Annotated in this window: 119 protein-coding genes and 2 tRNA genes (2 of these 121 only partly in view); 73 read left to right on the forward strand and 48 right to left on the reverse strand. The window is 64.0% G+C overall.

What is annotated here, in order from left to right; genetic code table 11:
- Positions 1-510, reverse strand: partial view of a S1C family serine protease gene (locus ACODSR_RS03740; RefSeq protein WP_489074161.1) — the 5' portion only. The gene continues 1,038 nt to the left of window position 1, outside the view; 510 of the gene's 1,548 nt are visible here — the first part of the coding sequence; it begins with the start codon at positions 508-510; the stop codon falls past the left edge of the window.
- Positions 511-622: 112 nt separating this feature from the next.
- On the opposite strand from ACODSR_RS03740, the gene ada reads away from it, so the two are divergent.
- Both ada and ACODSR_RS03750 read left to right on the forward strand, forming a co-directional pair.
- Complete coding sequence (ada, locus tag ACODSR_RS03745) at positions 623-1,696, forward strand: bifunctional DNA-binding transcriptional regulator/O6-methylguanine-DNA methyltransferase Ada (RefSeq protein WP_489073834.1); 1,074 nt, start codon at positions 623-625, stop codon at positions 1,694-1,696.
- 74 nt (positions 1,697-1,770) lie between these two features.
- Complete coding sequence (locus tag ACODSR_RS03750) at positions 1,771-3,285, forward strand: hypothetical protein (protein ID WP_489073836.1); 1,515 nt, start codon at positions 1,771-1,773, stop codon at positions 3,283-3,285.
- Here the strand turns inward: ACODSR_RS03750 and ACODSR_RS03755 are convergent.
- The 3 genes from ACODSR_RS03755 to ACODSR_RS03765 are packed head-to-tail and all read right to left on the reverse strand — an operon-like array spanning position 3,206 to position 6,269.
- Entirely contained in the window at positions 3,206-3,406 is a 201-nt protein-coding gene (locus tag ACODSR_RS03755; RefSeq protein WP_489074163.1) for a DUF1289 domain-containing protein, read from the reverse strand. The two genes, ACODSR_RS03750 and ACODSR_RS03755, sit on opposite strands and share 80 nt — an antisense overlap.
- Positions 3,406-5,574, reverse strand: a complete 2,169-nt coding sequence (locus tag ACODSR_RS03760) for a primosomal protein N' (RefSeq protein ID WP_489073838.1) — start codon at positions 5,572-5,574, stop codon at positions 3,406-3,408. The genes ACODSR_RS03755 and ACODSR_RS03760 overlap by 1 nt, the downstream gene beginning before the upstream one ends.
- A 44-nt stretch (positions 5,575-5,618) precedes the next feature.
- Positions 5,619-6,269, reverse strand: coding sequence for a DUF2490 domain-containing protein (locus tag ACODSR_RS03765; RefSeq protein WP_489073840.1), 651 nt, complete (start codon positions 6,267-6,269; stop codon positions 5,619-5,621).
- 140 nt (positions 6,270-6,409) lie between these two features.
- On the opposite strand from ACODSR_RS03765, the gene fsa reads away from it, so the two are divergent.
- A complete protein-coding gene (gene fsa, locus ACODSR_RS03770; protein ID WP_489005573.1) occupies positions 6,410-7,063 on the forward strand; it encodes a fructose-6-phosphate aldolase in 654 nt (217 codons plus the stop codon).
- Between the two features lie 53 nt (positions 7,064-7,116).
- On the opposite strand, the gene ACODSR_RS03775 is transcribed toward fsa, so the two are convergent.
- Positions 7,117-7,193, reverse strand: a tRNA-Arg gene (locus ACODSR_RS03775).
- A gap of 68 nt (positions 7,194-7,261) precedes the next feature.
- Between ACODSR_RS03775 and ACODSR_RS03780 the strand changes: the two genes are divergently transcribed.
- Positions 7,262-7,981 carry a queuosine precursor transporter gene (locus ACODSR_RS03780; protein WP_489073842.1) on the forward strand — a complete coding sequence of 240 codons (720 nt, stop codon included), beginning with the start codon at positions 7,262-7,264 and terminating at the stop codon, positions 7,979-7,981.
- Between the two features lie 64 nt (positions 7,982-8,045).
- Positions 8,046-8,969 carry a sensor domain-containing diguanylate cyclase gene (locus ACODSR_RS03785; protein WP_489073844.1) on the forward strand — a complete coding sequence of 308 codons (924 nt, stop codon included), beginning with the start codon at positions 8,046-8,048 and terminating at the stop codon, positions 8,967-8,969.
- Here the strand turns inward: ACODSR_RS03785 and truA are convergent.
- A complete protein-coding gene (gene truA, locus ACODSR_RS03790; RefSeq protein WP_489073846.1) occupies positions 8,966-9,709 on the reverse strand; it encodes a tRNA pseudouridine(38-40) synthase TruA in 744 nt (247 codons plus the stop codon). The two genes, ACODSR_RS03785 and truA, sit on opposite strands and share 4 nt — an antisense overlap.
- 132 nt (positions 9,710-9,841) lie before the next feature.
- The gene (gene fmt / locus ACODSR_RS03795; RefSeq protein WP_489073848.1) at positions 9,842-10,750 is read right to left on the reverse strand and encodes a methionyl-tRNA formyltransferase; all 909 of its coding nucleotides are present in this window, start codon (positions 10,748-10,750) and stop codon (positions 9,842-9,844) included.
- Positions 10,751-10,803: 53 nt separating this feature from the next.
- Here fmt and recR point away from each other — a divergent pair, with 53 nt between their 5' ends.
- From recR to def, 3 genes are all read left to right on the forward strand, one after another.
- On the forward strand, positions 10,804-11,400 hold the full coding sequence (gene recR / locus ACODSR_RS03800) for a recombination mediator RecR (RefSeq protein WP_489073850.1): 597 nt from the start codon (positions 10,804-10,806) through the stop codon (positions 11,398-11,400).
- Between the two features lie 82 nt (positions 11,401-11,482).
- Positions 11,483-11,941 (forward strand): VOC family protein, encoded by a 459-nt coding sequence (locus tag ACODSR_RS03805; protein WP_489073852.1) that lies wholly within the window; start codon positions 11,483-11,485, stop codon positions 11,939-11,941.
- Positions 11,942-11,993: 52 nt separating this feature from the next.
- A complete protein-coding gene (gene def / locus ACODSR_RS03810; protein WP_006949948.1) occupies positions 11,994-12,524 on the forward strand; it encodes a peptide deformylase in 531 nt (176 codons plus the stop codon).
- A 104-nt stretch (positions 12,525-12,628) separates the two neighbouring features.
- Here the strand turns inward: def and phoB are convergent, their stop codons facing one another.
- The 7 genes from phoB to ACODSR_RS03845 all read right to left on the reverse strand — a co-directional run bounded on the left by phoB (position 12,629) and on the right by ACODSR_RS03845 (position 19,953).
- Positions 12,629-13,330, reverse strand: a complete 702-nt coding sequence (phoB, locus tag ACODSR_RS03815; RefSeq protein WP_026149749.1) for a phosphate regulon transcriptional regulator PhoB — start codon at positions 13,328-13,330, stop codon at positions 12,629-12,631.
- A 5-nt stretch (positions 13,331-13,335) separates the two neighbouring features.
- Positions 13,336-14,028 carry a phosphate signaling complex protein PhoU gene (gene phoU / locus ACODSR_RS03820; protein WP_489073854.1) on the reverse strand — a complete coding sequence of 231 codons (693 nt, stop codon included), beginning with the start codon at positions 14,026-14,028 and terminating at the stop codon, positions 13,336-13,338.
- A gap of 17 nt (positions 14,029-14,045) precedes the next feature.
- The gene (pstB, locus tag ACODSR_RS03825; RefSeq protein WP_489073856.1) at positions 14,046-14,834 is read right to left on the reverse strand and encodes a phosphate ABC transporter ATP-binding protein PstB; all 789 of its coding nucleotides are present in this window, start codon (positions 14,832-14,834) and stop codon (positions 14,046-14,048) included.
- A gap of 8 nt (positions 14,835-14,842) precedes the next feature.
- On the reverse strand, positions 14,843-16,102 hold the full coding sequence (gene pstA / locus ACODSR_RS03830) for a phosphate ABC transporter permease PstA (protein ID WP_489073858.1): 1,260 nt from the start codon (positions 16,100-16,102) through the stop codon (positions 14,843-14,845).
- Entirely contained in the window at positions 16,099-17,493 is a 1,395-nt protein-coding gene (pstC, locus tag ACODSR_RS03835) for a phosphate ABC transporter permease subunit PstC (RefSeq protein WP_489073860.1), read from the reverse strand. The genes pstA and pstC overlap by 4 nt, the downstream gene beginning before the upstream one ends.
- An 8-nt stretch (positions 17,494-17,501) precedes the next feature.
- Positions 17,502-18,572, reverse strand: a complete 1,071-nt coding sequence (locus ACODSR_RS03840; RefSeq protein WP_489074165.1) for a substrate-binding domain-containing protein — start codon at positions 18,570-18,572, stop codon at positions 17,502-17,504.
- 136 nt (positions 18,573-18,708) lie between these two features.
- Positions 18,709-19,953 (reverse strand): sensor histidine kinase, encoded by a 1,245-nt coding sequence (locus tag ACODSR_RS03845; protein WP_489073862.1) that lies wholly within the window; start codon positions 19,951-19,953, stop codon positions 18,709-18,711.
- 98 nt (positions 19,954-20,051) lie between these two features.
- On the opposite strand from ACODSR_RS03845, the gene ACODSR_RS03850 reads away from it, so the two are divergent.
- The 4 genes from ACODSR_RS03850 (at position 20,052) to ACODSR_RS03865 (ending at position 22,799) form a co-directional block, all read left to right on the forward strand.
- Positions 20,052-20,492: a hypothetical protein gene (locus tag ACODSR_RS03850; RefSeq protein ID WP_489073864.1), complete on the forward strand. Its 441-nt coding sequence runs from the start codon at positions 20,052-20,054 to the stop codon at positions 20,490-20,492.
- Positions 20,493-20,665: 173 nt separating this feature from the next.
- Positions 20,666-20,953, forward strand: coding sequence for an HPr-rel-A system PqqD family peptide chaperone (locus tag ACODSR_RS03855; RefSeq protein WP_489073866.1), 288 nt, complete (start codon positions 20,666-20,668; stop codon positions 20,951-20,953).
- A complete protein-coding gene (locus tag ACODSR_RS03860; protein ID WP_489073868.1) occupies positions 20,950-21,813 on the forward strand; it encodes an HprK-related kinase A in 864 nt (287 codons plus the stop codon). Before ACODSR_RS03855 ends, ACODSR_RS03860 begins: the two co-directional genes overlap by 4 nt.
- A complete protein-coding gene (locus ACODSR_RS03865) occupies positions 21,810-22,799 on the forward strand; it encodes a nucleotidyltransferase domain-containing protein (protein ID WP_489073870.1) in 990 nt (329 codons plus the stop codon). Before ACODSR_RS03860 ends, ACODSR_RS03865 begins: the two co-directional genes overlap by 4 nt.
- Positions 22,800-22,865: 66 nt before the next feature.
- Here ACODSR_RS03865 and ACODSR_RS03870 read toward each other — a convergent pair whose 3' ends face one another.
- A complete protein-coding gene (locus tag ACODSR_RS03870) occupies positions 22,866-23,933 on the reverse strand; it encodes a type I restriction endonuclease (protein ID WP_489073872.1) in 1,068 nt (355 codons plus the stop codon).
- An 89-nt stretch (positions 23,934-24,022) separates the two neighbouring features.
- Positions 24,023-25,384, reverse strand: coding sequence for an amidohydrolase (locus ACODSR_RS03875; RefSeq protein ID WP_489073874.1), 1,362 nt, complete (start codon positions 25,382-25,384; stop codon positions 24,023-24,025).
- Positions 25,385-25,644: 260 nt separating this feature from the next.
- Here ACODSR_RS03875 and ACODSR_RS03880 point away from each other — a divergent pair, with 260 nt between their 5' ends.
- Genes ACODSR_RS03880 through ACODSR_RS03890 form a run of 3 tightly spaced genes read left to right on the forward strand, consistent with a single transcriptional unit; the run spans position 25,645 to position 26,334 of the window.
- Complete coding sequence (locus tag ACODSR_RS03880) at positions 25,645-25,905, forward strand: hypothetical protein (protein WP_489073876.1); 261 nt, start codon at positions 25,645-25,647, stop codon at positions 25,903-25,905.
- A 12-nt stretch (positions 25,906-25,917) separates the two neighbouring features.
- A complete protein-coding gene (locus tag ACODSR_RS03885; RefSeq protein ID WP_006955453.1) occupies positions 25,918-26,046 on the forward strand; it encodes a hypothetical protein in 129 nt (42 codons plus the stop codon).
- Between the two features lie 3 nt (positions 26,047-26,049).
- Positions 26,050-26,334, forward strand: coding sequence for a hypothetical protein (locus tag ACODSR_RS03890; RefSeq protein ID WP_489073878.1), 285 nt, complete (start codon positions 26,050-26,052; stop codon positions 26,332-26,334).
- Between the two features lie 20 nt (positions 26,335-26,354).
- Here the strand turns inward: ACODSR_RS03890 and ACODSR_RS03895 are convergent, their stop codons facing one another.
- Positions 26,355-27,146: a 3-hydroxybutyrate dehydrogenase gene (locus ACODSR_RS03895; protein ID WP_489073880.1), complete on the reverse strand. Its 792-nt coding sequence runs from the start codon at positions 27,144-27,146 to the stop codon at positions 26,355-26,357.
- A complete protein-coding gene (locus tag ACODSR_RS03900) occupies positions 27,143-28,318 on the reverse strand; it encodes a DUF3734 domain-containing protein (protein WP_489073882.1) in 1,176 nt (391 codons plus the stop codon). Before ACODSR_RS03900 ends, ACODSR_RS03895 begins: the two co-directional genes overlap by 4 nt.
- Before the next feature lie 146 nt (positions 28,319-28,464).
- Here ACODSR_RS03900 and ypfJ point away from each other — a divergent pair, with 146 nt between their 5' ends.
- On the forward strand, positions 28,465-29,343 hold the full coding sequence (gene ypfJ / locus ACODSR_RS03905; protein WP_489073884.1) for a KPN_02809 family neutral zinc metallopeptidase: 879 nt from the start codon (positions 28,465-28,467) through the stop codon (positions 29,341-29,343).
- A gap of 3 nt (positions 29,344-29,346) precedes the next feature.
- On the opposite strand, the gene ACODSR_RS03910 is transcribed toward ypfJ, so the two are convergent.
- Entirely contained in the window at positions 29,347-29,682 is a 336-nt protein-coding gene (locus tag ACODSR_RS03910) for a hypothetical protein (RefSeq protein WP_489073886.1), read from the reverse strand.
- A 71-nt stretch (positions 29,683-29,753) separates the two neighbouring features.
- Complete coding sequence (locus ACODSR_RS03915; protein ID WP_217673357.1) at positions 29,754-29,960, reverse strand: hypothetical protein; 207 nt, start codon at positions 29,958-29,960, stop codon at positions 29,754-29,756.
- Between the two features lie 97 nt (positions 29,961-30,057).
- On the opposite strand from ACODSR_RS03915, the gene ACODSR_RS03920 reads away from it, so the two are divergent.
- The 6 genes from ACODSR_RS03920 to xth all read left to right on the forward strand — a co-directional run bounded on the left by ACODSR_RS03920 (position 30,058) and on the right by xth (position 36,072).
- Positions 30,058-32,748 (forward strand): bifunctional [glutamine synthetase] adenylyltransferase/[glutamine synthetase]-adenylyl-L-tyrosine phosphorylase, encoded by a 2,691-nt coding sequence (locus tag ACODSR_RS03920; protein ID WP_489073888.1) that lies wholly within the window; start codon positions 30,058-30,060, stop codon positions 32,746-32,748.
- Positions 32,748-33,209, forward strand: a complete 462-nt coding sequence (bcp, locus tag ACODSR_RS03925) for a thioredoxin-dependent thiol peroxidase (protein WP_489073890.1) — start codon at positions 32,748-32,750, stop codon at positions 33,207-33,209. Before ACODSR_RS03920 ends, bcp begins: the two co-directional genes overlap by 1 nt.
- On the forward strand, positions 33,206-34,006 hold the full coding sequence (locus ACODSR_RS03930) for a ferritin-like domain-containing protein (protein WP_489073892.1): 801 nt from the start codon (positions 33,206-33,208) through the stop codon (positions 34,004-34,006). The genes bcp and ACODSR_RS03930 overlap by 4 nt, the downstream gene beginning before the upstream one ends.
- A 106-nt stretch (positions 34,007-34,112) precedes the next feature.
- Positions 34,113-34,841: a M23 family metallopeptidase gene (locus ACODSR_RS03935; protein WP_489073894.1), complete on the forward strand. Its 729-nt coding sequence runs from the start codon at positions 34,113-34,115 to the stop codon at positions 34,839-34,841.
- A gap of 80 nt (positions 34,842-34,921) precedes the next feature.
- Positions 34,922-35,248 carry an iron-sulfur cluster insertion protein ErpA gene (erpA, locus tag ACODSR_RS03940; RefSeq protein WP_006963429.1) on the forward strand — a complete coding sequence of 109 codons (327 nt, stop codon included), beginning with the start codon at positions 34,922-34,924 and terminating at the stop codon, positions 35,246-35,248.
- Between the two features lie 50 nt (positions 35,249-35,298).
- Positions 35,299-36,072, forward strand: a complete 774-nt coding sequence (gene xth / locus ACODSR_RS03945; protein WP_006963430.1) for an exodeoxyribonuclease III — start codon at positions 35,299-35,301, stop codon at positions 36,070-36,072.
- An 81-nt stretch (positions 36,073-36,153) separates the two neighbouring features.
- Here the strand turns inward: xth and ACODSR_RS03950 are convergent, their stop codons facing one another.
- Complete coding sequence (locus ACODSR_RS03950) at positions 36,154-37,122, reverse strand: diacylglycerol/lipid kinase family protein (RefSeq protein ID WP_489073896.1); 969 nt, start codon at positions 37,120-37,122, stop codon at positions 36,154-36,156.
- A 9-nt stretch (positions 37,123-37,131) separates the two neighbouring features.
- Positions 37,132-37,626 (reverse strand): DUF2141 domain-containing protein, encoded by a 495-nt coding sequence (locus ACODSR_RS03955; RefSeq protein WP_489073898.1) that lies wholly within the window; start codon positions 37,624-37,626, stop codon positions 37,132-37,134.
- Positions 37,627-37,756: 130 nt separating this feature from the next.
- Here ACODSR_RS03955 and lptF point away from each other — a divergent pair, with 130 nt between their 5' ends.
- Positions 37,757-38,968, forward strand: coding sequence for an LPS export ABC transporter permease LptF (gene lptF / locus ACODSR_RS03960; RefSeq protein WP_489073900.1), 1,212 nt, complete (start codon positions 37,757-37,759; stop codon positions 38,966-38,968).
- A gap of 3 nt (positions 38,969-38,971) precedes the next feature.
- Positions 38,972-40,072: an LPS export ABC transporter permease LptG gene (gene lptG, locus ACODSR_RS03965; protein WP_489073902.1), complete on the forward strand. Its 1,101-nt coding sequence runs from the start codon at positions 38,972-38,974 to the stop codon at positions 40,070-40,072.
- A gap of 127 nt (positions 40,073-40,199) precedes the next feature.
- Here lptG and ACODSR_RS03970 read toward each other — a convergent pair whose 3' ends face one another.
- Positions 40,200-41,267, reverse strand: a complete 1,068-nt coding sequence (locus ACODSR_RS03970) for a fatty acid desaturase family protein (RefSeq protein WP_489073904.1) — start codon at positions 41,265-41,267, stop codon at positions 40,200-40,202.
- A 144-nt stretch (positions 41,268-41,411) separates the two neighbouring features.
- On the opposite strand from ACODSR_RS03970, the gene ACODSR_RS03975 reads away from it, so the two are divergent.
- Positions 41,412-42,569, forward strand: coding sequence for a GNAT family N-acetyltransferase (locus tag ACODSR_RS03975; RefSeq protein ID WP_489073906.1), 1,158 nt, complete (start codon positions 41,412-41,414; stop codon positions 42,567-42,569).
- A 92-nt stretch (positions 42,570-42,661) separates the two neighbouring features.
- On the opposite strand, the gene ACODSR_RS03980 is transcribed toward ACODSR_RS03975, so the two are convergent.
- Positions 42,662-43,588 carry a diacylglycerol/lipid kinase family protein gene (locus ACODSR_RS03980; RefSeq protein ID WP_489073908.1) on the reverse strand — a complete coding sequence of 309 codons (927 nt, stop codon included), beginning with the start codon at positions 43,586-43,588 and terminating at the stop codon, positions 42,662-42,664.
- Positions 43,589-43,657: 69 nt separating this feature from the next.
- Between ACODSR_RS03980 and ACODSR_RS03985 the strand changes: the two genes are divergently transcribed.
- Positions 43,658-44,524, forward strand: coding sequence for a metallophosphoesterase family protein (locus ACODSR_RS03985; protein WP_489073910.1), 867 nt, complete (start codon positions 43,658-43,660; stop codon positions 44,522-44,524).
- Between the two features lie 165 nt (positions 44,525-44,689).
- Here ACODSR_RS03985 and ACODSR_RS03990 read toward each other — a convergent pair whose 3' ends face one another.
- Positions 44,690-45,538, reverse strand: a complete 849-nt coding sequence (locus tag ACODSR_RS03990; RefSeq protein WP_489073912.1) for a class I SAM-dependent methyltransferase — start codon at positions 45,536-45,538, stop codon at positions 44,690-44,692.
- Positions 45,539-45,579: 41 nt separating this feature from the next.
- Here ACODSR_RS03990 and ACODSR_RS03995 point away from each other — a divergent pair, with 41 nt between their 5' ends.
- From ACODSR_RS03995 to ACODSR_RS04015, 5 genes are all read left to right on the forward strand, one after another.
- Positions 45,580-46,329, forward strand: a complete 750-nt coding sequence (locus ACODSR_RS03995; RefSeq protein ID WP_489073914.1) for a double zinc ribbon domain-containing protein — start codon at positions 45,580-45,582, stop codon at positions 46,327-46,329.
- Positions 46,330-46,380: 51 nt separating this feature from the next.
- Positions 46,381-46,638, forward strand: coding sequence for a glutaredoxin 3 (gene grxC / locus ACODSR_RS04000; RefSeq protein ID WP_489073916.1), 258 nt, complete (start codon positions 46,381-46,383; stop codon positions 46,636-46,638).
- Between the two features lie 5 nt (positions 46,639-46,643).
- Entirely contained in the window at positions 46,644-47,474 is an 831-nt protein-coding gene (locus ACODSR_RS04005) for a carbon-nitrogen hydrolase family protein (protein WP_489074167.1), read from the forward strand.
- Positions 47,471-47,950 (forward strand): DUF1178 family protein, encoded by a 480-nt coding sequence (locus tag ACODSR_RS04010; RefSeq protein WP_489073918.1) that lies wholly within the window; start codon positions 47,471-47,473, stop codon positions 47,948-47,950. The genes ACODSR_RS04005 and ACODSR_RS04010 overlap by 4 nt, the downstream gene beginning before the upstream one ends.
- 36 nt (positions 47,951-47,986) lie before the next feature.
- Positions 47,987-48,063 (forward strand) — tRNA-Arg (locus ACODSR_RS04015).
- Between the two features lie 5 nt (positions 48,064-48,068).
- On the opposite strand, the gene ACODSR_RS04020 is transcribed toward ACODSR_RS04015, so the two are convergent.
- Positions 48,069-48,290, reverse strand: coding sequence for a hypothetical protein (locus tag ACODSR_RS04020; protein ID WP_489073920.1), 222 nt, complete (start codon positions 48,288-48,290; stop codon positions 48,069-48,071).
- Positions 48,281-49,249, reverse strand: a complete 969-nt coding sequence (locus tag ACODSR_RS04025; RefSeq protein ID WP_489073922.1) for a magnesium and cobalt transport protein CorA — start codon at positions 49,247-49,249, stop codon at positions 48,281-48,283. Before ACODSR_RS04025 ends, ACODSR_RS04020 begins: the two co-directional genes overlap by 10 nt.
- A gap of 184 nt (positions 49,250-49,433) precedes the next feature.
- Between ACODSR_RS04025 and ACODSR_RS04030 the strand changes: the two genes are divergently transcribed.
- From ACODSR_RS04030 to epsC, 8 genes are all read left to right on the forward strand, one after another.
- Positions 49,434-49,961 carry a hypothetical protein gene (locus ACODSR_RS04030; RefSeq protein WP_489073924.1) on the forward strand — a complete coding sequence of 176 codons (528 nt, stop codon included), beginning with the start codon at positions 49,434-49,436 and terminating at the stop codon, positions 49,959-49,961.
- A gap of 138 nt (positions 49,962-50,099) precedes the next feature.
- Positions 50,100-50,816: a response regulator transcription factor gene (locus ACODSR_RS04035; RefSeq protein WP_489074169.1), complete on the forward strand. Its 717-nt coding sequence runs from the start codon at positions 50,100-50,102 to the stop codon at positions 50,814-50,816.
- A 147-nt stretch (positions 50,817-50,963) separates the two neighbouring features.
- Entirely contained in the window at positions 50,964-51,662 is a 699-nt protein-coding gene (locus ACODSR_RS04040; RefSeq protein WP_489073926.1) for a carbonic anhydrase, read from the forward strand.
- A 3-nt stretch (positions 51,663-51,665) separates the two neighbouring features.
- A complete protein-coding gene (locus ACODSR_RS04045; protein ID WP_489073928.1) occupies positions 51,666-53,162 on the forward strand; it encodes a SulP family inorganic anion transporter in 1,497 nt (498 codons plus the stop codon).
- Positions 53,163-53,426: 264 nt separating this feature from the next.
- On the forward strand, positions 53,427-54,272 hold the full coding sequence (locus ACODSR_RS04050) for a TorF family putative porin (protein ID WP_489073930.1): 846 nt from the start codon (positions 53,427-53,429) through the stop codon (positions 54,270-54,272).
- Positions 54,273-54,449: 177 nt separating this feature from the next.
- A complete protein-coding gene (locus ACODSR_RS04055) occupies positions 54,450-55,160 on the forward strand; it encodes a response regulator (RefSeq protein ID WP_006961535.1) in 711 nt (236 codons plus the stop codon).
- Positions 55,157-56,479, forward strand: a complete 1,323-nt coding sequence (locus ACODSR_RS04060; RefSeq protein WP_489073932.1) for an ATP-binding protein — start codon at positions 55,157-55,159, stop codon at positions 56,477-56,479. The genes ACODSR_RS04055 and ACODSR_RS04060 overlap by 4 nt, the downstream gene beginning before the upstream one ends.
- A gap of 84 nt (positions 56,480-56,563) precedes the next feature.
- Positions 56,564-57,571 (forward strand): serine O-acetyltransferase EpsC, encoded by a 1,008-nt coding sequence (gene epsC, locus ACODSR_RS04065; RefSeq protein WP_489073934.1) that lies wholly within the window; start codon positions 56,564-56,566, stop codon positions 57,569-57,571.
- Positions 57,572-57,665: 94 nt separating this feature from the next.
- Here the strand turns inward: epsC and ACODSR_RS04070 are convergent, their stop codons facing one another.
- Positions 57,666-59,294 carry an alkaline phosphatase family protein gene (locus ACODSR_RS04070; protein ID WP_489073936.1) on the reverse strand — a complete coding sequence of 543 codons (1,629 nt, stop codon included), beginning with the start codon at positions 59,292-59,294 and terminating at the stop codon, positions 57,666-57,668.
- Positions 59,295-59,370: 76 nt separating this feature from the next.
- On the opposite strand from ACODSR_RS04070, the gene ACODSR_RS04075 reads away from it, so the two are divergent.
- The 11 genes from ACODSR_RS04075 to ACODSR_RS04125 all read left to right on the forward strand — a co-directional run bounded on the left by ACODSR_RS04075 (position 59,371) and on the right by ACODSR_RS04125 (position 70,372).
- Positions 59,371-61,392, forward strand: a complete 2,022-nt coding sequence (locus tag ACODSR_RS04075) for a protein-disulfide reductase DsbD family protein (protein ID WP_489073938.1) — start codon at positions 59,371-59,373, stop codon at positions 61,390-61,392.
- Positions 61,392-62,129 carry a TlyA family RNA methyltransferase gene (locus ACODSR_RS04080; protein ID WP_489073940.1) on the forward strand — a complete coding sequence of 246 codons (738 nt, stop codon included), beginning with the start codon at positions 61,392-61,394 and terminating at the stop codon, positions 62,127-62,129. The genes ACODSR_RS04075 and ACODSR_RS04080 overlap by 1 nt, the downstream gene beginning before the upstream one ends.
- 89 nt (positions 62,130-62,218) lie before the next feature.
- Positions 62,219-63,262, forward strand: a complete 1,044-nt coding sequence (locus ACODSR_RS04085) for an efflux RND transporter periplasmic adaptor subunit (protein WP_489073942.1) — start codon at positions 62,219-62,221, stop codon at positions 63,260-63,262.
- 8 nt (positions 63,263-63,270) lie between these two features.
- Positions 63,271-66,375 (forward strand): efflux RND transporter permease subunit, encoded by a 3,105-nt coding sequence (locus ACODSR_RS04090; protein WP_489073944.1) that lies wholly within the window; start codon positions 63,271-63,273, stop codon positions 66,373-66,375.
- Between the two features lie 24 nt (positions 66,376-66,399).
- Positions 66,400-66,948 carry a TspO/MBR family protein gene (locus tag ACODSR_RS04095; protein WP_489073946.1) on the forward strand — a complete coding sequence of 183 codons (549 nt, stop codon included), beginning with the start codon at positions 66,400-66,402 and terminating at the stop codon, positions 66,946-66,948.
- A 41-nt stretch (positions 66,949-66,989) separates the two neighbouring features.
- Positions 66,990-67,289, forward strand: coding sequence for an accessory factor UbiK family protein (locus ACODSR_RS04100; RefSeq protein ID WP_217673678.1), 300 nt, complete (start codon positions 66,990-66,992; stop codon positions 67,287-67,289).
- Between the two features lie 42 nt (positions 67,290-67,331).
- The gene (locus ACODSR_RS04105) at positions 67,332-67,838 is read left to right on the forward strand and encodes a type III secretion system chaperone family protein (RefSeq protein WP_006963728.1); all 507 of its coding nucleotides are present in this window, start codon (positions 67,332-67,334) and stop codon (positions 67,836-67,838) included.
- Positions 67,839-67,902: 64 nt separating this feature from the next.
- Positions 67,903-68,667 carry a pyrroline-5-carboxylate reductase family protein gene (locus ACODSR_RS04110; protein WP_489074170.1) on the forward strand — a complete coding sequence of 255 codons (765 nt, stop codon included), beginning with the start codon at positions 67,903-67,905 and terminating at the stop codon, positions 68,665-68,667.
- A gap of 19 nt (positions 68,668-68,686) precedes the next feature.
- The gene (locus ACODSR_RS04115) at positions 68,687-69,184 is read left to right on the forward strand and encodes an asparaginase domain-containing protein (RefSeq protein WP_489073948.1); all 498 of its coding nucleotides are present in this window, start codon (positions 68,687-68,689) and stop codon (positions 69,182-69,184) included.
- A complete protein-coding gene (locus tag ACODSR_RS04120; RefSeq protein ID WP_489073949.1) occupies positions 69,181-70,062 on the forward strand; it encodes an SGNH/GDSL hydrolase family protein in 882 nt (293 codons plus the stop codon). The genes ACODSR_RS04115 and ACODSR_RS04120 overlap by 4 nt, the downstream gene beginning before the upstream one ends.
- 67 nt (positions 70,063-70,129) lie before the next feature.
- Positions 70,130-70,372 (forward strand): hypothetical protein, encoded by a 243-nt coding sequence (locus ACODSR_RS04125; protein ID WP_489073951.1) that lies wholly within the window; start codon positions 70,130-70,132, stop codon positions 70,370-70,372.
- Between the two features lie 73 nt (positions 70,373-70,445).
- On the opposite strand, the gene ACODSR_RS04130 is transcribed toward ACODSR_RS04125, so the two are convergent.
- From ACODSR_RS04130 to ACODSR_RS04155, 6 genes are all read right to left on the reverse strand, one after another.
- A complete protein-coding gene (locus tag ACODSR_RS04130) occupies positions 70,446-70,973 on the reverse strand; it encodes a CarD family transcriptional regulator (RefSeq protein WP_006963736.1) in 528 nt (175 codons plus the stop codon).
- 245 nt (positions 70,974-71,218) lie between these two features.
- Positions 71,219-71,557 carry a ferredoxin FdxA gene (gene fdxA / locus ACODSR_RS04135; RefSeq protein WP_119749816.1) on the reverse strand — a complete coding sequence of 113 codons (339 nt, stop codon included), beginning with the start codon at positions 71,555-71,557 and terminating at the stop codon, positions 71,219-71,221.
- Positions 71,558-71,718: 161 nt separating this feature from the next.
- A complete protein-coding gene (locus ACODSR_RS04140; RefSeq protein WP_489073953.1) occupies positions 71,719-72,042 on the reverse strand; it encodes a type II toxin-antitoxin system RelE/ParE family toxin in 324 nt (107 codons plus the stop codon).
- On the reverse strand, positions 72,039-72,293 hold the full coding sequence (locus tag ACODSR_RS04145; RefSeq protein ID WP_489073955.1) for an antitoxin: 255 nt from the start codon (positions 72,291-72,293) through the stop codon (positions 72,039-72,041). Before ACODSR_RS04145 ends, ACODSR_RS04140 begins: the two co-directional genes overlap by 4 nt.
- Before the next feature lie 89 nt (positions 72,294-72,382).
- Entirely contained in the window at positions 72,383-72,679 is a 297-nt protein-coding gene (locus ACODSR_RS04150; RefSeq protein ID WP_489073957.1) for an RNA-binding S4 domain-containing protein, read from the reverse strand.
- A complete protein-coding gene (locus ACODSR_RS04155; RefSeq protein WP_489073959.1) occupies positions 72,672-75,281 on the reverse strand; it encodes a helicase-related protein in 2,610 nt (869 codons plus the stop codon). Before ACODSR_RS04155 ends, ACODSR_RS04150 begins: the two co-directional genes overlap by 8 nt.
- 224 nt (positions 75,282-75,505) lie before the next feature.
- Here ACODSR_RS04155 and ACODSR_RS04160 point away from each other — a divergent pair, with 224 nt between their 5' ends.
- Together ACODSR_RS04160 and ACODSR_RS04165 are read left to right on the forward strand one after the other, a co-directional pair.
- The gene (locus ACODSR_RS04160) at positions 75,506-77,035 is read left to right on the forward strand and encodes a M23 family metallopeptidase (protein WP_489073961.1); all 1,530 of its coding nucleotides are present in this window, start codon (positions 75,506-75,508) and stop codon (positions 77,033-77,035) included.
- A gap of 84 nt (positions 77,036-77,119) precedes the next feature.
- Complete coding sequence (locus tag ACODSR_RS04165) at positions 77,120-77,905, forward strand: nucleotidyltransferase family protein (protein WP_489073963.1); 786 nt, start codon at positions 77,120-77,122, stop codon at positions 77,903-77,905.
- Positions 77,906-78,021: 116 nt separating this feature from the next.
- Here the strand turns inward: ACODSR_RS04165 and ACODSR_RS04170 are convergent, their stop codons facing one another.
- Positions 78,022-80,334, reverse strand: a complete 2,313-nt coding sequence (locus ACODSR_RS04170; RefSeq protein ID WP_489073965.1) for a putative bifunctional diguanylate cyclase/phosphodiesterase — start codon at positions 80,332-80,334, stop codon at positions 78,022-78,024.
- Positions 80,331-80,945, reverse strand: a complete 615-nt coding sequence (locus ACODSR_RS04175; RefSeq protein WP_489073967.1) for a cupredoxin domain-containing protein — start codon at positions 80,943-80,945, stop codon at positions 80,331-80,333. The genes ACODSR_RS04170 and ACODSR_RS04175 overlap by 4 nt, the downstream gene beginning before the upstream one ends.
- Positions 80,946-81,060: 115 nt before the next feature.
- Between ACODSR_RS04175 and ACODSR_RS04180 the strand changes: the two genes are divergently transcribed.
- The 3 genes from ACODSR_RS04180 to ACODSR_RS04190 all read left to right on the forward strand — a co-directional run bounded on the left by ACODSR_RS04180 (position 81,061) and on the right by ACODSR_RS04190 (position 82,680).
- Positions 81,061-81,933: a DUF3034 family protein gene (locus ACODSR_RS04180; RefSeq protein WP_489073969.1), complete on the forward strand. Its 873-nt coding sequence runs from the start codon at positions 81,061-81,063 to the stop codon at positions 81,931-81,933.
- 14 nt (positions 81,934-81,947) lie between these two features.
- Positions 81,948-82,418: a group I truncated hemoglobin gene (locus ACODSR_RS04185; protein ID WP_489073971.1), complete on the forward strand. Its 471-nt coding sequence runs from the start codon at positions 81,948-81,950 to the stop codon at positions 82,416-82,418.
- Between the two features lie 79 nt (positions 82,419-82,497).
- The gene (locus ACODSR_RS04190) at positions 82,498-82,680 is read left to right on the forward strand and encodes a CsbD family protein (RefSeq protein ID WP_119749838.1); all 183 of its coding nucleotides are present in this window, start codon (positions 82,498-82,500) and stop codon (positions 82,678-82,680) included.
- 228 nt (positions 82,681-82,908) lie between these two features.
- Here ACODSR_RS04190 and ACODSR_RS04195 read toward each other — a convergent pair whose 3' ends face one another.
- On the reverse strand, positions 82,909-84,282 hold the full coding sequence (locus ACODSR_RS04195; protein WP_489074172.1) for an alanine/glycine:cation symporter family protein: 1,374 nt from the start codon (positions 84,280-84,282) through the stop codon (positions 82,909-82,911).
- Between the two features lie 219 nt (positions 84,283-84,501).
- Here ACODSR_RS04195 and glmM point away from each other — a divergent pair, with 219 nt between their 5' ends.
- The 5 genes from glmM (at position 84,502) to ACODSR_RS04220 (ending at position 88,446) form a co-directional block, all read left to right on the forward strand.
- Positions 84,502-85,842 carry a phosphoglucosamine mutase gene (gene glmM, locus ACODSR_RS04200; RefSeq protein WP_489073973.1) on the forward strand — a complete coding sequence of 447 codons (1,341 nt, stop codon included), beginning with the start codon at positions 84,502-84,504 and terminating at the stop codon, positions 85,840-85,842.
- Between the two features lie 174 nt (positions 85,843-86,016).
- Entirely contained in the window at positions 86,017-86,241 is a 225-nt protein-coding gene (locus ACODSR_RS04205) for a DUF1272 domain-containing protein (protein ID WP_489006203.1), read from the forward strand.
- Positions 86,238-87,005: a bifunctional hydroxymethylpyrimidine kinase/phosphomethylpyrimidine kinase gene (gene thiD, locus ACODSR_RS04210; RefSeq protein ID WP_489073975.1), complete on the forward strand. Its 768-nt coding sequence runs from the start codon at positions 86,238-86,240 to the stop codon at positions 87,003-87,005. Before ACODSR_RS04205 ends, thiD begins: the two co-directional genes overlap by 4 nt.
- A complete protein-coding gene (rnhB, locus tag ACODSR_RS04215) occupies positions 86,998-87,597 on the forward strand; it encodes a ribonuclease HII (protein ID WP_489073977.1) in 600 nt (199 codons plus the stop codon). The genes thiD and rnhB overlap by 8 nt, the downstream gene beginning before the upstream one ends.
- Positions 87,598-87,780: 183 nt before the next feature.
- The gene (locus ACODSR_RS04220) at positions 87,781-88,446 is read left to right on the forward strand and encodes a L,D-transpeptidase family protein (protein ID WP_489073979.1); all 666 of its coding nucleotides are present in this window, start codon (positions 87,781-87,783) and stop codon (positions 88,444-88,446) included.
- Here ACODSR_RS04220 and ACODSR_RS04225 read toward each other — a convergent pair.
- The 9 genes from ACODSR_RS04225 to ispH form a co-directional block, all read right to left on the reverse strand.
- Positions 88,402-88,776: a TadE/TadG family type IV pilus assembly protein gene (locus ACODSR_RS04225; RefSeq protein ID WP_489073981.1), complete on the reverse strand. Its 375-nt coding sequence runs from the start codon at positions 88,774-88,776 to the stop codon at positions 88,402-88,404. The two genes, ACODSR_RS04220 and ACODSR_RS04225, sit on opposite strands and share 45 nt — an antisense overlap.
- A gap of 41 nt (positions 88,777-88,817) precedes the next feature.
- Positions 88,818-89,324, reverse strand: a complete 507-nt coding sequence (locus ACODSR_RS04230) for a TadE/TadG family type IV pilus assembly protein (protein WP_489073983.1) — start codon at positions 89,322-89,324, stop codon at positions 88,818-88,820.
- Entirely contained in the window at positions 89,321-91,378 is a 2,058-nt protein-coding gene (locus ACODSR_RS04235; RefSeq protein ID WP_489073985.1) for a pilus assembly protein TadG-related protein, read from the reverse strand. Before ACODSR_RS04235 ends, ACODSR_RS04230 begins: the two co-directional genes overlap by 4 nt.
- A gap of 373 nt (positions 91,379-91,751) precedes the next feature.
- Positions 91,752-93,332 (reverse strand): alkyl hydroperoxide reductase subunit F, encoded by a 1,581-nt coding sequence (ahpF, locus tag ACODSR_RS04240; protein ID WP_489074174.1) that lies wholly within the window; start codon positions 93,330-93,332, stop codon positions 91,752-91,754.
- 213 nt (positions 93,333-93,545) lie between these two features.
- Positions 93,546-94,109, reverse strand: coding sequence for an alkyl hydroperoxide reductase subunit C (ahpC, locus tag ACODSR_RS04245; protein WP_119750523.1), 564 nt, complete (start codon positions 94,107-94,109; stop codon positions 93,546-93,548).
- Between the two features lie 106 nt (positions 94,110-94,215).
- Positions 94,216-94,905: a transcriptional regulator BetI gene (betI, locus tag ACODSR_RS04250; RefSeq protein WP_489073987.1), complete on the reverse strand. Its 690-nt coding sequence runs from the start codon at positions 94,903-94,905 to the stop codon at positions 94,216-94,218.
- A 73-nt stretch (positions 94,906-94,978) separates the two neighbouring features.
- Complete coding sequence (gene rnhA / locus ACODSR_RS04255) at positions 94,979-95,425, reverse strand: ribonuclease HI (protein ID WP_489073989.1); 447 nt, start codon at positions 95,423-95,425, stop codon at positions 94,979-94,981.
- A 60-nt stretch (positions 95,426-95,485) separates the two neighbouring features.
- On the reverse strand, positions 95,486-96,463 hold the full coding sequence (gene thrB, locus ACODSR_RS04260) for a homoserine kinase (RefSeq protein WP_489073991.1): 978 nt from the start codon (positions 96,461-96,463) through the stop codon (positions 95,486-95,488).
- 3 nt (positions 96,464-96,466) lie between these two features.
- A complete protein-coding gene (ispH, locus tag ACODSR_RS04265; RefSeq protein WP_489073993.1) occupies positions 96,467-97,426 on the reverse strand; it encodes a 4-hydroxy-3-methylbut-2-enyl diphosphate reductase in 960 nt (319 codons plus the stop codon).
- A gap of 198 nt (positions 97,427-97,624) precedes the next feature.
- On the opposite strand from ispH, the gene ACODSR_RS04270 reads away from it, so the two are divergent.
- The 9 genes from ACODSR_RS04270 (at position 97,625) to tatC (ending at position 104,905) form a co-directional block, all read left to right on the forward strand.
- Positions 97,625-98,233, forward strand: coding sequence for a hypothetical protein (locus ACODSR_RS04270; RefSeq protein WP_489074175.1), 609 nt, complete (start codon positions 97,625-97,627; stop codon positions 98,231-98,233).
- A 153-nt stretch (positions 98,234-98,386) separates the two neighbouring features.
- Positions 98,387-100,114 (forward strand): arginine--tRNA ligase, encoded by a 1,728-nt coding sequence (argS, locus tag ACODSR_RS04275; protein WP_489073995.1) that lies wholly within the window; start codon positions 98,387-98,389, stop codon positions 100,112-100,114.
- Between the two features lie 20 nt (positions 100,115-100,134).
- On the forward strand, positions 100,135-100,857 hold the full coding sequence (locus tag ACODSR_RS04280; RefSeq protein ID WP_489073997.1) for an SPOR domain-containing protein: 723 nt from the start codon (positions 100,135-100,137) through the stop codon (positions 100,855-100,857).
- Between the two features lie 39 nt (positions 100,858-100,896).
- Entirely contained in the window at positions 100,897-101,910 is a 1,014-nt protein-coding gene (gene nagZ, locus ACODSR_RS04285; protein ID WP_489073999.1) for a beta-N-acetylhexosaminidase, read from the forward strand.
- Positions 101,911-102,048: 138 nt separating this feature from the next.
- Positions 102,049-102,825 (forward strand): segregation and condensation protein A, encoded by a 777-nt coding sequence (locus tag ACODSR_RS04290; protein ID WP_489074001.1) that lies wholly within the window; start codon positions 102,049-102,051, stop codon positions 102,823-102,825.
- A complete protein-coding gene (gene scpB / locus ACODSR_RS04295; protein WP_489074003.1) occupies positions 102,822-103,415 on the forward strand; it encodes an SMC-Scp complex subunit ScpB in 594 nt (197 codons plus the stop codon). Before ACODSR_RS04290 ends, scpB begins: the two co-directional genes overlap by 4 nt.
- A gap of 28 nt (positions 103,416-103,443) precedes the next feature.
- The gene (locus tag ACODSR_RS04300) at positions 103,444-103,683 is read left to right on the forward strand and encodes a twin-arginine translocase TatA/TatE family subunit (protein ID WP_217673283.1); all 240 of its coding nucleotides are present in this window, start codon (positions 103,444-103,446) and stop codon (positions 103,681-103,683) included.
- Between the two features lie 32 nt (positions 103,684-103,715).
- Positions 103,716-104,129 carry a Sec-independent protein translocase protein TatB gene (tatB, locus tag ACODSR_RS04305; protein ID WP_489074005.1) on the forward strand — a complete coding sequence of 138 codons (414 nt, stop codon included), beginning with the start codon at positions 103,716-103,718 and terminating at the stop codon, positions 104,127-104,129.
- Positions 104,126-104,905: a twin-arginine translocase subunit TatC gene (gene tatC / locus ACODSR_RS04310; protein ID WP_489074007.1), complete on the forward strand. Its 780-nt coding sequence runs from the start codon at positions 104,126-104,128 to the stop codon at positions 104,903-104,905. Before tatB ends, tatC begins: the two co-directional genes overlap by 4 nt.
- A 73-nt stretch (positions 104,906-104,978) precedes the next feature.
- Here tatC and ACODSR_RS04315 read toward each other — a convergent pair whose 3' ends face one another.
- Together ACODSR_RS04315 and ACODSR_RS04320 are read right to left on the reverse strand one after the other, a co-directional pair.
- Entirely contained in the window at positions 104,979-105,107 is a 129-nt protein-coding gene (locus ACODSR_RS04315; RefSeq protein WP_489074009.1) for an entericidin A/B family lipoprotein, read from the reverse strand.
- A 348-nt stretch (positions 105,108-105,455) separates the two neighbouring features.
- Positions 105,456-106,406, reverse strand: a complete 951-nt coding sequence (locus ACODSR_RS04320; RefSeq protein ID WP_489074011.1) for a cell wall hydrolase — start codon at positions 106,404-106,406, stop codon at positions 105,456-105,458.
- A gap of 204 nt (positions 106,407-106,610) precedes the next feature.
- Between ACODSR_RS04320 and ACODSR_RS04325 the strand changes: the two genes are divergently transcribed.
- The 4 genes from ACODSR_RS04325 to ACODSR_RS04340 form a co-directional block, all read left to right on the forward strand.
- Positions 106,611-107,606, forward strand: a complete 996-nt coding sequence (locus tag ACODSR_RS04325; protein WP_489074013.1) for a cysteine synthase A — start codon at positions 106,611-106,613, stop codon at positions 107,604-107,606.
- A gap of 41 nt (positions 107,607-107,647) precedes the next feature.
- Entirely contained in the window at positions 107,648-107,950 is a 303-nt protein-coding gene (locus tag ACODSR_RS04330; protein ID WP_489074015.1) for a hypothetical protein, read from the forward strand.
- Between the two features lie 41 nt (positions 107,951-107,991).
- On the forward strand, positions 107,992-109,182 hold the full coding sequence (locus tag ACODSR_RS04335; protein WP_489074177.1) for a Gldg family protein: 1,191 nt from the start codon (positions 107,992-107,994) through the stop codon (positions 109,180-109,182).
- Positions 109,183-109,423: 241 nt separating this feature from the next.
- Positions 109,424-109,596 carry the 5' portion of a division/cell wall cluster transcriptional repressor MraZ gene (locus ACODSR_RS04340; RefSeq protein ID WP_489074017.1) on the forward strand. 325 nt of this gene lie beyond the right edge of the window, so only the first 173 of its 498 coding nucleotides appear in the window; it begins with the start codon at positions 109,424-109,426; its stop codon lies beyond the right edge, outside the window.

Raw genomic sequence — 109,596 nt, forward strand, 5'->3', positions numbered from 1 at the left:
GCTGGCGCGGCCTGCCGATATGTTGCCGCTGGTTTTGACTGTCGCTAGCGGCTCGACCATCTGCTGGAGGCCCAGCCCCTGCGCCCGGTCGACCGTGCCGGGATAGCCGATCGCGGTGACATGCTGGCCATCGGTCACGGCACCGGCATAGAAAGTGCTGACCGGCAGGCTGCCCTGTTCCAGCTGGATGAGGGCCAGGTCGTTGCCCGGCGAAAAGGCGATGATCCGCCCGCCATAGGTTTTGGTACCTTCGGACGGGATGACGCCGATGACGAGATTCTTCTCCTCGCGCGCCAGCTCCACGACATGGGCGTTGGTCAATATCTTGTCGGGCGCGACGGCCAGCCCGCTGCCATGGCCGACAAAATAGGCCTCGCTGCCATCGGTCGCGACCAGCACGACACGCACCACCCCACGCGCGGCAGCCGCGATGTCCTGCTGTTCGGCATGGGACGCGGCTGGCGCGACAAGCGCGAGAGCCATCAGGACGAAGCGGAAAAGAGCGACCATATGGGCGGCATACATATGCGAAGGCGGGCGTTGCGCAATCGGGAAAAATGCGTGGCTTTGAACGCAAGGCACGGGAAGCATGGTCAGCGCCGCCCGTTTATCCCATAACAGCATGAACCAGATGACCCGCCTGTCCGCCGCCTCGATCGCTCCGGCGCCCTCCATGCCCGATCCCGACCAGTGCTGGGCGGCGGTGTTGCGCCGTGACCGGGCGATGGACGGGCGGTTCGTGGGCTGCGTCGCCACGACCGGCATCTATTGCAAGCCCAGCTGCGCGGCGCGCCACCCGAAGCGTGAGAATATGAGCTTCCTGCCTCATCCCGCCGCAGCCCGCGCGGCAGGTTTTCGCGCCTGTTTGCGCTGCCGCCCGGACGAAATAGGGCGGGACCAGCGGGCAGTGGCGGACGCCATCGCGCTGATCGACGCGGCGGAGGACACGCCCCGGCTCGACGCGATTGCCGCCCATGTGGGCTATGCGCCGCATCATTTCCATCGCCTGTTCAAACGCGAGACGGGCCAGACCCCGGCGGCCTATGCACGGACGCTGCGGGCCGACCGGCTGAAAGCGGCGCTGGATGCGGGCGGTAGCGTGACCGCCGCCATTTACGAGGCAGGCTATGCCGCGCCCAGCCGCGCTTATGCCGATGCGGCCTCCCATCTGGGGATGACGCCCAGCACCTGGCAGGCGGGCGGACGGGGCGTCACCATCCGCTGGCGCAGGATCGACAGCAGCCTTGGCCCGATGCTGGTCGCCGCCACGGACAAGGGGCTGTGCCGCATCAGCTTTGACGAGGGCGAGGCGGCATTGCGCGCGCGTTTCCCCAATGCTGACCTGCAACCCGCCGACGCCGCGCTGGACCGGCTCGCGGCTGCCGTCGTGGCGCTGGTGGATGACCCGATCGCCGCGCCTGATCTGCCAGTCGATATCGGCGGCACCGCCTTCCAGCAGGCGGTCTGGTCCGCGCTGCGCGCCATTCCCGCCGGGCAGACGCGCAGCTATGGCCAGATCGCGGCTGCCATCGGCCGCCCCGGCGCAGTCCGTGCGGCCGGCACCGCCTGCGGCGACAATGCGCTCGCCGTCCTCATCCCCTGCCACCGCGTCCTGCGCAGCGACGGCATGGCGGGCGGTTATGCCTGGGGCGTGGAAAGGAAGCAGGCGCTGCTGGCGCGGGAAAAGGGCAAGTAACGGATTAGTTTGCGCTTCCCATTCCGTCCGGCCTCCGCCACTCTGGTCGCCAGTTTTTGGGGTGGAATGCGAAGATGCGGATATGGGTGGCCCTGCTGCTAGGCATGGGATGGATGATGGCGCTGCCTGGCACGGCGCACGCGGCGTGGTGGCAGGCGAAAAGCCGTCACTTTACGGTGTACAGCGAGGGCAATGACGAAAAGCTGCGCGGCTTTGCCGAGCGGCTGGAGAAGTTCGATTATCTGCTGCGGCGGCTCCACAATGTGACTGACCCCCAGCAGGGCAGTCCTGTGCTCGTCTATCTCCTGTCAAGCGACCGGAAGGTGCAAAAGCTTGCAGGTAACCCCAATATTGGGGGTTTTTATACGACGTCGGACCGCTCCGCCTATGCAGTGCTGGCACGTGGCGAAAAGGCTGGCAAATTTGACATGGGGGCAGAGGAAATCCTGTTTCACGAATATGCCCATCACTTCATGCTGCATCATTTTCCGGCTGCTTATCCGGCGTGGTATGTGGAGGGGTTTGCCGAATTCTTCTCGGTCGTCAATTTTCCGAAAAACGGGTCGATCGAATATGGGCGCATACCACTGGCCAGACTGCCTACTCTGCGTCTCGAATCCCCCTATCCGATCAAAAACCTGTTCGCGCGAGATACGGGCGGTCTCAGCTTGCGCGACGGGGATCGTTACTATGGCACTGCCTGGCTGCTCACCCATTTCTATCAATATAACAAGACCGAGCGTCGGAAGGAAATCGCGCGATATCTGAACGATCTGGCGCAGGGCGTACCCGACATGAAACCAGACAGTTATTTTGAAGATGGGCTGGATGGCTTGGACAAGGATGTCAGGGCTTATATCAAACGAAGCACTCTGTCCTATAATGTCCTGACACCAGTGGAGATGAAGATTGGCGAGATTGTCGTCAGCCCGGTGGATGCCGCGCAAGGCGCGCTGGTCGAGTATGAGCTGCGCCTCATCCATCACCCGAAGGCCGATGAGCTCCCCGCCATCGTCACGGCCATTCGCGTAACTGCCAGCAAATTCCCCGATTCCGCTTATGCCGCCGCGCTGTTGGCGGAAGCGGAATGGGCGGCGGAACAGAAGGACGCGGCGCTGGGCGATGCCGACCGGGCGATCGCGATCGACGCCACATTGTCGCGCGCTCATGCGGTCCGGGCGCAAGTCCTGCTGGAGCGCGCGCATGACAGCGACAAGGCGGAGGATTGGAAGGCGGCGCTGACCGCCATCGTCCGCGCCAACCGCGCCGATACGGAGGACCCCGTGCCGCTGGCGCTCTTCTACCGCTATCATGCTATGCGCGGGGGCAAGATGCCCGACCTTGGTTATGACGGCCTGTACAAGGCCTTCACCCTGTTACCGCAAAGTTCGGAATATCGCTTCAATTTCGTCCACGCCATGGCTGCGCGCGGCGACTATGCCACCGCCTCGCTGCTGCTCGATCCCATCGCCTATTCGCCCCATGGATCGGAGATGCGCGAAGCGGCAATCAGGTTGAAGGCGGAACTGGACGCCCAGGCAGCCCAGAAGGCGGCGAAGAAACCGGGAAATCCCGCACCCGCGCCATGACGGCGTCGCGCGCTTCGTCGCCCATGCTGCGCCAGTGGACGATCTCGTCGATCGTCCGCCCGCATCCGGTGCAGATACGCGCCGCATCCAGCGCACAAAGGTTACGGCAGGGCGTTTCCATCACATGAAACTATAGGGATCGACATCCACCGCCACGCGGGTGCTGGATTTCCACACGATATTGCCCAGCCATTCGCGGATCGCCGCCTGAACATCGACCTGCCGCGTGGCGTGGATCAGCAGCCGGTGGCGATGCCGCCCGCGCAGGACGGAGAGCGGCGCAGGGGCGGGGCCATAGACCCGCATCCCGTCGATCACCGGTGCCGACTTGCCGATCAGCCGCGCGACCTGTGCCGCCTCGTCGGCATCCTCGCTCGAAATGATGATCGCTGCGAAGCGACCGAAGGGCGGGGCGTTGGCGCGTCGCCTGTTCTCCGTCTCGACCGCGTAAAATCGCTCGGTATCGCCCTCGATCAGCGTCTTGATCACTTCGCCTTGCGGCATCCGCGTCTGGATGAACACCCGCCCCGGCTTCTGCCCGCGGCCCGCACGTCCGGCGACCTGCATGATCTGCTGGAAGGTCCGCTCCGACGCGCGCAGATCGCCGCCCTCCAGCCCCAGATCGGCGTCGATCACCCCCACCAATGTCAGATTGGGAAAATGATAACCCTTGGTCACCAATTGCGTGCCGACGATGATGTCGATATCGCCCGCCTCCACCGATTTCACGAAATCGGCGACCCTGGCGGGCGAAAACAGCGTGTCGGACGTGACGATGGCGGTGCGCGCCTGCGGCCACAGCGCCTTCACCTCGTCGGCGATCCGCTCCACCCCCGGCCCGCAGGCGACCAGACTATCCTCCTCCTTGCACTCCGGGCAGAAGCGCGGCGCGGGGACGACATGGCCGCAATGATGGCAGGCCAGCCTGTGGGTCAGCCGATGCTCGACCATCCAGGCGGTGCAATTTGGGCATTGGAAGCGATAGCCGCAATGGCGGCACAGCGTCAGCGGCGCATAGCCGCGCCGGTTGAGGAACAGCAGGCTCTGTTCGCCCTTGGCCATGACCTCGTCGATCGCCTTGACCAGCGGCGGCGCGATCCAGCGCCCACGTTCGGGCGGATCGGTCAGCAGGTTGATCCCCTCGATCTGCGGCATCTCCGCCCCGCCATAGCGCGATGGCAGCCTGATTTCGCGATAGCGGCCCAGCTCGACCTGATGCCGCGTTTCGATCGCCGGGGTGGCCGACGCCAGGATGACCGGGAATTTCTCTATGAGGCCACGCATCACCGCCACGTCGCGGGCGTGATAATGGACGCCATCCTCCTGCTTGAAGCTGGCCTCATGCGCTTCATCGACGACGATCAGGCCGAGTTTCGGATAGGGCAGGAAAAGCGCGGACCGCGCGCCGACCACCACCTGCGCCTGCCCGCTGGCAATCGCGCGCCACGCCCGCCGCCGCTCGGTCTGGCGCAGGCCGCTATGCCAGTTGACCGGGATCGTGCCGAAGCGCGCCTCGAACCGCTCCAGAAACGGCTCGGTCAGCGCGATTTCGGGCAGTAGCACCAGCACCTGCCGGTCAGCGCGGATGGCCGCCGCTATCGCCTCGAAATAGACCTCCGTTTTGCCCGAACCCGTCACTCCATCGAGCAGGAATGGCGCAAACAGATGATCGCGCACGGCGTCCGCCATCGTCGTTGCCGCGTCCGCCTGCGCTGTCGACAAAGCGGGCGGGGCATGGTCCGGGTCGGGGGCAGGGAAGGGGGTGTCGACGCTCACTTCGATGGCGTCAAATATATCCTGCTTGATGAGGCCGCGAATCACCGCGTCGCTCACTCCGCCGATCAGCGCCAGTTCGCGGATCAGCCCCTGCCGCTCGCCGATCCGCTCCAGCGCCTGCGCGCGCTGGTCGGTCATGCGATCGGGCTGGCGGCCATTGGCCTTATATTCGATGACGGTGCGCGTCCCTTCCAGCGCCGCCATCGACGCCAGCGCCATGCGCAGCACGGCGGCGGGGGGTGACAGATAATAATCTGCCGTCCATTCGATCAGGCGGCGCAGGGTTTCCGGCAGGGGCGGCGCGTCCACCACCTCGATCAGGTTGCGCAGCCGATTGTCGCCGACCGTATCGACGTCAGGGAAACTATCCTCTTCCCACACCACGCCGACCAGCTGGCGCGGGCCGAGCGGCGCGACGACGATGCTGCCGGGCTTGACGTTCATCCCGTGCGGCACGCGATAGTCGAGCGGCCCCAGGGCAGCGTTGAGCAAAAGGACACGGGCGCGGGACATGCCCCGTCCTTAGCCCGTCCGGCCCGTCGCGCAAATGGCGCGTGTCAGATGCGCCAGCTCAGCGTCAGCCATGGGATATGCGCGACGACATCGGGCCGCCCGTCACGGAACGCCTGTTGCCGCATGTAGAGCAATTGCGCGTCCATATGGCGGTTGACCGGATGGCGCAGGCCGATCTGGTGTCGCATCGTCGCCAGCCCGGTCTTGTCGCTGGCTCGCGCGCGGTTGAGGTGAAAGAACAGCTCCGTCGCAACGATTGCCGTCCATTGCTTCGCCTTGTCCAATGGCACGCTGGCCTGCACTCGTTGGCGCAGCCGCCAACTGGCGGTGTCGGCATTATCAAAGAAACGCTGCTCCAACCGGGTGCGGCTCTGCCATATCCCCTTGCTCAGCGTCACCTGCTGATGGAAACGCAATTCCTGATCCACCTCACTTTTAAGATAGGCTATGCCGCCGCCCACCTGCACCAGCGGGGTAAGGCGATGGTCGATCGCGATCCGCGCCAGAAACTGCTCACCTCCACTGCCCGCGTCGGACCGGGCGCGCTGGCTGGAATCGATCGTCACCAGGTCAGCTTTGCTCACCCTGATCGTCGCCATTTCGGCGATCCACAGTTGTGACTCTTGCGTGGCGGCGACGGCGGGCGAAGCGGCAGCCATAGCCGACAGGGCAAGGATCAGGCGGCGCGGCTTCATGACAAAATCCTTTGGTAACGTTGCCGCGCTTAATCATGTTGCTGAACTGTTGCAAATGCCGACAGCCTGCCGCGATGATGGCCAATCCTGCATCCAGCCGCTAAACGGAGCCGATTCGCTTATAGCCGGAGCCGCATTCCATGAAATTCTTTGTCGACACCGCCGACACCGCCGAAATCCGTGACCTCGCCGCCACCGGCCTGCTCGACGGCGTCACCACCAACCCGTCGCTGATCCACAAGTCGGGCCGCAAGTTCCTGGAAGTGGTCGAGGAGATTTGCGGGCTGGTCGATGGTCCCGTTTCCGCCGAAGTCGTCGCGCTCGATCATGAGACGATGATGAAGGAAGCCGCCGTCCTGCGGAAGATCGCGCCCAATGTCTGCATCAAGGTGCCCTTGACGATCGACGGACTCAAGACCTGCAAGGCGCTGACCGATGATGGCTGCCAAGTGAATGTCACCCTGTGCTTCTCCGCCAATCAGGCGCTGCTCGCGGCCAAGGCGGGCGCCAGCTTCATCTCGCCCTTCGTGGGCCGCCACGACGATAACGGCTTTGACGGCATGGCCCTCATTCAGGACATCCGCCTGATCTACGACAATTATGGTTTCGATACCGAAATTCTGGTCGCATCGGTCCGCCACCCCATCCATGTGCTGGAAAGCGCCCGCATCGGCGCCGACGTCATGACCGCGCCGCCCGCCGTCATCAAGGCGCTATTCAACCATGTCCTGACCGACAAGGGTATTGCAGGCTTTCTGGCCGACTGGGAAAAGACCGGCCAGACGATCCTTTAATCCATGATCGCCGGGTGCGTGGAACCACGCGCCCGGCCCCTGACCTTGATCCATGGTGACCCCGGCGTGACTCGAACACGCAACATCCCGCTTAGAAGGCGGGTGCTCTATCCAGTTGAGCTACGGGGCCTTGGGCTGGCTCGATAGCGGCGGCGGGGGCGGCTTGCAATCGCTGGTCTGTGCGATATGCACGTTGCCATGATCGACGGGGCGGTTCACAAAATCGATGCAACTGCGCTGGGTGGCCGCCCGCTGCGCTATTTCGACTTCGTCATGGCGGCCTTCGTCGTCATCCTGCTGCTCTCCAACCTGATCGGCGCGGCCAAGCTGTCGACGCTGGGCGGCGTCACCTTTGGCGCAGGCATCCTCTTCTTTCCGCTGGGTTATGTCATCGGCGACGTGCTGACCGAAGTTTATGGCTATGCCCGCGCACGCCGTTGCGTCTGGGCCGGCTTTGTCGCCATGCTGTTCATGGCGCTGATGAGCTGGGTCGTGGTCGCATTGCCGCCCGCGGCGGGCTGGCCGGGGCAGGCGGCCTATGAAGCGGTGTTCGGCAGCACCTGGCGCATCGTATTCGCCTCGCTCGTCGCCTTCTGGGCGGGGGAATTCACCAACAGTTTCGTCCTGGCCCGCATGAAAGTGCTGACGCAGGGCAAGCATTTGTGGATGCGCACGATCGGGTCGACGGTCGTGGGGCAGGGGGTGGACAGCCTGCTCTTCTACCCGCTCGCTTTCTATGGGCAGTGGAGCGATGCGCAGGTGCTGACCGTCATGGTGACCAACTGGGGGATGAAGGTCGGCTGGGAAGCGCTGTTGACGCCGGTGACCTATGCCGTGGTCAATATGCTCAAGCGGCGCGAGGGGCTGGACGTCTATGACGAGGGCACTGACTTCACCCCTTTCCGCGCCCGGCTCTGACTTTTTGTCCGTTTGTGTAATGGGGTAAAGTCCCTGTTTACCTCCGCTGCCGCATGTAGGCGGGATGAGCAGGCAGTCGCACCGGCAATTCCACGAATCGAACCTGAAGAAGGACGGGCAGGATGTGCCCGTCGAAGCGACAGCGCTGCGCCGGTTCGAGGCGACCTTCCTCCACGCGCCGGTCGGCATTGCCCATGTCGGGATGGATGGCGGCTTCCTTCAGGTCAATCCACGCTTTTGCGAGATTAGCGGCCATGATGCCGACACGCTGATCCGTACCGGATTCCAGCAGATCACCCACCCCGACGATCTGGATACCGATCAGTTGTTGCTCGCGCGCCTCCATGCCGGGGACTTCCCCCGCTATACGCTGGAAAAACGCTATATCCGCGCTGACGGCACCATCATCTGGATCAACCTGACCGTCGCGATGGTGCGTGATGCGGCGGGCCAGCCCGAATTTTACGTCGCGGTGATCGAGGACCTTTCCGAATTGCGTCAGGCAAGTTTCGAGGCGGTGCATGATCCGCTGACCGGGCTGCTCAACCGGCGCGGTCTGGCCGTGCGCGCCAATGCCATATTGGCCGACGCCGCGCATGTCGGCACGCCGGTCAGCCTGTTGTTCCTTGATCTCGACGGCTTCAAGCAGCTGAACGACAGCCGGGGCCATGCGGCGGGCGACGCCTGTCTGGTGGAGGTGGCAGCGCTGCTATCGCGTCATGCCGGAACCAGCGACGCCGTCGCGCGGGTGGGGGGCGATGAATTTCTGATGCTGATCCCCACGCTGGACGCAGGTTCCGCCGCAGAACGGGGCGAAACGATCCGCCTCGCACTGGGCGCGCAGAGCATTGGCGTCAGCGGATCGTTCGGGCTGGTCACCGCCAGCGGCACGACCGATCTAGACCGGCTGATCGACAGCGCCGATGGCGCGATGCTGGCCGCCAAGCGCGCGGGCAAGAACCAGCTGCGGGTCGCGAACCTCCACTAAGCCGGATAATCGGCCCGCACGAAATACAGCCCATCGGGCGGCGCATTCAGCCCCAGCGCGGCGCGATCCGCCGCCGCCAATGCCGCGCGCAGATCATCCGCCGACCATCGCCCCATCCCCACATAGACCAGACAGCCGACCATCGAGCGCACCTGATGATGCAGGAAGGATCGCGCGGCGGCATGGATCGCGATGCGGTCCCCCTCCCGCTCCACCGCCAGCCGGTCGAGCGTCTTGACCGGACTGGCCGACTGGCAATGGGCCGACCGGAAGGTGGTGAAATCATGCAGCCCCACCAGCGCCTGCGCCGCCTCATGCATCGCGCCTGCATCGAGCGGCTGTTTCACCTGCCAGGCCAGCCCGCCCTCGAAGGTCAGCGCGGCGCGGCGGTTGACGATGCGATAGACATAGGATCGGCCTATGCAGGAAAAACGCGCATGCCAGTCGTCCGCCACCTCTTCGCACGCCAATATCGCCACCGGTTGCCGTCCCAGCCGCGCGTTGATCGCCTCCATCAGGCGGAACGGCGTGATCGCCTTGGCCACATCGGCATGGGCGCGCATCGCCAGCCCATGCACGCCCGCATCGGTGCGCCCGGCGGCATGGACCGCAACCCGTTCGCCGGTGACGGTATGGATCGCATCCTCGATTGCCTGCTGCACGCTCGGCCCATGCGCCTGCCGCTGCCACCCCATAAAGGGCCGTCCGTCAAATTCGACGGTGAAGGCAAAACGGGTCATCCTCTTCCTCCCCTCCCTGGAAGGGAGGGGCCGGGGGTGGGTCGGCTTAGAAGCAAAGGGCGACGTATGAGGCTCGCTCCGCTCGCACCCACCCCTTCCCCCTCCCTTGAAAGGGAGGGGCTTACAGGCGTCTCACCCATCCACCCGGCTCCCTGCCGGCATATCGAAGCCGCGCAGCATTTCCTCCGGGGTCATCGCTGCCTTGCCTGCGCGCTGGATCAGCGTCGGGCGGATCGCGCCATGGCCGCAGCCGATCAGCAGCGCGTCGTCCAGCATTTCGCCAGGCAGGCCATCCTCATGCTCGATCTGCGCCGCCAATATGCGGAACCGCTCCCCGCCATATTCGAAAAAGGCGCCGGGGAAGGGATTGAAGCCGCGCACCTGCCGCTCGACCTGGATCGCGGGCCGGGTGAAGTCGATCCGCGCCTCTGCCTTGGCGATCTTGGCGGCATAGGTCACGCCCTCTTGCGGTTGCGCCATCGGCGGGTGCTGCGCGATGTCGTCCAGCACCTCGACCATCAGCTGCGCGCCCGCCTGCGCCAGTTCCGCCGTCAGCGCGCCTGCCGTCTTGCCCTCTATCTTGGTCACATATTTGGCCCGCATCGGCCCGGTGTCGAGACCCGCTTCCATGTCCATGATCGTAACGCCGGTAACATTGTCGCCCGACAAGATTGCCCGCTGGATCGGTGCCGCCCCGCGCCAGCGCGGCAGCAAGGACGCATGGATATTCATGCAGCCATGGCGCGGCGCATCCAGCACGGCGCGCGGCAGGATCAGGCCATAGGCCGCGACGACCGCTACATCGGCCTCCAGCGCCGCGAAGTCTGCCTGCACCGCCTCATCTTTCAGCGACACCGGCACCCGAACCTCTATCCCCATCGCCTCGGCCCGCTGCTGGACCGGGGAGGGGGTCAGGCTCTTGCCGCGCCCCGCCGGACGGGGCGGCTGGCTGTAGACCGCAACGATGTCATGCCCCGCCTTGGCCAGCGCTTCGAGCGCGGGAACCGCGAAATCGGGAGTGCCCATATAGATGATACGCATGGTGCCATCTCAAAGCCCTTGTCGGGACGGGTTGCAAGCCCTTATCTCACCGCATGGCATCCACTGAAATCGAAGCGCTGACCCAAGCTCTGTCCCGCCTGCCCGGTCTTGGCCCGCGTTCGGCGCGGCGCGCGGTGCTGCACCTCATCAAGAAGCGCGAAGCCGCGATGGCCCCGCTGCTGCGCGCGCTGGAGGCGGTGAACGAGCGGCTGGTCACCTGCCATGTCTGCGGCAATGTCGATACGGTCGATCCCTGCGGCATCTGCACCGATATGCGCCGCGATCCCCGTGCGCTGTGCGTGGTGGAGGATGTCGCCGACCTGTGGGCGCTCGACAAGTCCCGCCTCTTTCCGGGCCGCTTCCATGTGCTGGGCGGGCGCCTGTCCGCGCTGGAGGGTATTCGACCGGAAGATCTGTCGATCGACGCGCTGGTCGCGCGGCTGGAACAGGGCGGCGTCGATGAAGTGGTGCTGGCAATGAACGCCACGCTGGAGGGCCAGACTACGGCCCATTATCTCGCCGAACGGCTCGAACGCTTCCCGATCCGGCTGACGCAACTCGCCCATGGCGTCCCGGTCGGCGGCGAACTCGATTATCTGGATGAAGGCACGCTGGCGCAGGCGCTGCGGGCAAGACGGCCGGTGGGGTAGGGGCACCCTGCCAAAGCTGTTAGCTGACCCCGTCGCATCCCTCCGCTAGACCGGTTAAGATAACCCACTGGAAGGATGCCCGATGATCGACCTTAGCCGCACCCACCATAAGGGCATTACCGTCCTCGACATCGACCGGGCGGTCGCGGATTATGGCGCGGCGTTGGGGCTGACTTTCGCGCCGATCCGCGATTTCGATCCCTTGCCCTTCTGGACCCCGGAGGAAGGCGCGCGGGAAATCAGCGTGCGCGCCACTTACTCGCTGGGCGGGACGATCCATCTGGAACTGGTGCAGGGCAATAGCAGCTTCTACGACACCGCGAGTCCCGCAGGCGCGCGCCATATCGGTGTGTGGGTCGATGATCTGCCCGCCGAAGCGGACCGGCTGGTCGCGGCGGGCTGGACGACGCGCGCCGCCAACCTGCCGCCGGAACAGGGCTATGGCGCGATCGCCTATCTCACCTCGCCCGATGGCGGCTTGCTGGTCGAGCTGATTTCGACCATATTGAAACCCGCAATCGACGAATGGCTGGGTGAATAAAGCGATGCGGCGCATCGCTTGAAATCCTGCGTCTTTCCGCTATTTTAGACCCATGGCCATTCTTCCCATCCTTGAGGCGCCGGACCCGCGCCTGCGCACCATTTCGACCCCCGTTGAGTCGATCGATGACGATCTGCAACGGCTGATCGACGACATGTTCGAGACGATGTACGACGCGCCCGGCATTGGCCTGGCCGCGATCCAGGTCGGCGTGCCAAAACGGGTGCTGGTGATGGACCTGCAGGAACCGGAATCGGACGCTGAGGACGCGCCCCCGGTCAAGAAGCCGATGGTGTTCATCAACCCGGAAATCCTGCGGGAATCAGAGGATTTGTCGGTCTATAATGAAGGCTGCCTGTCCGTCCCCGACCAATATGCCGAGGTGGAGCGCCCCGCGACGATCCGCGCCAGCTGGATGGACCGTGACGGCCGCATCCATGAAGAACAGCTTGAAGGGCTGCTCGCCACCTGCCTCCAGCATGAAATGGACCATCTGGAGGGTATCCTCTTCATCGACCATCTCTCGCGCATGAAGCGCGACATGCTGATGAAGAAACTGACCAAGGCCCGCCGCGCCGCCTGACTTGCGCCCGTCATCCTGGCGAAAGCCGGGATCTCACTTCTTCTGGCGCGGCGCTGGAAAGAAAAGGGAGATGCCAGCCTTCGCTGGCATGACGGGTGGTTGTGTCAGCTCACGCCATCGGTATCCAGCGCATAGCCCGCCGACCGCACCGTGCGGATGATGTCCTGAAACTGGCCATCACCGTTGATCGCCTTGCGCAGGCGGCGGATATGGACGTCGACCGTGCGCAGCTCGATGTCGCTATCCTGCCCCCACACGCTGTCGAGCAGCCGTTCGCGCGAGAATACCCAGCCGGGATGCTCCAGAAAATGGCGCAGCAGGCGGAACTCGGTGGGACCGAGCGGAATCACCTGCCCGCCGCGCCGCACCTTATGGCCCACTGTGTCCATTTCGACGTCGGCAAAGGTCAGCGTTTCACCCGCCAGCGCCGGACGCACGCGCCGCAGCACCGCGCCAACGCGCGCGACCAGTTCGCGGGGGCTGAAAGGTTTGGTCACATAATCGTCCGCGCCCGTCTCCAGCCCGCGCACACGATCCTCTTCCTCACCGCGCGCGGTCAGCATGATGATCGGCACGTTGGCGGTGCCGTTGGCGCGGCGCAGACGGCGGCACACTTCGATCCCAGACAGGCTTTCCACCATCCAGTCGAGCAGCACGATGTCAGGCACATTTTCCTGTGCCATCAGCAGGGCTTCCTCGCCATCCACGGTATGGGCGACGTCGAAATCCTCGCGCTTGAAATGCCAGATCAGCAGTTCGGCCAGCGCCGCGTCATCCTCGACCAGCAGCATTTTTGCACGGGCCATGGTCTTTATTCCTCCGCCGCCGCGCCGCCGCGATCGCGGTCGGGCAGGGTCTGGCCCGTGGCCGCATAATAGACCATCTCCGCGACATTGGTCGCATGGTCGCCGATCCGTTCGATATTTTTCGCGATGAACAGCAGATGCGCACATTCGCTGATCGTCTTGGGGTTTTCGACCATATAGGTCACCAGCGTGCGGAACACGCTGTTGTAGAAATCATCGACCACCGTGTCGCGCTCCACCACCGCGACGGCCAGATCGGCGTCGCGCGCGGCAAAGGCGTTGAGCGCGTCATGCACCATTTCGCTCGCCACCTGCCCCATCGACGGCAGCAGCGATACCGGCTCCAGCGTGCGCTGGTTGACCATGACCAGCGGCACGCGCTTGGCGATATTCTTGGCATAGTCGCCGATGCGCTCGACCACACCGACGATCTTGAGTGCGGCGATCACGTCGCGCAGATCATTGGCCATCGGCGCGCGCAGGGCAATGACCTGGATGACCAGCTTCTCGACTTCCGCCTCGATCGCGTCGATCCGCTTATCGTCGGCAACAACCTGCGCCGCCAGCACCAAATCCTGCCGTTGCAGCGCGATCATCGCGCTTTCGATCGCGGCTTCGGCGCGTCCGCCCATTTCCGCGATCAGGCCGCGCAGCCTGTCGATATCCTCGTCGAACGCCTTGATCGTATGTTCAGCCATATTCGTCTCTCCCGCGATCAGCCGTAGCGACCGGTGATATAATCCTTGGTCCGCTCCTGCGTCGGGTTCGTAAATATGTCGCTCGTTACGCCATATTCGACCAGATCGCCGAGGTGGAAGAAGGCGGTGCGTTGCGACACGCGCGCGGCCTGCTGCATATTGTGGGTCACGATGACGATCGCATAGCGACCGCGCAGCTCATGGATCAGCTCCTCGATCTTCGCCGTCGCAATCGGGTCGAGCGCGGAACAGGGTTCGTCCATCAGGATGACTTCCGGCTCCACCGCGATGGCGCGGCCGATGCAAAGGCGCTGCTGCTGCCCGCCCGAAAGCGCCGTGCCGCTGTCATGCAGCCTGTCCTTCACTTCTTCCCACAGGCCAGCGCGGCGCAGCGATTTTTCAACCACCACGTCCAGGTCCGCCTTGGCATGGGCCAGGCCATGGATGCGCGGCCCATAGGCGATATTTTCGTAGATCGACTTGGGGAAGGGATTGGGCTTCTGGAACACCATGCCGACGCGTGCGCGCAGTTGCACCACGTCCATCGACGGGGAATAAATATCCTCGCCATCCAGCGTGATCATGCCTTCTACACGCGCGCTGGCGACGGTGTCGTTCATGCGGTTCAAAGTCCGCAGGAAGGTCGACTTGCCGCAGCCCGACGGGCCGATGAAGGCGGTGACATGGTCCATGTCGACGTCGATCGACACGCCCTTGATCGCCTGCTTGGCGCCGTAGAATACCTTGACGTCGCGGGCCGACATTTTGGGGTTGGCAATTGCCAGAGGATTTGTTGCTTCGGTCATGGGTGCGTTTACCACCGTGTTTCAAACTTGTTGCGCAGATAGATGGCCAGACCATTCATCGCGAGGAGGAAGGCCAGCAGCACGATGATCGCGGCCGACGTCTTTTCGACAAAGCCCTTGGACACTTCATCGGACCACAGGAAAATCTGCACCGGAAGCACCGTCGCCGGATCGCTGATCCCGCCCGGCGGCGTGGCGATGAAAGCGCGCATCCCGATCATCAGCAGGGGCGCCGTCTCGCCCAGAGCGCGCGCCATGCCGATGATCGTGCCAGTTAGGATGCCGGGCAGCGCCAGCGGCAGCACATGGTGGAACACCACCTGCACTGGCGATGCGCCGATGCCGAGCGCCGCGTCGCGGATGCTGGGCGGCACGGACTTGATCGCGTTGCGCCCGGCAATGACGATGACCGGCATCGTCATCAGCGCCAGCGTCATGCCGCCGATCAGCGCCGCCGATCGCGGCAGGTGCAGGAAGTTCAGGAAGATCGACAGGCCAAGCAGGCCGAAGATGATCGAGGGGACGGCAGCCAGATTGTTGATCGACACTTCGATAATGTCGGTCCACCACGCCTTGGGCGCATATTCCTCCAGATAGAGGGCGGTCGCGACACCCACCGGGAAGCTGAGCGCCAGCGTTACCAGCATCGTCAGTAACGATCCCTTGAACGCGCCCCAAATGCCTACCTGGGTTGGATCGGTGCCGTCGCTTGCTGTCAGGAAGCTCCAGTTGAAGCCGGTGGTCAGCAGCCCTGCCTTGCGCAGCCGCTCTACCGCCGCTTCGGCTTCCGGCGCGCCTTCATGCTTGGCGGCCAGGTCAATGGTGGTGCTGGCCGGGACGCGGATCGTCACCGTCTGCCCCAATATTGCGGGATCGGCCTTGATCGCGTCGCGGATGCTGATCCAGGCAGTCGATGACAGCAAGGCGTCGGCATCCGCGCCCAGCGCTTGCCTTGCGACCTGCCCCGTCACCATCGGCAGGTTGGCATTGGCCAGCGCTGCGTCGGTGATATTGGCCGGATCGAGCAGCAGCGGCGAGGCCGGAAAGTCGATCTGGAGCGCAATCTCGGTCCGGGTGAAGCCGCGCAGCCCGTTGCCCATCATCGTGAACAGCAGGAAAGCGAGGAAAGCGGCAGAGAGCGCCACGGCAAACAGCCCGGCAAGTTTGAACCGCCGCTCGGCCGCATAACGCCGCGCAATCCGCTTGCGCATTTCGTCCGACTTCCAGTCGGTGGGCAGGCGTTTGGTAGGGGAGGGAACCGCGGTCATTCGTAAGCCTCGCGATATTTCTTCACGACCCGCAGGGCCACGATGTTGAGCAGCAACGTGACGACGAACAGCACCAGTCCGAGCGCAAAGGCCGCCAGCGTCTTGGCGCTGTCAAATTCCTGGTCGCCGGTCAGCAACTGGACGATCTGGGTCGTTACCGTGGTCACGCTGGCAAAGGGGTTGAGCGTCAGGTTCGCGGCCAGACCAGCGGCCATCACCACGATCATCGTCTCGCCGATCGCGCGGCTGACCGCCAGCAATACGCCGCCGACCACGCCGGGCAGGGCGGCGGGGATCAGCACCTTGCGGATCGTCTCGCTGGTGGTCGCGCCCATCGCCAGGCTGCCGTCGCGCATCGACTGCGGCACGGCGGCGATGCTGTCGTCGGCCATGGAGGAGACGAAGGGAATGATCATCACGCCCATCACCAGACCCGCCGCCAGCGCGCTCTCAGACGAAGCGCCATGGATGCCGATCATCACCGCAAAGTCGCGGAGCGCCGGGGCAATGGTGAGCGCTGCGAAATAGCCATAGACGACCGTGGGAACACCCGCGAGCATCTCCAGCGTCGGCTTCATCCATTTGCGCACGACCGGCTTGGCATATTGGGTGAGGTAGATGGCGCTCATCAGGCCCAGTGGAATGGCGACCACCATGGCGATGATCGCCCCGATGAAGATGGTGCCCCAAAAAAGCGGCACCGCGCCAAACGCATCTTCATTGCCATAGCCCATCGCGGCCGATTGCGGCGACCATTTGGTGCCGAACAGAAAGTCCAGCGGATTGACCATGGAGAAGAAGCGGAAACTTTCCCACAGCAGCGAGGCAACGATCCCCACCGTGGTCACGATCGCCAGCAGCGATGCGATCAGCAGGGTTGCCATCACCAGCCGCTCGACCCGTGTGCGCGCCCGGAAATCGGGGCGGACGCGGGTGAAGGCATAGGCGCCGCCGGCAAAGGCCAGCACGATCGCCAGCACCGCGCCCGCGACGCCATATTTGTTGATCGCAGCGCGATAGGGTTCGACCAGTCCCTGCGCCAGCGGATTGAACGCCCCGGCCTGCGCACCCGTCGCGATCGACCGCGCCTCACCCAATATGGCGGAGCGCGAGAAATCGTCCGTCGGCAGGCTTTGTGCCGCCGGATCGGCCAGTACCGCCTGCGTCACCAGACCGGGCGCGATATTGGCCCAGACGGTCAGGAACAGCACGGCCGGAGCCAGCGTCCACAGCGCCACATACCAGCCATGATAGCCCGGCAGCGAGTGGACGGCATCACGCCGCCCGGTTGCCCGCGCCACGGTCTGCAAACGCAGCGCGCGCGCGCGGGCGCTGACCCAGGCGATAGCGCCCAGGCCAGCGAGCAGCAGGAAAAGTGCGGGACCGGTCATTATGGCCCTTACTTCAGCTTGGAGCCGTCAAGCACGGTCAGCGCCTTGACCGTTTCGGCATTCGCCTTGCGCACATCGTCGGGCGCCGCGACCATGCCACGCTTGGTCAGCGCGCCGTCGGGGTTCCAGTTGGCGGCAAAGGCGTTGAGGAAACCCTGAAGCCCCGGAATAGCCGCGATATGCGCCTTCTTCACATAGATGTAGAGCGGACGTGCGCCCGGATATTGGCCGGTCGACACAGTTTCATAGCTGGCTTCCACCCCGTTAAGCGGAATGTCTTTCAGGCTGTCGCGATTTTCTTCCAGAAAGCTGTAGCCGAACACGCCGACCGCATTGGGGTTTGCGCCCAGCTTCTGCACGATCAGATTGTCATTTTCGCCCGAATCGACATATTTGCCGTCCTCGCGAACGCGGGTGCAGGTCGCCTTATATTCGTCCTCGTTCTTGTCCTTCAATTCCTTCATCGCCGGATCGGACTGGCAGCCCTTTTCCAGGATCAGCTCAGCCAGCGAATCGCGCGTGCCGCTGGTCGAAGGCGGGCCGAATACCGAAATCGCGATGGCGGGCAGGGTGGGGTCGACATCCTTCCACGTCTCCGCCTTGTTCGGACCCTTGCCATAGGGGTTGGCGGCCAGCGCTTCATAGACGATCTTGGGGGTCAACTTGTAGCCGGGGCCGTTCTTGGCTTCGGCAAAGGCCAGGCCGTCGACGCCGACCTGCACTTCGATGATGTCCTTGACGCCATTGGTCGCGCACATATCGAATTCGGACTTCTTCATCCGGCGCGATGCGTTGGCGATGTCGGGATGCTGCGCGCCCACGCCCGCGCAAAACAGCTTCATGCCACCACCGGTGCCGGTCGATTCGATGATCGGCGATTTCATGCCGGCATTGCCCTGCACGAACAGTTCGGCAACCGCCGTGGCGAAGGGATAGACGGTGGACGAACCGACCGCGCGGATCTGGTCGCGGGTCTGGCCAGCACCGCCGCTGCCACTCTGATCGCCACAGGCGGAAAGGGAAACAACGCTCAATGCCGTCGCGGCGAACAAGGTGAATCTATTCACGGGAACCTCCATCATGCAAGGCCGCGATTCGCTGTTCGCTGCCCCCCTTTGACCGGCGCTATAGGGCCGCTCCATCGCGGCATTGTGACATTCAGGTTGCAGTTTGATGACATGGCAAAAGGCGATGATGACAGGACCGCCATTTTGGTCAAACCTGCCCGCCATCCGCCTCATGCATCAGCGGCAGCAAGACGGTCACGGTCGTCCCTTTGCCCAGCACGCTCGCCACGTCCAGCCGTCCGCGATGCCGCTCTACAATATGTTTGACGATCGCCAGCCCCAGCCCGGTGCCGCCCATCGCCCGGCTGCGCCCCGAATCGACGCGATAGAATCGTTCGGTCAGGCGCGGCAGATGGTCCGGGCCAATCCCTTCGCCTTCGTCGGCCACGGACAGGCGGCACATGCGGCTGCCACCCTCGCTCAGTGTCACCCGGATCGGCGTGCCGGGGCGGCCATATTTCACCGAATTGCCGATCAGATTGTGCAGCAGTTGCGACAGCTGTGCCCGGTCGCCCTGCACCGCCTGCCGTCCCGGCGCGACCTCCATCTCCACCTCACGGCCCCGTTCGCCATGGCTGGAGCGGAACACATTGACCGCTTCGGCCACCAGTTCGCCCAGATCGACCGATGCGTCAGGCGCACGATATTTCTCCGCCTCGATCCGCGAAAGGGAGATGAGATCATCGACCAGCCGCTGCATCCGTCGCGCCTCGCCATCCATGATTTTCAGGAAGCGCTGCCGCGTTTCGTCATCCTTGCCGAGTTCCGGGTCGGCCAGCGTCTCTATAAAGCCCAATATCCCGGCCAGCGGCGTGCGTAATTCGTGGCTGGCATTGGCGACGAAATCGACCCGCATCCGCTCGGCGGCATGGGTGCCGCTATGGTCGACCAGATGCACCAGGCGGCGCATGTCGGCCACTGCACCCACCGGCGCGACCCGCATCTGCCAGCGTTGTTCGCGCGTTCCCAGCCCCACCAGCTCGATCATGAACGGTTCGGCCAGTGGCGCGAGGCTCGCCAGTCGTTCGGCGGCGGCAGGGTGGCGGATGGCGATGCGCGCGTCGTCCCCCTCAATATGCGCGCCCAGCAGGCGCTGCGCCGCCCGGTTCGCCCGCGCGATCCGCCCGCGCTCCACCAGCATCAGCGGATCGGAAATCCCCTCCAGCAGGCTGGCGAAATCGGGATGGTCGATCAGGTCCGGCTCGTCCATCGCCACGTCCGGCACGTCGGGCGGTGGCGTCCCGGCATCCGCCGTGATGGCCAGGACGATCACCCCGGCCAACACCGGCAGCGCGATGGCAAGGGGAGATGCGCCCATCATCAAGGCAGCGCCCGTGCTTAGCAAGAGGACGGCGAAGGACGCGATGATCTGGGAAAGACTGAGTCGATTCATGGTTACCGCACTGGATTTGTCGCGTATTTGCTGCGATGTCAGGCCCAATAGCGTGCAATCATGACGCTTTGGCAAGCCCGATAGCGGATCAGGATCAGATGAGCGAGCCGATGACCGGACAGGATGATGACCAGCAGCCCGAATTGGCTGCGCAGGCCGATACGCCCGATCTGGCCGTGCCGTCGCGTCGCCAGCTGCTGATGGGCGGCGCAGCGGCGGCCTCCGCGATCGTGTCGATCCGCCCGGCGCTGGCCAATACCGCTGCCTCGGTCCTCAACTGCACGATTCCCGTGCCCGACGCCAGCCGGGCAGGCAATCTGATCGCCCCCAATGGGCAGCTCGTTCCCGCCGGGACGCCGGGTGCCTTCCCCGGCACTGGCCGCCCTTTCACCGGCGAACAGGTCAAGCAGGCTTTGCGCGGCCGCCCGCTGCCCGGCACCAGCTATCAGCAGAATCAGGCCTATCTCAACTATATCCGCCGCCTCCAGTCCGGCACCAGCGGCTTCACCTGCTACGCCTCGCTCCAGATGCCGCGTTAGGTCATCCTCCCCTGTAAGGGGAGGTGGCAACGCGAAGCGTTGACGGAGGGGTGTCACCCTCTCGATAGCGTGACACCCCTCCGTCTGGCCTGCGGCCATCCACCTCCCCTTACAGGGGAGGATCAGTTATCGCGCATAGCAGGTCGCATGGGATTCGAGGAGCTTAGCAGAGAGTGACAGCAACGAAACTCTATCGGCGGGACGGGGCGGACGCGGTGACCGCTCGCGCGCTCGACGATATCGTTCTGCTCTATCATCCCCGGTCGGGCCAGACCCATATGGTGATCAGCCCCGTGCCCGAAATTCTCGATGAACTGGCCGACGGCACCCCCGCCAGTGTCGCGCAAATCCATGACCGGCTGGCGCGCGGCTTCGACCTTGGCCCGGCAGAGGACGCCATGATCGAAATCGCCGCCCATCTCGACGCGCTGGTGGCGCTCGGTCTGGTGCGCCCGGCATGAGGCATCAACTGACCCTGCGCATCGGTCCTGCGACCTTCCGCATCGGCTCCGCCTGGCCCGCGCCGATCGCGCAGCTGGCTCACTTATACGCTGCCTATCCGCAACCGACCGATGCCATTGCCGATTTCACTGTCCGGCTCCAGCCGACGAGCCTGGCGCGCCGCTTCATCCGCCCGTCCATCTTCATCACCGGCGACCATGGCCTGGCCGACGCCGCACCGATGAGCCTGTCCCACGGCCTGCTGGCGGCGGAAATGGGGATGAACCTGCAAATGGCGCTGGGCTGGCGGCGGCATTTGCTGCTCCACGCCTCCAGCGTCGAGAAGGATGGTCGCGTGCTGGTGATGACCGGCGAGTCCGGCTCCGGCAAATCGACCCTTGCCGCCCTGCTCGGCGAACGCGGCTGGCGTTTCATGGGTGATGAATTCGCCTTGCTGGACCTCGGCAGCGGCGCGATCCTGCCCTTTCCCCGCCTCGTCAGCCTCAAGAATCGCGCCATCGACGTGGTGGCGGGCGAAGTGGGCGAGGGCCGCATGGGACCGCTGCTCGCCGCCACCGCCAAGGGCGATATTCGCCACATGGTCCCCCGCGCCGACGCGGTCGCGCGCATGGGGCAGGGGGCGATGCCCGCGCTGCTGCTCTTCCCCCGCTTCGGCCACGCCACCGATATGCGTGCCGTGGGTCAGGCGGAAATCTTCATGCGCCTCACGCAAGCCTCGACCAATTATGTCGCGTTGGGCGAACCCGCCTTCACCGCACTGACTCGCTTCGTCCGCGATGTTCCCGCCCGCGCGATCGACTTCCCGACCGGTGAGGAGGCCATCGCCATGGTCGAACGGCTGTGGGTGGAAATGGCATGAGCGCCGCCTTGCTCGTGCGCGCGCTGCGCGATCCCGCGTCCGTCGCCGGGCTGGACTCATCCGGCTGGAACGGCCTGATCGCCGCCGCCCGCGCCGAACGGCTGATCGGCACGCTGGCCTTTCGCCTCGATGGCATCACCGTGCCACCAGCGGTCATGCCGATCCTGTCCGACGCGCGGCTCGACGCTGCCCGCGAAGCGCGTCAGGCTTTATGGGAAGCCGACCGCGCGGCACAGGCGCTTGGGGCTTTGGGCGTCCGCGTCGTGCTGCTCAAAGGGACCGCCTATGCCGCCGCCGGGCTGAAGGCCGGGCAGGGCCGTTTCATTGGCGATCTCGATATCCTCGTCCCCCGCGAAGCCATGGCGGCGGTCGAACAGGCGCTGATCGCGGCTGGCTGGGAATGGGTGAAGGATGATCCCTATGACGACGCCTATTATCGGCAGTGGATGCACGAACTGCCGCCGATGATCCACGCGACGCGCGACCGGATGATCGACGTGCATCACACGATCCTGCCGCTGACCGCGCGCCAGACGCCGGATGCCGCCGCGATGATCGCCGACGCCGTGCCGCTGGCCGATGGCCTGTTCGTCCTGTCACCCGAAGATCGCGTCGTCCACGCTGTCGCTCATATGCTGGCCGATGGCGATTTGCAGGGCGGGCTGCGCAACCTGTGGGACATCCACCATCTGCTGGCCGACACTGACCCGAACATATTGACGAACCGCGCCGCCCGGCACGGCCTGACCCCCCATGTCCGGCAGGCCAAACGCCTCGCCGCCGCGCTCTACGGTCTTGGCGCGCGCCTGACCCTGTGGGACCGGCTGATCCGCGCCCGCCTGCTGGCCCGTGACGGCTGGGGCCGCGAAACCCGCAAGGCGCTGGTGTTCGCCTTCTTCCTGCGCTCTCACTGGCTGCGGATGCCCCCGCTGATGCTGGCCCGCCACTTGTGGACCAAATGGCGCAAGGGGCATCTGCCGGGGTAAGGGGGCTACCCAACCGCCGTTCGCCCTGAGCCTGTCGAAGGGTCGTCCTTCTTGCTCATGGGCAACTTAAGTGGTTTCTTCCACGCCCTCCAATTGCTTCAATTGCGCCAATATCTGCCCCGACAATTTGTAAATATCAGTCAGGTCTGAAATCAGATGCTTGGTCTCAGCCTTGCCATCAAATGTGCTGACATATTTTGCGGTGATCCCATTGAAATGGAGTCGAGCCACCGGCTTACGATTATTGTCGTCGAGCAGGATGGCGCAATATGATTTGGCGTCACGCATTACAATTCGACGTGGATCAGTAATTTGAGCGGCGATTGCCTGCACAATTCTGAAACCAGACACCTCTTCCTCTGTGGTAATGACTTCACCGGCATCGAGTGGAGACGCTTCCGGCTCAGGCTCCGGCAAGGTGGATGCATTGAGAGCGGAGGTAAGTCGATCATTGACGTGGTCGCGAATGATGGAAGCAAAGGCGCTACCAATAAGCCGCTGAAAGCTGTCCTTGATTTGGGCTGTCACGCGACCCGGTTGAACGCGGCTGGCGATTAAGCGGGTGAGTTCCTCGGATGGCGAAGCCATTTCGCTTTCGAGTTCCTTGCGGACGAGCGATTCAAGTTTCAGATTGCCTGCTTCACGGACAATGTTGTCGATGTTGAAGCCGGTTCGCGTAAAATGTTCGAGGATTTTAATGTCGGACTTGCGGATGGAGTCCAGATTTAGGGTAAAGAACGGCTTTCCGTCCATCCGGTTGGCTTGATCCACATCCGAATAAAACTGATAGATGACGCCGTTTGTCAGGATTGCCAACCGAGCATCTGTGACGCTAAAATATCGGAAAAGCTGTGCTGCATGATTGACATTCAATTCAGCAGTGGAAGGCTTGCATTCGACAAGGATAGACAGAATGTTATCTATACAAATCGCGTAATCGACTTTCTCACCCTTCTTGGTTCCAACATCTGCGCTATATTCCGGGATAACCTCGGATGGGTTGAATACGTCGTAACCCAGCATCTGAAGGAAGGGCATAACAAGAGCTGTTTTTGCAGCCTCTTCGGTCAGCAAAACTTCGCGATGCTTTTGTGTCCTCGTCGCTAGTTCAGTAAGCCGTGCTGCCAAATCCATGCCAAATCCCCCCTGCTAAACTGACTATTTGAACATGCCGTGATTTGGCCGGTTGTGCCAACAGGAAAAGATCGACGTCGGACCTTCTCCTATTCCTTCTTCAATATATCCAGCGCCAGCACCGTCATCGCCTCGCTGGCCGTCGCGATCAGCTTGTCGGCTTGCGGCGCCCAGAAGGGGCTGTGGAGGGAGGGGAGGGATGCCTGTCCTGCCTGCGCCGCTGCCATCTTGTCGGCAGGCACGCCGCCGACCCAGAAGATGAAGCTGTTGATCGCCTTGTCCGCGCGATAGAAGCGGCCGAAATCCTCGCCGCCCATCACGGCGGGGGTCTTGACCACCTGGCCTTGCGGAAAATGGCCCCGCAGCACGCCCGCCATCTGTTCGGCAAATTCGGGCGGATTATAGGTTGAGGGCGTAAACTCGTCCTTCACCGTCACCACCGGCATCCGGTCGTCAGGCACGCCCGCCGCAATCGCCTCGCCGCGCGAAATCCGCTTGATCCCCTCGATCAGCCTGGCCCGTGTCTCGTCCGAATAGCTGCGGATCGTCAGCAGCAATTTCGCTTCGTCGGGGATGATATTATGCTTTGCCCCGCCCTGAAAACTGCCGACCGTCACCACCGCCGGGTCGGACGGCTCCTGCTCGCGGCTCACCAGAGTCTGGAGCGCGCCCACGATCCGCGATCCCAGCACGATCGGGTCCTTGGTCGTCTGCGGATAGGCGCCGTGGCCGCCAACGCCCCGCACCAAAATATCGACGCTGTCGACATTGGCCAGCGCATAGCCCGGCGTATAGCCGATCTTTCCCGCCTCCAGATTGGCCGCGTCGTGAAAGGCGATGGCATGGGTCGGCTTGGGGAAGCGGGTATAGAGGCCATCCTCCAGCATCAGCCGCGCGCCGCGTCCGACCTCTTCGGCGGGCTGGAGGATCATCACCAGCGTGCCTTTCCAATCGTCCTTGGCCGCCGCCAGCAGCTTGGCCGTCTCGATGAAGGCGGTCATATGCGTGTCATGGCCGCAGGCGTGCATGACGCCGGTCTCGACGCCTTCGGGCGTCTTGGTTCGCACTTTCGATGCGAAGGGCAGGCCGGTCTGTTCCACCACCGGCAGCCCGTCCATGTCGGCGCGGATCAGCAGCACCGGGCCGGACCCGTTCTTCATCACCGCAACGACGCCGGTGCCGCCGACTTTTTCGGTTACGTCGAACTTCATCGCTTTCAGGCGCTTGGCGAGCTTGGTGGCGGTGTTCACCTCCTGCTCCGACAATTCGGGATTGGCGTGAAGATCGCGATACAGCGTCATCAGCCCGTCCATATCCTTGGCGATGGTCGCCCCAATCGCGCTCTGCGGCACTACGGCCGGGACGGGGGGCGGGGCCGCAGGCTCGGTCTGGGCGATGGCGATGGACGACAGGCTGGCGGCGGCCAATATGGCCGTGAGCGCATGGCGCATGATGAAAGTCTCCCTTGGCTGCCAATAGCATAAGGGGATTTTACGGCTGTTAAAGGGGGCTGTGGGCCAGGCGTTGAAAAAGCCGCTGCCCTTGTAAAGTGATGCCATCCATAGTATTTCATAAGTGAAAGGAACGATCCGCTGCACTGCGCGGCCCCATGATCGTCCGCCCCCTTGCGACATGACTGACCCGCGCGCGTCCGACGAAGCGCATCCTGTCGCCCTGCTATCCCGTTTCCTCGCGCAAAGGAGCCTGCTCCATGGCCCAGACATCCGCCTTCTGCCTTGCCCAGCAGTCGATCCATCACGCCCGTTCATTGTCCGAAACCCTGCCCAACGCGCGCCGCGTCGCTGTTGCCGCCGCCAACGCCTGGGGCCGCGAAGCCAAGCTTGCCGCCAGCGCCGAACGCCGCCGCGCCACGCGCACGGTGGAAACGGAGGATGAAGCAATCGCCGCCGAGTTTCGTGCCGAAGAGGACGCGGAAGCGGCTCTGAACGCTGCATCCACCCCCGCGAACTGAAAGACCAAGACCATGGCCAAAAGTCAGAAGAAATCGAGCAAGGAGATTCGTAAGCCCAAGGCGGAAAAGCCGCCCAAGGCAAACGCATCCAACCCATCGACCAAGCCCGGCCCGGTCGGCATCGTGACGCTGAAAAGCTGAACGATGACGACCGACACCCCCGTTCAGCCCGCGCCTGCGCCTGCCTCCGGCCGCACATCGCCCGGCCGACGCTTCACCCCGCATAATGCGGTGCGCCTGTCGCCTGCCGAAGCCGAACGGCAGGGTCGCGTCACCCGCATCGCGATCGAGAAACTGGGCGCGCCTGCCGCGATCCTGTTTCTCAACAGCCAGCATGACGGACTGCCCGATCGTCCCCTGCCGCTGGCCACCGCGAGCGAGGACGGCCTGCAATCGGTCCTGCGCCTGCTGGAGCCGACCCCGGCCTAAATATCAGGAAGGGCGGCGCGTCACTGCGCCGTCCATCCTCCGTCGATGCTCATATTCGCGCCGGTGATGTTGGCGGCGGCGTCGCTGCACAGGAACATCGCCATCGCCGCGACCTGTTCGACCGTCACGAACTGCTTGGTCGGCTGGCCCGCCAGCAGCACGTCGTTCATCACCTGCTCGCGGGTCAGCCCACGCGCCTTCATCGTGTCGGGGATCTGGTTTTCCACCAGGGGGGTCCAGACATAGCCGGGCGATATGCAGTTGGCGGTGATGCCGAAGGTCGCGACTTCCAGCGCCACCGTCTTGGTGAAACCGGCCAGGCCATGCTTGGCGGTCACATAGGCGCTTTTGAACGGAGAGGCGGTTAGCGAATGGGCGCTGGCGGTCTGGATGATCCGGCCCCATTTCTTGCCCTTCATATAGGGCACGGCCAGCCGCGTCGTGTGGAATGCGCTCGTGAGGTTCAGCGCGATGATCAGGTTCCATTTGTCGACCGGAAAATCCTCGACCGGGGCGACATGCTGCATCCCGGCATTGTTGATCAATATATCGACCCCGCCAAAGGCCGCAGCGGCCTCTGCCATCATCGCCTCGATCTGGTCCTGCTTGGTCAGGTCATGGCCGCTATAGAGCGCCTTCGCGCCGCTCAGCGCCTCCAGCCCCAGCCGTTCCTGCTCGATCGCATCCTTGTCGCCAAAGCCGTTGATGACGACATTCGCGCCTTCGCCCGCCAGCGCCTTGGCATAGGCCAGGCCAATGCCGGAGGTCGAACCGGTGATCAGGGCGGTCTTGCCCGCAAAAGCCTTGCTCATGCCTTTTTCTCCTTGAGATGATCGGGCGCGTCCAGGTCGAAGGTCGCGCTCTTGCCGTCCAATATGTTGCGCGCGATCAGGTCGCCCTTGTGCATCACTTCTTCCACTGCGTCGCGGCCCTGGCTCCAATGGTCCAGCATCGTGGCGCGGGAAAATTCAAAATCCTTCGCGCCGCTTTCCCAGTTGCGGCTGCGATAGATCAGGTGAACGATGTTGATCGAACCGCCGTCGAGAATGTCGCGCAGTTTCTGCGCCTCTGGCTCGTTGCGCAATTCGGGCGGCAGCTTGTCAAGCAGCGCGCAGATCGCCCCATGTTCGCGGCGCAGGCGCAGATACTGGTCGGTCACCTGCCGGGTGCGGCTGCTATACTGAATATCCTTCGCGCGCGAATAAACGTCGGTCATCTGGCGCGGCATCGGCCCTTCGGCGGGAAACAGGTCGACCTGAAACACCAGCATGTCTTCGGTCTGGTGGTCCAATACATGGGCCAGCGGTGTGTTGGACACAATGCCGCCATCCCAATACCAGCGCCCGTCAATCTCGATCGGGGGCAGACCCGGTGGCAGCGCGCCCGATGCCATGATGTGGCGCGCGTCGATCCGGGTGTTGCCGCCAGGCCCGCGCGTGTCCCAATAGGCGAAATTGCCCGTCTCCACATCGACCGCGCCGACCGACAGCCGCACCGGCCCGTCATTCAGCAGCTCCCAGTCGATACAGGCGTCCAGCGTGTCTTTCAGCGGCGCACTGTCGTAAAAGCTGATCGCGCCGGATGATCCTTCGGGCATCATCGTCGCAGGCCAAAGGCGCGGACGGAACATGCCAGGCACGCCGAAGGTCGCGACCGTGCCAGCGGCGGCCAGATGCGCAATCTCGCGAATATGGTCAATGTCGGGCAGCAGCACATTGGGCATCCCGCCCGACACGGTGTACCAGAATTTCTTGAGGCGGCTGATCCGCCGGTGCGGCGGGTTGCCTGCGATGATGGCGGCGTTGACTGCGCCGATCGAAATGCCCGCAACCCAGCTGACATCCACTCCCAGTTCGTCCAGCCGCTCATAGACGCCCGACTGAAAGGAACCGAGCGCGCCGCCCCCCTGAAGCAGCAGCGCGACTTCGCGTGGCAGGGGCAAAGGCGTGCGGGCGCGGCGGAGGGGCTTGGGCTGATTATCCATGATGCAGCGCAATATAGGCTTTGCCCGTCGCAATCCAACGCTAAGTCGCCCAATAAAATTTGGCGTGATCGCAACCCTCTGGCCATCCCGGCGGTTTGCAGCATCCGGCAAATCGCGTAGGCAGAGGCCTAAACAGGGAGGGCGTCATGCGTCTCGACGACGAACAGGAAAGCAGCCATTTCGAGGTGCAGGACGGCCGGGGTGGCGGCGGCGGTGGCGGCCTGGGCGGCGGCATTGGTATGCTGCTGCCGCTGATTGGCAGCAAATTTGGCTGCGGCGGCATTGCCGTGGCATTGATCATCATGGTGGTGATGGGCATCAATCCGCTCAGCCTGGTCGGCGGGGGTGGCGGCGGCCAGCCGGTTCAGACGCAGCGCCCTGCGACGACCGAACTGACCGACATTCAGCGCACGTCGCTCAAAGTGCTGGGATCGACCGAGCGCCGCTGGGACGAGATATTCAAGGCGTCGGGTGAGCAATATCCGCCGCCAACGCTGGTATTCTACAGCCAGAACGGCCAGTCGGGCTGCGGCGCGGCGCAGGCGGCGATGGGTCCCTTTTACTGCCCCGCCGACCAGCGCATCTATATCGACACGGATTTCTTCAACGAAATGGAAAGCCGCTTCAACGCGCCGGGCGATTTCCCGATCGGCTATATCATCGCCCATGAGGTGGGCCATCATATCCAGACGATCACGGGGCAAGCAGACCGGATTCGCAAGGCGCAGCAGAGCGCGTCGGAAGCGCAGGGCAATGCGTTGCAGGTGCAGATGGAATTGCAGGCGGACTGCTATGCCGGGGTCTGGGCGGCGCGCGACACCAATTTGATGGAGGCTGGCGACCTGGAAGAAGGCATGCGCGCGGCCGAGGCGATTGGCGACGATACGCTGCAAAAAGCGGCGGGACGTCGGCCAGTGCCTGAAAGCTTCACCCATGGCAGCAGCGCGCAGCGCATGGCCTGGCTGCGCAAGGGGCTGTCGACCGGCGATCCCGCCCAGTGCGACACGTTCAAGGGATCGGTCTGACGCTTATTCCGCGTTGGGCGATCCGGGCGGCGCTGCGTCCGGCGTAATCATCTGATCGGTTTCGACCATCGGCGCTGCCGTCGTTTGAGGCAGGCCAGCGCCGGGGGCCAGCATCGGCTGGCCCGCTTGCGGCATCGGCTGACCGAAACCGGGCGCGCTTGCGTCTGCCGACGGTGGGGCGACGGGAGGTGCCACAGGAACGGGGACCGGCGGCGGGGCATCCGCGAAATTGCCCTGTACAGGCGCGGATTCCGGCGGCTTGGGCATAATGTTCTGCACCGCCAGCACGATTAGCGGCGCGACGACTAGTGTACAGATAGCAAAATTGCGATATATCATGGCTTTGACTTCTTGCTGGCCGACGGCTTTGCCAACAATAGTCGGAATGGGTAAACAAAAAGCTGCGCTGATCAGCCCTTTACTTGTCCGAATTTATCCAGGCGGGCCAGCAGCGCGGTCATGTCGTCGGGCAGTGCGTCACGCGGGGGCGCATAAGTGGAACGCAGCGCATTGCCCACGCCCTCATAGGGCAGGGGGAGCGCGACGGTCACGATCCGCCCATCGTCGCCTTGGCGACCCGGTGCCGATCGGCCGGAAGATTTGCGCTGCATTTCCATGTCAGTAAGAACGGACGGCGCGCACAAAAGTTTCTGGCGTTCGTCGCAAGCCCAAGCGATAGCGCGCCACAGCACGCCCGCCGCAAGGGGAGAGACGATGGTGACGGACTGGCCCGAAACGCAGGCACGGATACGCGGCCATTCGCCCTTCCTGACACGCGCGCTGGATCGCTATCCGCAGGTCGCGGATGCGCTGGCGACCGGCAATATGGACGCGGCGCTGGCCGTCGCGCAGGCGCTGGGCAGGCCGGAGGATGGCGTTGCCCGGTCGCTGCGGCGACGGCGCACGGGGATCGCGCTGGTGACGGCGGCGGCTGACCTGTCGGGGGCCTGGGGGCTGGATCGGGTGACGCGCACCCTGTCCGATTTTGCCGATACCGCGGTGGAGGAGGCGCTAGCCGCCGCCATGGCCGAACGCTATCCCGATGCCGAACATAAGGGCTTTGTCGTGCTGGCGCTGGGCAAGCATGGCAGCCGCGAACTCAACTATTCGTCGGATATCGACCCGATCCTGCTCTATGATCCGGCCACCCTGCCGCATGGGCCGCGCGAAGATCCGGCTGATGCCGCCGTCCGAATCGGGCGGCGGATGAGCGAATTGCTGATGGCTCCGGATGGCGATGGCTATGTGTTCCGCGTCGATCTGCGCCTGCGCCCTTCGCCCGAAGCCACGCCGATCGCGCTGCCGGTGGAGGCGGCGATCGGCTATTATGAATCGACTGCGCTGGGGTGGGAGCAGGCCGCTTTCATTCGTTCCCGCGCGGCGGCAGGCGACATCGCGCTGGGCGAGTATTTTCTGCGCCAGATTCGTCCCTTCGTCTGGCGACGGCATCTGGATTTCAGCGCGATCGACGCGATCGTCGATATCAGCCGACGGATTCGCGACCATTATGCGCAGGGCCAGGCGTTCGGGCCGGGTTATGATCTGAAACGCGGGCGCGGCGGCATTCGCGAGGTCGAATTTTTCGCACAGGTGCATCAGCTGATCCATGGCGGGCGCGATCCGGCGCTGCGATCGGGCAATACAAGGCAGGCGCTGGTCGCGCTGGCACAGGCAGGCGTGATCGAGCCTGACGTCGCGGCGCAGCTGGACGATGCCTATGTCCTGTTCCGCACGATCGAACATCGGCTTCAGATGGTCGAGGATTTGCAGACCCATGAACTGCCCAAATCAACGGCAGCCATGGACAATGTCGCGCGGCTGCACGGTCTGGCCGATGGCGACGCGCTGCTCGACCTGTTGCGGCCCCAGGTCGAATGGGTCGGGCGCAATTATGACCGGCTCAGCCCGGAAAAGGACGATGCCTCGCTGTCGCAGGATGAGGCGCTGCTGGCGGCGCAACTGGCCGAGATGGGCTTTGCCGATCCGCAAACCGCGCTGGCGCGGATCGCCCACTGGCGTGGCGGCAAGGTGCGCGCGCTGCGCAGCGGTCCTTCGCGCGAGGCGCTGGAAAGCCTGCTCCCCGGCCTGATGCGCGCGCTGGCGACCGCGCCCGATCCGTCGCGCGCGCTCAACCGACTCGATGACATGATTGGGCGGCTGCCCAGCGCGATCAACTTCTTCAAGCTGCTCGCCGCGCGCCCTGCGCTGGTCGCGCTGCTGGCGGAGATATTGAGCCATGCGCCGACGCTGGCCGATGCGCTGGCGCGGCGGGCGGAGCTGATCGACGGGCTGATCGACGCCACCGCCTTCGACCCGCCGCCACCGGTGGACGTGCTGGCGGCGCAACTGGCTGCACTGGAGCCGGGCGAGGATTATCAGGCGCTGCTCGACCGGGTGCGCCAGCGGGTGGGCGACCGCCGCTTCGCGCTGGGCGCGCAGATCATCCGGGGCGGCGATCCGCTGGAGGCCGGGCGTGGCTATGGCCGGGTGGCGGAGGCGGCGATCGAGGCGCTGGCCGCAGGAACAGTGGCAGAGTTTGAGGCAGCGCATGGCAAGGTGCCGGGCGGAGAGATTGTCATATTGGCACTGGGGCGGCTGGGCGGCGGAGTGCTGACCCATGCGTCGGATCTGGACGTCATCTTCCTGTTCACCGGCGATTTCCGCGCCGAATCCGATGGGCCCAAGCCGCTGGGCGCGACCCAATATTTCAACCGACTGGCGCAGCGCATCGTCAACGCGCTGTCGGTGCATACCGCATCCGGCCCGCTCTATGAGGTCGATACGCGGCTCCGCCCGTCCGGCGCGCAGGGCTTGCTGGCGGTCAGTCTCGACAGTTTCGCCAAATATCAGCGCGAAGAGGCCTGGGCCTGGGAGCATCTGGCGCTGACACGGGCGCGACCGATATTCGGATCGCCCCAAGCGCGCACGGCGCTGGCCGCCATTCTGGCTGAAACGCTGGAAAAATACCGCAATATCAATGACCTGTCGCGGGAGGCGGTCAAGATGCGCGGCGACATTGCCACCCACAAGCCCCCCGCCAGCGACATGGACGTCAAGCTGGTGCCGGGCGGTCTGGTCGACCTCGAATTTCTGATCCACATCACCCAATTCCGCTACGGCATGGCCTTTGATCCCGACCTTGGCAAGGCGCTGGCCATGCTGGTCGAGGCCGGTCATCTGCCCGCTGACCTGATCGCCGCCCATGACCTCATCACACGCTATTTGATTGTGTCCAGGTTAGTGTCGCCTTCGTCCACCGAGCCGCCCGAAGCGACCCGCCCGCTGGTCGCACGGGCTTGCGGGGCTGACCATTGGGACAGCCTGCTTGAAAGCTATGCCAAGGCGCGGCAAAGCATAGGCCAAGCCTGGGTCGCGCTGGCCGCGCCCTATCAGGAGGACAATTGATGCTGGTACAAGGCGACAGCGCGCCCGACGTCGCGCTCAAGGATGGTGATGGCGCGGACTTCACCCTGGCCCGCTATCGCGGCAAGCCGGTGGTGGTCTATTTCTATCCCAAGGCGGATACGCCCGGCTGCACCAATGAGGCCAAGGATTTTACCGAACTGGCCAGCGACTTTGCCGCGATCGGCGTGCCGGTCGTCGGCGTGTCGAAGGACAAGCCCGCCAAGCTCAAGAAATTTGCCGACAAATATGGCCTCACCGTCATATTGGCGTCGGACGAACCGGGCGACGCCTGCGAAGCGTTTGGCACCTGGGTGGAAAAGTCGCTTTATGGCCGCAAATATATGGGGATCGAGCGGGCGACCTTCCTGATCGGCGCGGACGGCATCATCGCGCGTGTCTGGCCCAAGGTGAAGGTCAAGGGCCATGCCGCCGAGGTGTTGGAGGCGGCGAGGGCGCTTTGATCCTGTCCGATAGCATCGGCGCGGCGTGCCGCGATGTCCTGCTGACTGCCGACCCTCATGCCAAGGTGATGGCCGCGCGCGCGGTGGCGCGGGCGTGGCGGCTGGGCCGGCTGGCGCATCGTTTCGACGTGGCGATGCCCGACCAGCCAGCGCGCCCGGACGCGCCGATATTGCTGCATCCGGGCCAAATGCCCCGGCGCGGCAAGATGGGGTCGGAACGGTCGCGCATCGCGATGCTCCACGCGCTCGCCCATATCGAATTTGTCGCGATCGACCTGGCGTTCGACCTGGTCGGCCGCTTCGGGGATCAGTTCCCCGCGGCCTTCACCGACCAATGGATGCAGGTCGGCGCGGAAGAAGCAATGCACTTCGCCCTGCTCGACCGGCGGTTGCGCCAGTGCGGCAGCCATTATGGCGCGCTCCCCGCGCATGACGGGCTGTGGCAGGCGGCGGAGGAAACCGCGCATGACGTCCTCGCCCGGCTGGCGATCGTGCCGATGGTGCTGGAGGCCCGCGCCCTCGACATCACCCCGGCGACGGTCGAACGGTTCGAGGGGGCAGGGGATTTTGCGTCCGCCAAATTTTTGCGCCGCATCATGGCGGATGAGATTCGCCATGTCGCCGCCGGGACGACATGGTTCCTCATGGCGACGAACCGATTGGGCCTATCCGCCCCAAATCATTATCAAATGCTTGTGAAAAGGCATTTTCGTGGTTCGGTTAAGCCTCCGTTCAACGACTCAGCGCGTCGACAGGCCGGTTTAACGCGGGAATTCTACGCCGCGCTTGCAACATGACCGGCGATTTGCAGTCTGCGTAACTGCGGGGGCGATCCAGGTCGCCAAAAAACAACACGGGAAGCGCCGAGGGGCATAAGCCTCCGGTGACACAGTCGGGGTCGGCATGTTTGAACTTGATATGATCAATACTCGTGGTGCGCGTTTGTTCCATTCTGCCGTCAAGGCGACACAAATTTTTGCAGGGCTTGGCATTGCAGGCGCGCTCTGCGCCGCTGCCCCGGCCCAGGCGACCGAAACAGACGATCCCTATGGCGATGCGTCGGAAATCAACACCAGCGCCCTTGGGCCGCAGGATGTCGGTTTCTCCAACCTTTTCTCCAGCCTCCAGCGCCTGGATGGCAATGCCAAGACCGCGGCCTATATTCCGTCGGGCCGCCCGGTCGAAAGGCTGTCGCTGACCTCCAATTTCGGCCTCCGGTCCGACCCCTTCAACGGCGGCGCACGGATGCACAAGGGGATCGATATTCCAGGTCCCATCGGCACCCCGATCCACGCCACCGCCGACGGCATCGTCAACCGTGCAGGCTGGGCCAGCGGCTATGGCAACCTCGTCCAAATTTCGCACGGCAGCGGCATGGAAACGCGCTATGGGCATATGTCCAAGCTGCTCGTACCGGCCAACAGCTTCGTCAAGCGCGGCCAGATCATCGGCCTGATGGGCTCGACCGGCCGCTCGACCGGCAGTCACCTCCATTATGAAGTCCGTGTCGACGGCGCCGCGATCAACCCGCTGCCCTTCGTCGCCGGTCCCGATTATCTGGTGGCAATGAACAGCAAGCCGCCGGTCGCGATGGGTGGCCCGACCAAGGCACAGGAAAAGAGCGTCGACTGATCGCGCTTTTATCGACATTCGCAAAAGGCCCGGCACCCCATGGGTTGCCGGGCCTTTTGCTTGACCCTATCTAGGATGCCATGACCGATATTGATCTCACCCCATCTGCCGCTGCCCGTGTCGCCGCGATCGCCGCCAAGCAGGGCAAGCCGGCTATCCTGCGGCTGGCGGTGGAGGGGGGGGGCTGTTCGGGCTTCCAATATCGTTTCGGCCTGGCCGATGCGGTCGAGGCGGACGATCTGTCGGTCGAGCGCGATGGCGTGACGTTGGTGGTGGATGACGTCAGCCTGGACCTGGTGCGCGGATCGGCGGTGGATTTCGTCTCCGACCTTGGCGGCGCGGCGTTCAAGGTGACCAACCCCAATGCGACCGCTGGCTGTGGTTGCGGCACCAGCTTCTCGGTCTGATAGCCAAAAGCTGATCTTCCCATTAGGGACATGGGCGAGGAGAATCGTCCATGCGCATCGCCACCTTCAACATCAACGGCACCAAGGCGCGCCTGCCGCGCCTGCTGGAGTGGCTGGACGAAACGCGGCCCGACATTGCCTGCCTGCAGGAAATCAAGACATCGGACGAAACCTTCCCGGCCAAGGACATCGAGGATGCCGGTTATGGCGTGATCTGGCACGGCCAGAAGGGCTTTAATGGCGTCGCCATCCTCGCGCGCGGCGAAACCCCGGTGGAGGTGCGGCGCGGTCTGGATGGTGAGCCGGAGGATGAGCATAGCCGCTATCTGGAAGCCGATGTGAAGGGCGTGCGCGTCGCCAGCATCTATCTGCCCAACGGCAATCCGCAGCCCGGCCCCAAATTCGATTACAAGCTGCGATGGATGAAGCGCCTGCGCGCCCGCGCGGCGGAAATCTGGGCGGAGGAAGTGCCCGCGATCCTGGCGGGCGACTATAATGTCATCCCGCGCGACGATGATGTCTATTCGGTCAAGGCGATGGCGAATGACGCGCTGATGCAGCCGGAAAGCCGCGCCGCCTATCGCCGCCTGCTGGCCGATGGCTGGACCGACGCGCTGCGCAGCCGCCATCCTGCGGGGGGGGTGTGGACCTATTGGGATTATCAGATGAACGCCTGGCCCCGCGACGCGGGCTTTCGCATCGACCATCTGCTGCTAAGCCCCGCCGCCGCCGACCGGCTGGTCGACGCGCAGGTGGACAAGGCCTTTCGCGGCAGAGAGAAGGCCAGCGACCATGCGCCGACCTGGGTGGAATTGCGGGGGTGAGGGGGGATTATCCCTCTCCCTTGAGGGAGAGGGCTTCGTGTCCTTCTCCCCCCAAGGGAGAAGGGATGGATGACAATGGCCCTAAGCCGCCAGTCGCAGGAACGGCACTGGCTGGGTCGAGCGCAGTACGATCGGCTTGCCCTCCGACGCTTCGAACAGTTCGCCGTCCAGAATGACGCTGCTATGGTTGCCCTCGATGCGGATGGTGTCGCCCTGTTCCAGATGGATGCCCTGCATCTGGCTCTTGCCCACCCGCTTGAAGATGCTTGCGAATACCAGGCGCAGCAGGGCGGGCAAATTCTGTTCGACCGCCATCAATTTCATATTGCCGCGTCGGCTGTCGCCCGGCTGGACGCCCAGCAATAGCCGCTCCAGCGTGGTGACGATCAGCACGGAGAATCGCCCGGCCAACTGCCCGTCACGGATCAGCGAAATGCTGACCGGCTTGCTCGACGGCGGTAGGAATTTCGCGCGGATGCCGAAGATCAGCGATACCAGCACCGCCATCGCCGTCAGGAAATGGCTAAGGCCATTGGACAGGCCCAGCGGATAAATCTGGTTGCGGCAATAGAGCATATAATCGGCCAGCCCCGCGCCACCCAGAAACATGCCCAGCACTGGCCGGCTGCCGACCTTGCCGTCCGACAAGGCGATCAGTTCGCGCGCGACGACATGGTCGTCCACGCCGGCCTTGGCCAGCGCCACGATCCGCTCCAGCGCCTTGATCGGATCGCCATGGATGCCAAGGTCGAGCGCGATCAGGTTGGTCTTGCCATTGGGCAGCACCGCGATCGGCGGCACCCGACCCTTGAAATGCTCACCCTGATAGAGTTCGGTCAGCGCCGCCTGCACCGTGCCGTCGCCGCCATTGATGACGATGACGACCGGATCGACACGGGCAATCGTCTGGAGCGCGCGGCCGATCTGGTCGACATGCTCCACTTCATAATGGAAGATGTCCGGGTTGCTGGCGCAATAGCTGCGCACGCGCGGCAGGGTCTGGCGGTTGCCCGTGGACTTGGGATTGGACAGGAGCGCGACGCAGACCATGGCTTTTGATCACATATATTTGAGGGTGATGGTGATTTTCGTCACGCCGGGACCGGCATAGAAAGCGGCCTTTTCAACGCCCGGCTTGCCCAGGTTAAAGATGCTGATCGACGGGTTGTTGGAAAAACCGCCGCCGTCGCTGGAAATGTCGGTCTTGCCATTGCCATTGCGATCATGGCGCACGGCGATGCCATATTTGCCCGCCTGCGGCACCGGTACACAAAAACGCATCGCGCCGTTCGCCGGGCGAACCGGGGTATCAATACGATTGAGCCATTCGCCCTTCGTCAGCCACGCCGATTTGGTGGCGGGGTAGGACTGAACGCGCACCTTGCCGGTCGCCGCCGCAAAGCCGCGCACATCGACCAGCACGGCCGGGCCGTTCCCGCCGCTGGCGCAGCGTTCGAGATCGTTGGCGATTATCTGGCCATGGGCCATCGCCGGAACGACTGCGACCATCGCTGCCACCGACATCAGACCCACTGCAACTTTTACCATGACCATTAGACTCCTGGAAGCTATAGCCGCCCGACCGGGTCGGACGGACAGCCCCTGTTCGCCCCGCTACTTTCCCTGATTCCGATATGGGATGGGTTTGCGGCCAAAACATGGTGATGGGACGACGACTTAGAGAATGCTGACCGCCACCGACCGTTATCTCGCCCGCCTGATCGCGGTGCCCATGCTGGGCACGTTGGTGATCGCCGCGATGCTTTTCCTGCTCGACAAGATGCTCAGCCTGTTCGATTTCGTGGCAGCGCAAGGCGGGCCGCTTAACGTCGTATGGCGAATGCTCGCTAACATGTTGCCGGAATATATGTCGTTGGCGATACCCATTGGCTTGATGCTCGGCATATTGCTGGCGTTTCGCAAACTGGCGCTGTCGTCGGAACTGGACGTGATGCGCGGGGTGGGCTTGTCCTACGGTCGCCTGCTGCGTGTTCCATATATTTTCGCGATCTCGATGGCGCTCGTCAATTTTGGCATTGTCGGCTTCATCCAGCCTCTGTCGCGATACGCTTATGAATCGCTGCGATTCGAGCTGCGGTCGGGCGCGCTGGGGGCGTCGATCAAGGTTGGCGAGTTCACCAATCTGGGCAAGCGGATGACGATGCGGATCGAACGCAGCCTGGACGAGGGGCGCAATTTGCAAGGGATTTTCGTGCGGGCGACCAGCCGGGACGGGCAATCGGTCGCGGTCACGGCGGCGCAGGGCATGTTCCTGGCGACGGACGATCCCGACACGATCATCTTCCGCCTGCGCAATGGCGTACTGGTCAATGACGCGCCCAAATATAAGACGCCGCGAATCCTGTCTTTTTCCAGCCATGATCTGCCGATCGACCTGCCGCAGATCGAAAATTTCCGGGGGCGCGATGTCGACCGGGAAAAGACGATTCCCGAACTGATGGTGATCGGCCGCAATCCCGCTACCCCGGACAAGCTGCGCGATGAAGTGCGCGCCAATTTCCATTTCCGCATGGTGGAGGTGGTGATGATGCTGCTGTTGCCGCTGGCGGCACTGGCCTTTGCGATCCCGCCCAAGCGATCGACATCGGCGCTGGGCGTGTTTCTTTCGATCATCTTCATCGTCACCTATCACAAAATCAACCAATATGGCGAAAGCGTCGGCGCGCTGGGCAAGGTCGATCCGATCATCGCGCTGTGGGGACCGTTCCTGCTGACGTCGGGCCTGATCTTCTGGATGTATCATGTCATCGCGCACCGCCCCGGCGGCCAGCCGATCGGCGCGCTGGAAGTGGCCTTTGCCAAGATCGGCAAGCAGATCGTGCGCCTGTTGCGGCTGGGACGGCGGCGCCCGCCCGTGGCGGAAGGAGCCGCATAAGCCATGCAACTTGATTTCTTCCCGTCGCGCCAGATCAGTTGGTATATGGTGCGCCTGTTCCTGACGCGGACGCTGGCGGTGCTGGCGCTGCTGGTGCTCGTTTTACAGACGCTCGATTTGCTGGGCCAGTCGGGCGACGTCCTCGCCTATCCCGGCAATAGCGACGCGCAATTATGGCATTATGTTGGCCTGCGCGTGCCGCAGATCATCGCGCGCTTCCTGCCTTTCTCGGTGCTGCTTGGCACGCTGGTGATGCTGGCGACGCTCAACCAGAATAGCGAAATCATCTCTATGAAGGCGGCGGGCCTGTCCGCGCACCAGATACTCGCGCCGCTTGTCGTAGCGGCGCTGGGGGTTGCGATCATCAGCTATGCCTTCAACGAACGGATCGTCGCGCGATCGACTGCGGCGCTCAGCGCGTGGCAGGCGGTCGATTATGGCCCGATCCCGCGCGACAGCGGGGTCAAGAGCAACCCCTGGGTGCGCGATGGCAATAATCTGGTCAACGCCGCGATCGTCGCGGGGCGCGGCACACAGGTGCAGTTGCGCAAGGTCGAGATTTTCAACCGCATCAACAACAGCCTGACCACCATCGTCCAGGCACCGCGCGGCCATTATGACGCCGCGAACAAGAGCTGGGTGCTGGAAAATGCGCGCCAGTTCGACGTGGCGCGCGGCACGGTCACCGATGTCGGCACAGTGCGCTTTGGCCGCGACATTCGGCCCGACCAGTTCACCCTGGCCAAGGTAGATCCCGACGCGCTGACCTTCAGCCAGCTTCAGGCGGCGATTTCCGATCTGCATGATGCCGGGCGACCCACGGCGGAACTGGAGGCCAATTTGTGGCACAAGCTGTCCGGCCCGCTTTCGGCGTTGCTGATGCCGATCCTGGGGTCGGTCGCGGCCTTTGGCCTTGCGCGCTCCGGCCAGTTGTTCGTCCGCGCGGTCATGGGCATGGCGCTGGGCTTTGCCTATTTCGTCGCCGACAATTTCTCGCTGGCGATGGGCAGCCTGGGCGCTTATCCGCCCTTTCTGGCGGCCTGGGCGCCCTTCTTCCTGTTCCTGCTGGTCGGCGAAACCGTGCTGTTCAGGACGGAGGAATAGCTTAGATTGCGACAACTTTGGGTTGCCACTCCCGTCTTCCGTTCGTTTGGGGGGAAGTCGAGAAACGGTAGCGCGCGGTTTCTCGACTTCGCTCGAAACGAACGGAAGAAGGTAAAGTCATCGCGCCCTAGCGCGCCGCCATCGTGCTGCGCGCGATCTTGCCGACCAGGGGCAGCATTCCGCGATAATTGCCGCGATGATAGGGCGATTGCGGGTCCAGCGTGGCGATCAGCTTGCGGTGCGCGGCAGCCAGATTATGGTAAGGCACGCTGGGCAGCAGGTGGTGCAAAGCATGATAGCGCAGGCCGACCGGCGCCCATAGAGCGGGCAGGCTGCCGGGCGGCGGCACATTGACCGAATCGAGATATTGCGCGGTCACCGTCATCGGATCGCCCTCATTCTCCCACAGATGCGCGACCAATGTGCGCAGCTGGTTGATGACGGTCATCGCTGAATGGATCGCCATATAGACCAGCAGCGGCTTCCACCCGAAAGCAAACACACTGCCGACCAGCGCCAGCGCGAACAGGGACGCGCCTGCCTCCTGCCACGCCCACATCCGCGCGAACGCGCCTTCGGGTGTGCGGCGGCGATAGGCCGGGTTGATCGACAGGGCCGACAATTCCGCCACCACCTTCGCGCGCAGCGGCGGGATGATCAGCGACAGCGGCGTCAGCACGCCAAAGCGCAGGATCAGGCCGACCGGGGCCAGCGAGGCGATAAGGATGAACAGCGGCAGCGACCAGGGCTTCATCAGCGCCAGCGGCAGATATTCCGGGTCCTCCGCCGTGCCGTACCGGGTGCGGGCATGATGCTGGGTATGGACGCCTTCATAGAGGAAGGAGGGGATCATCAGCGGGATGCCGACGATCAGGTTCCATCCCGCCCGGAAACCGGGCAGCGCACCGGCGCGAATATGGGTGAGTTCGTGGATGAAGCTCGCCGCCCGATACAGCGCCAGCATCGCCACGATGCCGCAGGCGATGGCCAGCGGCACATAGTCGATCAGGATCGCACCCGCCAGCGCACCCCAGCCGATCAGCGCGGACGCCAGCATATCGGGCCAGTAAATACGCGCATCGGCGGTGGACAGGTCGCGGGTCAGTTCGGCCGCCGCGCGCAGCATCGCCACATCGTCAGGGATGGTCGCGCGCGCCCGCTGAGCGGCGGCAAGGATGGGATCATGCACAGTCATGGCGGGCGTCCTAATCTCCAAATGCGCTGATATCGTGGCAGCACGATGACATTCTCTGCCCGATAGCGGGCTGGCGGCGGCCTGTGATTGACAATCCGCAAACAAGCGGCGAACTGCTCCCCTCTTTTGGTGAAAGCGGCAGCCGTGGCACATAACGATCTGGTGATTACCCCCGTTTCGGGCAAGGGCGACCTCAAGGCCTTTATCGACCTGCCCTGGTCGATCTACGCCAACGATCCCAACTGGGTGCCGCCGCTGAAGGCGGAAATGCACGAGCTGTTGACGCCGGGCAAGAATCCCTTTTTCGAACATGCCAAGGCGCAATATTTCCTCGCCCGCCGCAATGGCCGCATCGTCGGTCGCATTTCGGCCCATTATGACGAACTGGCGCTGGCGATGCCGCGCGAACAGGGGATGGGACCGGGAACGGGCAATTTTGGCCTGTTCGAGGCGGAGGATGCGGCGGTCGGCGCGGCCCTGATCGCGCGCGCGGAGCAATGGCTGCGCGAACAGGGCATGACCCGCGTGGTCGGGCCGATCTCGCTGTCGATCTGGGAGGAGCCGGGGCTGCTGGTCGCCGGGCATGATCATCCCCCCACGGTCATGATGGGGCATGACAGCCCGGCCTATCAGGCGATGGTCGAGGGCGCGGGCTATCAGCCGGTCAAGACGCTCAACTGCTTCGAACTGGACATCACCCAAAGCTTCCCGCCGCTGATCCAGCGGATCATCGCGTCGGGCCACAAAAATGACCGCATCCGCATCCGCAAGGTCGACAAGTCGAAATTCGATGCCGAAGCGGCGATCATCCTCAATATCCTCAACGATGCCTGGGGGCGTAACTGGGGCTTTGTCCCGATCACCGATTCGGAAATCGCGCATACCGGCAAGAAGCTGAAACCCATCGTGTTCGAGGATCTGATCATGATCGCGGAGGTCGATGGCGAGCCGGTCGCCTTCATGATGACGCTGCCGGACCTGAATGAAGCGATCAAGCCGCTCAATGGCGCGCTGTTCCCCTTCGGCTGGGCCAAGCTGCTCTGGTGGCTGCGCAAGCCAAAGGTGCGGACGATGCGGGTGCCGTTGATGGGCGTGCTACAACGGTTGCAGGCGTCGCGGCTGGCGAGCCAGCTGGCCTTCATGATGATCGAGACGATCCGGCTGGAAGCGCTGGCGCAATATGGTGCGACGCGGGGCGAGATCAGCTGGGTGCTGGACGATAATCAGGGCATGAACGCGATTGCCGAAGCCATCGGCAGCAAGATCAACAAAGTCTATCAGCTGTACGAAAAGCCGCTTTAGGGCGCAGAACGGTTGGTCCCTTCCGCCGTTCGTGTCGAGCGAAGTCGAGACACCTGAGAGCGGCTTCTCGACTTCGCTCGAAGCGAACGGAACTATGGTTGACTCTCCGCCGGGACCGCGACCTCGATCGCGCCCGGCGCGATCCGCGCCACCACCGGGGTTTTCGCAAGCACTTCGCCGTCGATGGATATGCGCTGGCGCGGGCGGGTGGTGATGGTGAAGGCCTTGCCATGAAATTCCTCCGTATGGGCATCACGGTCGCGCAGCTTGAAGAATTTGGCATACCAGTCCCATGCCAGTCGCGGCTTGCTGCGCCCGACGACCGCCTGCACCACGATTTCGCCGGTATCGACATCGGCATGGTCGGACAGCTCGACCCCGCCATGATAGGGACCGTTGAGGATGCGGACCTCGGTTGACCACAGGCGCCTTTCCTGCTGCCCATCGTCGATGATCAGGCGGAAGGCGCGGAAGCCGACCGAACATTTGACCGCCCACAGCAGATAGCCGATCCGCCCCAGATAGCGTTTGAGCTTGTGCGGCACCGTCCGGCCGATCATCGGCGAGAGGCCAAGCGAGGCGGCGTTGACGAAATAATCCCTGTCGATCATACCCAGATCCACCCGGCGGCGGCGTCCGTTGGCGATCGTCGCGACCGCGCCGTCCAGATCGAGCGGCAGGCCCAGCGTCCGCGCGAAACTGTTGGCGGTGCCGAGCGGCAGGACCGCGAACACGCAATCCTTGCCCACCAGCTGATCGACCGTGCCGGACATGGAGCCATCGCCACCGCCCACGATCACCATCGGCGCGCCGTCGGCAATCGCCTTCGCCACGGTTTCTTCCATCAGTTCGGGGTTTTTGATCGCATGAGCGGCCAGCAACTCCATCCCCGCTTGCTCCAGCTTCTCCTTGGCCTGCGCAAACAGCGCCTCGCCCTTGCGGCTATGGGCGTTGACGATCAGCGCGGCCTGACGCGGCAGGGCGCGCGTTGCCGGACGGGTGGGGGATTTCGTTTCCATGGCACAACAACACGCGAGAGGCGGTTCGGGTCCGGGGGAAACCATCTCGCGCCGGATCGTTATCGAGCCATGGCCCGCATCGCTCACCTGTCCGACATTCATTTCGGCGCGCATGATCCCAAGATCGTCGACGCTGCCACCGCCTGGCTGGAGGAGCGACGGCCCGACCTTGTCATCATCAGCGGCGACCTGACCCAGCGGGCGCGGGTGGAGCAATTCCGTGCGGCGTCGGCCTGGCTCAACCGGCTGCGCGCGGCGGGGCTGAAACTGCTGGTGATCCCCGGCAATCATGACATTCCGCTCTATGATGTGATGCGGCGCTTTGCCGCGCCGCTCGACCGCTACAAACGCTATATCAGTCAGGACCTGTGCCCCTGGTATGAGGATGACGAGGTGGCGATCCTGGGCCTCAACACCGCGCGATCGCTGACGATCAAGGACGGGCGGATCAACCATGACCAGATGGACATGCTGCGCGAATGCTTTGCCTCGGTCGCCAGCGCCAAGACGCGCATATTGGTGACCCATCATCCGCTGTTCGCCATGCCGATCGGCCGGGGCGGGGAGCTGAGCGAGGCGGTCGGCCAGCATGATGATGCCGTGCAGGCAGCGTGCGAGGCTGGGGTGCATCTGGCGCTGGCGGGCCATTTCCACCGCACCTATGCGCAGGCCGCGCGCAAGATGGTCGAACGGGCGGGTGGCGCGCTGATCATCCAGGCCGGCACCGCGACATCGACCCGGCTGCGCAACGCCGAACCACAAAGCTTCAACTGGCTGCATGTCCGGCGGCATGACGAGATGGAGATACAGGTGATCGTCTGGGATGGTTCTGGCTTCCGCCGGGCCAGCCATGTTGAGTATCGGCATGACGGGCGGGACTGGAGCGGGCGGGATGTGCGCGATGGGACGGTGGTGGGCGCATTGGCGGGCGAATAGGATTTACCGGGCTTAACTTCGCATATTTCCCGGTAATTGCGACATTTACGAACGAGATTCGGTAATAATATTTCGCGCTTCGATTGAGTGGTCAGACGATGGAAAGAGCCGGTTGCGCGTTTTTTAACACGGGGTGGGCGATGTAGGACAGGGGGCTGTGCGCCCTCAATCCTTCGCCTTCAACGCCGCCGCCAGCGACACCGTTGCGCTGCCGCGCCGGGCGGGAGCTGCCTGGCTGGGGTCGGGCTTCCAGCCGGACAGATAGACGATGGCGATCTGTTCGGCGGTGCGGCCATCCGGGTCGGCGGCGGCGGTAAAGTGGCTGGCGGCACCGATCAGCGCGTCGCGGCGCAGCGCGGGTGGGCGAGCAGTCAGCATATTGCCCGCGCCCATGCCGCGCAGGTCGTGCATCAGGCGCAGCAGGTCGCCATAGCGCACGCTCAGCGTTTCGCCGTCCGCGACCGGCATGGCGAAACCCGCGCGGCTGAGCAGATCACCCGCTGAGCGCACATCGACCTGCGGGTGGATATGCTGGCCGGGCCGGTCGCCTTCGCCCGCCATCAGCGCGGCGCGCAAGCGGGGCAGGCTGCCCGCGCCCGTAAAGGCCGCGAGCATCAGCCCGTCAGGGCGCAGCACCCGGCGCATCAGGATCAGCGCGCCGGGCAGGTCATTGACGCTGTCGAGCGTGCCGCAGGCGAGGATCAGATCGAAACTATTGTCGGCAAAGGGCAGGGCGTCCTCATCCCCCTGCACCCCGCCATCGGCGCGGGCGGCGAGGAAGCCGGGATCGATACAGGCGACACGCTTGCCCATCGCTTCCAGTGCCGCCCTGGCGCTGCCATCCGGGCAGCCGATCACCAAGGCTTCGGGCAGGTCGCGCTGCACATCGCCCAGCCGGTCGAGCAGTTCGTCGAGCATCGCGCGATAGAGAAAGTCGTGGGCCGCGAAATCGGCCAGCATCCGGTCCCGCCGGATGCTGCGTAAGGGGCGGTCGAAGATGTCGGGGCTGCTCATGCCGGGCCTTGTGCAACGGGCGGGAAGGGGGGACAAGGCAGATGATGCCTTTCCTGCCGCTTCTCAAGAGCGCGATCCGCCCCGCGCTCGATTATGCGCTGCCGCCGCGCTGCCCCGGTTGCGGCGCGATCGTGGGGGAGGATCATGGCTTTTGCCTGTCCTGCTGGGGCGGCATGGAATTTCTGGGCGAACCCTGCTGCGCGCGCTGCGGCATCCCTTTTCCGCATGACATGGGTGCAGGGTCGGCGTGCGGCGCGTGCCTGGCCGATCCGCCGCCCTTCGACAGCGCGCGGGCGGTGCTGGCCTATGGCGATGTGGCGCGCACGGTGGCGCTGCGGCTGAAATATGGGCGGCGCATTGGCCTTGCCAGGCTGGTCGCGCGGCAGATGCTGCGCCATGTGCCGGTGGCGGGTGATGATCCGCCGCTGATCGTGCCGGTGCCGCTGCATCGCTGGCGGCTGTGGGGGCGGGGGTTCAACCAGTCGGCGCTGATCGCCGATCATCTGGGGCGGCTGACGGGACTTGCGGTGGACAAGCACGGGCTGTTGCGGGTGCGGCGGACGGTGCCTTTGCGCGGTATGCATCCGGGCCAGCGCGCCAGGGCGGTGCGCGGGGCGTTTGCGCTGGCGGACGGGCATGGGCTGAAGGGGCGGCGCATCCTGCTGATCGACGATGTGCATACCAGCGGCGCGACGGCGGCGGCCTGTACCCGCGTTTTGAAGCGCGGCGGGGCAGGCGATGTGCGGCTGCTCTGCTGGGCGCGGGCCTTGCCGCGCGAAGGCGTTGATTGACAAAGCCGCGATTAGCCCCAATTTCAGGGAATAAGGAGTGATGACGGACAGATGGCAAAGGTCGAAATCTACACCAAGGCATTTTGCGGCTATTGCGCGCGGGCAAAGGCGTTGCTGACCGACAAGGGCGTTGCGTTCGAGGAATATGACATCACGATGGGCGGGCCGAAACGCGCCGAAATGCTGGAGCGCAGCCGGGGCGGCAGCACTGTGCCGCAGATTTTCGTCGACGGCCAGCATATCGGCGGCAGCGATGACATGGCGGCGCTGAACCGTCAGGGCAAGCTCGACCCGCTGCTCGGCCTGTGACGACGATGCGCGCCGCGCTGTTTCAGATGACCAGCGGCATCGACCCCGCCGCCAATGCGGCTGCCATTGTGGAGATGGCGGCACGGGCCAAGGGAGAGGGGGCGGACATGCTCTTCACCCCGGAAATGGCGGGCTATCTGGACCGCGACCGCAGCCGCGCCGCCGCGACGTTGCGGTCACAGGCCGACGATGGCGTTCTGGCCGCAGTGCGCGAGGCGGCGGCCAGGCATGGCCTGTGGGTTCATATCGGATCACTGCCGCTGAAAGACGAGCGCGCCGACGGACGCTGGGCCAATCGCAGCTTCCTGATCGATGATACAGGCGCGATACGGGCGACTTATGACAAGATCCACCTGTTCGACGTCGATCTGGCGAGCGGCGAAAGCTGGCGCGAATCGTCGGTTTACGGGCCGGGGGAACAGGTCGTTGCGGCCGATACGCCCTGGGGCCGGATGGGCTTTTCGATCTGCTACGACATGCGCTTTCCCGATCTCTATCGCGCCTTGACCAATGCCGGGGCGACGATCCTGCTGGCACCGGCGGCCTTCACCGTGCCGACGGGCCAGGCGCACTGGCATGTGCTGCTGCGCGCCCGCGCGATCGAGGCGGGCTGTTTCGTCATTGCGACCGCGCAGGTTGGCACCCATGCGGACGGGCGCGTCACTTATGGTCATAGTGTGGTGATCGACCCTTGGGGCGAAGTGCTGCTCGACATGGGCGAGAGCGCGGGGCTGGGGCTTGTCGATATCGACCTGACGCGGCTAGGGGAAGTGCGGGCGCGCGTGCCCGCCATCGCCAACCGCCGCGTCATTCCGCAGGAAGTGCAAATTTCGTGATCGTGTTCGACCTGAAATGTGAGGGCCAGGGCCATGTGTTCGAAGCCTGGTTCGGCTCCAGCGCGGACTATGCCGACCAGCAGGCGCGGGGCCTTTTGGCCTGCCCGATCTGCGGTGACGCACAGGTGGTCAAGGCGGTGATGGCCCCCGCCGTCGCGGCCAAGGGAAATAGCCGGGCCGTCGTGGTGCAGGATGCGCCAGCGTCCGACGCGCCGGTCCCGATCAGCGCGGGCGACGCGGCCAAGATGCGCGCGATGGTCGATGCACTGGCGCAGGCGCAGAAAAAGGCGTTGGAAGGCTCCACCTGGGTCGGGCGCGGTTTTGCCGAACAGGCGCGGGCCATGCATTATGGCGAGCAGGCCAATAGCAGCATCCATGGCGAGGTCGCCCCGGCGGAGGCCAAGGCACTGATGGAAGAAGGCGTGCCAGTCGCGCCACTGCCTTTTCCGGTCATCCCTCCCGAAGCGAAGAATTGACCGCGTCGCCCGCCCATAATAGAGGCCAATCCGTGGGCACCCGTAGCTCAGCAGGATAGAGCATCAGATTCCTAATCTGAGGGCCATGGGTTCGAATCCCGTCGGGTGCACCATTACCTCACGCCTCAGCCAGCATCGCGTCGATGACCGCCTGCCAGGCAGCAAGCGCTGGCCCGTCCATCGGCACGCCCGGATCGCGGATCGTGGCCAGCACGACACGGGCGTTTTCCTGGTACATGCGCCGCATCGGTTCGGCGTCGGGATCGTCCCAGTCCCAGTCGGGGGCGATATTGGCGTACATGGCGCGCGCGGCGCGTTCCACGGCTTCTGTCACAGCCATTTGAGTTTCCTGAATCGGGCATAGAGCAGGGTGCAGACGATGCTGATCACCCCCAGCACCACGAAATAGCCGTAGCGGGTGGTCAGTTCGGGCATATGTTCGAAATTCATGCCGTAAATGCCCGCGATCGCGGTCGGCACCGCCAAAATTGCGGCCCAGGCGGCGAGCTGGCGGGTGATGACACCGGTGCGCTGCTGTTCCAGCAAATTGCTGAATTCAAACACCGATGTCAGGATTTCGCGCAGATCCTCCACCATCGTCTGGACCCGGCGGACATGGTCGCGCACGTCGCTGAAATAGGGGCGGGCTTCGGCGTCGATGCAGGGCAATTCCTGCTTGACGAATTTGGTCGCGACCTCGTGCATCGGGGTCAGGATGCGCTGGAAGCGCAGCAACTGGCGGCGCAGGTTGAAGATGCGGGTAATGTCGTCGCGCCCCAGGAAAGTATCGACTGTATGCTGCTCCATCGCCAGCACCTCCTCCTCTATCCCCTCGATGATCGGCAGATAGCCATCGACCACGAAATCCAGAATGGCGTGCAGGACATAATCGACCCCCTGGGCGAGACGCGCAGGCACCGCCTCCAGATCCTGCCGCAGGGCCAGGTGGGCGCGGGCCGATCCATGGCGAACGGTGATGATGTGGCTGTGGCCCACGAAGATCGCGGTTTCGCCATAGCAGATGCTGCCATCCTCGACATGGGCGGTGCGGGCGACGACGAACAGCTGGTCGCCATAAAGATCAACCTTGGGCAGTTGATTGGCCTTGATCGCATCCTCGACCGCCAGCGGGTGGAGGTCATAGGCGTGCTGGAGCGCCTGCATTTCAGCCAGCGTCGGGTCGGCGACACCGATCCAGACAAATTCGGATTTGTCATGCGCGCAGTCGATTCGCTCGTCGATCGACACCGCCCGGACGCGGGTGCCATTGCGATAGAGATAGGCAGCAACGACGGTCATGGGCAGGTCCGGTTATGGGCAGGGAAAAGCCGATTAGCAGATGGGTGACGCGGCGTCCCATCCCAGTCACCACACGACTTGCATGATTTTTCGTCAAGGGGGTGGCTACTGACTTTGGCGTGACATAGTTGGGGGCGACAAGGGGGGCATAGAAAAGCACGCGAAAGCGGAGACGGTTCTGCCCATGTTTGCCATAGATTTCGAGGCATCCTGCCTGCCGCGCCATGGACGGTCCTTTCCGATCGAGGTCGGGCTGGCGGGCAGGGACGGTGCGCGCAGCTGGCTGATTCGGCCGCATCCTGACTGGTCGGGGTGGGACTGGACGGCGGAGGCGGAGGCTTTGCATGGGCTTAGCCGGGCGCGGATTGAACAGGACGGCCTGCCCGCCCATGTCGTGCTGGATCAGTTGGCCGATGCGGTGGGCGGGCGACGGGTTGTCGCCGACAGTCTGATCGATCCCTATTGGCTGGACACGCTGGCGGCAGCCGCTGGACGGGCGGCACCCTTTGCTATCGATCATGTCGCAACGCTGTTGGACGAGCGGCAGGTCGATGAAGCGCAGATCAGCGCGGCGGTGCGGATCGCAGACCAGCGCTGCCCGACGCGACACTGGGCGGGCAGCGACGCTTTGTGGCTGGCGAGCGTGATGGCGCAGCTATGGCCCGACGTGGCCGGCTATCCCGCCGCCCGGATGCCGCTGATGTCCCAGTAGCAACAATTTGTTACGTCCGGCAAATTTCGGAGACATTCGCCGTCCCTAATCCGGGCGCTCCGGTTCCGCAGGGATCGGATGCTTTCGCCTGAGCAGGAGTGCGATGATGACGGACAATGCCGCGCCGGACGGCCCGCGATGCCGGTAACCGCGCCGCTGATCATGATCGCCGAGACGCAGCCGGACCTGCGCCGGACGATCCGCGAATTTCTGGAAGAGAGCGGCTTTCGCGTCCTGCCGGCCAAATCCTCCGATGATATATTCCAGGCGCTGGGCACGATGCCGGTCGGTGTCGTCGTGCTGGATTCGGCGTTGCGCGGGGCGGACGGGCTGGACCTGTGCCGCGACGTGCGCGAACGCAGCGATGTGCCGGTCATCCTGGTCGGCGCCAACAGCAGCGAAGTTGACCGGGTGGTCGGGCTGGAGCTGGGGGCGGACGATTATATGGCCAAGCCCTATTCCGGTCGTGAACTGGCCGCGCGGGTGCGGGCGGTGCTGCGCCGGGGGCGAACTGAACGGGCGATGGGCCTGAACCGCCAGACCGAAGCGTTGTTCGATGGTTGGATGGTGCATTTCGGGCGGCGGGAGGTGCTCGATCCGGCTGGTGTGCCAGTCAATCTCACGGCGGCCGAGTTTACGTTGCTGGCTGTGTTGCTGGATCATCCGCAGACGGTGATAGCGCGGGCAAGGCTGATGGAATTGGCCGGGGTGCGGGATGCGCCATCGTCCGATCGCAGCATTGACGTGCTGATCAGCCGCCTGCGCCGCAAGCTGCGCCATGGCGACCGGCCCGCGCCGATCGTGACCGCGCGCGGTGTCGGCTATATGTTGAGCGCGACGGTCGATCGCCGCTGAAATCGGGCTTTGTCGCGCTGGCGTATCAATTCAACGTCCAGACATACTATTTAACAAAGCCGCTGCGACGCAGCAAAACCGCTCTCCTATCTAGGCTGACAGGCCGGTTCGCCCCCAGACCGGCAAAGCAACAAAAGGATAGACTCCATGAACGAGCTTATCGGTCGCGTTTTCAACTTCGAAAAGCACACTTTTCCGAACGAAAGCGCGCTATACAATCGACTCGCCAGTGACGGCCAGAGCCCCAAGGCGCTGATGATCTCCTGCGCCGATTCGCGGATCGTGCCCGAACATATCATGCAGGCACAGCCCGGCGACCTGTTCGTATGCCGCAATGCGGGCAATATCGTTCCGCCGCACGCGACGCAAAATGGCGGTGTGACATCCACGGTCGAATATGCCGTCATGGTGCTGGGCGTGCGCGACATCATCGTGTGCGGCCACAGCGATTGCGGTGCGATGAAGGCGCTGTCCACCAATGCCGACCTGACCGCCATGCCCAATGTCGCCGCCTGGCTGCGGCACAGCCACGCCGCGCAACAGGTCTGCCGCGAAAGCTATCCTGCCGATCTGAGCGACGCGGAAAAGCTGCGCAACATGGCGCTGGAAAATGTCGTGGTGCAGCTGGCGCATTTGCGCACCCATCCCTCGGTGGCGTCGGGCATCGCGCGCGGTGAAATCGCGCTGCATGGCTGGTATGTCGATATTCACGCCGGTCTGGTGATGGGCCTTGATGGCGAAACCGGCCGTTTCTCGCCGTTGCGCGAGGATCAGCCCTTGCCCGTCGCGCTGCCGCACGGTCGCCGTCTGGCTGGCGAAAGCCCTTATGCCCTGGCGGCGGAGTAAGCCATGTTGAAAGCCTTTTCCGGCGGCACATTCAGCCGCGACTTCGTAGCATCCATCGTTGTCTTTCTGGTGGCCATGCCGCTGTGCATGGGCATTGCGGTTGCATCTGGCGTGCCGCCGGAAAAGGGCCTGATCACCGGAATCATCGGCGGTATCGTCGTGGGTTTGCTGGCAGGTTCACCGTTGCAGGTCAGCGGTCCTGCGGCGGGTCTGGCCGTGATCGTCTTTGAAATCGTCCGCGAACAGGGGCTGTCCGCCCTTGGCCCTATCCTGATCCTGGCGGGCGCGATCCAGGTTGTCGCCGGCCTGTTGCGGGTTGGCGGCTGGTTCCGTGCGATTTCGCCAGCGGTCGTCCACGGGATGCTGGCGGGCATCGGTGTGCTGATCGTGGTCGGCCAGTTCCATGTGCTGTTCGACGACAAGCCGCTGTCGAGTGGCCTGCAAAACCTGATCGCGATGCCGGGCCAGATTTTCGGCCTGAGCAATAGCGATGCCGCGACGGCTTTTGCCATCGGCCTTGTCACCATCTTTGGCATGCTGGGCTGGGAGAAATTCCGTCCCGCCTCGATGAAGCTGGTGCCCGGCGCGCTGGTCGGCGTGGTCGCGGCCACGCTGGTCGCCTTCCTGCTCGGTTTGCCGGTCGCGCGCGTGACCGTGCCTGAATCCATCGTCGGTGCTATCGCGCTGCCAGAAAGCGGCTTGCTGGCGCAATTGCTCAACCCCACCGTCATCACGACTGCCATCGCCATTGCCTTCATCGCCAGCGCCGAAACCTTGCTGTCGGCTGCGGCAGTCGACCGTATGCATGATGGTGTCCGCACCGATTATAACCGGGAGTTGAGCGCCCAGGGCGTTGGCAATCTGCTTTGCGGCTTTGCCGGGGCGCTGCCGATGACCGGTGTTATCGTCCGCAGTTCCGCCAACGTACAGGCCGGGGCCAAGACCCGGATGTCGGCGGTGCTGCATGGCGTGTGGATATTGGGCTTCGTCGCGCTGCTGCCATGGTTGCTGCGTGAAATCCCGATGGCTGCGCTGGCGGGCATCCTCGTCGTCACCGGTGTTCGGCTGGTCAGCGTCGATCATGTCCGGCATCTGTTGCACCGCTATGGTCCCTTGCCCGCGGTGGTGTGGGCCGCGACGCTGATCTGCGTCGTCGCGACCGACCTGTTGACCGGCGTGCTGGTCGGCATCGGCCTGTCGATGCTGGAACTGGTGCCGCATCTTAGCCGCCTGCGGCTCAGGATGGAGGAAGAAAGCCGGGGCGACGCCCATGAGGTTGCGCTGCGCGGCTCTGCGACCTTCCTCAACCTGCCCAAATTGTCGGCCAAGCTCGACTCGCTGCCTGCCGCTGGTCTTGTCATCCTGAATGTCGAGCGGCTGGGACATATCGATCATACCTGCGCGGAAATGGTGCGCGAATGGGTCGATCGCCGTCGCAGTGCCGGTTCGCCGGTTGAACTATTTGGTGCAACCGGACGGATGCGCCAACTCGTCGCCTGATCCTCCCCCCTCGATCAGGCGATCAAGGTGCCGCCGTGTCCCCTGACACGGCGGCATTTTGCGTTTTGGCGACGAAAATGGCGGATGATGAATAGTCACTTTTATGTCACAGCGATTAGCATCATCTCGCATGTGCGAGAAAAACCCGTTTGCTTGATCGGCATTTGAGAATTAGGCAGACCTCGACCACCGGTACTGGAAGCGCAAGCAACAGACTTTCGGGCCAGAGTGGACGCAGGACGGAACATTCTTTCGTAAAGGGGAATGTTCATGAAGTATAAGATCGCTACCGCCGCCCTCGCCCTTATGTCGAGCGTCCCGGCTTTCGCCCAGGAGGCACCTGCCAGCCCCGTCACCGTTACGGGCAGCGTTGCACTGGTTTCCGACTATCGTTTCCGTGGCGTGTCGCAGAGCGACAAGGGCATGGCCGTTCAGGGTGGCATCACCGCCACGCATGAAAGCGGCGCCTATGCCGGCACCTGGGCATCGAACCTGGGCGGCTGGGGCCGTTTCGGTGGTTCCAACATGGAACTCGACCTGTTCGCCGGTTATGCCATTCCGCTGGGCGGCGCTACGCTCGACGTCGGTCTGACCTGGTACATGTATCCGTCGGGCGCCGACGTGACGGATTTCGCTGAGCCCTATGTCAAGCTGTCGAGCACGATCGGCCCGGTCAAGGGTCTGGTTGGCGTTGCTTACGCGCCCAAGCAGGAAGCCCTGGGCAATGTGTGCAGCGATGCGGCTTGCACCATCTTCAATCCGGGCGACAAGGAAGACAACCTGTACGTCTGGGCTGACGTAAGCGGTGCCGTCCCCAACACGCCTGTGTCGCTGAAGGCGCATCTGGGCTGGTCGAACGGCAACCCCGGCCTTGGCCCGAACGGCACGTCGATCGCGCCGACCGGCAAATATCTCGACTGGATGGTCGGTGCGGACGTTGCCGTTCCCGGCACGCCGCTGACCCTGGGCGTGGCCTATGTCGACACCGACATCGCCCGCGTCGAGGAAAATTATCTGCGTCCTAACTTCATGGTTTCGGGCGACAGCAAGGATGTTGGCAAGTCGATTGCCCGCGGCCAGGTCGTATTCTCGCTGACCGCAGCCTTCTGATCCATTATGCCGGGCCTGTTCATTCAGGCCCGGCATAAGCTTGTCTGCCGGGATGTCCTACGCATGACAAATTGTTGCTGTTGCCGCTGCGGTCTGTTTCGTGACCCGGCCATGGTTGACCCCTGTTAAGGGCGACCCTATCCCTGCTGACATGACCAACGCTCTGTCGTCCCCATCATGACTGCCCCCACCATCATCCTGGTCGAGGATGACCCGCCGTTGCGCACCCTGACCGCGCGGGCGTTGCAGGAGCATGGCTATCAGGTCCGCCCAGCATCTTCGGGACCGGAAATGTGGGTCGCGTTTGATGCCGGCCCGGTCGACCTGGTCGTATTGGACGTCATGCTGCCGGGCACCAACGGCATTGACCTGTGCCGCCAGATCCGGCGCAAGAGCGACGTCCCCATCATCTTCATCAGCGCCAAGGGCAGCGAGACCGACCGGATCGTCGGGCTGGAACTGGGCGCGGACGATTATCTGCCAAAGCCCTTTGGCACCCGCGAACTGATCGCCCGCATCCGCGCTATATTGCGCCGGGTGGGGCTGGAGCGCGGGCCGGACGATCATCGCGAAAATGAAGCGCGCTTTGACGATTGGGTGGTCAATTTTCCCCGCCGCGAATTGCGATCGCCCACCGGCGCGATCGTTGACCTGACTGGAGCGGAATTTGATCTGCTGGGCAGCTTCCTCAGCCATCCGCAGCGGGTGATCGCGCGGGAGCGGCTGATCGAACTGTCGCGCACCCGCATGGGCGACAGCAGCGACCGCAGCATCGACGTGCTGGTCAGCCGCCTGCGTCGGAAGCTGACGACGGAAGATCGCCCCGCGCCCATCACCACCGTGCGCGGCGTCGGCTATATGTTCAATGCCGAGGTCAGCCGCGCTTGAGACTGCATTTCAAAGGATCGCTGGGGCTGGTCGGCCGCATCTTTGCGATCCTGTTGCTGACGGTCATGCTGGAATTTGCGGTCGGCACGCTCATGTACGAACGGGCCAGCCAGCTATCCTTGCAGGATGATGAGGCGCGGCGATTGGCCGAGCATCTGGTGATTGCGCGCAAGCTGTTGACTGAACAGCCGGTCGAGGAACGACGCACCATGGGGGTGCAGCTGACCACCGATCGGTACGATGTCCACTGGTCCCCCGCCGCGCCGCCGCCGCCACCCTTGTCGCCTGAACTGGAGCGGATGCGGCAGCAGATTATCGCCTGGGAACCCAGTCTGGAACGGTCGCGCCTGTGGCTGCGGCTGGCATCGCCCGGTCGCCATTCCGAAATTAACGGCGGGCTGCAATTGCCGGACGGCAGCTGGCTCTATTTTGGGATGCACCATGGCGGGGGCAAATGGGCCTTCACCATTGGCAGGTTGGGGTTGGCACTCATCCCGGTACTGGCGCTGCTGATCGCGGGCTGGGTGCTGATCCGCAAGACGCTGGACCCGCTGCGCGACCTGACCCGCGCGACCGAGCAGATCGGCCTGGGGCGGGAGGTGATCCTGCCTGAAGCAGGCACCAGTGACGTGCGCAACCTGATCCGCGCCTTCAATGTGATGCAGACCCGCATCCATCGACTGATCGACGAGCGGACGGAGACGCTGGCGGCGGTCGGGCATGACATGCGCACGCCGCTCGCCCGACTGCAATTGCGGCTGGAAACGGTGCCGGATGGCGAAACGCGCGAGGCGATGGACGGCGATCTGGAAGAAATGGGGCAGATGATCGAATCGCTGCTCGATTTTCTGGGTGGCGAGAAAGACCCTGAACCCGCGGTGCGCACCGACCTTGCCGTCACGGTGGCGACGATTGTCGATGCGTTTCAGGACCATGGCCATGATGTCGATTATGCCGGGCCGGACCATCTGGAAATGGCGGTGCGGGCGCTGTCGTTGCGCCGGGCCGTGCGCAACCTCATTGAAAACGCGCTCCATTATGGCAAGCGCGCCCGTGTGAGCGTGGAGCGCGTGGGGAATGAAGTGCTGATCCGGGTCGATGACGATGGCCCCGGCATTCCGCGCGACCAGCTGGACGCGGTCCTCAAGCCCTTTGCCCGGCTCGACACCGCGCGCCAGCGCAACACCAGTGGGCTGGGGCTGGGACTGGCGATCGTGCAGAAAGCGGTGGATGCCGAAGGGGGCAAGCTGACGCTGGCCAACCGGCCAGAAGGGGGCTTGCGCGCCGAAATCTGCCTGTTCCTGCCCGCCAGCAAATGAGAAACTGTCCGGCTACAAGCAAAACTCGTTTATCCGCGCGCGCCAGGACAGGCTAAGCCTGCGCCGTCAGCAATCGAGGCGCATATGACGGCAGACGGACATAAGGTGGGTGGCGGCGCGGACGGCTATTGGGATCTGGATCGGCTGGTCGCCGATCTGGGCGCGGTGCGCGGTCGTTGGCGGCACGACCAGCAGCATCATGCCGAATATGGGGCGGAGGGTTTCCCTTCGCGCGCCAATCTGACGAAGATCATGCAGGCGCTGTGCGGCGCGCTGTTCCCGCTGCGGCTTGGCCCGGACTTCGTGCGGCTGCATAATGAGGATGCGTTCGTCGCCGAGACATTGCAGACGGTGCTCAGCCGCCTGTATGGGCAGATCAGGCTGGAACTCATCTATGCGCTGCACGGTCAGCCGGTTGCGGTGATCGATGCGCAGGCGGCGCGGATCATCAGTGGCTTTGCCCAGTGTCTGCCAGCCTTGCGCGAACTGCTCGATACCGATGTGGAGGCTGCGTTTCTCGGCGATCCCGCCGCGCGCAGCGTGGACGAGGTGCTGATATGTTACCCGTCGATGCTGGCGATCATCCACCACCGGCTGGCGCATCGGCTGCACGAACTGGGCGCGCCGCTGGTGGCGCGGATCATCTCCGAAATCGCGCATGGCAAGACCGGGATCGACATTCACCCCGGCGCCAAGATCGGTCCCAGCTTCTTTATCGACCATGGCACCGGCGTCGTCATCGGCGAGACCGCCATCGTTGGGCAACGGGTGCGGCTCTATCAGGGTGTGACGCTGGGCGCGCGCAGTTTCCCGGCCGACGAGAAGGGCGCGCTGGAAAAGGCGTTGCCGCGCCATCCGATCATCGAGGATGATGTGGTCATCTATGCTGGTGCCACGGTGCTGGGGCGGATTATCGTGGGCAGCCGGTCGGTCATTGGCGGCAATGTCTGGCTGACCGACAGCGTACCTGCGGACTCCAATGTGCGTCAGGCCAAGGCGCAGTATGAAGTGACCAGCCGGGTCGAGGTCTCCGCCCCGCACCGCGTCCATGCTATGGTGGAAAGCAGGGACGGGGCGGGGGAGAATATTTGATCCACCATCCGTTCCTTTCGAGCGTGTCGAGAAACGCTGGTTGAGGTTTCTCGACGTCGTTAGAAACGAACGGAGGTTGGGTGTTTGATCGGGTTTATTGGGCGGGGCAGCTGGTTCCTTCGCCCGCCACGAGATCCAGGCAGCGGCCGTCAATCTCGCTCTTGGCAACCGGCAGGGCGATCAGCGCCGCCAGCGTGGGCATGATGTCCACCGTTTCCACACCCAGCGGCTGTTCGAAATGGGTCAGTCCCTTGCGCCAGAACAGGATCGGCACGCGGCGGTCATAGTCCCATGGGCTGCCATGGGTGGCGACATAGCCCTTGGTCGGATCGGGGATCGGCGTGACGCGCGGCTTGAGCAGCAGCAGCACGTCGCCCGACCGTTGCGCATCGAAGCTGGCGCGCGCTTCCTGAAGCAGGGTCCAGCTTTCCGGCGGGCCGGAGGGGGAGGGGACGGCGGCGATCTGCGCCTTGGTATAGGCCGCCTCGACCTGCGGATGGGCGCGCAGCAATTTGAGCGTCTCTGCCTCGACTTTTGCGCGCTGCGCGGCGGTCAGCCCCTTGTCGAAATAGAGGTCACCCGCAGGACCATCACCCCAGATCAGCTTCTTGCCGGTCAGGCCGGTCTTTGCGCCGATGGTGGCGGTCAGCGCCTTGGGCGTCAGCGCTTCATCGACGCGCGCGTCCATCGGCATGGCATTTTCGCGGTGGCGTTCGGGCAGGTCGTGGCCGCCATGGTCGGCGGTCAGCACCACGGCATAGTCGATGCCATCCTTGTCGAGTCGATCGAAGAAAGCGCCCAGTTCCCGGTCGATCCGGTCGATCTGGATGCAGCTTTCCGTGCCTTCGGTGCCATAAGTGTGACCGACATAATCGGTGGCCGACAGGCCGATCGAGATGATGTCGGTCTGGGCCTGCTTGCCCAGCGCCATGCTTTCGATCGCACCGGCGGCCAGCACCAGCGTCATCGCATCCTGTTCGGGCGAGGCGCGGAAGCTCTTGAAGTCGCCAGCCGCGCGGGCGAAGCGGCCGGTGCCGACACTCTTGCCAGCACCGATGGCGACGGGGAAATCCTTGGCCATGCATTGCTGCGGCAGCTCAAAGCCCGGATTGGGTTGGGCCAGCCGCTGGGTGAAGGCCTCGTTGATTTTGGCAACCAGCGGCGGGGTGGCGACGCCCTTGTAGCTGACAAAGCCCTGTGCGCCGCCGATCCACCATGTCTGGTCGGCGGTCGGCCCGCCCATCATGATCGCGGCGCGATCCTTGCCCGCGACCGACACGACGCGGGTGGCCGGGTTGGCAATCTTCATTCGACCGCCCAGGGTCGGGACTTTCAGATGGATGGGGGAGGCGACATAATCGCCGCTGTTGCTGCCGGACACGCTTTCATCCTCGGCGCAATAGATCGCCTTATCCTCGCGCGTGGTCGACAGGTCGAACCAGGTGTTGGCGATGATGCCGGTGCGCGACGGGCGGCTGCCGGTCAGGATGGTCGAATGGCCGGGGCAGGTTTCGGTCGCGGCATGGCTTTGATAGCCTTTGGGAAACACGACGCCCTGCGTCAGCCGTTTCAGGCCCCCGCTATAATATTGGCGATATTCGCTGAACAGGTCGGCGGAGAACTGGTCGACCGAGATGGCGACGATCAGCTTGGGCGGGGTGGTTTGCGCTGTAGCGGGGATTGCAGTGGCAAGCAGCAGGGCGGCGGCGACTTTTCTCAACATCTACTGTACCTTCTCCAGCCTTGACGGCGAACGCCACCGGACCTAGCCCGCTGACATCCACCCGACCAGAGGCCCGATGCGGATTTTTCATGTCATACTGATGACGCTGGCGTTGCTGGCCGGGGTTTCAGGCGCGCAGGCGCAGGGGGCGTTCGGGGGCGGCACGCCGCATATCGCCGCGCGGCTGGTGGCCGAAAGCGCAACGCCCGCACCGGGCAAGGCGACCAGCATCGCCTTTGCCATGGTGCCGGAGCAGGGCTGGCACGGCTATTGGGAAAATCCGGGCGACGCGGGCCTTGGCATGACAGTGAGCTGGACATTGCCAAAAGGTGTGGGCGTTGGCCCGCTGCGTTATCCCGTGCCCGAAACGCTGCTGATTTCGGGCCTGATGAATCATGTCTATGAAGGCCCCTATGGCGTGCTGGCGACCCTGACGGTTGCGCCCGACGTCGCGGCTGGCACGCGCCTGCCGGTGCGGGTGAAGGCCCAGTGGCTGGCCTGCACCGACAAGGTGTGCGTGCCCGAAAGCGGCGAGATGGCGCTCGATCTGGTGGTGGGCGATGGGCAGGTCTTAGCGGCGGATCGGGCGCGATTCGACGGGTGGCGCAGCCATCTGCCCCGGCCATTGGGGTCGGAGGCGACCTATGCAATCGCGGGTGGCAAGCTGCGCCTGTCGGTGCCGTTCCCCGCCGATGCGCAAGCCAGCAATGTGCATCTCTTTCCGCTTGCCGAGGGGCTGGCGCGCTATGCTGCGCCGCAGAGCGTGACCCGCGACGGCGACCAGCTGCTGGTCGAAACCGATGCGGGCGAAGGTGGCAAGGGCGGCGCAGTGCAGGCGGTGCTGGCGACCGGGGACCATGTCGGCTTCCTGCTGACGGCCCGCCCCGGCGCGGTCGCTGCGTCAGGCGGCACGATGCAGGCGATCCTGATCGCGCTGGGCGGCGCGTTGCTGGGCGGGCTGCTGCTCAACATCATGCCCTGCGTGTTCCCGATATTGGGCCTGAAAGCCATGAAGCTGGCCAAGGCCGGGGGCGATGAGCGCATAGTGCGGCGCGAGGCACTGGCCTATGCCGCCGGTGTGATTGCCACCTGTCTGGCGCTGGGCGCGGCATTGCTGGCGTTGCGCGCCGCGGGGGCGGCGGTGGGCTGGGCGTTCCAGTTGCAGGACCCGCGCATCATCCTGACATTGCTGCTGCTGGTCAGCGCCATCGCCTTCAATCTGGCGGGGCTGTTCGAACTGCGCGCGGTCGGCGGGGGCGAGGGGCTGGCGGGCAAGGGCGGCATGGCGGGAGCCTTCTGGACCGGGGCGCTGGTCGCCTTCGTCGCGACGCCCTGCACCGGGCCGTTCATGGGCGCGGCGATGGGCGCGGCGATGGTGCTGCCGCTGGCCGCAGCATTGGCGGTGTTTGCCGGGCTGGGGCTGGGGCTGGCGCTGCCCTTCCTGCTACTGGCCTATGTTCCGGCGCTGCGCACGCGGCTGCCACGGCCCGGACCATGGATGGGGCGCTTCCAGAAGATTTTGGCGATCCCGATGTTCCTGACCGCGCTGGGACTGGCCTGGTTGCTTGGGCAACAGCGCGGCGTGGCGGGTATGACCATTGGTTTGGCTGCTATGCTGGCCTTTGTCCTGCTGCTCTGGTGGCTGGGCAGTCGGCAGCGGGCCGGGCGGGGCGGTGGCTGGGTCGTCGCGCTGGCGGGACTGGCTGTGCTGGGCGGAGCGGCGGCGCTGCTGCCGTCGCGCGCACCTGCCGCCGCTGCACAGGAAGGTGCGGCGCTCGCCTTCGACGAGGCACGGCTGGCCAGCCTGCGCGCATCCAACAAGCCCGTATTTCTCTATTTCACCGCCGACTGGTGCCTGACCTGCAAGGCCAATGAGGCCGCCGCGATCGACCGTAGCGAAACCCACGCAGCCTTCGACAAGGGCGGCGTCACCGTCATGGTCGGCGACTGGACCAATGCCGATCCGGCGATCACCCGCTTTCTGGAAGGCCAGGGCCGGTCGGGCGTGCCGCTGTATCTCTGGTACGCGCCGGGCAAGGAGGGGCAGACGCTGCCGCAATTGCTGACCCCCGCCACGCTGACGGCGCTGGTGCGCTGATGGCGAAGATTCGCGCCGACCAGTTGCTTGTCGACAATGGTCTGGCGGAGAGCCGGGCGCGGGCGCAGGCGCTGATATTGGCGGGTCTCGTCTTTCTGGGAGACCGGAAGATCGATAAGGCCGGACAGCAGGTCGCGCTCGACGCCGATCTGGATGTGCGCGGGCGGGACCATCCCTGGGTGTCGCGCGGCGGCATCAAGCTGGCCCATGCGCTGGCCGAATATGCGATTTCCGTGACCGGCATGGTCGGGCTGGACGTGGGCAGCTCGACCGGGGGCTTTACCGATGTGCTGCTGACCAACGGCGCGGTTCGGGTTTATGCCGTAGACAGCGGCACCAACCAGCTGGCGTGGAAGCTGCGCAGCGACGACCGCGTCATCGTTCATGAACAGACCAGCGCGCGCATCCTGACAGCGGCGCACATCCCCGAACCCATCGACATCATCGTGTGCGACGCCAGCTTCATATCGCTGGCCAAGGTGCTGGAGCGGCCCTTGACCTTCGCCCGCCCCGGCGCGGCGCTGGTGGCCCTCATCAAGCCGCAGTTCGAGGCGGGGCGTGAGGAAGTCGGCAAGGGCGGGGTGGTGCGCGATCCCGAAATCCACGCGCGTGTCTGCGAAGAGGTCCGCACATGGATACAGGCGCAGGGCTGGACCGTTATCGGCGTCACGCCCAGTCCGATCACCGGACCGCAGGGCAATGTCGAATTTCTGCTCCATGCCCGGCTTGGTGGATAAACGCCTTATGTTCGTTATTTGGGACGTTGTTACATCTTGCGACAAAAGGCCATGTTGTGTCGCACCGAAAGGCCCGATAGCCCTCCACCATGCGTAATTCCCTGTTTCTTTTCACCGCCCTTTGCCTTGCCGGTTGCAGCGGCGACAAGGCGCCCAAGCCGCGCCCGGCTGCGCTGGTCGAGGCGGCGCCGATCGCAACCGCCGATTTCGCCGATACGCTCGACGCGGTCGGCACCGCGCTGGCCAATGAACAGGTCATCCTGTCCGCGCCGGTGACCGAGCGGGTTACGTCGATCAACTTTGCCGATGGCGGCTATGTCGCCAAGGGGCAGGTGATCGCGACCATGGCGATCGCGCAGGAGCAGGCGGAACTGGCGGCGGCGCAGGCGCAGGCGTTGCAGGCCGGGCAGCAATTGCAACGGGTGCAGGCGTTGAAAGCGCGGGGCTTTGCCACCGCCGCCTCGCTCGACCAGCAGCTTGCGCTGGCCAATGCGGCCAAGGCGAGCGCCGACCAGAGCCGGGCGGCCATCAGCGACCGGGTGATCCGCGCGCCCTTTGGCGGCTGGGTCAGCCTGCGCACCGTGTCGCCCGGCGCGATCGTGACGGCGGGGACGGCGATCGCCACGGTTAGCGACATTTCGCGGATCAAGCTGGACTTCACCGTGCCGGAAACGCGCCTGGCGACCATTCGCGCGGGTCAGCCGATCCGCGCTGTGTCCGCCGCCTGGCCCGACCGGCCCTTCACCGGCACGATCGCGACGATCGATCCCGTGATCGACCCCGCCACCCGCGCGGTCCGCGTCCGCGCCATCCTGCCCAATCCCGACCGGGTGCTGAAACCGGGCATGTTGCTGACCGTCAGCATCGTGTCGCGTCAGCGCCAGTCGCTTGCGCTGCCCGAACTGGCGGTGGTCGGCGATGGCGAGGAACGCTTCGTGTTCGTGATGCAGGATCGCAAGGTCAAGCGCGTCAAGGTCGAAACCGGGATCCGCCAGAACGGGCTGGTCGAGATATTGGGCGGGGTGAAGGCCGGGCAGATGGTCGTCACCGATGGCGTCGTCAAGCTGAGCGATGGCGCACCAGTGCGGCTGGCGGGTGACAAGCCCGCGCCATCAGCCAAGCCCGCAGGCTAAGCAGCGCCATGCAACTGTCCGACCTGTCCGTTCGCCGCCCGGTTTTCTCCGCCGTCGTGGCGGTGCTGCTCTGCATCGTCGGGGTGGTGGGCTATCTCAGCCTGTCGGTGCGCGAATATCCCGACACCGACCCGCCCATCGTATCGGTCGAGACCAATTATACCGGTGCCGCTGCGTCGGTCGTGGAAACCCGCATCACCCAGCTGATCGAGGATGCGGTTGCGGGTGTGCAGGGCATCCGCACGATCACATCGACGTCGCAGGACGGTACGTCCAACATCAGCATAGAATTTGATCCATCGCGCGACATCGATACCGCCGCCAACGATGTGCGCGACCGGGTGGGATCGGTGGTGGAGGATCTGCCAGAGGACGCGCTGGCACCCGAAATCCGCAAGGTCGACGCGGACGCCCGGCCTATCCTGTTTCTGGCCTTTTCCCGGCCAGGCTGGAGCGGCATTCAGCTGAGTGACTATATCGACCGTAATATTGCCGACCGCTTCTCCGCGATTGACGGCGTGGCGCGGGTCACGATCGGCGGCGAGGCACGGCCATCGACCCGCGTGTGGTTGAACGCCGAACGGCTTGCGGCCTTTGCCCTGACGCCCGCCGACGTTGAAAATGCGCTGCGGGCGCAGAATGTCGAACTGCCCGCCGGCCGTTTTGAATCGAAGGACCAGAACCAGACGCTGCGTGTCGAGCGGCCCTTCGCCACCGCCGATCAATTTGCCCAGCTGGTCGTGGGTCGAGGCGCGAATGGCTATCAGGTCAAGCTGGGCGATGTCGCGCGGATCGAAGAGGGACCGGAAAATCCCTATAGCAGTTTCCGATCCAACGGCGGGACCGGTATTGGTCTGGGCATCGTGCGCCAGTCGGGCGCGAACACGCTGGAGGTAGCGGACAAGGCCAAGGCGCTGGTCGAACAATTGCGCCCGACCCTGCCGCAGGGGATGCGCGTGGCCGTGGGATCGGACGAATCGCTGTTCATCAGCCGCGCGATCGACAATGTCTATGATACGCTGATCGAGGCGGCGCTGCTCGTCATCCTCGTCATCTTCCTGTTCCTGGGGTCGGTCCGCGCAACCATCGTCCCGGCCATCACCGTGCCGATCTGCCTGCTGGCGACCTGCGCCGTGATGTGGCTGCTGGGCCTGTCGATCAACCTGCTGACACTGCTGGCCTTTGTGCTGGCAATCGGGCTGGTGGTGGATGACGCGATCGTCGTGCTGGAAAATGTCTATCACCGGGTCGAGCAGGGGGAGGACCCGCTGGTCGCATCCTATCTTGGTTCGCGGCAGGTGGGCTTTGCGATCATATCGACCACATTGGTCGTGTGCGCCGTGTTTGTGCCGGTGATGTTCCTGGCCGGTCAGACCGGCCTGTTGTTCCGTGAACTGGCGATCGCGATGATCGCCGCCATCGCCTTTTCCGGCTTCATATCGCTCAGCCTGGCGCCGATGCTCTGTTCCAAATTGCTCAACAATGCCGAGCGCGGGCGGCTGGCGCGCTGGGTCGATGCCCGGTTCCAGAAGCTGGAGGCGGGCTATGCGCGCTGGCTGGACAGGGTATTGCGCAAGCCGCTGCTGCCGTTGATCGGCGTCGGCCTGTTCCTGTGTCTGGCCGGTGGCCTGTTTACATTGCTGCCCAGCGAACTGGCTCCCGCCGAGGATACCGGCGTGGTCGACAGCCAGATCAGCGCGCCGGAGGGGGCGGGCTATGACCGTATGCTGGGCTATATGCGCAAAATCGAAAATGAGCTGGCCCCGTTGCGGAAAGACGGGACGCTCCAGAACCTGATTGTCCGTGCGCCGGCAGGTTTCGGGACCTCGGACGATTTCAACAGCGGCAATGTCATCGCCTTCCTGCGCCCATGGGAGGACCGCACGATCACAACGGCGGAAGTCGCGACCATCATCAACAAGGTGATCGCCAACCAGCCGGGCGTGCGCGGCAACGCCGCGCCGCGATCCGGGCTGGGGCGTGGCCGCGGCTTGCCGGTCAATATCGTGCTGGCCGGATCGACCTATGAAGGGCTGGTGGCGGCGCGCGACCGGGTCATTGCCGCGGCGGAACGCTATCCGGGTCTCATCAACCTGGACAGCGATTATAAGGAAACCAAGCCGCAGATGCGGATCGACGTCAACCAGCAGCGCGCGGGTGACCTGGGCGTGTCGGTCAACGACATCAGCCAGGCGCTGCAAAGCCTGTTGGGGTCGCGCCGCGTGACCACCTATGTCGACCGGGGCGAGGAATATCGCGTGCTGGTGCAGGCCGAACAGGAGGGGCGGCAGACGCTGGCCGATCTGGAGCGGATACAGGTGCGGTCGGCCAGCGGCGCTCTGGTTCCGCTGTCCGCGCTGGTCACGGTGCGCGAAGTCGCCGGGCCGCGTCAGCTCAACCGCTATAACAAGCTGCGCGCGATCACGCTGACCGCGGCGCTGGCCCCCGGTACGTCGCTGGGGCAGGCGCTGGCCTTTCTGGAGAATGAAGCGCGCCAGTCGCCCGAAGTGCTGGCGATCGGCTATCGCGGCGAAAGTCAGTCGCTGCGCGAAACCGGCGGGTCGATCTGGCTGATCTTCGGCCTCACCATCCTGATCGTCTATCTGCTGCTGGCGGCGCAATTTGAGAGCTTCATCCACCCAGGCGTGATCATCGCCACGGTGCCGCTGGCGGTGGCAGGCGGCGTGCTTGGCCTGATCGTCACGGGCGGGTCGATCAACCTCTACAGCCAGATCGGCATCGTCATGCTGGTGGGTCTGGCGGCCAAGAACGGCATCCTGATCGTCGAGTTCGCCAACCAGTTGCGCGACGAGGGGCTGGAGGTGGCGCAGGCTATTCGCGAGGCCGCCACCCGCCGCCTGCGGCCGATCCTGATGACGTCGATTGCCACGGCTATCGGCGCCCTGCCGCTGGTGATTCGTGGCGGCGCGGGGGCTGCGGCGCGCAACTCCATCGGTGTGGTCATCGTGTTCGGGGTCAGCCTGGCGACGCTGATCACGCTGTTCCTGATCCCCATATTCTATTCGCGTGTTGCGAAGCGGACACTTTCTCCGCAAACCGTTGGTCGCAAGCTGGATTCGGCGTTGAAGGATTCGCCCGATCCGGCCGAATAGGATGAGCGTGGAGAAGCGTTGCCGATGAACGAAATCGCGTCCCCCGGCCAATTGCGCCTAGCCTATCTGCGCTGGGCGCTGGTGACCGTGCCGGTCATCGTCCTACTGGGCTTCCTGTCGGGCCAGTTCGCCAATAGCGGCTTTGGCAATCGCTGGTTCGACGCGCTGGTAAAGCCCGCTTTGATGCCGCCGGGCTGGGTGTTCGGCGTCGCGTGGACCATCCTCTATATCGCGATGGCACTGGCACTGGCGATCGTGCTGCACGCGCGCGGGGCGAAGGGGCGGGGCCTGGCGATCACCCTGTTTCTGGTCCAGTTTGTCATGAACCTCGCCTGGTCGCCGCTCTTTTTCCGCGCGCATCAGGTCGGTAGCGCGCTGGTGCTGATCCTGACCCTGTTCGTGCTGGTGGCGATCACGACCTGGCTGTTCAGCCGTATCCGCCGCGTCGCCGGATGGTTGTTGTTGCCCTATCTGGCATGGCTGGCCTTCGCCTCCTTCCTCAATTATGAGATTAATCGCCTGAACCCGGACGCGGAAACCCTTGTCGCGCCCGCGCTCCAGACCCAGATATGATTTTTGGCGCGGTTGCCGCGCCAGTTGAGAGGATGAGCATCATGCAGAGCGAGAACCGCTTTTTCGACGATCTGGCCAAGCTGGTGAATGGCGCGGCCGGGACCGTGGCGGGCATGAGCCGTGAGTTTGAGGCCAATGCGCGCGAAAAGGCCAAGGAATGGATGGGCGGCGCGGATTTCGTGTCGCGTGAGGAATTTGACGCGGTCAAGGCGCTGGCGGCGGCTGCGCGCGAAGAGGTCGAACTGCTCAAGGCCCGCATCGACGCGCTGGAAGGCAAGACGTCCGAACCGGTCAAAAAGACTGTCAAGGCGACCAAGACCAAGCCCGTTGAAGCGGACTGATCCTGTCTGTCCTTTCGCCGTGCGCGGTGTTAAGGCGCGCCGATGATGGATAGTGACGAGTTTGAGCATGGCGGCCAGGAAGCCGCGCCGATCGACATGCTGGCGGCCTTTTTCGAGGCGCATGGCTGGACCTACGAGCAGGTTGGCGAGGATGAGATCGTCGCCAATACGCAAGGCAGCTGGGCGCAATATGAGCTGCGCGGCATCTGGCGCGACGAGGATCAGGTGCTGCAACTGCTGGCGCTGCCAGACATTCGCGTCACCGACGAAAAGCGCGGCACGATCTACGAGACGCTGGGGCTGATCAACGAGCAACTGTGGCTGGGCCATTTCGAGCTATGGTCGTCGAGCGGCATCATCCTGTTCCGCCATGGCGCATTGCTGGGCGCGGGCGGCACGCTGACGCTGGATCAGGCGCAATTGCTGGTCGAAACCGCGATCGACGAGTGCGAGCGTTTCTATCCGGTTTTCCAGTTCGTGCTGTGGGGCGGCAAAAGCCCGACCGAGGCGATTGCCGCGAGCCTGATCGAAACCCGCGGCGAGGCCTGAGCGCGTGGCGATCCGCTGGCCCGATCATCTGTTCCTTATCGGCTGCGGCAATATGGCCGGGCAGATGCTGGTGCGTTGGCTGGATTGCGGGCTGGATCCCGCACGGGTGACGGTGCTGCGCCCAAGCGGGCGTCCGGTGGCCGATGGGGTGACGGTGGTGACGGATTACCCGCCCACGCTGCCCGCCCGGACGACCGTGCTGCTGGGGATGAAGCCCTATCAGATTGCCGATGTCGCCGCGGCGCTGGCGCCCTTATGCGGGGTGGACACACGGATCGTCTCTATCCTTGCGGGTACGCCGCTGGCTGATTTGCGGGCGCGTTTTCCGGCTGTGCGGGATATGGTGCGGGCGATGCCAAACCTGCCAGTGGGACTGGGCGAGGGCGTTACTGCATTGTTCGCTGATGATGCCACGTCAGTGCAGGCGAGGGCGGATATTGCGGCGCTTATTGAACCGCTGGGCCTTGCCGAATGGGTCGGCGCAGAAGCCTTGTTCAATCAGGTGACGGCGCTGTCTGGCTGCGGCCCCGCTTTCCTCTTCCGTTTCATCGACGCGCTGGCACGGGCGGGCGAGGCGCTGGGCATTCCCGCCGATCAGGCCGCGCGCATGGCGCTGGCGACGGTGCAGGGTTCGGCCAATATGGCTGCGCGGGCGAGTGCCCGCACCGGCGACAGTCCGGGCGTGCTGGCCGATCGCGTCGCCAGCCCCGGCGGCATGACGCGCGAGGGAATGAATGTGCTGGACGCCGACGACCGGCTGCTGGCATTGCTCACCGACACGCTGACCGCCGCCCGCGATCGTGGCGAAGCGATGGCGCGCGGCGCGTAATCTTCATCGGAGCCTTGTCATGTTATCCCCCGAAACGCCCATCCTGATCCTGACGACCGGCGGCACGATCGACAAAATCTATTTCGATGCCCTGTCCGACTATCAGGTCGGTGAAACGGTGATGGCCCGGCTGCTGGACGTGGCGCGGGTCAAGCGGCCCTTCCGTATCGAGGAAATCGTGCGCAAGGATAGTCTGGAACTGGACGATGCCGACCGGGCGCTGATCTATGCCCGCGTCGCTGCTGCGCCGGAAAGCCATATCGTCATCACCCATGGCACCGACACGATGACCGACACCGCCAAGGCACTGGCCGACATCCCCGGCAAGACGGTGGTGCTGGTCGGCGCGCTGGCCCCGGCCCGCTTTGGCGAGAGCGATGCCAGTTTCAATCTGGGCATGGCCTTTGCGACGGCGCAGGTGGCCGATCCGGGCATCTATATCACGATGAGCGGTTCGGTGTTCCGCGCCGATGCGGTGGTCAAGGATCGCGCCAAGGGGGCGTTCGTGCCGCTATGAGGCAAGCCATCGGAACATTCTTCGGAGCCTTGCTGCTGGCCGGTTGCGCGGCTGCGCCCGATGTGGCGAAAGCGCCCATTGCGCCGTCCGCCCGTTATGTCGCCATGGGCAGTTCGTTCGCGGCGGGGCCGGGCGTTACCGTGTCAGCGGACAGTCCCGCCACGCGCTGCACCCGGTCGCGCGACAATTATGCCCGGCAACTGGCACGGTTGCGGCAGCTTGATCTGGTCGATGTCAGTTGCGGCGGCGCGACCAGCGCGCATCTGCTGGGACCATGGAATGAATTGCCGCCGCAGCTTGACGCGCTGACCGCCGACACCGCGCTGGTGACGATTACCATCGGCGGCAATGATGTTGGTTATGTCGGTCACCTGTTCATCGCGTCCTGCAAGGGTGGAGGCGATTTGCCTGCATCAGCCGCTGCGATGTGCAACGGGATGGCGGTCCGGCAGCAGGCAAGCAGCCCGCCTGCGGTCCCGACCGAAGGGGCATGGGCGACGCTGGCCGCCAGTCTGGACCGGATAACCACGGAGGTTCGCCGTCGTGCGCCGCGTGCGCGGCTGATTTTCGTGGATTATGTGACGCTGGTGCCGTCGGGTGCGCTCTGTCGTCAAGTGCCGCTGTCGACCGAGGATGCCGCGAATATGCGGGTTATTGCCAGGCGTCTGGCCAAGGAAACCGCCAGCGCCGCGCGGCGGGCGGGGGCCGATGTGCTGCGGGCATCGGCGCTGTCGCAGGCCCATGACGCCTGTGCAGCGCAACCCTGGGCCAATGGTTTGTTCGCGCGGGAGGGTGTTGATCCCTTCACCCCTTATCACCCCAATCTGGCGGGCATGACGGCGATTGCCACGGCGCTGGATCGGATGCTGCGGCGCTGACAGGCCGGAACCCTCTCCCTCCTCCGCGCATTATGCGGCCATCTATGATGATGATGAGGAGAGTTTCATGGCCGACTATCAGGAGCGTCCGGCAACGACGACGACAACGGTGATCGAAAAGCGCAGCAGCGGCGGCATGACCTTTGCGATCCTGCTGCTGGTGGTCGTGGTGGCAGTTGCCGCTTTCTTCCTGGTCAGCAGCGAGACGAGCAAGGATAATGCCGTCACAAGCGCCGCGACGCAAGTCGGGCAGGCCGCCAGCGATGTCGGCGATGCGGCCAAGGATGCGGTCGACACCAAGGGCGAATAAGCCCGCGCATCGCTGCAAAAAAAAGGGCGCGCCATTCGCAAGGCGCGCCCTTTTTTCGCGTCAATGGCTGATGTCAGCCTTCAACCTTGACATATTTTGGCGCGGCTTCGTTGAGGATCGCCAGGATCTTCTTGAGCGCGGCGGGTTCGTCCGTTTCTTCCATCGCCGCCAGTTCGCGGGCGAGGCGGCTGGACGCAGCCTCGAAAATCTGGCGTTCGGAATAGCTTTGTTCGGGCTGGTCGTCGGCCCGGAAGAGGTCGCGCGTCACTTCTGCGATCGACACCAGGTCGCCCGAATTGATCTTCGCTTCATATTCCTGCGCGCGGCGCGACCACATGGTGCGCTTGACCTTGGGCTTGCCCTTCAATGTTTCCATCGATTCTTCGAGCGTCTTGTTGGACGAGAGCTTGCGCATACCGACGCCTTCGGCCTTGTTGGTCGGCACGCGGAGCGTCATGCGCTCTTTTTCAAAGCGGAGCACATATAGTTCCAGCTCCATGCCGGCGATCTGCTCCTTTTGCAGTTCGATCACACGGCCCACGCCATGCTTGGGGTAAACGACATAATCACCAACGTCAAAGGACAGCGCCTTGGCAGCCATTTGGAACCTTTCCAATCAACCGGGGAACGGGGCCGTCGCGGAACATATGCGCAAGGGGCATATGCATGGGGGGTCCACGGCGCCACCGTCAGGACATGAAGCTAATTCTCCAGGGACGGACAGGAGGGTGTCCGACCGTTGGAAAGCACATTAGCAGATTCGTAACAAAATTACCACCCCCGGACATAATCGCCGGGAGTGCAACGCAAAACAGGAGTCGGCGGGGCGGCGCAGGGCCGCCCGGATCAGTCGCCGGAACCGGGTTCGGGCGAGAAAAACTTTTCCAGCTTGCCTTCAACGCCCTTCATGGCGTCGGCGTCGGCAGGCGCTTCGCCCTTGACCGTGATGTTGGGCCATTCAGCCGAATATTTGGTGTTGAGTTCCAGCCATTTTTCCAGGCCATTCTCGGTATCGGGCAGGATGGCTTCGGCCGGGCATTCCGGTTCGCACACGCCGCAATCGATACATTCGCTCGGATTGATGACCAGCATATTTTCGCCCTCGTAGAAACAGTCCACGGGGCAGACCTCGACGCAATCCATATATTTGCAGCGGATGCAGTTGTCGGTCACGACATAGGTCATTGTCAGGGCACTCTTGGTTGGAAAAGCGCGGTCCTGCTATGCGCAGCCACGCGCAAGGTCAATGAGGATAATGTTGGCGGGCGCGTAGGGGTGGTTTTGCGCTTGGTGGGGTGGGAGTTCACGCTGTTATTGGGGTTAATGAAGCGTGCGTGCAGAAATGGCTATTTGCTCTGACTTTCCAGACGTTCGGCCAAACGCATCATCAGGTCCATCCGCTCGTGAAGCAGAGCGACGATAAGGGCTGGGCCAATTTCGCGCATAAGGCAGAAGATATAATGGCGTTGGCATCGGATCATGCGAAGGCCGGGATGCAGCGCGTCCATATCGCGAAATATGCCGCGCCCGGTGGCCACGGCATTCATACAGTTCAGCAGTTTTGCGGAATAGAGGCCTGCCTGACGGTCGCCCCAGCGCGTGTAGGTGTAAGAAACAATATCGCGTAATTCGGTCGCCGCCGTCGCGGTCAGGACATAGGCTGGTGTCAAGCGTGCCGGTTCCGGCTCAATTCATCCGCGATGATATCCTCGGCGTTCATCGGTGAAACATTGCCCGCAAGGCCTTCCGCGATCCGTTGTTGCAGCAGGTCGCGCAACTCATCCCATGCCTGGTCGCCATCGGCCTGTGTCGGGAACAGCCGTTCGAGCGTATATTGCTTGATCGTCTTGCCTTGCAGCGCGGCCATCGCCTTGAGGCTTTGATGCTGCTGGTCGGTGATGTCGATTGTGAGGCGGCTCATTCACGCTATATAGATTGTTGCCTACATTTTTACAAATGTGGGCCGGTGAATTTCTGGCATGGGCCGATGATTGGCGTCGATCTTGTCCCTCACCCCCCGATCGTCAGTTCGTCATAGCAGGTCTGCGCCTCGACCGCCGCGCCGCGCCGCACCGGTAGTTGCGCTACCCGCACCACGCGCACGCCCTGGCCATGGGGGAAGGTGATGAGGTCGCCCACGCGGATGGCGGCGTGGGCGCGTTCTATGCGACGACCGTTGACGCGGATATGGCCGTCTTCGGCCAGTTTCTGCGCGCTCGACCGGCTGGGGCAGAGCCGGACGAACCAAAGATATTTGTCGATGCGCAGCGTCGGGCCATGGCCGCCCACCGCGACCGGATCAGCCATTGCGGCCGAGCAGCGCGGCGAGACCGGCAAAGGCGTTGTTGGCGGGGGCCGCTGGCGCTCTGGCAGGCATTGCGGCGGCGGGCGGGGTTGCGGGCTTGCCGCGTGGTTTGCCGTCGCGCGCCGGGGCGGGCTGCTTCTGGGGTGGGCGCGCCTTTTGCCGACCCTTGAACACCCAGTTGGGCTTGCCTTCCTCTGCGCCTTCCACGGCACGGAAACCCGCGGCGCGCATCAGGGCGAGAAACGCGGCTTCGGACAGGCCCAGCGAGACGATCTGCGGGCTGGTGGTGGTGAAGGCTTCACCCTTGGCAATAGCTTCATGCGCGGTGCGGGCCATGCGTTCGGCCATGTCGATGCGCAGCATCTGTTCGCCAAAGGTGCGGAAGCCTGCGATCCGCGCGCCCATCTGGTCGAATTTTTCGCCAGCCGGGATCAGGGTAAGGCCAGGCAGCGGTAAAGGCAGGCAGGGCTTGCTGATCCGTGCCGCGAGCAACGCGCCGCGCCAGCGCGCCGCGCCGGGCTTGAGCAGGCCGGGATGATAAAGATCCAGCACGCCGATATCGATGCCCGCCCGGCGCAGCAAATGGCGCTGATCCTTGTCCAGATGGCCGAGGGCCGAATCGAGATCGGTGCGCGGGCTGACCCCGCCTGCGTCGCCCAGCTGCGCGAATACGGCGCGCACCACGGGCGGCACCTGTGGGTCGGCGGCGCTTTCGGCCATCTTGACCAGCGGCAGCAAATGCTTCTGCTTTTGCGCATCGACCCAGTTGGTCAGGCGCGATGTTATCTGTTTCTGCACATCCTGATCCAGCGCCAAAATCGCGCGATCCAGCCGGATTTCGGGCGTCAGCAGGGTTGGCCCCGCCAGCAAGGCGGCGACCGGCGTACCGTTCCACGCGATGCCGGGCGCGTCGCCCGCTGCGTCCAGAAGCGCGAAATTCACGTCCGCCGCGCCGATCAATTCGTCTGCCTTCACCCGTAATACCTTTCCAAGGCGCCTTTCCGCCGCAGCCAACAGCAATTTCCTGTCCTGATGGCGCGTAGCGGGATCGACCGAGAATCGGAAGCCGTCAAGTCGCCCGATCGTTTCGCCATCTACACAGACGTGGCCGTCCGCCTCTACCGTCACGGGTAACTGGTTCACATTTTGGCCGATGTCACGCAACAAGACGGTGGTGCGCCGGTCGACGAAGCGCTGCGTCAGCGCGGCGTGCAGCGCGTCCGACAGTTTTTCCTCCAGCGCGCGGGTCCGTTCGGCCATCTCTGCGGGGTCAGCGAGCCAGTCGGCGCGATGGGCGATATAGGCCCATGTCCGCGCCGCCGCGATCCGGCCCGACAGCGTGTCTATGTCGCCCTGCACCGAATCGAGCCGGGCGAGTTGCTGCGCGAACCAGTCGCGCGGGATATGGCCGGTCCCGTCCGAGAGGAAATGCCAGATGCGGCTGACGGTGCGGGCATGATGGTCCGCGCCCAGTTTCTGGAAATCGGGCAGGCCACAGGCGTCCCAGAGCCGCGCGACCTGCCGCTGCCCGCGAACCCGGTCGATGACGGCAGGATCGGCGGCCATGCGCTTCAAGACAGCGAGATCGACCGCTTCGGGCGCGGCGCGCAGTTCGGGGCGGTCGGGCCGTTCCTCCAGATCGGCGATCAGGGTCGCCAGACTATCGAGGCGGGGCGCGCCATCGCGCCAGTAGAGATGGTCGATGGGTGGGAAGCGGTGCGTTTCGATCGCTTCGATCTCTTCAGGGGTGAAGGCGGCATTGCCGTCCTCTCCGCCCAGACTGCCGAAGGTGCCGTCCTTGTGATGGCGGCCTGCGCGCCCGGCGATCTGCGCCATTTCCGCCACTGTCAGGCGACGGCTGCGGCGACCGTCGAATTTGCGCAGCGAGGCGAAGGCGACATGGGCGACGTCGAGATTCAGCCCCATGCCGATGGCGTCGGTCGCGACCAGATAATCGACCTCGCCATTCAGGAACATCTGCACCTGTGCATTGCGGGTGCGGGGGCTGAGTGCGCCCATCACCACTGCTGCGCCGCCACGAAAGCGCCGCAGCATTTCGGCGACGGCATAGACTTCTTCGGCGGAGAAGGCGACGATGGCGGAGCGTTTGGGCAGGCGGGACAGCTTCTTCGCGCCGGCATAGGAGAGGGTGGAAAAACGCGGACGGCCGATAATGTCGACATCGGGGATGAGCGATTTGACCAGCCGGGCGATGCTAGCGGAGCCAAGGATCATCGTTTCCTCGCGCCCGCGTGCGCGCAGCAGCCGGTCGGTGAAGATATGGCCGCGTTCGGGGTCGGCGCCGATCTGCGCTTCGTCCAGCGCGACGAAGGCATAGTCGCTCTGGAGCGGCATGGATTCGGCGGTGCAGAGGAAATAGCGGGCCTGCGGCGGCACGATCTTTTCCTCGCCGGTGATCAGCGCGACCTGGGCCGGTCCCTTGATCGCCACCACCCGGTCATAGACTTCGCGGGCCAGCAGCCGAAGCGGGAATCCCATCATGCCGCTCGAATGGCCGCACATCCGTTCGACGGCCAGATGGGTCTTGCCGGTGTTGGTCGGACCCAGAACGGCGGTGACGGGCGAACGGGTGAACTGGACCATGACCCATTCTGTCGGGCAGGACGGGGCCGGGGGCAAGCGGATTTAGAGGTTCCGTGGCGCTGCACGATCCTGTCGGACCACTGGCACCGTTCGTCGCACGGCTGTGTGTCACAGGGCCGTCTTAAATTGACTTTAACCTTGGGGGTTCACAACAGTGAAGCTCGACGCACGGCGCGCGGGGCCGTTGCGGACGCAATGATAAAAATGCCCTGGGGGTCGCGGGTTTGTTTCAGGAAAGCCAGTTCGGTTCGCAACAGGGCGGCGCGTCCATGTCGCTGTGGCTGGCCGATTCACTTGCCCGGACGCCGGTAGCCCCGCCACCACAGGACTGGCGCGCGCGGTTGCGCATATGGTCGGACGAGGTGGAACTGGTCCCCGACCTTGGCCAGCGCGTCGGCAGCCTGACATGGTTTCGTGGCCTTGCCACCTGTATCGGCCTGTGCGGCACGGCGCTGTATCTCTCGCCCGGTTTTCAGCCTCTGCCCGGTGCGCCGGGTGCTGTGCTGGGCGACAAGCAGTTTGACGAAGTGCGCAGTCAGATGATCACGCCGCTGGCGCTGGGCGCGGACAGTGGCCATCGCATGGGATCGACCGATGCGGTGCAGCCGCTGCGCCAGACGCCCGAACGGCCCCAAATCGAATTGAACGCACAGGTTGGCAGCAGCGATACGCTGTCGCGCGCACTGTCGCGCGCTGGCGTCAGCGGGGGTGACGTCGCGACGATCAATGCACTGGTCGGCGGTGATATTGCCGGCGGGGTGAAGCCCGGCACGCGCCTCGACATCATGTTGGGCCGCCGCGCCAGCCGCGACCGGCCACGGCCGCTCGACAAGCTGGCGTTCCGCGCCCGGCTCGACCTGGGGCTGGAACTGACGCGCACCGGTGGCGTGCTGTCGGTCAAGCGTATTCCCATCCGCGTCGATGATACGCCGCTGCGGATTCAGGGCGTGGTCGGCGACAGCATCTATCGCTCCGCGCGCGCCGCCGGTGCGCCGCCCAAGGCGGTGCAGGCCTTCCTGCGCGTGATTGCGGGTCAGGTCGATCTGGGCGGGATCGGGGCGGGGGACCGCTATGATATCGTGACTGCCTATCGCCGCGCCGAAACCGGCGACGTTGAGGTGGGCGATCTTCTCTATGCAGGCCTGAAGCGCGCCAGCGGCAAGACGGTCGATATGCTGCGCTGGACCAAGGATGGCCGCACCGAATGGTTCGAGGCATCGGGCGTAGGCGAACGGCGCGGCGTGCTATCCTCGCCCGTCGCGGGGCGGATGACGTCGGGCTATGGCCAGCGGCGGCACCCTATATTGGGCTATACGCGGATGCACGCGGGTATCGATTTCGCCGCGCGTTACGGATCGCCCATCTATGCCGTTACCGATGGCGTTGTCGCCTTTGCCGGGCGGCATGGCGGGCATGGCAATTATGTCCGCATCCAGCATGGCGGTGGTCTGGCCACGGGTTATGCGCATATGAGTCGCATTGCCGCCGCGCCGGGCCAGCGGGTCCGCCGGGGGCAGGTGATCGGCTATGTCGGCTCCACCGGTCTGTCGACCGGGCCGCATCTCCATTATGAACTCTATCGCAATGGCGGGACGATCAACCCGCTGTCGGTGAAATTCACGACGACGGCGCAACTGGCAGGCGCCGAGCTGTCCGCGTTCCGCGCGAAGCTGGCGCAGTACAAGGCGCTGCATGTCGGGCAGCAGGATCGTTTCGCGCAAAAGGCGGTCGCGCCGGTGGCGAGCGGGAAATAGCGATTTGGATAATCCTCCCCTTACAGGGGAGGATTATCCAACAACCCGCTTTCCGTGCTGCCCCTGCTTGGGTAGAGGGCGGACATGATCGCGCCCATTACCGCCATCCTGCTCGCCGGATCACGGCCCACGCCTGATCCTCTCGCCGTGGCGGCAGGGGTGGCGATCAAGCCGCTGGTACCGGTGGCGGGCGAGCCGATGATCAATCATCCTGCGCGCGCGTTGCTGGCGCATCCGGCGGTGGGGCAGGTCATTGTCCTGACCCAATCGGCTGATTCCTTTGCTGCCGATCCCGCGACGGCATGGCTGGCCAACCATCCGCAAGTCCGGTTCGAGCAGAGCGGGGCGGGGATTGCCTCGTCACTGCTGGCGCTGCTGGAGCGGGACGATGTGCCGTTTCCGATTTTGCTGACCACCGCCGACCATGTGCTGCTCGATAGCGCGATGCTGGACCAGTTTACCCGCGAGGCGGCGGGGGCGGACATTGCCGTCGCCATGGTGGAGCGGGCGACGCTGCTGGCGCGCTATCCGGGGTCGCGCCGCACCTGGCTCAAATTTCGCGATGGCTGGTGGTCGGGGGCCAATATCTTCTGGTTCGGCAGTGACCGGGCGCGGCCCGTCATCGCCCTGTGGCAGGAGGTCGAGCAGGACCGCAAAAAGGGCTGGAAGATCGTGTCGGCCTTTGGTCCGGTCGCGCTGATCGGCACATTGCTGCGCCTGTTGACGTTGCGCGGCGGCATGGCCCGGATCGGGCGGCGCTTCGGGTTGGTTGCCCGGCTGGTGGCGATGGAGAAAGCCGAAGCCTGTATTGATGCCGATAAGGTGGATGATGTGGTGTTGATCGAACGGATCGTCGCCGCGCGGGGATAAGCACCTAGCCCCCTAACCTCCGTTCGTTTCGAGCGAAGTCGAGAAACCTGTGTGTTACGTTTCTCGACTTCGCTCGAAACGAACGGAGGTAGGTTCAATCTGGCGCGACGATGCGCTTAGGCCGCCTTGCGCGCGCCGTCGAGCTTGCCCAGCAGTGCCTCTACATCCTGCGCCGGGATCGGGCGGCTGAACAGATAGCCCTGGATCTGGCCGCATCCTTCGGCGCGCAATATGTCGAGCTGGTCGCTATGCTCCACCCCCTCGGCGGTGGTTTCGATCCCCAGCGCGTCGGCCAGTGTCGTGATCGCGCGGATGATGGCGGTCGCGCCTTTATGCTCCAGCAGATCGACGATGAAGCTGCGGTCGATCTTGAGCTTGTCGAAGGGAAAGCTGCGCAAATAGCTGAGCGAGCTGTAGCCGGTGCCGAAATCATCGAGCGCCACCCGAACGCCCAGCGCGCGCAGGCTGTGGAGCGAGGATAAAGTCGCCTCGACATTGTCGATGAACAGGCTTTCGGTGATTTCCAGTTCCAGCCGGTTGGGTGCGATGCCGGACCGGGCCAGTGCTTGCAGCACCACGGCGGCTAGATTCGGGCTGCGAAACTGGATCGGCGATATGTTGACGGCGACACGGATATGGTCGGGCCAGGTCGCGGCAATGCGGCAGGCTTCGTGCAGCGCCCATTCGCCGATCGGGATGATGAGGCCCGTTTCCTCCGCCAGCGGGATGAAATGGACCGGTGAGACCATGCCTCGCGTGGGATGCTGCCAACGCAGCAGCGCCTCGAACGCGGTGACGCGATTTTGCGACAGGCCGAACAGCGGCTGGAAATGCAGCGCGAGTTCGCCCTTGCGCAGTGCATCGTGCAGATCGGTTTCCAGCGCGCGGCGGGCCTGCGCCTCGGCATCCATGGCGCTTTCGAAGAAGCGATGGCTGCCTTTGCCCTCGCTCTTGGCCCGGTGCAGCGCGAGTTCGGCATTTTTGAGCAGGCTGGTCGCGTCCGCGCCGTCCTGCGGACTGAGCGCGATGCCGACGCTGGCGCTGACGATGATGCGATGGCCGTCAATGTCGAAGGGTTCGGCCAGGGCGGCGACGATGGCGCGACCCGCCTGATCGGCGGTCTGTCCGCCTGCGCGTAGCTTGACCGCAAATTCGTCGCCCGCCAGCCGGGCGATAAAGCCGCTGGGGCAGGCCGCGGCCAGCCGCGTGCCGACGTCGCACAGCAGCGCGTCGCCAATCGGGTGGCCCAATGATTCGTTGATTGATTTGAAATTGTCGATGTCGATGCTGAACAGCATCAGATGGCCGCCCTCGGCGCGGGTCAGGCCCAGCGCGACCTGTTCGCGCAGCATCGCCCGGTTGGGCAGGCCAGTCAGCGCGTCGTGAAAGGCCATGTGCGCGATCTGCGCCTCGCGCGCCTCGACCGCATCGACCATGCGGTTGAAGCTTTGCGCCAGCCGCCCGATCTCGTCGCGCGTCTCCACCTTCACCTGCGCATGTTCGCCCGCGCTCACCTTGCGGGCGGCAGCCTCCAGCGCGACGATCGGCTTGGTCAGGCGTCGGGATGCGGCAAATGCGCCAGCCACGGCCAGCACTGCGCCAACCGCGCCAAAGCCGAACAAGGCCCACAGGATCGGGGCATAGCCCGCCATGGCGCGGGTCAGACTATATTCCAGCACCAGCATTTCAGGCGCCGTCTCAATCAGCGTTTCGACCGGCCGGGTCTGCACCAGCATCAGTTCGCCATCGCGCATGACTTCGCGCAGGCCGCCATCGGCCTTGTCTGCCCGCGCGACACGCGCCAGCGGCATGAGTTGGGGATGCAGGTCGATCGAGGAGAGTTTCGCCAGCGCATTGAGGTCTGCCGGACCCATGTTGCGGGCAAAGACGACCCAGCCGGTCAGCGTCGGGGCGCGCACGGGCGCCGCCGCCGCGATATGGCTGTCCGTGCCCCATCGCACGACGCCTTGCGTGCGCCCGGCGTCGAGCGCGTCGTAAAGCTGATCCTGTTCCGGGCGGCTCAGATCGTTGATGTCGCCCACCACCGTGCCATCGACCGCGACGAACAGCGCATGGTCGAGCTGGAAGCGCCCTTCCAGACTGTGCAGCGCGGACTCGATCGTCGGGGCGTCACCGGTGCCGACAGCCTCGCGGAAGCCGAAATCGCTGGCCAGCACGTCGGCCCCCTGACCAAGCTGGCGCAGCTGCATCGCCGAAATCCGGTCGAACAGCGCGCTGCCGACGTTCATTTCGAGCCGGATGACATTTTCGGCATAGCTTTCGATGGCATTGCGCGTGCCGAACAAGGTCAGCGTCGTCACCGCGACGAACAGGGCGCCGTAGAAGAGCGTCATCCTGATCGTCAGGGTCGACTGCGCCGCGCGCCGCGAGCGCCGCCACAGTCGTTTCAGGCGGAGCGCGCGGGTCATTTGGAGGCGCGCAACGCCAATGGCACGCTTTTGCTCACCGTGCCGCTGCCAGGAATGGGCAGGTTGATCAGCAATTCATTATCCTTGCCCTTGAGCAGGGGGTGCCACACCGTGACCTGCGCTGTGCCGGTCGCCAGCCCGTTGATCCGCGCTTGCCCTGCGGCATTGCTCTTGGTGGCAAAGGGGGTGTCGACCACCTTGATGAAGCCGCTCATCGCGTCGTGAATATTGCAACCCAGCGCAACAGCGCCTGCGCTGGTAAAGGTATAACTGCGGCTTTCATCCTGCCCGAACAGCTTGATTTCAAACTTGGCGGGTTTGGAGAAGGAATAGACATGGTGCCGCACCTTGTCCTTGTTGGGGAATTTCACCGTCGCGCCGACGGGTACGATCAGCACATGGGGTGCAAAGGCGATATTCTGCTGCACCATGGTGGTGCCCCAGGGAAAGCGGATCTGCCCGGCCGGGATGCCGCCCGCAGGGCGAACGGTGACGACCGCGTCACTGACCGGGCGACCAGCGGAATCGACGATCCGAAGATCAAGGTCACCCGCGATTGCCGGGGTGGCGATCAAAGACAGGGCAGCAAGGAGTAGGCGTGAGTCGTTCATGGTTACGCTTGGTAAATGGAAATATTGAACAAATGTTTAGTTCATTTTGGATCATATTTTCGGAGGGCCAAGGTGGTGAACCCTATTTTAACCATGTTCTGCCTAACAGCCGATCATGACCTATTTCCGTCCTCTCCTGCTTGGCGCCCTCATGCTGGCCGCTGTGTCGCCGCAACAGGGCATGGCCAGACCGATCCGCAATGGCGGCAAATTGCTGCTGACCAATGGGATCACCTCGCTCGAAGGCGCATCGGGCGGTGGCCTGACCCCCTGGGCGGTGATCGCAGGCAATGAGACGTCCGACGGCATCGGCCTGTCGGCCCATGGCACGCTGGTCGAGGTCAAGGATTATGACTATCAGAGCGCGGGCGTGGCGATCGGCATCAGAGACCGGATCGAGCTGAGCTACACGCATCAGGATTTCAACACGAACGAGATTGGCGCGGCGCTGGGGTTGGGGAAAGACTATGCCTTTTCGCAGGATATATTCGGCGCGAAGGTCCGTGTCGCAGGCGATCTGGTCTATGACCGGCTGCCCGCCATCGCGGTCGGCATCCAGTATAAGAACAACAATCAGGGCGCGATTGTCCGGGCTATCGGTGCCAAGAATGACGAGGGCGTCGATTATTATGCCTCCGTCAGCAAATTATTCCTCTCCCGCTCCATATTACTGTCCGGCACTGCGCGTCTGACCAAAGCGAACCAGATGGGACTGCTCGGCTTTGGCGGCGGCAAGCAAGGCGGCCATACCCTCCAGTTCGAAGGATCGGCTGCCTGGCAATTGTCGCGGCGCATCGCGATTGGCGGCGAATATCGGCGCAAGCCCGACAATCTGAATATCGCGCGGGAGGATGACTGGTTCGACGCCTTTGCCGCCGTCGCGATCAGCCGCAATGTCACCGCGACCATTGCCTATGCCGACCTGGGATCGATCGCCACGGTGAAGAAGCAGCGCGGCGTATTCCTCCAACTCCAGACCGCCTTCTAAAAGGACGCAATCCCATGTCCATCATATTGTCGCTGCTGCTGTTGCAGGCACCCCATGCGCTGCCGGGCGAAACCGCTGTCGATCCCTATGTTGCGGACAACCGACATGCAGGAGCCGCGCCGTTTGAGGGGGACGGCATGGCCAAGTCCTTTGGCGGACAGGACGGCATCCGCCGCATCGTCGACCGCTTCGTCGCGATCATCTTTGCCGATCCGGTCATTGGCGAGATTTTCGCCAATCATGATCAGGTCCGCCTAAAGCGCACCTTGTTCGAACAATTCTGTTTCATCCTGAACGCCGGGTGCAATTACACCGGGCGCGACATGGCCAGTGCGCACAAGGATCTGGGCGTGCAGAAGGCGGACATGAATCGGCTAGTCGAAACGCTCCAGCGGGCGATGGGCGAGGAGGGTGTGAGCTTTCAGGCGCAGAACCGCTTTCTGTCCAAACTCGCACCGATGCGCCGCGATGTTATTGAAAAGTAACGTTACGCCTGCGTTCCGGCGGAAACCCTTTCTCCATGCGCTCGTTTAGGTTGAGGAAATCACGCAAGGAGTAAATCAGATGGGTGAAGCAACCGACAAGCTGAAGGCCGCTGGCAACAAGGCCGCTGGTGCCGTCAAGGAAGGCATCGGCAAGGCGACCGACAATGAGCGTCTGGAAGCCGAAGGCAAGGCTCAGAAGGCCAAGGGTACGGCGCAGGACGTCGCTGGTTCGGTCAAGGGCGCGCTCGGCGACAAGATCTGAATTTGAGTTGCTCCCAAGCAGGAGAAAGCCCCGCCCTTACCCGGCGGGGTTTTCTTTTTGGCCGACAGCATCTTGTTTTATATAATCTACGCTTGGCAGGACGAGCAAAAATCCTCCCCTGCAAGGGGAGGGGGACCACGAAGTGGTGGAGGGGTGTCGCCCTATCGAGAGGGCGACACCCCTCCGTCTGGCCTGTGGCCATCCACCTCCCCTTAAAGGGGAGGATTTTTAGTCTGATTCTGGCGCGTTGAGATAGGCGCGCACGTCTCGCCGTAGTTCGCCTGCGCACAGATACAGCGCGATGACATTGGGAATCGCCATCAGGAAGAAACTGCTGTCCACGATGCCGACGACCCGGCCAAGGTCGATCGCGGCGGCGGGCGGCAGGGCGACGATGTAGAGGATCTTGTAGGTCCATTGCGCCCTTGGGCCATGGCCGAACAGATAGCCCCATGCCTGCAAGCCATAAAAGCCCCATGCCACCAGCGTCGAGTAAGCGAACAGGAACACGACGACCGCCAGCAGCCAAGGGAACCAGGGCGACACCTGCGCAAAGGCGGCGGAGGTGATCGCGATCCCCTCCAGCCCTATATTCCATGTTCCGGCAACCACAAGTGCGAGGCCGCCGAGCGCGCAAACGATCATCGTGCCGAGCAGGGGTTCGAGCAGCGCGACCAGCCCTTCGGACACGGGATGGCGCGCGCGCGCCAGACTATGCGCCATGACCGCCGATCCCACCCCCGCTTCACTGGCGAACACGGCGCGGCGCATCCCGGCAACGAATGCGCCCACCGCGCCGCCGGTCGCCGCTTGCCCGTTCCACGCCCCGTCCCAGATCAGCGCCAATGCGGCCGGAATGGCGTCCAGATGCAGGACCAGGATGGCCAATACCCCCGCCAGATAGACCGTGACCTTCAAGGGGGTGAGCCTTTTGGCGACCTCCCCCAGCCAGGCCGCGCCGCCCAGCGTCACCAGCGCGACCGCGCCTGCCAGAAATACGCCATAGGCCCAGCCATTGGTGAGACCGGTGACGACCTTCACCTGCGCGAAACTCTGGTTCACCTGCACCATCGGGATCGCGCCGAACAGGGCGAAGAAGGCGTAAGCTCCGCCCAGCATCATGCCGATCTTCGGCCAGCCGCGCGCTGCGCCCACCGCTTTCAACACATACATCGGTCCGCCATGGACATGGCCAGCCTCGTCAAAGATGCGATATTTGAGGCCCAGCGTGACCTCCGCCATCTTCACCGTCATCGCGAACCAGCCGATGATGAACATCCACAATATCGCGCCCGGCCCGCCCATCGTCAGCGCCACCGCGACGCCCGCTATATTGCCCAGCCCGATCGTGCCGGACAGCGCGGTGCTGAGCGCCGCCCACTGGCTGACATCGCCCTGCGCCTCGCCCTTGTCCGGCTGGGTGCGCAGGATGCGGATCGCCCGCCCGACCTGGGTGATATTGGGGAAGCCCAGCCACAGGGTGAAGAACAGCATCGGCAACGCCAGATACAGCACGATCAGTTCGATCTGCGCGCCCGCCACCGGCACCTTGAAAAACACCGCGCCTGACAGCGCGTCGATAAAGCCGTTGAAACTGTCCATCGCGCCGGGATGCCGCGCGCCTGCTGGAAAGTCGATCAAGAAAAACTTGGCTTTCCCTCTCCCCGTTCGCCCTGAGCGAAGTCGAAGGGTTCGACCGACCGCAGGGAGGTTGCTTCGCTACGCTCAGCAAAAGGCTTCGACTTCGCTCTCCTGAGCTTGTCGAAGGGCCGAACGGTTCTGGGGTTGATACCAGTCGCCTCTCCGGTGCAAGAGAAGCGTATGACCAGACGATATTTCGGCACCGACGGCATCCGCGGGCGCACCAATGCATGGCCGATGACGGCGCAACTGGCGATGCAGGTCGGCATGGCGGCTGGCACCCATTTCCAGCGCGGCGACCACCGCCATCGCGTGGTGATTGGCAAGGATACGCGCCTGTCGGGCTATATGGTCGAAAATGCGTTGGTCGCGGGCTTTACCGCGGTCGGCATGGATGTGGTGCAGTTCGGGCCGATCCCGACGCCAGCCGTCGCCATGCTGGCCCATTCGATGCGCGCGGACCTTGGCGTCATGATATCGGCCAGCCACAATCCCTATTTCGACAATGGTATCAAGCTGTTCGGGCCGGACGGCTACAAGCTGTCCGACGAGGATGAGTTGAAGATCGAGGCGCTGATCGACCAGCAGGTGCCGCTGGCCGCGTCCAAGGATATTGGCCGCGCCCGCCGGGTCGAGGATGCGCGTGGTCGCTATATCCATGCGGTCAAATCCAGCTTCCCCGCCGACCTGCGGCTCGATGGCCTGAAAATCGTTATCGATTGCGCCAATGGCGCGGCCTATCAGGTCGCGCCGTCGGCCCTGTGGGAACTGGGCGCGACGGTCGTGGCGGTCGGGGTCAATCCCAACGGCACCAACATCAATGACGGCTGCGGATCGACCGCACCCTTGCTGTGTCAGGAAACGGTGGTGTCGTCGGGCGCGGACATCGGCATCGCGCTGGATGGCGATGCGGACCGGCTGATCGTGGTCGATGAGAAGGGCCAGATCGTCGATGGCGACCAGATCATGGCGCTGATCGCCGCCAATTTCGCGCGGGCAGGGACTTTGCGCGGCGGCGGGCTGGTGGCGACGGTGATGTCCAATCTGGGGCTGGAACGCTTCCTGACCGGGCAGGGGATCGGCCTGGAGCGCACCAGCGTTGGCGACCGTTATGTGCTGGAGCGGATGCGCAGTGGTGGCTTCAATGTCGGCGGCGAGCAGTCGGGCCATATGATCCTGTCCGACTATGCGACCACCGGCGACGGCACGGTGGCGGCGTTGCAGGTGCTGGCGGCGCTGGTCCGCTCCGGCAAGCCCGCCAGCGAGACGCTGCACCAGTTCGACCCGGTGCCGCAATTGCTCAAAAATGTCCGCTTTTCCGGCGGCAAGCCGCTCGAGCATGACGACGTCAAGCGCGTCATCGCACAGGCGGAGGCGGAGCTGACCGGGGTTGGCCGTCTGGTCATCCGCCCGTCCGGCACCGAACCGGTGATCCGGGTCATGGCCGAGGGCGACCGCGAGGAACAGGTGCGCGACGTGGTGGAGCGCATCTGCGCGGCGGTCGAGAAGGCGGCGGCGTGATGCTCGTCTCTCAACCCGTTCGCCCTGAGCTTGTCGAAGGGTTCCACCGACCGCAGGGAGGTGTCTTCGCCTCCGCTCAGACAAGGGCTTCGACTTGCCAAAGGCAAGTTTATCCTGAGCGCCTGCCTTGGCAGGCAGACGAAGGGCTCAGCCGGAACGGGATCTATCTCAAACATGCTTGAAATGCGCCCCGATTGCGAACGCTGCGGCACGGACCTGCCCGCCGATGAACCCGGCGCATTCATCTGCTCGTTCGAATGCACCTTTTGCGCGCCCTGTGCCGAGGCGCTGGACGATCGTTGCCCCAATTGCGGCGGCGAACTGATGGACCGACCGAGCCGCACTGGCAAGGCGCTGGCAGGCAATCCGGCGTCCACCATGCGTCATTATAAGGGATGAGCATTGCGCGCATCCTGATCATCGCCGGGTCCGACAGTGGCGGCGGCGCGGGTATCCAGGCGGACTTGAAGGCGGTCACGATGTTGGGCGGCCACGCCATGACCGCGATCACCGCAATCACCGCGCAGAACACGTTGGGCGTGCAGGGCGTCCACCCGATCCCGACCGACATGGTGCTGGCGCAGATGCACAGCTGCATCAGCGACATTGGCGTGGATGCGGTGAAGATCGGCATGATCGGATCGGCGGACACGGCGATGGCGGTGGCGGAACTGCTCACCGGCCTGAGCGACGTGCCGATCGTCTTTGATCCGGTTATGGTGGCGACCAGCGGATCAGTGCTGGCCGACGCGGCGACGATTGCGGCGTTCGAGAAGCTGATGGCCATCGCCACGCTGGTGACGCCCAATATCCCCGAATTGGCGGCACTGGGCGGCGAGGGCATTGCCGCGCGGTTCGGCACGCATGTGCTGGCCAAAGGGGGGCATGGCGTGGGTGCGCTGCTGGTTGACCGGCTGGTCGGGCCGGAGGGGCTGGTCACGGACTGGACCGACCCGCGCATCGACACGCCACATACGCACGGCACCGGTTGCACGCTGGCCAGTGGGATTGCGACCGGACTGGGGCAGGGGATGGCGTTGGGTGCCGCGATTGCGCGGTCGCGCGCTTATGTCCGCGCAGCGTTGACGATCGCGCCGGGGCTGGGCGGCGGGCATGGGCCGATGGGTGCGCCGTCAGAATTTCTTGCGCACTTTCATGCCTGATTTTGCCCATGAACTGCGCCATTATCCGGGACTTGTTGCGGGCGTCGATGAGGCGGGCAGGGGACCGCTGGCCGGGCCGGTGGTTGCGGCAGCGGTGATCCTGCGGGCGGAGGATTGCCCGGAGGGGTTGAACGACAGCAAGAAATTATCGGCCAAGCGTCGCGCGGCGCTGGAGGGGGAGATCAAGGCCCGGGCGTTCTGCTGGGGGCTGGGGGTGGCCAGTGTCGAGGAGATTGACCGGATCAACATCTTGTGGGCGACGATGCTGGCGATGACGCGGGCGGTCGAGGCGCTGGGGCAGGATTGCCAGCATATATTGGTCGATGGCAACCGGGTGCCGGACTGGCGCTGGCCCGCCACTGCGGTCATCGGCGGTGACGCGCTGTGCCTGTCGATCGCCGCGGCCTCTATCCTCGCCAAGGAAGCGCGGGACAGGATGATGCTGGAGGCGGCCACGGCCCACCCTCATTACGGCTGGGAGAGCAACAAGGGCTATGGCAGCGCGCAGCATCTCGCCGCGCTGCGGACCCATGGACCGACCCCGCTGCACCGGCGCAGCTTTGCGCCCGTTGCGCAGATGCTGTTGATTTAGCGGAGAGTTCCACCCCTCCTCCGTTCGTTTCGAGCGAAGTCGAGAAACCTGTGCGCCCCGTTTCTCGACTTCGCTCGAAACGAACGGGAGAGGGGTGGGGGGGCGCTGTCCCAAGTCGGGACCAATGCGGTAAAGCGCATCCCACCCTCTGGCGCGCCGCTGGCTTATGGTTAAGAAAGGCTTATGCTTTTCCCCCGGCTGTTCGTCCTGCTATGCTGCCTGGCTATGGGCGTTCCGTCCGCGCGCGCGGAGCTGGCCGATATGCCGCTGGCACCAGGGGGCTTTCGCTGGGCCGATGACGGGGCCGCGGGTGGCCCGCTCTATCTGATCGTCAGTATCGCGCGGCAGCGTGTGCATGTCTATCGCGGTGACCGGCTGATCGGCGCGGCCAGCGTGTCCACCGGGACGAAGGGTCACCGCACCCCCACTGGCAGCTTCCCCATCCTGCAAAAGCGCCAGTGGCACCGCTCCAACCTCTACAGCAATGCGCCCATGCCCTTCATGCAGCGGCTGACCTGGGACGGCATAGCGCTCCACGCCGGGCATAATCCCGGCTACCCCGCCAGCCATGGCTGCATCCGCCTGCCCTATGCCTTTGCCCGGCAGCTGTTCGCGTTGACGCGGATCGGCACGCTGACTGAGGTGACCAGCGACCGGCTGAGCGCCGCGATCCTGCTCGACCCGCTGGTGCTGGGCGATGCGGGGAGCAGTGTGGTGACCTTTGGGATGGGGGGCGACATGCGGGCGGGCGTGGGCAAGCGGGTGCCGGTGTTGGAGATTGACCCGGCTATTTTCGGGAGCCGGTCAGGGCGCGCTGACCGCTGGCATACAGGCGACACTGTGCAATGATGTCGGCATACCCGGCACCAGACCGCCAACGGCCATCTGAAAGGGCAGGGTCAGGCTGACCTTGTCCATTTGGCTGATTCCGTCGCATGTCGCATTTTTTTCGATGACGATGCCTGATACGGGCAGGGTGAGGCCGGACCGCGCAATATGGGTCACCGCAAATTGCTTCGCCGCGTCATCGTCACCGCATTCCAGATCGCCAATGGCCAGGCAGCGCGCCGTTGCATAGGCGGACTCCTGGACGACCTGGAAAGTCCATAACGCCCGCCCGGCTTCGATGATGCCAAAGATGAAGAGCAGCAATATCGGCGCGACGAGCGCGAATTCCATGATCGTCGCCCCCCTGCAATCTGCCAGTATCGTGCGCCGGGTCATTGCATCCGCACCGTGACGCGCGCAGTGATCTTCGTACCGTTCAGCCAGGGATTGGGCAGCACCACATAATGGTACGTCGCCTCCGCCGCGATGGTGAGATAATAGCCCGACAGTCCGCCGGACGGACAGGCTCCGCCACATTGGGCATGGGCGGCAAACGCCCCGGTGGCCGACGAAATGCAACCACAGCTACGGTCGATATTGACGCAAGTGCTACCATCATTGCAGGTCACGCTCACGCTGGGTGTGCTGCCTACATGGGCGCGCGCGGTCACATATTGGGCGACTTTTGCCGGGTCCACATTGCTCCGCGAATTGAACGCGGCAATGGATGCTTCGCTGACGGCGCGCTTCAATCGTTGTTTGTAAATGGCGTAGATGCCGAAATCGGCGCTGACGACCAGCACGCTGAAAATGAGGATACACCATAGGGCAAATTCTATGGTCGCGACGCCACGCGTGTCGCGGCGGATGCGCGCGAGGATGGATGTGCTTTTCATCATCGGACCAGCGAAACCCCGCTGGAACTGCCTGACCCCGATGAGGATAGGGGGGAGCAGGAGGAGGTAGAGGCACCGGCGCCACCAAAGACGGTGACCGTCTGGGCCACAAGGCTCCAGCATTTGCCGCCACCGCTCAGTTGGCCGCCGCTGCGGACGGTCAGGGCCGAGTTTGGCACATAGATGATGCCCGCCAATACGCTGTTGCCGCCACCTTCGATCACCGTGGCACTGCTGCTGTCGGTGATGAAAAGAAAGTCCTTGATTGCCCCGGTTCCGCCGCCGGTGGGCGCGGTCAGGGCCAGATGGGCGCTGCCCGACAGGACGACATCGCCCGACAGGATGAAGCTGATGTCGGTGCCGGTCATGCTGCCGGTGGTGGTGTTGTGGAAATTGCCCGCGATATAATAGGCACCCGACCCGAACACCGCGCTGCTGCTGAGCGTCAGGTCGCCGTTGATATAATGGCTGGCCGTCGCGCCGAAGGTAACTGTCCCCGCCGCCTGGATGTTGCCGTTGGCGCTGAAAGGACCGTGGCCAAAGATCAGCGTGGAGCTGCCGCCGGTCAATATCGCGTTGCCATCGCCCCAGCTATCTTTCGTGACGGCGAAGGCACCATTGCCAAACCGAACTGATGATGAATCGCCCACGTTCAACTTGCCGTTAATGTCGGTGTCGCCATCGCCGACGGTCAGGCTGGTTGCGCCCTGGGTGTCGATCGGGCCGAAATAATGACGTCCCGTGCCGATCGCCGTGGTCGAGCTGCCCTGCAATGTCGTGCGGCCCAATATGGCGAAATTGCCACTCCCGACCATGAAACTGCCCGATACGGTCAGGTTTCCGGCAATGGCGACATTGGCGGAGCCGCCATTGCCCAGCCAGAATCCGGCCCCTGTGTTGGTGACGCTGCCGCCGACGTTCAGGTTGGCGCTGCCGGTGATCACCAATCCGGTCCCACCGCCGACAACGCTGACGTCGCCATGGGTGTTGATCGTGCCGTCGCCCTCTATTCTGATCGCTGCGGCATTCTGGATGCTGCCACCGACATTGATCGTGCCGTTGCCACGAATGGTGATGCCGGGCCAGATGCCGGTGATATTGTTGCGAACATTGATGGTCGTCGGTCCGCTGAACGCCACATTTTCCGTCACCGACATGCTATCAAAATCATAGGTGCCGCCGGGGAAGACCCAGGCGCTGCCGTCCCACACCCCGACAACGGATGCGCCGCCGTTGGAATAGATATAGGCATTGTCGGGCCACCATGTGCGCTGGAACTGGGCGCTTGGTGCCGATATGCCAACGGCGGGAATGGCAGACAGGGTTGGCACCTGCACGGGCGTAACCGTGCCGATCATGTTGCGGGCGGCGATCATGTCGGCATTGCCGCTCAACGGATCGCTGATCAGGGCCGCGCCCTCCGTCTTCTGATCGGCCTGGATGCTGCTGTCATAGGGGGGGGTGTGGATCGCACCATGGGCGTTGATAGCTTTGGCGCTGATCGACGATCCACCTTCGGCATAGGCGTCGCTATTGGTCCAGATCGCGCAATCAGGGGCGGAAATGCCCGATCCGCCTGTCGCTGAAACGCCATGGCTTGCGCCTTCTGCCAGCGCGATGATGCACGGCGCTGACGCGGGCGGCAGCTTGGCAAAGGCAGTTGCGCCGACGGCGAAGCTGGTGCCCAGCCCGAACACGCGGCTGAAAAAATAGGGCTGGTCTGTCGTGACGACGGCCTTGACAGCGCGGACACCGCTGGCATCGGGCGAATCCACGAGTGACACATCGACAGAATCGGCAGCCAGACCGGAGCCGCTGGCGATTTCCCTGGCCGCGCCGCGCATCTCGCTTTCGGACTTGTTCACCAGATAGACATTGGCCGCCGCCAGCGCAGCCATGTCCGCAACGCTCTGGTTAGCGACGCGCTCGGCATAGCCATTGCTCAGTTCGACGCCAAAGCCGATCATGCCTGCCAATACCGGAAGCGATAACGCTCCCAGCATGGTAACACTGCCACTTACGCTGCCGCGCAAGCGCTTTGTATAGATTAAAAACATGCGACCCCCAGCCTTTTAGCCTTTAGGAATATTTTATACGTTTATCCGGCTGCGATTATTGTTTGCCTGACATACATTTTGCATCCTGCACCGTAATGAATAATAATTTGTAACGCACAGGAGTTCGGCAATATAGGTTAGGGCTGTGGCGAACCGATGTAATGTGGGGCGGACCTTCTCTAACCGCCACAATGGTTAGAGCTAAGATGTCGTTGTTGCCGCTACGGCATCCTGCCAAAATCTGTAACTGATTTGGCAGTCCAGTTGGTTCAGTTCCTGAATGAGGGCGTTCTTGTCATTGTCGTTCTTCCGAAAAATAGCTGATCTGGTGCCTGATCGGCTATTTCGCGGGATTGCGGCTATCTATCTCCTCTTAAGCTGCCTGCGCGGCCGCTTCACTCGCAGGCAGGCGAATCAGATAGTCGAACGCCGACAACCCGGCAGTTGACCCCGCGCCCATGGCGATGACGATCTGCTTGTAGGGGACAGTCGTGCAGTCGCCTGCTGCAAACACGCCCGGCACGCTGGTTTCGCCGCGGGCGTCGATTTCGATTTCGCCGCGGGGGGAAAGGGCGACGGCGTCCTTGAGCCATTCGGTGTTGGGGACCAGGCCGATCTGGACGAAAATGCCTTCCAGTTCGATGTCATGTTCGGTGCCGCTGTTGCGGTCCTTGTACGACAGGCCGGTGACCCGTTCACCATTGCCGTCGACCTTGCTGGTCAGCGCCGATGTGATGATCTTGACGTTGGGCAGGCTGGCGAGCTTGCGTTGCAGCACCGCGTCGGCGCGGAGCTGGCTGTCAAATTCGATCAGCGTCACATGGGCGACGATGCCGGCCAGGTCGATCGCGGCTTCGACGCCGCTATTGCCGCCGCCGATCACCGCGACGCGCTTGCCCTTGAACAGGGGGCCGTCGCAATGGGGGCAATAGGCCACGCCCTTGTTGCGATACTCATCCTCGCCCGGCACGCCCATCTGCCGCCAGCGCGCGCCGGTGGAAAGGATGAGGGTGCGGCCTTTCAACGACGCGCCGTTTTCCAGCACGACCTCATGATAGCCGCCTTCGGTGCGGGCGGGGATCAGCTTGGTCGCCTTTTGCAGGTTCATGATCTCGACATCATAATCCTTCACATGGGCTTCGAGCGCGGACGCCAGCTTTGGCCCTTCGGTGCGCGATACCGAGATGAAATTTTCGATATCCATCGTGTCCAGCACCTGCCCGCCGAAGCGTTCGGCGGCGACGCCGGTGCGGATGCCCTTGCGTGCGGCATAGATGGCCGCCGCCGCGCCCGCAGGCCCGCCGCCGACGATGAGAACCTCGAACGGCTCCTGTTTCTTGATCTTCTCGGCCGCGCGAGTGGCGGCGCCGCTGTCGATCTTCGCGACGATCTGCTCCAGCTCCATGCGGCCCGAACCAAAGGGTTCGCCGTTCAGGAAGATGGTGGGGACGGCCATCACCTTGCGGCTGTCCACTTCATCCTTGAACAGCGCGCCGTCGATGGCGACGTGGCTGATGCGGGGGTTGAGGACGCTCATGAGGTTAAGCGCCTGCACCACGTCCGGGCAATTCTGGCAGGAGAGGGAGAAATAGGTTTCGAAGGCGAAGTCGCCGTCCAGCCCCTTGACCTGTTCGATCAGGTCCTGCGCGGCCTTTGACGGGTGACCGCCGACCTGGAGCAGGGCGAGAACGAGCGATGTGAATTCATGGCCCATCGGGATGCCCGCGAAACGGACGCCGATGTCGGTGCCCACGCGGCGGATCATGAAGCTGGGGACGCGCTTGTCCGCGCCCGACACCAGGGTTACCTTGTCCGACAGTTCGGCGATTTCAGCGAGCAATTCGCCCAGTTCGCGTGACTTTGCGGCATCATCCAGCGACGCCACCAGCTCGATCGGCTGGGTGATGTTCGCGAGATAGCCCTTAAGCTGTCCTTTGAGATTTGCGTCCAACATCATTCTGGCTCCGTTGCGTGGATGGGCGGGCCGCCCTGCGCATTCCAGGAGGAGGGGGAAGGGAAAAGCGCAAGGCGGCCCACCGCCGGGGATGGTGCGACCCAAAGACCCCGGATGGGAAAAGCATATATTTATATGAAAGGGTGGCCTGACCCGCCGGGTTCCGCACTGTCTGGCGGAACCCGGCGGGCCTGTACGCGGCCGGGCGTATATTTAGATTTTGCCGACCAGGTCGAGCGAGGGGGCGAGGGTTTCTTCGCCTTCTTCCCACTTGGCAGGGCAGACTTCACCGGGGTGCGCGGCGACATACTGAGCAGCCTTCACCTTGCGCAGCAGTTCGGTCGCGTTGCGGCCGACGCCTTCGGAGGTGATTTCCATGAACTGGATCACGCCTTCGGGATCGACCAGGAAGGTCGCACGATCGGCCAGGCCGACGCCGGGGCGCATCACGTCGAAATTGTTGGTGATCGTGCCCGACTGGTCACCCAGCATATAATAGTTGATCTTGCCGATGGCGGGCGAGGTGTCGTGCCAGGCCTTGTGGCTGAAATGGGTGTCGGTCGAAACCGAATAGACTTCGACGTTCAGACCCTGCAGCGTGGGATAGATGCTGGCCAGATCTTCCAGCTCGGTCGGGCAGACGAAGGTGAAGTCGGCGGGGTAGAAGAAGAAGATCGCCCACTTGCCCTTTACGTCCGCGTCGGTGACGTCGACGAACTTGCCTTCCTTATAGGCGGTCGCGGCGAACGGCTTGATGGTGGTGTTGATAAGAGCCATGGGCTTGTCAGTTCCTTCTGAGGGGTTGCTGTTGCGAACACCATGTAGGGAAGCCGACGGTCTAAGGGAAATTGGTTTTCTCGGACTTGGAGAGTGAGAAAAGCGATCACGGCTTATCGGATTGATCGATCCAGTCACCGCGCCCTCCATCACCCCTCCATTGCCCCAGCGCCAGCATCATGGCGCGTTCGACCATGGCCTGGGCTTCTTCCGCCGAGAAGGTGGTGGGATCGAGGCAGATTTCCAGCCACAGGCCATCGACCAAAGCGGTCAGGCTGATCGCGGCGAGGCGCGCGCGGTCCTGGGGCATTTCCGGCACGATGGCGCGCAGCAGCGTTTCGAGCTGGGCGCGCGTGCCGCCATAGACGTCGGCATGGATGGCAGCGATGCGGGGATCGGTCCTCACTAGGCTCCAGAAGGCGGTCCAGGTGGCGAGCAGATCGGGATCGAGAATGGGCGCGCGGAAATTGGCCTGGAGGCAGGCACGCAACTGGTCGCGCGGATCATCGCCCGCTTCCTCGACCGCCTGTTCGAGCGCGGCGGAGACTCGCGCGCCGACATCCTCATAGGTGGCGACGATGAGCGCATCGACACCCTCGAAATAATGGGTGAGCAGGCCCGACGACACGCCCGCGCGTGCGCAGATGGCGCGGACGGAGGTGCCAGCGACGCCCTTTTCGGCGAGGCAGCGCGCGGTCGCCTCGATCAGCGCCTGCCGTCGCACGTCCGCCGTCTCGCGAATGAAGCGCGCTCTGGGTTTGGAAATTACGTTACGTTTTGCTAGCTTTTCTGTCATTATCGTCCCCCAAGCCTCTCTTTGGGGTCTGTCGGCGCGGCTGGCAAGATAGGCCTTTAATTCGGGCGTGTCTCTAGCGGCGAAAACTGTCTGCGGCGGCGCTGGCCAGCCGGTCGGCGCGTTCATTTTCTGGGTGGCCGGCATGGCCCTTGACCCATTTCCACGTCACCTGATGTGGGGCAGCGGCCTGGAGAAGCGCCTGCCAGATTTCGACATTCTTGACCGGCTTGTTGTCCGCGGTGCGCCAGCCCTTCTTCTGCCAGCCGAACACCCATTTGGTGATGCCGTCCATGACATATTTGCTGTCGGTGTGGAGCGTGACGCGGCAGGGTTTCTTGAGCGCGTTGAGCGCCTCGACCGCGGCCATCATCTCCATGCGGTTGTTGGTGGTGAGTGCTTCGCCACCCGACATTTCCTTTTCCGTATCACCAAAGCGCAGCACCGCGCCCCAGCCGCCGGGGCCAGGGTTGCCCTTGCACGCGCCGTCGGTGAAAATATCGACTGTGGGGATGTCGGTCATTATTAGCCTTGCACTGCCAGTCGGTTTCTCGACTTCGCTCGAAACGAACGGATGTTGGAGTTAGGCGCCCAGCAGGTCCGCCGGATTGGCGCTGGCGTAGAAATCGAGGCGGCGCAGATAGGCGAGGGGATCTTTGCGGGTGACCAGCGCGTCGGGCGGCGTGTTGATCCAGTCATAGGCGCGGGTGAGCAGGAAGCGCAGCGCTGCGCCCCGGCACAAGATGGGGAAGGCGGCGCGTTCCGCATCGGTCAGGCCGTGGGCGGCGTCATAGCCTGCGCCCAGCGCTGCCGCGCGATCGGCGAAGAAGGTCGCGCCGTCATGGCTGAACACCCAGGCGCTGTGGGTGATGGCGAGGTCATAGACGCGAATGTCGGTGCAGCTGAAATAAAAGTCGATGAGGCCCGTGACCCGATCGCCCAGCATCAGCACATTGTCGGGGAAAAGGTCCGCATGGATGACGCTGCGGGGCAGGTCGGCGGGCCAGTGGGCGTCGAGAAAGGCAAGTTCGTCGCGCACGCGGGCGGCCAGGCCCGGCGCGATCTGATCGAAATCCTCGCCGCATCTGGCCGCCAGATCATGCCAGCCGGCAAGGTCCAGCGTATTGCGCCGTTCGAGCGGGAAGCCTTCTGCCGCGCGGTGCAGTTCGCCTAGCGCTGCGCCGGTTGCGCGGGCCTGTTCAGGGGTCGGTTCGGTCAGCGAAATGCCGGTCAGAAATTCGATCAGACAGGCGGGACGGCCCGACAAGGTCTGGAGCCGCTGGCCGTCCCGGTCGGCGATGAAGCGCGGGACGAGGCAGCCGCGCGCGCCCAGATGGTCGAGCAGGTCCATGAAGAAGGGCAGGTCCGCCTCATCCACCCGCTTTTCATAGAGGGTCAGGATATAGCGGTGGCCGGCGCCATCATGGCCGGTGGTTTCGAGCAGATAATTGCTATTCTCCACCCCTTCGGCAATGCCCTTGGCCGACACAAGGCGGCCTGCATCATAGCGGGCGAGGAAGGCATCAATCTCTTCGGCGGGAACATGGGTATAGACGGCCATGACTTATGCCGTCTCCAGCCCGCGTGGCAGCTTGAAGGCGATGGTCTCGCGCGCGGTTTCGACTTGCTCCTCGGCCACGGTGAAGCGGGTGGCGATGGCGTCGACCACTTCGCGCACCAGTATTTCGGGCGCGGAAGCGCCAGCAGTGAGGCCCAGCGTGGCGACGCCTTCAAGCCAGGCAAAGTCGATCTCATCCGCGCGCTGGATCAGGCGGGCAGGGGTGCCCTCGCGTTCGGCGACCTCCACCAGCCGCAGCGAATTGGAACTGTTGGGTGCGCCGATGACATAGAGCGCGTCGCAGCGCGCGGCGATCGCCTTGACCGCCGTTTGGCGGTTGGATGTGGCGTAGCAAATATCCTCCCCCTTGGGCGCGACGATCGAGGGAAAGCGCTCTTGCAGGGTGGCGACGATCGCGGCGGTATCATCGACCGACAGGGTGGTCTGGGTCAGGAAGGCGAGATTGACGGGATCGGCGGGGTTGAAAGCCTGCGCATCCTCGACCGTTTCAATGAGCGTCATGGTGCCGTCCGGCACCTGGCCGAAGGTGCCGATGACTTCGGGATGCCCCTTATGCCCGATGAACAGGATGTGGCGGCCATCCTTGACCTGCCGTTCGGCCTGACGATGAACCTTGCTGACCAGCGGGCAGGTGGCGTCGAGATAGGAAAGGCCGCGTTCCTCCGCCTTGGCTGGCACCGCCTTGGGCACGCCATGGGCGGAAAAGACGACCGGCACGCCGTCCGGCACCTGATCCAGTTCCTCGACAAAGATTGCGCCCTTGGCCTTCAGGCTGTCCACAACATATTTGTTATGGACGATTTCATGGCGGACATAGACCGGCGCTCCATAGGTTTCGATCGCCCGTTCGACGATGATGATGGCGCGGTCGACCCCGGCGCAGAAACCGCGCGGGGCGGCGATCAAAAGGGTCATGGGCGGGCGGGCGGCGGCGCTGTCGGTCATGGCTTTGCGCTTAGGCGAATGTGGGCCGGGAGGAAAGCCGCTTCCTTGCGGTTGCGCGAGGGGCGGGGGATGGATAAGGAAGCGCAAAGCTTCTGGCCGACGGGCCATGCCAAGGAATTTCTGCCTGTGCCAAGGAATATCAGCCTGTCTCATACTGCCCCGTCCCGCGCCGTGCTGGCCCGGATCGTCACGACCGGCATGGTGGCGCTGGCCCTGGCGGGTTGTTCGCGCCGGGGGGAAATCGACGCGACGGGCGGCATTGTCGCGGTGCGCTCCGCCTGCCCGACTGCGGCTGTGCCAGCCTATACCGGCGACATCACCCTGTTCAATCCGGCGCAAAGCCGCGACGCAGCGGCGATCGACGTGGTGGCCGACATCACCAATTTGCGGTCGACCTGCACCGATGGGGAACAATTCTATACCGAGGCCAGCTTCACCGTGAATGCCCGGCGCAGCGACGCCAGCGTGGCGCGGCAGGTGACCTTGCCCTATTTCTCCGCCGTGGTGCGGGGCGGCAATGCCGTCGTCGCCAAGCGGGTCAGCCAGGTGACACTGAACTTTGCCGCAGGCGAGTATCGCGCCAGCGCGCAAGCGAAGGCGGGTTCCTATGTCGACAAGGCATCGGCATCGCTGCCTGCCGACATTCAGGCCAAGATCACCCAGAAGCGCAAGGCGGGCGACGCGGATGCCGCGATCGATCCCTTCGCTCAGCCCGACGTCAAGGCAGCCCTGCAACGAACCAGCTTCGAGCTGCTCGTGGGGTTTAACCTGACCCAGGACCAGCTCAAATATAACGCGACCCGCTAAAGCCCGTTACATATTTCCGTTCGGGCTGAGCGAAGTCGAAGCCTGCCACTGAGCGGAGCGAAGTGCCTTCACTCCGTTCAGGTTGAAACGAGTCCCGTGCCTCGTTTCAACCTTCGACTTCGCTCAGGACGAACGGTGTTGAAGGAAATGTCCGTGTCCCTCTATACCCGTTTCACCGCCCATCTCGACACTGTGCTGGACATATTGGAGGCCGACGGCGTCCTGCCTGCTGGTCTCAATCGCAAGCCGGTGACAGTCGAGCCGCCGCGCGATGCGTCCCATGGCGATCTGGCGACCAACGCGGCGATGGTGCTGGCCAAGCCTGCGGGGACGAACCCGCGTGCGCTGGCCGAGGCGATCGTGGACAAGCTAGAAGGGCTGACCGAGGTGGCGAGTGCTTCGATCGCCGGGCCGGGCTTTATCAACCTGACGTTGACCGATGTGACATGGCGGTCGGAACTTGCCGTGCTGGCGGCGGAGGGTGACGATTATGGCCGGTCCGACATCGGGCAGGGCGTGACCGTCAATGTCGAATATGTTTCCGCCAACCCGACCGGTCCGATGCATATGGGCCATTGCCGGGGCGCGGTGGTGGGTGACGCGCTGGCCACCCTGCTGGAATATGCCGGGCATAAGGTGACGCGCGAATATTATATCAATGACGCGGGCGGGCAGGTGGATGTTCTCGCCCGGTCGGCGCATCTGCGTTATCGCGAGGCATTGGGCGAAGATGTCGGCGCGGTGCCCGAAGGCCTGTATCCGGGGGACTATCTGGTGCCGGTGGGGCAGGCGCTGGCCGTCGAATATGGCGACCGGTTCGTGGGCGCGCCGGAGGCTGACTGGCTGGTGACGTTCCGCAGCTTTGCCGTGGCCAAGATGATGGACATGATCCGCGCCGATCTGGCGCTGCTGGGCATTCATCACGATATTTTCGCGTCCGAAGCGGAATTGCAGGCGGCGGGCAAGCCCGACGAGGCCGAAGCCTGGCTGCGCGCGCATGATCTGGTCTATGACGGCGTGCTGGAAGCGCCCAAGGGCGAATTGCCTGATGACTGGGAGCCAGTGGTGTTGCCGCTGTTCCGCTCGACCAAGTTCGGCGACGATCAGGACCGGCCGATCAAGAAATCCAACGGCAGCTGGACCTATTTCGGTGCCGACATGGCCTATCATTATCAGAAGGCCCAGAGCGCCGACCAGCTGATCGATATTTGGGGCGCGGACCATGCCGGGACGGTCAAGCGCATCCAGGCGGCGGTCGCGGCGCTGACGGAGGGCAAGGCGCGCTTCGACGTCAAGCTCATCCAGATGGTGCGGCTGCTGCGCGACGGCGAGCCGGTGAAAATGTCCAAGCGCGCAGGCAATTTCGTGACGCTGGCCGATGTCGTGCAGGAAGTGGGCAAGGATGTCGTCCGTTTCACCATGCTGACGCGCAAGGCCGACGCGCAGATGGATTTCGACTTTGCCAAGGTGGTGGAGGCGTCGAAGGACAATCCGGTATTCTACGTCCAATATGCCCATGCGCGCATTTCTTCGCTGGGGCGGCGGGCGGAAGAGGCGGGGATCGTGCTGCCAGCGCCTGACCTGTCCCTGCTTGGGACAGCGGAACTGGGGCTGGTCAAGCTGGCGGCACAGTTCCCGCGCGTGGTCGAAGGGGCGGCGCTGACCCGCGAACCGCACAGAATTGCATTTTATCTTAATGATTTGGCTTCGGCCTTTCATGGCTGGTGGAATATGGGCAATGATGATCCGCGCGCGCGCGTCATTCTGGCCGACGATCCGGCGCTCACGTCGTCGCGGCTTTTCCTGAGCCGTGGAATAGGGCAGATTATACGCAATGGCCTTGCGCTTATGGGCGTGGCGGCATTGACTGAACTGAACTAGAGCGGGCGGAGTTTCGGACGATGGGCGATTATGCACGGGGCCGGCTGGATTTTGACGATGAGGACCGGCTGCCCTGGCTGGAGCCTGCGGTCGATGACGAGGATGAGAACAGCATCTCGCCGCTGCGTCTGCTGTGCCTGATCTTGCTGGGCCTCGCGCTGATCGGCGTGGTTGTGGCGGGCATATGGTGGGTGCAGAATCGCAATGGTCCGGGCGCAGCGGGCGAAGGCCAGCTGATCGCCGCGCCTGCGGACAATTACAAGATCGCCGCCAATGAAGCCGACGCCAAGAAGTTCGATGGCGAAGGCGACGCGAGTTTCGCGGCAAGCGAGGGCGTGCCGCGCGACGGGCGGATCGACGCCAGCCGCGTGCCGGAAGCGCCGATCACCAAGACCGCGCCCGCGCCGACCGGGACCAAGCCGGTCGTCCCGGCCAAGCCTGCACAGAGCGTGAGCGCGCGCGTCGCTGACGAAACCAGCGATCGCGTAGCAGTCGCGCCCAAGGCTGCACCGGGCGGCGCGCTGATCCAGCTGGGTGCCTATGGCAGCGCGGCGGGCGCCAAGGACGCCTGGACCAGGCTGTCCAAGCGCTTTGCCTATCTCGCGCCGCTCACCATGGTCGTCGAGCCGGCAGAAGTGGGCGGCAGCACCGTCTATCGCCTGCGCGCCAGTGCGGGCGGGCAGGCCAGCCTGATCTGCGGCAAGTTGAAGGTAGCCGGCGAAAGCTGCATGGTGGTCAACTGAGCCTTCGACATCGGGCATCCTGCCCGTTACCATTGCCCCATGAAACCCGTCATCTTCGGCCTGTCCGGCGCAACCCTGACCCCTGACGAGCGCGCGTTTTTCGCCGACTCACAACCGGCCGGCTATATCCTGTTCCGGCGCAATATCGTCGATCGGGCGCAGGTTCGCGCGCTGACCGACGATTTGCGGGCGCTGCATGGCCGCGAGGACCTGCTGATCATGATCGATCAGGAGGGCGGCCGGGTGGCGCGGATGCAGGCGCCGGTATGGCCTGATTTTCCGGCTGGGGCAGTGTTTGATCGGCTCTATGATGTCGCGCCGTCGAGCGCGATCGCGGCGGCGCGCGCCAATGCCCGTGCTATTGCGCTGACGCTGGCGGAGGTCGGCATCACGGTCGATGCGTTGCCGCTGCTCGACGTGCGGCAGGAGGGGGCGAGCGACATCATGGGCGACCGCACCTTGGGCGCTGAGCCGATGCGGGTGGCGGCGCTGGGACGCGCGACGCTGGAAGGGCTGGCCGATGGCGGGGTGGTTGGCATCGTCAAGCATGTGCCGGGCCATGGCCGCGCGCTGGTCGACAGCCATCTGGAACTGCCGGTGGTGCGGGCGGACGCCGACGCGCTGGCGAGCGACCTGCAACCGTTCGAGCGACTGCGCGACGCGCCGATGGGGATGACCGCGCATGTCGTTTACACCGCCTGGGACGCGGATCGCCCGGCCAGCCTGTCGCCGACCGTGATCGAGGAGATTATCCGCGGCCGAATCGGCTTTGACGGGCTGTTGATGTCGGACGATCTGGACATGAAGGCGTTGCAGGGCAGCATCCCCGATCTGGCGACCGGTGTGGTCGCCGCGGGGTGCGATCTGGCGCTCAATTGTTGGGGGCGGATGGACGATATGGTCGGGATTGCCGACCGGCTGCCGGAGATTACGGACGCGGGACGTGCGCGGCTGGACCGCGCGATGGCATCGGTGGAGCGCACCGGGGATCAGCCGGAGTTGGGAGAGTTGCTGGCGAGGCGGGACAGGTTGTTGGGGTTGGTGGCGGCTTGAGGGGTGTGTGGGACTCATCCTCCCCTTTAAGGGAAGGGGGACCGGCGGAGCCGGTGGAGGGGGGGCGCCCTCTCGATAGCTGGACACCCCTCCGTCAGGGCTTCGCCCTGCCACATCCCCTTGCAGGGGAGGATTGAGGTGGACGACCTGTTCATTGCGCCCGCCATCCCAAGCCCCGACACGCTGACCGTCAGTTTTGATGCGTGGGAGGGGCCGCTAGATCTGCTCTTGACGCTGGCACGGTCGCAGAAGGTGGATTTGCGCGAAATTTCGATCCTGGCGCTGACCGAGCAATATCTGCAATTCATTGACGGCGCGCAGCAGCTGAAGCTGGAGCTGGCGGCGGATTATCTGGTGATGGCGGCGTGGCTGGCCTATCTCAAATCCGCCTTGCTGCTGCCGCGTCAGGAGCAGGTCGATCCCAGCCCCGAAGAAATGGCGCTGCGGCTGCAATTGCGGCTGCAACGGCTGCACGCGATGCGCGATGCGGCGGCGCGGCTGATGGCGCGAGACCGGGTGGGGCGCGACGTGTTCGTGCGACGCAGGCCAGAAGGATTGCGGCTGGTGCGCAAGGCGAAGTGGCAGGCGAGCCTCTATGACCTGATCCAGTCCTATGGCCAGATTCGCGCCCGGACCCAGCCCGCCGTCCATGTCATCGCGGTGCGACCGGTGATGACGCTGGACGAGGCGATCCAGCGGGTCGGCGCGCTGGTCGGCGCGGCGATCGACTGGACGCAGTTGGAGGCGTTTTTGCCGACCGGGCTGGACAATGCCAAGGCGAAGTCGGCGCTGGCGAGCAGTTTCGTCGCGGCGCTGGAACTGGCGCGACAGGGGCGGCTGGAAATCCAGCAGGACGGGATTTTCCAGCCCATCTATCTGCGCGCCGGGGTGCCGGATAGGGGAGCGGAGGCATGAACGGGGAACCGGACGATTATCTGCGCGCGGTCGAGGCGGCCTTGTTCGTGGCCGAAGCGCCGCTGACGCCCGCCGAATTGCGGCTGCATGTCGGCGATGCGGGCGATCTGGCGGCGGCACTGCGGCAATTGGCTGACGACTATGCCGGGCGCGGCATCAATCTGGTCGAGCGGGGCGGGCGCTGGCATTTCCAGACGGCGGCGGACCTGGCCCATATATTGCGGCGCGAGAAGGATGAGGCGCGCAAATTGTCGCGCGCGGCGATGGAGACGCTGGCGATCATCGCCTATCATGAGCCGGTCAGCCGCGCCGAGATAGAGGCGATCCGCGGCGTGCAGGTGGCCAAGGGGACGCTGGACGTGCTGATGGAAGTAGGATGGGTGCGGCCAGCGGGGCGGCGCGAAGTGCCGGGGCGGCCGCTCATCTATGCGACCACCGTAGATTTTCTGTCACATTTCGGGCTTAGCAGCCGCCGTGACCTGCCGGGTATCGACGATCTGCGCGCCGCCGGGCTGCTCGATCCGGTCGATTTGGCGCTGGAGGGTCTGGGCGGGCAATCCGTTCTGGAAAATGACGATGATGTGGCCTAGATAGGTTCACTTACTGGAGTATTTTATCATGGGTTCCTTCTCGCTGATGCACTGGGTGATCGTGCTCCTGGTCGTCATGCTGCTGTTCGGTGGCGGCCGGATTTCCGGCCTGATGGGTGACGTGGCCAAGGGTATCAAGAGCTTCAAGAAGGGCATGGCGGACGATGACGACGTTGCCACCCCGGCCAAGCCTGCGACCCGGCTGGAAGGCCATCGCGTACCCGAACAGGATGCGACCACAGCTACCGAAGAAAAGACCAAGGCCTGACGCTCAGGCGCCGGGTGGTAGGGTAGCCACGCATGTTTGGTATTGATTCGACCGAGTTTCTGCTGATCGTCATCGTTGCGGTGATCGTGATCGGGCCGAAGGATTTGCCGCGCGCGCTCTACAAGGTAGGGCAGATCGTGGGCAAGGCGCAGGGCATGGCGCGCCATTTCCGCACCGGGCTGGACGCGATGGTGCGCGAGGTCGAGCTGGAGGAGCTGGAGAAGAAGTGGGCCGCGCAGAACAAGCGGATCATGGACGAGCATCCGCCAGAGGTGGCTGCGCCTGCGATGGAAGCACTGCCTTCGCCTGAGGCTGAGGCTGAGGCAGCGCCTGACGGGCCGCCGCCCTTTGTGGCGCAGTCGGCACCCGTAGCGTCGGCCAATGATGCGCCACCCTATCTGGCCGGGGAAGCGGCGGCTGACAGCAAGAGCGGGTCGGCGGCATGATCGGCGATATTGACGAGAGCAAGGCACCTTTGCTCGACCATCTGATCGAGCTGCGCGGTCGGTTACTCAAATGCGTCTATGCGCTGGTGCTGACCGGAGCGGTCTGTTTCTATTTTTCCGAGCAATTGTTCGCGATCCTGGTCCATCCGCTCAAGGAAGCCTTTGGCGATGGCGGCGGCAAGCTGGTCTATACCAAGCTGTATGAAGCGTTTTTCGTGCAGGTGAAGATCGCCTTTTTCGGCGCTTTCTGCCTGTCCTTCCCGATCATCGCCAACCAGCTATGGGCGTTCGTCGCGCCGGGCCTCTATGCCAAGGAAAAGAAGGCGTTGTTGCCGTTCATTTTGGCGACGCCCTTCCTGTTCGGTCTGGGCGCAAGTCTCGCCTATTTCGTAGTGATGCCGACCGCCTTCCACTTCTTTCTGGAGTTTCAGGGCAATAGCAGCGGCTTGCAGGTCGAGGCCTTGCCGAGCGCGGACGCCTATCTGGGGTTGGTGATGCAGTTCATCCTGGCGTTCGGGATCAGTTTCCTGATGCCGGTGCTGCTGATGCTGCTCAACCGCGCCGGTTTCGTCAGCCGGGCGCAGCTCATCGGTCTGCGCCGTTACATGATCGTGGCGGCCTTCATCGTCGCGGCGGTGCTGACCCCGCCCGATGTCGTATCGCAACTGATGCTCGCGATCCCGCTGCTGCTGCTCTACGAAATCACCATCGTCGCGATCTGGTTCACCGATCGGCGGCAGGCGAAGATGCAGGACGCGGAAGAAGCGTCGGCCTGACACAAAAAGCGGCCCGCCTTTTTGAGGGGCGGGCCGATGCTTGGGAGTCGGGTAGTCGTAAAGCAGAAGGCGATCAGTCCGCCGCCTTCTCCACGGCTTCACCAGCGCTCTGTACGTCCCGGCCTGCGCCTTCGACAGTGTTGCAGGCGGCGACCATCAGCGAGCCGGTGAGCAGCAGGGCTGCGAGAATCTTTTGCGTCATCGAAACTCTCCTTGAGAAACGTGCGACCGCATGGGGTGAGCCATGCCAGTGACGTGAGACAGAACCCGCCGATGAAGCAAGCGTTCCGACCGCGAAAAATTTAATGATTTCAAGAAGAAAAACGCCGCAAAAAGTCTGAGCCCGGAACGCGTCGGGGGGGGGGAGGCGTTCCGGGCTCATATTGTGTGGATAGCAAGAGCGGGGGGCAAAAGATTTGCTATCCGAAATAGAGAACCCACAATATCACCATTCGGTTCCCGCAAATGCCCAAAAAAGTGCTTTTTTAATCCCACGCGATTCCAGATATTTGGCTGGTATCGCGGGGGTTAACCGGAAAAAAGTTGAGCCTTAGACGATCGGGCGGCCGCTGTTGCGATATTCCGGGCGGATCGTGGATTCCGGCAGACTGTCGTCGCGATTGGCGGGCGCCGGGCGCGTGACGGGCGCGGTCCAGCCGGTCGATGGCAGGGTGGGCGCAGCGTTGCCGAAGGGGGCGACGAACGGTTCGACCGGGACAACCGGCTTGGCTGGCCAGACCCGGCGCGCTGGTCCGGATATCGTCTCCCGCCCCAGATAGGCGGCGCGGAAGGCGGCGGGTGTGCCGTTGAAGCCGGGGTTGCGGTAGAAGATATGCGCGCCGATGACGGCGACAGGTTGCAGGCTGGACGACCAGTTGGGGCGCACCGCCAGCGTATGATAATGGGTGGCAAGGCCTACGGGCGCATAGACGCGGCCTGCCAGCGCATCCTGCGCCACCCGCCGCGCCCGCACCCATTGGGCAGCGGCGGGCAGGCGCGCCATCGCGCCGTCGCAGCTGAAGGTGAACTGGCATTTATAGTCGGTGCGTTCCGACCCTTCATAGACGACGCCGCACACCGTGTTGGGCCAGAGCTGGCTGCGCACGCGGTTGAGCACGACCTGGGCCACGGCGCGCTGGCCATCGTCCGGTTCGTTCCCGGCTTCATAATAAATGGCCGATGTCAGGCAATTGAGCGCGCGATAACTGTCGAGGCCGGTGATGCCGCGAAACACGGCAGCGGGTGCGGCCTTGACCTCGTCCAGCCCCATGACATGCTCGCTCTGAACCGTCAGCGCGCCGGGAACTGGATCGAAAGCGCCCTCTGCAAAGAAGAAGGCGGAGCCGGGGAAGTTGGCGGCGGCTTCCTCCGCCGGGTCGTCCTGGGCGTGATGTCCCTCCAGCATATCGAGCGGGGCAGCGGTGATGAAGCGCGGCGCGACGAGCGCGGCAAGGACGAGCGCGATGATGCCGCTACGCCCTCTCCATCCGATCGCGTGCATTCCAAACCCTTTATTTGTGGCGATCCGGCATCGCCCATGCCGCCCATAGACGCATTTCCTTTCCACTTCCTCCCCGGATTCGCCCCTGTACCGCGATGGGACAGGGAAAGGGGCAGGGGTTAATGTGGCGGTGAAATCGGCTCTTTTGGCCGACCATCATTCCCTTGCTTGGCAAAGGTGCGCGGGGTCCGCTATGCGTGGGGGATGCTGCTACAACCCCATAGTCTCGCGCTGATCGGCAATACGCCGATGGTGCGCCTTGCCGGTCCCTCCGATGCGACCGGCTGCGATATTTTCGCCAAGTGCGAATTTGCCAATCCCGGTGCGTCGGTCAAAGACCGTGCCGCCCTGTTCATCGTCAATGATGCCGAGGAGAAGGGGCTGCTCCAGCCCGGCGGCACGATTGTCGAGGGGACGGCGGGCAATACCGGCATCGGCCTGGCGCTGGTCGCCAATGCCAAGGGGTACAAGACGATCATCGTCATGCCTGAAACCCAGAGCCGCGAGAAGATGGATACGCTGCGCGCGCTGGGGGCGGAGCTGGTGACGGTGCCCGCCGCGCCCTATTCCAACCCCGGCCATTTCGTCCATACATCGCGCCGCATGGCGGAGGAGACGGAAGGCGCGATCTGGGCCAACCAGTTCGACAATATCGCCAACCGCAAGGCGCATATCGTCGGTACTGCCGAGGAAATCTGGATCCAGATGGAGGGCCGCATCGACGGCTTCACCTGTGCCGCTGGAACGGGCGGGACGATTGCGGGCGTGGGGCTGGGCCTCAAGGCCAAGGACGAAAATATCACCATCGCGCTCAGCGATCCGCACGGTGCGGCGCTGTACGAATATTATGCCTGTGGCGAGTTGAAGGCGGAAGGGAGCTCGGTTGCCGAAGGGATCGGGCAGGGGCGTATTACCGCCAATCTGGAAGGCGCGCCGATCGACACCCAGTTCCGCATTTCCGATGAGGAAGGGCTGGAATGGGTCCGCCGCCTGCTGGCCGAGGAAGGGCTGTGTCTGGGCCTGTCGTCGGGGATCAATGTCGCTGGCGCGGTGGCGCTGGCGCGGCAATTGGGGCCGGGCAAGCGGATCGTGACGATCCTGTGCGACACCGGATTCCGCTATCTGTCGACGCTTTATAACCGGCAATGGCTGGAATCTAAGGGCTTGACGGTCTTTCCCTGGCTGGCGCAGACTGCATGAGCGCCGACACGGGTCGCGGCAAAGAACAAATGAGCGCAGTCATGGCTGAAACACCCCGCCGAATGGAAGGGTTGCAGCGCGTCCAGATCGGGCTGACCGGTCTGGCGGGTGTCGTACTGCTCGTCGGACTGGCCAATATCGTCATTGACAAGGCGCGGATGGATGACGCGGCGCTGCCGCCGCCGACGGTGCCGACGATGGAGTCCACCAACGCCGTGTCGCCCAAGGACCCGCTGGCTGAACTGGGCGTGCAGCCCGCGCCGGAACAGGCGCCGGTCGTCCCCGACCTCCAGCCCGATCCCAATCTGCGCAAGCCGATGGACCGCGATCCGCAGCAGCGTTGAGCGATGGGCAGAGGCTGGCTTGGGGTGGGGCTGACGCCGTGATGATGGTGCTTCGTCGGTTTTTGTGGCTAGCATTATTGGTTTGGCTGCCCTTCATCGCCGGATTGGCGCTGATATTGCCAACAGGCCAGATCGATTTTTGGATGTGGGTTTTGCCTTGTGCGGTCGCGGTGGTCGCGTCGGCCATGGTCGCGCCTTCCGATATGGTGGTGTCGCGCGTTCTTTGGACAGCGGCTGGCTGTTTTTTGACGGTAGGCTTTTACCTGCTCTCGTCGGGACTACCGACCGCCTCCGATATGGCCATTTTGGCCGCGATGATAGCGGTAAGCGCCATCGCGGCGATCGGCCTTTGGTGTCAACGACTACGGTTCGCTGGCCTTGCGATGCTGACCGGCATCATCGCAGCGCCTTGGCTGTTACATCAAGACGCACAGATAGAAGCGATCGTTGATCGGCAACCACTGGCCGTAGTCACGGCCCTCCCGCTATTCTGGAGCGAGGCGGCTACTTCCCCAGGCATGCAGAGTGAAGCGCCGATCATTACCGTTCTTCGGACGCGGTTTGACGTTCGGCCAATCGATGACGTGCACGCTGCCACGCTTACACCTTTCAACAGGCTGCTGCTGGCTCAGCCGCGCGCCTTGGCTCCGCAAGCGCTGGTAGCCATAGATATGTGGGTGCGGGCGGGAGGTCATATCGTCATTCTGGCTGATCCATTGCTGCGTTGGCCGTCGGATTTGCCGCTGGGTGATCGACGCCGAGCGCCCTTGACTAGCCTGCTTGACCCGCTGCTAACCCATTGGGGGCTGACCCTGGAGCCATCGACAGGTCCAGCCGCAGGTCAGGAGCGGCATCGGCTGGTTGCGGGGCGCTTGCTGGCTTTGGCAGGATCGTCGCGTTTCTCGGCGACAAATGGCCGCTGCGAAGAATGGCCTGCGGAATCTGCTATGCATTGCACGGTTGGGAAAGGGACGGCGTTGCTTATCGCTGACGCTGACTTGCTGGATGATATGCTCTGGCTCGCTGATCCAGCCGAGCCGCTGAACATGCGGCAATGGACGGCTGACAATCCTCAGTTGCTCGTCAAATGGTTGGGCGGAACGCTGCGAGGCAAGCGCTATTGGGTAGATCATGAATCCGACGCGCTGCGCTGGGCGCTGATCCTTGGGACAATCTGGGCGTTGCTGGGAACGCTGTTGCTGGGCCGAGCTGGACAGCGAGTTGAACAATGACGCGGACCGGAACAAAGCATGAAAATATGGTGGAAAAGGCGATGAAAATCAGTTAGACCCATTTTCTAACGGCTCAGCCCATATTCTCCCGACTTTTCCCTTTGCAGTCGGCCCCATGCTTGATAGGTAATCAGGCAATTGGGGTTAATCAGGTGTTGGCGATTCCTGCGTGCCGGATATCCATCCAGTGATTCCGGCGACGGGTGACCTGCGCCCCATATGAAAGGGGCGAATTTCCAGCGTGTCGGACGTCATTCTCTATTCGGGCAACGCATTCAGCGTCGCGGACGGCAAGGGCCGTTTCGTGCTGCCCCTGGAGATGCGCAAGCTGGTGCGTCAGGCCAGCGGCGATGAAAATCGCCTGTGCCTGTCCGTCCACATGGACAATGGCTGCGCCACCGGCTTTGGCCTGTC

Source organism: Sphingobium sp. FG125 (genome assembly GCF_057809795.1).

Excerpts from the sequence above, each read along its gene's own strand:
- ada (WP_489073834.1), top strand. The coding sequence starts at position 623 with ATGAACCAGATGACCCGCCTGTCCGCCGCCTCGATCGCTCCGGCGCCC.
- ACODSR_RS03750 (WP_489073836.1), top strand. The coding sequence starts at position 1,771 with ATGCGGATATGGGTGGCCCTGCTGCTAGGCATGGGATGGATGATGGCG.
- ACODSR_RS03755 (WP_489074163.1), bottom strand. The coding sequence starts at position 3,406 with ATGGAAACGCCCTGCCGTAACCTTTGTGCGCTGGATGCGGCGCGTATC.
- ACODSR_RS03760 (WP_489073838.1), bottom strand. The coding sequence starts at position 5,574 with ATGTCCCGCGCCCGTGTCCTTTTGCTCAACGCTGCCCTGGGGCCGCTC.
- ACODSR_RS03765 (WP_489073840.1), bottom strand. The coding sequence starts at position 6,269 with ATGAAGCCGCGCCGCCTGATCCTTGCCCTGTCGGCTATGGCTGCCGCT.
- fsa (WP_489005573.1), top strand. The coding sequence starts at position 6,410 with ATGAAATTCTTTGTCGACACCGCCGACACCGCCGAAATCCGTGACCTC.
- ACODSR_RS03780 (WP_489073842.1), top strand. The coding sequence starts at position 7,262 with ATGATCGACGGGGCGGTTCACAAAATCGATGCAACTGCGCTGGGTGGC.
- ACODSR_RS03785 (WP_489073844.1), top strand. The coding sequence starts at position 8,046 with ATGAGCAGGCAGTCGCACCGGCAATTCCACGAATCGAACCTGAAGAAG.
- truA (WP_489073846.1), bottom strand. The coding sequence starts at position 9,709 with ATGACCCGTTTTGCCTTCACCGTCGAATTTGACGGACGGCCCTTTATG.
- fmt (WP_489073848.1), bottom strand. The coding sequence starts at position 10,750 with ATGCGTATCATCTATATGGGCACTCCCGATTTCGCGGTTCCCGCGCTC.
- recR (WP_489073850.1), top strand. The coding sequence starts at position 10,804 with ATGGCATCCACTGAAATCGAAGCGCTGACCCAAGCTCTGTCCCGCCTG.
- ACODSR_RS03805 (WP_489073852.1), top strand. The coding sequence starts at position 11,483 with ATGATCGACCTTAGCCGCACCCACCATAAGGGCATTACCGTCCTCGAC.
- def (WP_006949948.1), top strand. The coding sequence starts at position 11,994 with ATGGCCATTCTTCCCATCCTTGAGGCGCCGGACCCGCGCCTGCGCACC.
- phoB (WP_026149749.1), bottom strand. The coding sequence starts at position 13,330 with ATGGCCCGTGCAAAAATGCTGCTGGTCGAGGATGACGCGGCGCTGGCC.
- phoU (WP_489073854.1), bottom strand. The coding sequence starts at position 14,028 with ATGGCTGAACATACGATCAAGGCGTTCGACGAGGATATCGACAGGCTG.
- pstB (WP_489073856.1), bottom strand. The coding sequence starts at position 14,834 with ATGACCGAAGCAACAAATCCTCTGGCAATTGCCAACCCCAAAATGTCG.
- pstA (WP_489073858.1), bottom strand. The coding sequence starts at position 16,102 with ATGACCGCGGTTCCCTCCCCTACCAAACGCCTGCCCACCGACTGGAAG.
- pstC (WP_489073860.1), bottom strand. The coding sequence starts at position 17,493 with ATGACCGGTCCCGCACTTTTCCTGCTGCTCGCTGGCCTGGGCGCTATC.
- ACODSR_RS03840 (WP_489074165.1), bottom strand. The coding sequence starts at position 18,572 with ATGGAGGTTCCCGTGAATAGATTCACCTTGTTCGCCGCGACGGCATTG.
- ACODSR_RS03845 (WP_489073862.1), bottom strand. The coding sequence starts at position 19,953 with ATGAATCGACTCAGTCTTTCCCAGATCATCGCGTCCTTCGCCGTCCTC.
- ACODSR_RS03850 (WP_489073864.1), top strand. The coding sequence starts at position 20,052 with ATGAGCGAGCCGATGACCGGACAGGATGATGACCAGCAGCCCGAATTG.
- ACODSR_RS03860 (WP_489073868.1), top strand. The coding sequence starts at position 20,950 with ATGAGGCATCAACTGACCCTGCGCATCGGTCCTGCGACCTTCCGCATC.
- ACODSR_RS03865 (WP_489073870.1), top strand. The coding sequence starts at position 21,810 with ATGAGCGCCGCCTTGCTCGTGCGCGCGCTGCGCGATCCCGCGTCCGTC.
- ACODSR_RS03870 (WP_489073872.1), bottom strand. The coding sequence starts at position 23,933 with ATGGATTTGGCAGCACGGCTTACTGAACTAGCGACGAGGACACAAAAG.
- ACODSR_RS03875 (WP_489073874.1), bottom strand. The coding sequence starts at position 25,384 with ATGCGCCATGCGCTCACGGCCATATTGGCCGCCGCCAGCCTGTCGTCC.
- ACODSR_RS03880 (WP_489073876.1), top strand. The coding sequence starts at position 25,645 with ATGGCCCAGACATCCGCCTTCTGCCTTGCCCAGCAGTCGATCCATCAC.
- ACODSR_RS03885 (WP_006955453.1), top strand. The coding sequence starts at position 25,918 with ATGGCCAAAAGTCAGAAGAAATCGAGCAAGGAGATTCGTAAGCCCAAG.
- ACODSR_RS03890 (WP_489073878.1), top strand. The coding sequence starts at position 26,050 with ATGACGACCGACACCCCCGTTCAGCCCGCGCCTGCGCCTGCCTCCGGC.
- ACODSR_RS03895 (WP_489073880.1), bottom strand. The coding sequence starts at position 27,146 with ATGAGCAAGGCTTTTGCGGGCAAGACCGCCCTGATCACCGGTTCGACC.
- ACODSR_RS03900 (WP_489073882.1), bottom strand. The coding sequence starts at position 28,318 with ATGGATAATCAGCCCAAGCCCCTCCGCCGCGCCCGCACGCCTTTGCCC.
- ypfJ (WP_489073884.1), top strand. The coding sequence starts at position 28,465 with ATGCGTCTCGACGACGAACAGGAAAGCAGCCATTTCGAGGTGCAGGAC.
- ACODSR_RS03910 (WP_489073886.1), bottom strand. The coding sequence starts at position 29,682 with ATGATATATCGCAATTTTGCTATCTGTACACTAGTCGTCGCGCCGCTA.
- ACODSR_RS03915 (WP_217673357.1), bottom strand. The coding sequence starts at position 29,960 with ATGGAAATGCAGCGCAAATCTTCCGGCCGATCGGCACCGGGTCGCCAA.
- ACODSR_RS03920 (WP_489073888.1), top strand. The coding sequence starts at position 30,058 with ATGGTGACGGACTGGCCCGAAACGCAGGCACGGATACGCGGCCATTCG.
- bcp (WP_489073890.1), top strand. The coding sequence starts at position 32,748 with ATGCTGGTACAAGGCGACAGCGCGCCCGACGTCGCGCTCAAGGATGGT.
- ACODSR_RS03935 (WP_489073894.1), top strand. The coding sequence starts at position 34,113 with ATGTTTGAACTTGATATGATCAATACTCGTGGTGCGCGTTTGTTCCAT.
- erpA (WP_006963429.1), top strand. The coding sequence starts at position 34,922 with ATGACCGATATTGATCTCACCCCATCTGCCGCTGCCCGTGTCGCCGCG.
- xth (WP_006963430.1), top strand. The coding sequence starts at position 35,299 with ATGCGCATCGCCACCTTCAACATCAACGGCACCAAGGCGCGCCTGCCG.
- ACODSR_RS03950 (WP_489073896.1), bottom strand. The coding sequence starts at position 37,122 with ATGGTCTGCGTCGCGCTCCTGTCCAATCCCAAGTCCACGGGCAACCGC.
- ACODSR_RS03955 (WP_489073898.1), bottom strand. The coding sequence starts at position 37,626 with ATGGTCATGGTAAAAGTTGCAGTGGGTCTGATGTCGGTGGCAGCGATG.
- lptF (WP_489073900.1), top strand. The coding sequence starts at position 37,757 with ATGCTGACCGCCACCGACCGTTATCTCGCCCGCCTGATCGCGGTGCCC.
- lptG (WP_489073902.1), top strand. The coding sequence starts at position 38,972 with ATGCAACTTGATTTCTTCCCGTCGCGCCAGATCAGTTGGTATATGGTG.
- ACODSR_RS03970 (WP_489073904.1), bottom strand. The coding sequence starts at position 41,267 with ATGACTGTGCATGATCCCATCCTTGCCGCCGCTCAGCGGGCGCGCGCG.
- ACODSR_RS03980 (WP_489073908.1), bottom strand. The coding sequence starts at position 43,588 with ATGGAAACGAAATCCCCCACCCGTCCGGCAACGCGCGCCCTGCCGCGT.
- ACODSR_RS03985 (WP_489073910.1), top strand. The coding sequence starts at position 43,658 with ATGGCCCGCATCGCTCACCTGTCCGACATTCATTTCGGCGCGCATGAT.
- ACODSR_RS03990 (WP_489073912.1), bottom strand. The coding sequence starts at position 45,538 with ATGAGCAGCCCCGACATCTTCGACCGCCCCTTACGCAGCATCCGGCGG.
- ACODSR_RS03995 (WP_489073914.1), top strand. The coding sequence starts at position 45,580 with ATGATGCCTTTCCTGCCGCTTCTCAAGAGCGCGATCCGCCCCGCGCTC.
- grxC (WP_489073916.1), top strand. The coding sequence starts at position 46,381 with ATGGCAAAGGTCGAAATCTACACCAAGGCATTTTGCGGCTATTGCGCG.
- ACODSR_RS04005 (WP_489074167.1), top strand. The coding sequence starts at position 46,644 with ATGCGCGCCGCGCTGTTTCAGATGACCAGCGGCATCGACCCCGCCGCC.
- ACODSR_RS04020 (WP_489073920.1), bottom strand. The coding sequence starts at position 48,290 with ATGGCTGTGACAGAAGCCGTGGAACGCGCCGCGCGCGCCATGTACGCC.
- ACODSR_RS04025 (WP_489073922.1), bottom strand. The coding sequence starts at position 49,249 with ATGACCGTCGTTGCTGCCTATCTCTATCGCAATGGCACCCGCGTCCGG.
- ACODSR_RS04030 (WP_489073924.1), top strand. The coding sequence starts at position 49,434 with ATGTTTGCCATAGATTTCGAGGCATCCTGCCTGCCGCGCCATGGACGG.
- ACODSR_RS04035 (WP_489074169.1), top strand. The coding sequence starts at position 50,100 with ATGCCGGTAACCGCGCCGCTGATCATGATCGCCGAGACGCAGCCGGAC.
- ACODSR_RS04040 (WP_489073926.1), top strand. The coding sequence starts at position 50,964 with ATGAACGAGCTTATCGGTCGCGTTTTCAACTTCGAAAAGCACACTTTT.
- ACODSR_RS04045 (WP_489073928.1), top strand. The coding sequence starts at position 51,666 with ATGTTGAAAGCCTTTTCCGGCGGCACATTCAGCCGCGACTTCGTAGCA.
- ACODSR_RS04050 (WP_489073930.1), top strand. The coding sequence starts at position 53,427 with ATGTTCATGAAGTATAAGATCGCTACCGCCGCCCTCGCCCTTATGTCG.
- ACODSR_RS04055 (WP_006961535.1), top strand. The coding sequence starts at position 54,450 with ATGACTGCCCCCACCATCATCCTGGTCGAGGATGACCCGCCGTTGCGC.
- epsC (WP_489073934.1), top strand. The coding sequence starts at position 56,564 with ATGACGGCAGACGGACATAAGGTGGGTGGCGGCGCGGACGGCTATTGG.
- ACODSR_RS04070 (WP_489073936.1), bottom strand. The coding sequence starts at position 59,294 with ATGTTGAGAAAAGTCGCCGCCGCCCTGCTGCTTGCCACTGCAATCCCC.
- ACODSR_RS04075 (WP_489073938.1), top strand. The coding sequence starts at position 59,371 with ATGCGGATTTTTCATGTCATACTGATGACGCTGGCGTTGCTGGCCGGG.
- ACODSR_RS04080 (WP_489073940.1), top strand. The coding sequence starts at position 61,392 with ATGGCGAAGATTCGCGCCGACCAGTTGCTTGTCGACAATGGTCTGGCG.
- ACODSR_RS04085 (WP_489073942.1), top strand. The coding sequence starts at position 62,219 with ATGCGTAATTCCCTGTTTCTTTTCACCGCCCTTTGCCTTGCCGGTTGC.
- ACODSR_RS04090 (WP_489073944.1), top strand. The coding sequence starts at position 63,271 with ATGCAACTGTCCGACCTGTCCGTTCGCCGCCCGGTTTTCTCCGCCGTC.
- ACODSR_RS04095 (WP_489073946.1), top strand. The coding sequence starts at position 66,400 with ATGAACGAAATCGCGTCCCCCGGCCAATTGCGCCTAGCCTATCTGCGC.
- ACODSR_RS04100 (WP_217673678.1), top strand. The coding sequence starts at position 66,990 with ATGCAGAGCGAGAACCGCTTTTTCGACGATCTGGCCAAGCTGGTGAAT.
- ACODSR_RS04105 (WP_006963728.1), top strand. The coding sequence starts at position 67,332 with ATGATGGATAGTGACGAGTTTGAGCATGGCGGCCAGGAAGCCGCGCCG.
- ACODSR_RS04110 (WP_489074170.1), top strand. The coding sequence starts at position 67,903 with ATGCTGGTGCGTTGGCTGGATTGCGGGCTGGATCCCGCACGGGTGACG.
- ACODSR_RS04115 (WP_489073948.1), top strand. The coding sequence starts at position 68,687 with ATGTTATCCCCCGAAACGCCCATCCTGATCCTGACGACCGGCGGCACG.
- ACODSR_RS04120 (WP_489073949.1), top strand. The coding sequence starts at position 69,181 with ATGAGGCAAGCCATCGGAACATTCTTCGGAGCCTTGCTGCTGGCCGGT.
- ACODSR_RS04125 (WP_489073951.1), top strand. The coding sequence starts at position 70,130 with ATGGCCGACTATCAGGAGCGTCCGGCAACGACGACGACAACGGTGATC.
- ACODSR_RS04130 (WP_006963736.1), bottom strand. The coding sequence starts at position 70,973 with ATGGCTGCCAAGGCGCTGTCCTTTGACGTTGGTGATTATGTCGTTTAC.
- fdxA (WP_119749816.1), bottom strand. The coding sequence starts at position 71,557 with ATGACCTATGTCGTGACCGACAACTGCATCCGCTGCAAATATATGGAT.
- ACODSR_RS04145 (WP_489073955.1), bottom strand. The coding sequence starts at position 72,293 with ATGAGCCGCCTCACAATCGACATCACCGACCAGCAGCATCAAAGCCTC.
- ACODSR_RS04150 (WP_489073957.1), bottom strand. The coding sequence starts at position 72,679 with ATGGCTGATCCGGTCGCGGTGGGCGGCCATGGCCCGACGCTGCGCATC.
- ACODSR_RS04155 (WP_489073959.1), bottom strand. The coding sequence starts at position 75,281 with ATGGTCCAGTTCACCCGTTCGCCCGTCACCGCCGTTCTGGGTCCGACC.
- ACODSR_RS04165 (WP_489073963.1), top strand. The coding sequence starts at position 77,120 with ATGATCGCGCCCATTACCGCCATCCTGCTCGCCGGATCACGGCCCACG.
- ACODSR_RS04170 (WP_489073965.1), bottom strand. The coding sequence starts at position 80,334 with ATGACCCGCGCGCTCCGCCTGAAACGACTGTGGCGGCGCTCGCGGCGC.
- ACODSR_RS04175 (WP_489073967.1), bottom strand. The coding sequence starts at position 80,945 with ATGAACGACTCACGCCTACTCCTTGCTGCCCTGTCTTTGATCGCCACC.
- ACODSR_RS04180 (WP_489073969.1), top strand. The coding sequence starts at position 81,061 with ATGACCTATTTCCGTCCTCTCCTGCTTGGCGCCCTCATGCTGGCCGCT.
- ACODSR_RS04185 (WP_489073971.1), top strand. The coding sequence starts at position 81,948 with ATGTCCATCATATTGTCGCTGCTGCTGTTGCAGGCACCCCATGCGCTG.
- ACODSR_RS04190 (WP_119749838.1), top strand. The coding sequence starts at position 82,498 with ATGGGTGAAGCAACCGACAAGCTGAAGGCCGCTGGCAACAAGGCCGCT.
- ACODSR_RS04195 (WP_489074172.1), bottom strand. The coding sequence starts at position 84,282 with ATGGACAGTTTCAACGGCTTTATCGACGCGCTGTCAGGCGCGGTGTTT.
- glmM (WP_489073973.1), top strand. The coding sequence starts at position 84,502 with ATGACCAGACGATATTTCGGCACCGACGGCATCCGCGGGCGCACCAAT.
- ACODSR_RS04205 (WP_489006203.1), top strand. The coding sequence starts at position 86,017 with ATGCTTGAAATGCGCCCCGATTGCGAACGCTGCGGCACGGACCTGCCC.
- thiD (WP_489073975.1), top strand. The coding sequence starts at position 86,238 with ATGAGCATTGCGCGCATCCTGATCATCGCCGGGTCCGACAGTGGCGGC.
- rnhB (WP_489073977.1), top strand. The coding sequence starts at position 86,998 with ATGCCTGATTTTGCCCATGAACTGCGCCATTATCCGGGACTTGTTGCG.
- ACODSR_RS04220 (WP_489073979.1), top strand. The coding sequence starts at position 87,781 with ATGCTTTTCCCCCGGCTGTTCGTCCTGCTATGCTGCCTGGCTATGGGC.
- ACODSR_RS04225 (WP_489073981.1), bottom strand. The coding sequence starts at position 88,776 with ATGGAATTCGCGCTCGTCGCGCCGATATTGCTGCTCTTCATCTTTGGC.
- ACODSR_RS04230 (WP_489073983.1), bottom strand. The coding sequence starts at position 89,324 with ATGATGAAAAGCACATCCATCCTCGCGCGCATCCGCCGCGACACGCGT.
- ACODSR_RS04235 (WP_489073985.1), bottom strand. The coding sequence starts at position 91,378 with ATGTTTTTAATCTATACAAAGCGCTTGCGCGGCAGCGTAAGTGGCAGT.
- ahpF (WP_489074174.1), bottom strand. The coding sequence starts at position 93,332 with ATGTTGGACGCAAATCTCAAAGGACAGCTTAAGGGCTATCTCGCGAAC.
- ahpC (WP_119750523.1), bottom strand. The coding sequence starts at position 94,109 with ATGGCTCTTATCAACACCACCATCAAGCCGTTCGCCGCGACCGCCTAT.
- betI (WP_489073987.1), bottom strand. The coding sequence starts at position 94,905 with ATGACAGAAAAGCTAGCAAAACGTAACGTAATTTCCAAACCCAGAGCG.
- rnhA (WP_489073989.1), bottom strand. The coding sequence starts at position 95,425 with ATGACCGACATCCCCACAGTCGATATTTTCACCGACGGCGCGTGCAAG.
- thrB (WP_489073991.1), bottom strand. The coding sequence starts at position 96,463 with ATGGCCGTCTATACCCATGTTCCCGCCGAAGAGATTGATGCCTTCCTC.
- ispH (WP_489073993.1), bottom strand. The coding sequence starts at position 97,426 with ATGACCGACAGCGCCGCCGCCCGCCCGCCCATGACCCTTTTGATCGCC.
- ACODSR_RS04270 (WP_489074175.1), top strand. The coding sequence starts at position 97,625 with ATGGTGGCGCTGGCCCTGGCGGGTTGTTCGCGCCGGGGGGAAATCGAC.
- ACODSR_RS04280 (WP_489073997.1), top strand. The coding sequence starts at position 100,135 with ATGGGCGATTATGCACGGGGCCGGCTGGATTTTGACGATGAGGACCGG.
- nagZ (WP_489073999.1), top strand. The coding sequence starts at position 100,897 with ATGAAACCCGTCATCTTCGGCCTGTCCGGCGCAACCCTGACCCCTGAC.
- scpB (WP_489074003.1), top strand. The coding sequence starts at position 102,822 with ATGAACGGGGAACCGGACGATTATCTGCGCGCGGTCGAGGCGGCCTTG.
- ACODSR_RS04300 (WP_217673283.1), top strand. The coding sequence starts at position 103,444 with ATGGGTTCCTTCTCGCTGATGCACTGGGTGATCGTGCTCCTGGTCGTC.
- tatB (WP_489074005.1), top strand. The coding sequence starts at position 103,716 with ATGTTTGGTATTGATTCGACCGAGTTTCTGCTGATCGTCATCGTTGCG.
- tatC (WP_489074007.1), top strand. The coding sequence starts at position 104,126 with ATGATCGGCGATATTGACGAGAGCAAGGCACCTTTGCTCGACCATCTG.
- ACODSR_RS04315 (WP_489074009.1), bottom strand. The coding sequence starts at position 105,107 with ATGACGCAAAAGATTCTCGCAGCCCTGCTGCTCACCGGCTCGCTGATG.
- ACODSR_RS04320 (WP_489074011.1), bottom strand. The coding sequence starts at position 106,406 with ATGCACGCGATCGGATGGAGAGGGCGTAGCGGCATCATCGCGCTCGTC.
- ACODSR_RS04325 (WP_489074013.1), top strand. The coding sequence starts at position 106,611 with ATGCTGCTACAACCCCATAGTCTCGCGCTGATCGGCAATACGCCGATG.
- ACODSR_RS04330 (WP_489074015.1), top strand. The coding sequence starts at position 107,648 with ATGGCTGAAACACCCCGCCGAATGGAAGGGTTGCAGCGCGTCCAGATC.
- ACODSR_RS04335 (WP_489074177.1), top strand. The coding sequence starts at position 107,992 with ATGATGGTGCTTCGTCGGTTTTTGTGGCTAGCATTATTGGTTTGGCTG.